Source organism: Streptomyces sp. NPDC091282 (assembly GCF_044757385.1).
GTDB classification, from domain to species: Bacteria; Actinomycetota; Actinomycetes; order Streptomycetales; family Streptomycetaceae; genus Streptomyces; species Streptomyces gramineus.
The window spans coordinates 742095-856201 of record NZ_JBIVUX010000001.1 but is presented as its reverse complement, the minus strand read 5'-3'; the positions used below and the strand labels follow the sequence as shown (position 1 = coordinate 856201).

Here is a 114107-nt window from a genome sequence, read left to right as displayed (position 1 = left end):
ACTGCACCAGCAGCGCGACGACCAGCGCATCCCGGAACCCATGGTGCGGAACCAGGGAGAGGAACAGCGTGCCGAGCGTCGCCACCCCCAGCGCCAGCGCGGACTGCTGCGTGGTGACCATCACCCCGCTCCCCACCCCCGCCCGCCCCACCGGCACCTCGGACATCACCAGCCGCAGCACGTTGGGCAGCTGCAGCGCCTGACCCGCCCCGGCGACCGCGACCCCCGGCAGCAGCCCGGTGAAGTCCAGGTGCGGCCAGTCCCGCCGGACGGCCAGCACGATCAGGACGACGCCGATCCCCTGGAGCACCGACCCCGCCGTCACCACCCGGCTGCCGTACCGCGCGATCAGCCGCGGCCCGGCCAGGGACACGAACAGGAAGGCGACGGCCATCGGCGCGAGCGCCATTCCCGCCGGGACCGGGTCCATGCCCTCCCCGCTCTGCAGGGCGACGGCGATCACGAACATGAACCCGCTGAAGCCGACGGAGAACGGCACCATCAGCACCAGACCCCGCCGCAGCGAGGCGAGCGCGAACAGGCTCGGCGGGACCAGCGGGGTCCGGCCGGCCCGGTCGGCGCGGCGCTCCACGGCGTAGAACGCGGCGGCCACCGCGGGGAACGCGGCCAGCGACAGCCAGGTCCACAGCGGCCAGCCCGCCGCCCGCCCCTCGGTGAGCGGGGCCAGCAGGGTGAGCAGGGAGAGGGCGAGCAGCACGGTGCCGGGTCCGTCGACGGGTTCGGGCCGCTGCGACCGCGTCTCCGGCACGAGCCGCGCCCCGAGCACCAGCCCGACGGCGACGACCGGCACGTTGACGAGGAACACCGCGCGCCAGCCGGTCCCGGCGATGTCGGCGGCCACGAGCACGCCGCCGAGTATCTGCCCGGCGACCATCGACAGGCCGGCGGTGGCGCCGTACAGGCTCATCGCCTTGGCGCGGCGGCCGCCGCTGGTCGCGGCCTGGATGGTGGCGAGGACCTGCGGGAGCATCGCGGCCGCGGCGGCGCCCTGGGCGACCCGGGCGGCCACCAGCGACCAGGCGCCGGGCGCGAGTCCGCAGGCCAGCGAGGTCAGCCCGAACGCGGCCATGCCGGCGAGGAAGAGCCGGCGGCGGCCGAACAGGTCACCCAGCCGTCCGCCGAGCACGAGCAGGACGGCGTAGGCGACGCCGTACCCGGCGACGACGAGTTCCAGGACCGCCTCGCTCGCGTGCAGGTCGGTTCCGATGGTGGGCAGGGCGACGTTGACGATGAAGAAGTCGACGAGCGGCAGGGCCGCGGCCAGCAGGACGGTGAACAGCCCCGGCCCGCCGAGCGCGGGTGGCGCGGACGGCGGGCGCACGGCCGCCGTGGTGACGGTTTCGGTCATGACCATGAGCCTGCTCCGGCGCTCAGACGGGTACCAGAGTCTTCTTGTCCTGGTAGAAGAAGTACCTGGCAACAGGATCCGCGACGCGGCAGGCTGGAACCATGACGACCTCGGCGCACGACACGGTTCCGGTTCGGACGACGACGGCGGGCCCGGCGGAGTCGACGGAGTCGGCGGCCTCGGCGGCCCGCAGCGCCGTCGGCGTCCGGCGCAGCGAGCTGGCCGTGTTCCTGCGCAGCCGCCGCGAGCGGATCACCCCGGAGCAGGTCGGCCTGCCGCACGGCACCCGCCGCCGCACGCCCGGCCTGCGCCGCGAGGAGGTCGCGCAGCTCTCCGCGGTCGGCGTCACCTGGTACACCTGGCTCGAACAGGCCCGCGACATCCAGGTCTCCGTGCAGGTCCTGGACGCCCTCGCGCGCACCCTCCTGCTGGACGCCAGCGAACGCGCCCACCTCTTCCAGCTGGCCGGCGCCGCCGACCCGACCCCGGCCGCCCACTGCACCGGCGTCACCCCGGCGCTGCACCAGATGCTGCGCGCCCTGGAACCCTTCCCGGCCACCATCCAGAACAGCCGCTACGACATCCTCGCCCACAACCGCACCTACGCCCGCCTGATGGGCGACCTCGAAGCGGTCCCGCCCGAGGACCGCAACTGCATGATCCTCGTCTACACCAACCCCGACTGGCGCCGCTCGATCGTGCACCTGGAGGAGACCCGCCGTCTCATGGCCGCGAAACTCCGCGCCTCGATGGCCGGCCATCTCGCCGAACCCGCCTGGAAGATGCTGGTCAAGCGGCTGACGGCGGAGTCACCGGAGTTCCGCGCGAACTGGGAGCGCTACGAGGTGGTGGACCTGCGCACCCGGACCAAGCAGTTCCTCAACCCGTACGTCGGTTTCCTCTCCCTGGACCACACCGACCTGTGGCTGACCCGCGAGACCGGTGCGCGCCTGGTCACCTACACGCCGACGGACGACGAGTCCCGGCGGCGGCTGGAACAGCTCCACGCGCTGGCGGTCGCGGCGGAGCGGGACTGAGTACGGGTACTCAGGACAGCGCGCCGCCGTCGGCAGACGATGCAGTGAGCAGCCGAACCGACGACCGGCCCCGGGGGGACGACCGATGACAACCGGCCCTACGCGCACCCTTGTCCGACTGACGCTCGCCAACCGGGTCTCGGTGGCCTACCTCGCCGTGGTCGCCGTGGTCGTCGCCAAGGCGGCGGCCGACTCGCCCGGTGCCGCCGACGGTCCCGAGCAGGAGTTCGCCTGGCTCTGGCCGCCGCTGGTCACCTTCCCGGCCTTCCCGCTCGTCGCGGCGCTGGGCCGGACGGCATGGGGCACGCCGACCGGTCCGGCGTGGTCCTTCGCCGCGGTGCTCGTCATATCGGCGTTACTGCAGTCGCTGGCCCTGGGCGCCCTCGGACAGGCGGTGCGGACCCGCCACCAACGCATGCTCCGCTCCTGCTGACACCCCACCACCCGCGGCGGACACCAGGACTCACGCGACCCGGACCCGCGAGGCCCGGAGGCCACACCCGGGCCCGGACGTCACGCCGCCCGGCCCCCGGAACTCACACCCGCTCGCCGGCCGTCCCCACGACCTGGCGGATCTCCGCCGACTCCAGGCGGTGTGCCGCGCGCTCGGCGGTCGTACGGGCCCAGCGGCCGTTCGTCAGGGCGCCGATGACCAGGACCGCGAGGCCGCAGCCGGCGAGGATCCACCAGCCGGGGCGGGCGGCGGTCACGAACGTCTGGCGGTACGACGACGAGCCGATGCCCGACGCCAGCACCGCGCCGATCACCGCCACGCCCAGGGTCTGGCCGAGCTGCCTGCTGGTGGAGGCGACGGCGGCGGCCACGCCCGCCTGCGACCTCGGCATCCCGGAGACCGCCGTGTTGGTGATCGGCGCGTTCACGAAGCCGAAGCCGATGCCGAACAGCACGTAACCGAGGAAGAGCGTCGTGTCGGAGGTCTCCGCCTCGAAGGCCGCGAACAGCACCGCGCTCCCGGTCATCGCCACACCGGCGATCACCAGCGGCAGCCGTGGGCCCCGGCTGCCGACCAGGCGGCCGGCGAACGGCGCGCACAGGAACATCGGGACGGCCATCGGCAGCATCCACAGCCCCGCGTGCAGGGCGTCCAGGCCGCGCACGTTCTGCAGGTACAGCGTGGACAGGAACAGGAAGCCGCCGAGCGACGCGAACGCGCTGATCGCGATCACGGTGGCCCCGCTGAACGGCGCTGAGCGGAAGAACCGCAGGTCGATGAGGGGTTCGGCGCGCCGCGGCTCGTAGACGAGCAGTCCGGCCAGGGCGGCGACGGCCACCGCGGCGAACGGCAGCACCGTGGACGCGCTCGCGGTCGGCGCCTCGATGATCGAGTACGTCAGTGCCCCGAACAGCGCGATGACCAGCACCTGGCCGACCGGGTCGGGCCTGCGGGCCTTCGGCGCCCGGGACTCCGGCACGAATCGCAGCGTCAGCAGCAGCGCGGCGAGGCCCACCGGAAGGTTGACCCAGAAGATCGCGCGCCAGCCGACCGACTCCACCAGCAGGCCGCCGACCAGCGGTCCGGCGGCCATGGATATGCCGACCACCGCTCCCCACACGCCGATCGCCCGCGCCCGCTCGCGCGGGTCGGTGAAGGTGTTGGTGATGATCGACATGGCGACCGGGTTGAGCATCGAGCCGCCGACCGCCTGGAGCATGCGGAACGCGATCAGCGATTCGAGGTTCGGCGCCAGCGAGCAGAGCAGCGAGCCCACCGAGAAGACGACCAGGCCGGTCATGAAGACCTTCTTGCGGCCGACCCGGTCGCCCGTCGACCCGGCGAGCATCAGCAGCGAGGCCAGGACCAGGGTGTACGCGTCGATCGTCCACTGCAGACCGGCGGTCGAGGCGTGCAGTTCGCGCTGCATGGACGGCAGGCCGACATTGAGGGCGGTGGTGTCGAGACTCACGATCAGCAGGCTCATGCAGCAGATCGCGAGCACGAGCATGCGTCGGCGATGGGTCAGCTCGGGCATGGTCCCCATCCTACGCCGATGTCGATAGTGCGTCTAACTAATGAGTGTTACATGATCATGACGGAGGGTGTCCGGCGGGCCGTTGTCCACAGGGCGGCCGAGCACCGCGCGACGTACGGGACAATGGGGGAATGCCCGAGTCCACGACCCCGCTCCAGATCGGCCCGCACACCGTGGCGCCGCCGGTCGTCCTGGCCCCCATGGCCGGGATCACCAACGCGCCCTTCCGCACCCTGTGCCGAGAGTTCAGCGGGGGCAAGGGCCTCTTCGTCAGCGAGATGATCACGACCAGGGCCCTGGTCGAGCGCAACGAGAAGACGATGCAGCTGATCCGCTTCGACGCGACCGAGAAGCCGCGCTCGATCCAGCTGTACGGCGTCGACCCGGCCACCGTCGGCAAGGCCGTCCGCATGATCGCGGAGGAGGGCCTCGCCGACCACATCGACCTGAACTTCGGCTGCCCGGTCCCCAAGGTGACGCGCAAGGGCGGCGGCGCGGCCATGCCCTACAAGCGCAACCTGATGCGCGCGATCCTGCGCGAGGCGGTCGCCGGGGCCGGGGACCTGCCGGTCACGATGAAGATGCGCAAGGGCATCGACGACGACCACATGACCTACCTGGACGCCGGCCGCATCGCCGTCGAGGAGGGCGTCACCTCGATCGCCCTGCACGGCCGCACCGCCGCCCAGCACTACGGCGGCACCGCCGACTGGGAGTCCATCGCCCGCCTGAAGGAGCACGTCCCGGAGATCCCGGTGCTCGGCAACGGCGACATCTGGTCCGCCGAGGACGCCCTGCGGATGGTCCGCGAGACCGGCTGCGACGGCGTCGTGGTGGGCCGCGGCTGCCTGGGCCGGCCGTGGCTCTTCGCGGACCTGGTGGCCGCCTTCGAGGGCCGCCCGCAGGACATCGCGCGACCGGCGCTCAAGGAGGTCGCCGACGTCATGGTCCGGCACGCCACCCTGCTCGGCGAATGGCTCGGCGACGAGTCCAAGGGCGTCGTCGACTTCCGCAAGCACGTCGCCTGGTACCTCAAGGGCTTCGCGGTCGGCAGCGAGATGCGCGGACGCCTCGCCGTCACTTCCTCGCTGGCCGAACTCCGCGCCGGCCTGGACGAACTGGACCTCGACCAGCCCTGGCCGGCCGGCGCCGACGGCCCCCGCGGCCGCACGTCGGGCAACAACCGCGTGGTCCTCCCGGACGGCTGGCTGAAGGACCCCTACGACTGCTCGGGCATCGGCGAGGACGCGGAACTGGACACCTCGGGCGGCTGAGGCCGGGAGCGGTCTCGACAGGGAGCCGGGGCCCTTCGACACTTGCCCCCATGGGGGACAGTGCGGTGTGGGTCGCGGCGTTCACCGGCGGGACCGCGGTACTGGCGGGCTGGGTGACCAATCTGGGCAATGTGCGCGCGGCCAGGGTGCAGGCGGAGGCCTCGGCACGCGCCGAGCGGCTCGGCCGGGTGCGGGAGTCGCGGCGCGCGGCCTACGCGGACTTCATGGCACAGGCCCACGCCAAGGGCGAGCTGTACTGGAAGGGCGACTTCCTGCTGCACGGCGGGTCCCCACCGGCCGCGCCGACCGGCCTGGACGACCTGCGCGCGGACCTGAGAAGCGCCTACGACCTGCTGCTGCACCGTGTGCGGATCGTGGCCCTGGAAGGCCCCGCTCCCGCCGCGACGGCCGCCCAGGCGGTCCTGGAGGCGGCGAGACGGGCGAACGGGGCCCTGTACCGGCACTCGCTCGGGGAGGCCGGCGCCCGCGACCTTTTCGACGAGGCCCGTCAGGGCTTCACGCGGTGCCTGGCGGAGTTCGTCGAGGTGGCGCGGGCGGCGACGGAGGCGTCCTGAGCGGCGGTGCCTCCTCCCTGCGTCAGTTCGTCTTCGGGTGCGGGGTGGAGCCGTAGGCGGTCAGGAACTTGTCGCGGAACGCGCTCATCTTCCACACCGGGGCGTCGTGCGCCGGACGCAGACCGTCGGTCCAGTTCCAGGAGTCGATCGCGTCGAGCACCTTCGGGTCCTTGGCGACGATCGAGATCGGCACGTCACGGTTGGCGTGGTTGCCGCTGACCCGGGCGATCGGCTGGTGGTCGCCGAGGAAGACCAGCACCGTGTCGTCGTTGCCGTAGCGCTGCAGCCACTCGGAGAGCGCGGTCACCGAGTACTGGACCGACTTGCCGTACTCCTGACGTGACTTGGTGGTGTCGGCGATGACGTCGGAGGCCTTGTTGCCGGCCTTCTGGATGGCGTCGAAGACCGAACCGTCGCCCAGCTGGTCCCACGGCACCATCTTCGGGATCGGCGCCCACGGCTGGTGGCTGGAGGTCAGGATCAGGAACGACATCCGCGACTTGCCGTCGGCCGGCTTCTTGCTGTGCACCCGCTCCTGGAACTGCTGGAGCGCGTACTGGTCGGGCATCGTCGACCAGCTGAACTTCGGCCCCTGGTAGCCGAGCTGGAAGGCGTTGTAGACCTTGTCCAGGCCGTAGTAGCTCTGCTCCGGCCAGCCCTTCTGGATGCCCGGCATCACGCCGACCGTGTCGAAGTCACCGGTCTTCTGGAAGGCCTTGGTGATGCTGAGGTGGTCGCTCGCCATGACCGTCCGGTAGCGCTGCTGGTTGCTCACCCACAGCCCCGACATGGTGGTGGAGTGCCCGAGCCAGCTGCTGCCGCCGTAGGTCGCCGACGTCAGCCATCCGCTCTTGGCGGCGAAGCCGGCCTTGGCGAGCGCCTTGGTCTGGGCGTCGAGCGTGCTGTCGACCCCGGGTGCCTCGATCGGGTCCTCGATGGCGCTGCGGCCGTAGCTCTCGATGAACGTGAAGATCATGTCCTTGCCGCGCAGGTCGGGCACCAGCTGGTCGGCCGGGGTGTTCCCGAACGCGTCCACCTTGGCGACCTTCCGGAACTCCGCCTCGTCGTGCAGGGTGTCGCGGACCTGACGGGCCTTGATCTCCAGCGCGTTCGCGGTGCGGTCGGAGGCGAGCGGCACCCCGCCGGCGATCTGGAGGCCGAAGGAGGAGCAGGTGATCCAGACGACACCGGCGATCAGCGTGCCCCGGGTGGCCTGCCGCTGATGCCGGGCCAGCAGATTGCTCAGCCGTACCGTGGCCAGGGCGAGCAGCACGAACAGCAGCAGCACCAGGACGACGGCGCCGACGCTGACAGCGACGGTGGCCGTCTTTCCGAGGGTGTCCTCCAGGTACGACTCCGCGTCGCCGAGCAGGCTCCAGTCCAGGATCGCGTTGAAGCTCCGCCCGAGGTACTCGGTGAACCCCATGTCGAGGAAGTTGATCAGGGTCAGCGCGCCGAGCACGATGCCGAACACCGTGGCCAGCACGATCCGGGGCCGCCGGGGCAGCGCCAGCGCGACGGCCGCCGCGACGATCCCCTCGGACGGGATCCGCAGGAACTTCGCCGGGCCGAGCCCGACGAGGGTGTTCGGCATCACCAGCGCGGCGATCACCAGCGCGGCGCAGAGCACAGTGATCCCGACGGAGATCGCGGAGGCGGCACCGGGATGAACGTCCCGCCAGGCCGCCCGCCGCACCCGGACCCGCCCGCTCCAGGCGGCCCACCCGCGCCGCCGCCCGCCCGCGTCCGGGACGGCGCCCCCGGCGGATCCCTCCGCGCTCGCGTCGCCGGAGGTGGCGTCGGTGTCGGCGCCGGTGTCTGTGTCTGTGTCTGTGCCGGTGTCGGCCCGTCCCTCGGCCTCGGCCTCGGAGACGGCTGCCTCGGATTCGAGCGCCGCCGAACCGGATTCGGCCTCGGCCTCGGCTTTGGATACGACGGTTCCGGCCGCCTCGGTCTCGGCGTCCGGTTTCCCGGGCGTGGCGTCGGACCTACCGGGCGTGGCGTCCGCACTTCCCGGCGTGCTGTCCGCCGATTCGGCCTCGGCGTCCGCATTCCCGGGCGTGGCGTCGGACGTCCCGGCCGTGGCTATCGCCGTTTCGGGCTCGGTGGCCGCCGATTCGGTGGCGGTCGCGGTCTCGGTGGACGGTGCGGGACCGTCGGTCGTGGTGTCCGACACCGGGCCTGATCCCGGAGCGGGTTCCGGAGCGCGATCCGGAGCGGGTTCCGGCTCGGCCGGTCCCGGTCCGGCGGCCGCGTCGGTGCTCCCGGGCGCCGGGGTCTCGGACTCCGCCGGTGCGGCCTCGCGTTCGGACGGCCCCGAGGGCGTGTCCGATGACTGGCGAATGCTCGTGTGCTGAGGCAACCCGGAGGTCCTTCCGTGCGAGACCCGTGGAACGGAGACGGCGGGCCGGCGCCGAGGAGAGCCGGCCCCGCCGTCCTTCCGTACGGTCCTCACCAGGCCCCTGTTCAGGTCTTTCGGCAAACAAGGGGCAAATACAGCGTGCCTCTGGTGAGGCGCGGGCCACCGCGGAGGCTACGCCCCGCCCACCGCGGTCAGCAGCGCCAGCGGCGCCGCCGCCGACCTGGACTCCCGCACGCACGCATGCGGATACGGAACCGGTTCCGGATGCGTGTCCCGCCCGTATCCGGCCAGCACCTCCGGCAGCCGGTGCCCGCCGGCCGTCGCCGCGTCGACCAGCCCGTGCGCCACGGCCCGCGCCTCGTCGTGCAGCCCGTAGCGGGCCAGCCCCAGCGCGATGAGCGCGTTGTCGTGCGGCCACACCGATCCCCGGTGGTACGACAGCGGGTGGTACGCGGCCTGCCCGGCGGCCAGCGTCCGTACCCCCCACCCCGAGAAGAAGTCCGGCTCCAGCAGCCGCCGCCCGACCTCCTCGCCGTACTCCTTGTCGAGCAGCCCCGACCACAGCAGGTGCCCGGCGTCCGAGGCGAGCGCGTCGACCTGCCGGCCCTCGCCGTCCAGCGCCAGCGCGGGGAAGGCGGGCCCGTGCATCCAGAAGTCCCGCTGGAACCGGTCCCGCAGGTCCGCCGCGGCCTGTTCGAGCAGCGCCGCGTAGGTCTCGTCGGCCCACACCGTCCGCGCCACCCAGGCGGTGCGGCGCAGCGCGTCGTACGCGTACCCCTGCGCGCCCGCCGCCATCACGGTCCCCACCGGCCGGCCGCCGTCGGCGGAGCAGATCGCGCCGGGGGAGTCCTTCCAGTTCTGGTTGGCGAGGCCGCCCTTGTCCGCGCGGTAGACGAGATAGCCGCGCGAGGTCAGCCCGCCGTGGTCGAGCATCCAGCCGACGGCGGCACGGGCGTTGCGCTCCAGGCGGCGGGCCATGGCGGTGTCGCCGGTGCGCTCCACGTAGGCGCCGAGCAGGATCAGGAAGAGCGGGGTGGCGTCGACGGAACCGTAGTAACGGCCGTACGGCACCTGCCCGAAGTGCGCCAGCTCGCCGTGCCGCACCTCGTGCACGATCTTGCCGGGCTGCGCCACCGAGTGCGCGCCGGCCTCGGTTGCCTGGGTGGCGGCGAGGGCCGGCAGGGTGGCGGCGGCCAGCCGGGGGCGGTACGGCAGGGCGAAAAGGGAGGTGATCAGGGCGTCGCGGCCGAGCAGGGTGAGGAACCAGGGGGCGCCCGCGGCGGGCACCTTGAGGTCCTCGCCGTCCGGGCCGGTGGCCGGGACCTGGAGCGCGGCGAGGTCGGAGAGGCCGCGGGCACAGGCCGCCGCCAGCTCGGGCCAGCCGGTCGGGAAGGCCACGCCCTCGACGAACTCGCCCTCCAGAGCGAGAAGCTGTGCGTTGAGCGCGGCCGGGTCGCGCGGGACGCGCAGCGCGCGCCGGTCGCCGTGCGGGCGCCCGATGACGCGGACGACCAGTTCGGTGGTGCCGTGCGGGGCGAGTTCCAGCGTCCACACCATGCGGCGGGCGCCGGTCCCGGTCTCCTCCACGCCGTCCGGCGGCGGTTCGGCACTGATCGTCGTACAGGACCGCCACTCGCCGCGGCGGTAGCCGAACTCCAGCCCGTCGCCGAGGACCTGGCGGGAGCGCACGGCGCCGGACTTGGTGTAGGTGCGGTGGTCGGCGCGGAGTTCGAACTGGTCGGTGAAGTCGGCGTCGGCGGTGATCGCGAGCCGGACGGTGGCGGGCACCGGGCGGTTGCTGGTGATCCGCAGCGACTCCGCGAACGAACCGTCGCCGACGGCCTGTTCACGGAAGACGGTGTACGCGGGCGGCTCCTGGCGGCCGCCGCGCGGCACCAGCACGCACCGGGTGCCGTCCCCGTCGGAGACCGGGGTCAGCACCTCGGGCAGTGCCCCGTCGACCGTCAGCTGCCAGCGGCTGAGGTGCCGGGCGTCCCGGACGAATAACCCGTCCGGGGAGCCGCCGCCCCGGACGCCGCTGATGTCTCCGCGGTCGTCCACGGCGGCGAACGTCGCGCCGTGCACGAGCAGATGATGCCGGTCCGTCATCCCCGGTCCCCTCCTCTGGTCAACAGGTCGAACGGGGGGCGCCTGCCGAAGACACCCCGTTTTGTCAGCTCTTGTCCATCTTTTGAAGCTGTCGGTGGCTGAGCTGTCCGTGGTGCGCCACGTGCTGCCGGCGGTGCAGGTCGAGGGCGAGCGCGGCCGTCCAGCTGAACCCGGTCGCCCCGCACGCCTCGCCCGTGTACGGGTCGGCGTACTCGGCGAACCCGGTGGCGTCGGCCGCCTCGACGACCGCCGCGCCGACCGCGTCCGCCCGCTCCCGTTCGCCGTGCAGCCGCAGCCCCCGCTCCAGCAGCCAGCCGGTGTTCGCCCAGGCCGGGCCGCGCCAGTAGCGGTGCGGGTCGAAGGCCGCGCCGAGCAGGTCGTAGCTGGGGACCAGGTGCGTGCCGGTGCCGAAGTGCGGGCCGCTCAGCGTCCGCACGAGCGCGGCCGCGATCTCGCCCGGCAACTCCGGCACGATCAACGGGATCAGGCCGGAGACACCGCGCTCGGGGATCGGGCCGCCGCGCAGGTCCCGGCAGAGGAAGATCTCCCGCTCCGGGTCCCACAGCCGCTCCACCAGCGCCGCCGTCAGCCGCTCCGCGCGCGCGTGGCGGGCCGTACCGGCGGCGCCCAACTCCTGCGCGATGTGCGCCAGAGCGTGCTCGGAGGCGATGAGCAGCGCGTTGAACGCCGGGTCCTCGACGGCGAACTCCCGCTGCCGGTCGGCGTATCCGGCGTCCCGGTAGTCCGCGGCCAGCCGTACGTACCGCCCGTAGTCCAGGTCCGTCGGCCGGTCCTCGGCGGCGCCGTGGTCCAGGTCGGCGCGCTGGAAGGAGCGCGCGGGGGCGGGCGCGACACGGGCCAGGGGCGCGTCCCAGCAGGGGCTGTTGTCCATACCCTGTTCCCAGGGGTGCACGACGGAGGCGAGACCGCCGCCGCCGAGGTCCCGCCGGTGCAGCAGGTAGCGGTGCCAGGCGGCGAGCCGCGGGTGGACGGTGGCCAGGAAGCCGCGCGCCCGGGACAGGCCGGGATCGGCGAGGTGCACCAGCCACGCCGCCAGCGCGTGCACCGGTGGCTGCACGATCCCGGAGGTCTGTACGGTGCGCGGGGCGCCCGCGGCGCGGCCCGCGGTCGAGGAACGCCAGAAGTCGGGGCTCGGGAAGTACGCGTCGAGGGGCACGGAGGGGTTGAACACGATGTGCGGGATCCGCCCGTCGGCCCACTGGGCGGCCAGCAGCGTCTCCAGTTCGGTCTGCGCGCGCAGCGGCGACAGGTGCCGCAGGCCGATCGCGATGAACGCCGAGTCCCAGGACCACTGGTGCGGATACAGGCTCCGGGACGGCACCGTCGAGCCGCCGGTCCAGTTGGCGGCCAGCACCCGTGCCGCCCTGACGTGCAGGGAACCGGGACCGGCGGGGCCGGGGGCGCGCGTGGACGGCGGATCGTATGCGATCCCGGAACCGAGCGCATGGGCTGTGAGCTGGGCAGTGCGATCCACTCGGGGCTCCCCGAAGACGTCCGGCCGGCCGGGTTCGGCAGTGGCTACCGTAGGGTTACGTCTATTTAACACGCAAAACTCAATATGTAATGCAAGCTTGAGAAACACAAGGGGGTGCGCATGACCGGACGTCCCGGCAGGACCGGCAAGGGCGGCGGACAGGCGAGCTCGGGCGAACTGCTGGAGCTGGTGCGCAGCGGACGGGCCGTGACGCGCGGCGCCCTCCAGCAGGCCACCGGGCTCTCCCGCGCGACCGTCGGCCTGCGCCTGGACCGGCTGTTCAGGGCCGGCTGGCTGCGCGAGGGCGCCGGCGGCCCGGTCGACTCGCCGCTCGGCGGCCGCCCCTCGATCACCCTCGAATTCGACGACTCGCACGCGGTGGTGCTGGCCGCCGATCTGGAGACCCGGCACGCGCGGGCCGCCGTCCTCACGCTGACCGGCGAGATCCTGGCCGAACACGCGGGCACGCTGGTCGTGCAGGACGGCCCGGACGCCGTGCTCACGGGACTCGGCCGGTGGTTCGCCGACCTGCTGGACAAGGCCGGGCACTCGCCGGCCGAGGTCTGCGGGATCGGCCTCGCGGTGCCGGGCCCGGTGGAGACCGAGACCGGCCGCGTCGTCCAGCCGCCGATGATGCCGGGCTGGGACGGCTACGACATACGCGGCCGCATGGCCCGCGCGTTCACCGAGCACACCGGCGCGCCGCCGGGCGTTCCGGTCCTGGTGGACAACGACGCCAACCTGATGGCGTACGGCGAACAGCGCACCGGGCACCCGGACTGCTCGGCGTTCGTCCTCGTGAAGGTCTCCACCGGTATCGGCGCCGGAGTGGTGGTCGACGGCTCGATCTACCGGGGCATCGACGGCGGCGCCGGGGACATCGGCCACATCCGGGTGGGCGCCGAGGCGCAGTGCCGCTGCGGTTCGTACGGCTGCCTCGCCGCCGTCGCCAGCGGTGGCGCGGTGGCCCGGCGGCTGGCGGAGGCGGGGGTTCCGGCGGCCTCCGGCTCGGACGTGCGCGATCTGCTCGCCTCCGGCCATCCGGAGGCGGCGGCCCTGGCCAGGGAGGCCGGACGCCGCGTCGGGGACGTGCTGGCGACGGTCGTGACCCTGCTGAACCCGGGGGTGCTGATGATCGCCGGGGATCTGGCGGGCACGTCGTTCCTCACCGGCGTGCGCGAGCTGCTGTACCAGCGGGCACTGCCCCGCTCCACCGCCCACCTGGACGTCGTGACCTCGCGGCTCGGTGACCGGGCCGGGGTGATCGGCGCCGGGGCGCTGGTCGTGGAGCATCTGTACGCGCCGGACCGGGTGGAGGAGCGGTTGCTGGCGCTCGGGATGTGAGGCGGCCGGGGCGCCGCGAGACGGCGGCATGTCCGTCCGGTGTCCGCGTCCGCCCGCTGTCCGCATGGTGAACTTCCGGCGTCTGTGGCAGCGTGATTCTCGCCACCCTTGATAAGGGTTGCGCTCAGATGAGCGGATCTTGAGCGGCTGCACTTCTCCAAGGGGTGGCACTGGGTGCCACCCTTCGATCGTTCATCGATCGAAATCAGACGTGCAGTCCACCCGCTCATCTGAGCGAAATAGTGCCGCTCTGAGCAGTCATGCGTTCAAGAAGTGAAAACATGTGCGCCTCTCCGCTTGCCAACCTTTGACTTTCGATCCGGTGGCGGACGGTCGGTTACGAGCGCATGACACGCGAGTAGACGTACCCAGGCGCCTTCGATCTGGGTATGTTCCTCGCCGTCAGGGCAGCCATCGCGTCCTTCAGGGAGTCGAGACCCGTGTCGGAAAACAAAGAACCCCACGTAGCGAAGTTCGTTTACGACTTCACCGAGGGAAACAAGGACCTCAAGGACCTCCTGGGTGGCAAGGGCGCGAACCTCGCCGAGATGACCAACCTCGGGCTCCCCGTTCCCCCCGGCTTCACGATCACGACGGAAGCCTGCAAGGTCTACCTCGACAGCGGCGAGGAACCGGTGGCACTGCGTGACGAGGTGAGTGCGCACCTCGACGCGCTGGAGCAGCGGATGGGCAAGAAGCTCGGCCAGGCCGACGACCCGCTCCTGGTCTCCGTCCGCTCCGGCGCGAAGTTCTCCATGCCCGGCATGATGGACACGGTCCTGAACATCGGTCTCTCCGACAAGTCCGTGCAGGGCCTGGCCAAGCAGGCCGGCGACGACCGCTTCGCGTGGGACTCCTACCGCCGCCTCATCCAGATGTTCGGCAAGACCGTCCTCGGCGTCGACGGCGAACTCTTCGAGGAGGCCCTGGAAGCGGCCAAGGACGCCAAGAAGGTCACCGTCGACACCGAACTGGAGGCGGCCGACCTCAAGAAGCTGGTCACCAGGTTCAAGAAGATCGTCAAGGCGGAGGCCGGCCGGGACTTCCCGCAGGACCCGCGCGAGCAGATGGACCTCGCGATCCGCGCGGTCTTCGACTCCTGGAACACCGACCGCGCCAAGCTCTACCGCCGCCAGGAGCGCATCCCCGGCGACCTCGGCACCGCGGTCAACGTCTGCTCGATGGTCTTCGGCAACCTCGGCCCGGACTCCGGCACCGGCGTCGCCTTCACCCGCGACCCGGCCTCCGGCCACCAGGGCGTCTACGGCGACTACCTCCAGAATGCGCAGGGCGAGGACGTTGTCGCGGGCATCCGCAACACGGTCGCTCTCGCCGAGCTGGAGACCATCGACAAGAAGTCGTACGACCAGCTGATGCAGATCATGGAGACGCTGGAGAACCACTACAAGGACCTCTGCGATATCGAGTTCACCATCGAGCGCGGCCGGCTGTGGATGCTCCAGACCCGTGTCGGCAAGCGCACCGCGGGCGCCGCCTTCCGCATCGCGACCCAGCTGGTGGACCAGGGCCTGATCGACGAGACGGAGGCGCTGCAGCGCGTCACCGGCGCCCAGCTCGCGCAGCTGATGTTCCCGCGCTTCGACGAGCAGGCGAAGGCTCAGCAGGCCGGCCGGGGCATCGCGGCCTCGCCGGGCGCGGCCGTCGGCAAGGCGGTCTTCGACTCGTACACCGCGGTCAAGTGGTCCCGCTCCGGCGAGAAGGTCATCCTGGTCCGCCGCGAGACCAACCCCGACGACCTCGACGGCATGATCGCGGCGGAGGGCATCCTGACCTCCCGAGGCGGCAAGACCTCGCACGCGGCCGTGGTCGCCCGCGGCATGGGCAAGACCTGCGTGTGCGGCGCGGAGGAGCTGGAGGTCGACACCAAGCGCCGGCGCATGACGGTCCCCGGCGGCCAGGTGGTCGAGGAGGGCGACGTCATCTCCATCGACGGCTCCTCCGGCAAGGTCTACCTCGGCGAGGTCCCGGTCGTGCCCTCCCCGGTCGTCGAGTACTTCGAGGGCCGGATGCACGCGGGCGCCCAGGACGCCGGCGAACTCGTCGAGGCCGTGCACCGGATCATGGCGTTCGCGGACCGCAAGCGCCGGCTGCGGGTGCGCGCCAACGCCGACAACGCCGAGGACGCGCTGCGCGCCCGCCGCTTCGGCGCCCAGGGCATCGGCCTGTGCCGCACCGAGCACATGTTCCTCGGCGACCGCCGTGAACTGGTGGAGCGCCTGATCCTGGCGGACACCCAGGAGGACCGCGAGGAGGCCCTGCAGGCCCTGCTCCCGCTCCAGAAGAAGGACTTCGTCGAACTCTTCTCGGCGATGGACGGCCTCCCGGTGACGGTCCGTCTCCTCGACCCGCCGCTGCACGAGTTCCTCCCCGACATCACGGAGCTGTCGGTCCGGGTGGCCCTCGCGGAGTCCCGTCAGGAACCCCACGAGAACGAACTCCGCCTCCTCCAGGCGGTCCACCGCCTGCACGAGCAGAACCCGATGCTGGGCCTGCGCGGCGTCCGCCTCGGCCTGGTCATCCCCGGCCTGTTCACCATGCAGGTGCGGGCCATCGCCGAGGCCGCGGCCGAACGCAGGAACGCCAAGGGCGACCCGCGCGCCGAGATCATGATCCCGCTGGTCGGCACGGTCCAGGAGCTGGAGATCGTCCGCGAGGAGGCCGACCAGGTCATCGCGGAGGTCGAGCAGGCCACGGGCACCAGCCTCAAGCTCTCCATCGGCACGATGATCGAACTCCCGCGGGCCGCGCTGACGGCGGGCCAGATCGCGGAGGCGGCCGAGTTCTTCTCCTTCGGCACCAACGACCTCACCCAGACCGTCTGGGGCTTCAGCCGCGACGACGTGGAGGCCTCCTTCTTCACCGCGTACCTGGAGAAGGGCATCTTCGGCGTCTCCCCCTTCGAGACCATCGACCGCGACGGCGTCGGCTCCCTGGTGAAGTCGGCCGCCGAGGCCGGCCGCGCCACCCGCCCCGACCTCAAGCTGGGCGTCTGCGGCGAACACGGCGGTGACCCGGAGTCCGTCCACTTCTTCCACGAGGTGGGCCTGGACTACGTCTCCTGCTCCCCGTTCCGCATCCCCGTCGCCCGCCTGGAAGCGGGCCGCGCGGCAACCCAGTCGGAGGGCAGCGACCACCGCTGACGAACCCCGGGTCCGTCGTCCGTCCCCGACCCTCAAGACCGATGGACGACGGCCCCGGCACGCAAGAAGGGGGCGGCACCCTGTGCGGGGGTGCCGCCCCTTGGCGCATGGTCTGCGGGGGCTGGCGAGGTGTGTCGTTGAACAGGAAAAACGGGGTTGGTTGCCGTTGAGCCCACGTGATGCCGTTGTGCCCTCCGGTTACGGCTGGGCCTCGTCCACGGTTCGGTCCCCGGCTCAAGGGGAGGTGCCGCAGCCCGCGACAGGGTCAGGATTCGAAGTGGGGAAGGTGAAGCCGGCAGTCACAGTGGGCCTGGTCCGGCCTTTCGCTACCTGCAGTTTCATGTGTTCCTTCCTGTACTGGGGGACACGTGAGGGAATACCGAATCCGGTTCACAGGGTCGGCTCCGACACCTTTGACTCGGAACGATTACTCACTGAGCCTTTTCCAGCTTCAGGCGATAGCCGATCGCGCTGTGCCACGGGCATCTGGTAGACCCTGGCTATGACGTTCTTGGCGGTGGTCGAGGGTGATGTGGGTGGATGGCGCATCGATCGTGACGCGCTGACAGACGCGATCCGTGCCCGGTGATCCGGGGTTGAGATCGACTCAATGCACAGCAGTGAAGTGCGCAGCCTCATATGGCAGTTGGAGACGGAGAACGGCCCAGGTGAGGCCTATCTGCACCAGGACGGCACATGCCTGTACATGGACGTCTGGGAGGAAGACGCGATCTGGTTGGCGATCGTCTTCCGCGAGCTGGCGCCAGTGAACCTTGACCTGGTGTTCTGCGATGAGGGTTACACCTTCGATGTTCGTCTGCGAGCGGGCACGACCGAGGCCGAAGTGACGGACCTGGTGAATGCTGCGGGTTGATCTCAGCCCGAGGCGGCGAGCTGGAGGACCAGGACGGCTTGAACGAGGCTCGTGATTCGGGTCGTCGAGCAGCGGAGCTTGCGCAGGTGTCGCCAGGACTTGAGGGTGGCAATGGCCCGCTCAGCCAGTGCGCGGACCTTTGCGTGGGCTCGGTTGACGGCCTGCTGGCCGGTGGGAAGGCTGTCCCATCGGCCGCGGTAGGGGAGACGGAACGTGCCGCCTGCCCCCTGGTAGCCCTTCTCCGCCCAGCAGGTGATGCCGGCCTCGGCGAATGCCTCGATGACGCCGTGCTCGCGTCGGCACGGACGTCATGGACGGCGCCGGCCAGGGTTGGTGAAACCCACAGTTGTTTGCCCGAGTAGGACGGACGGTCGGCTGTGGTTCGGTCGATCGGCAGAAGGGTCCCGTCCAGGAGCACGTACGCCTTCGTCGATGCCGCTCGTACGGCTTCGGTGAGGGGGGGCGAGGGCGGCCAAGAGGCTGACGGCCTCGGTGATGTACCGGTAAGCAGTGGGTGGTGCCGATCTCGAATCCGGCCGCGAGCTGGGCGTAGGGCTGGGCGGTGCGCAGGTGGGCGAGGGTGAGCAGGGTCTGACGGCCTGCGTTCAGGCGGCGCTATCGGGTTCCGAGAGCGCGGCGGTGTTCCCTCGGACGGGCGGCGAGGAAGCGCACGGCAGAGCTGGACACGTCGACGCCGGACGGGTAGACAAACATGCGAAGCCTCTGGTGGAGAGGTTCTCTTGGTCGAAAACCCATCTACCAGGGGCTTCAGCTGTCTGGAAGCCGAACTGTCAGCCTTTTACGGGAAGTTGGAAATAGCTCACTGCCTCCCAGGCCCCGGATCCGGTCGCCTCGGCGGGTCTACCGGGCGCCAAGTCCTGTCGCTTTCGGGGGCAGGAATCCAGACGTCATAGCTCAGTTGCGGCATGGGGGGTTCGCCGTGAGATTCAGTTATGCCCCAGAGTTCTTGATACAACAACGCGCTAAGTGATGGATCGAGAGTGGCGCCAACTCCTTCTGCCGCCCATCTCACCATCATTTGCGCCGCGCGATCCAGCCCTTCCTCGGTGGCGCTGGGAAACGCCAGGACCAAGGAAGCGCGAGCATTCTCGATGGCACTTCGTGAGCGCATCAGAAATGACCCCCCTGAGGCCTGTATGTCATCGCTGAGCCTCACAGACTGCGCACAGTCCGAATACTGCCGCGAGTGAAGCTGTCATGCGATTTTGATCCTCGGCACGTCGCAGGCTCTCATGTCGATCAAGCTCGCCAAAGTCGACTGTTGACATGGTGTCGCTAACCATGACTTCCCAATGATCCTGCGCAATATCCCAAAAATTCCGGTGCGCGATCCTCACGAAGACGTCGACAAAATGCTGATCGGGAACTGATTTGTTAATATAACTGCCCAGGGCTGTAATTGGCGCAGGAGGTCGCAGGCGCTGCCCGATCGTCCGGCGTCGATAAAGGAAGCTGGACGACATCTGCTTGGCACTTTCAATCCGTGCAGTAATTACATGACCCGCCACTCCACCGATGATCGCGGGAACGATGAGCCAGCCGAGGATCGAGGCAGACCACAGCCAAAAATGCTGAGGAGCATCCATCAGGGTGAATGCCCTGTAGACGCCACCAAATCCCTCTTTTTCAAGCTTGCCTTTATTGTTCAAAACAGTTACCCGCGCAGCAAAAAGCCACGTGATGAATAACACCGCCAGGAAGGGGAGACCGTAGTCGATTATCCACTGACTCGTCCCCGAAAGAGCTTTCCGTGAGCGAAACGCCCTCCTGAAGCGCTTACTTAATGGCTGTCGCGGCGGCGGATCCAAGTGGTGCGGAACCGGGATTGCGGTCATCGGCAACTGAGACCCCCCAAAAAAAGAATCACTTAAGGCTAGGTGAGTCAACCCGTTCCGCAGGCGGAAAACGCGTCAGTTGTGACAGAAGTGTCACATAGGGCAGGGGTCGACCGTCGGGCCGCCCATGTCGAGTTCAGGTGAATTTCGTTTTGCAGCTCGCGCAAGTGCCCGGCTCTGGCCACCTCTGCGATTGTTGATCGGACGTTCGGCATCACCGTAGGCCACGCGGAAAGCGCGCAGGACAGGCAGGCCGTTGGGCAGTTGCAGCACTTCGAACTGCTCTCGCGCAGGCACTCGGGCCGGCACTCGGTCCACCGTGTGTCGCGGCGGGTACCCCATCTCCGGGAGCAGGGCGGACGTTCCACCACGGATCTTCCGCATCTCCGTCATCGCGGTCCCGCGGGCGGGTTCAACGGGGTAGTACGACTTGACCAGCTCGACCGGAACGTGGTCGTACGAAAGGACTTGGCTTCTCATGGCTGCCGTGCCCCCCTCGCTCAGGCCGAGCGCTTTGGCGACCTCGCGGGCGACCGCACTTCCGCGACCTGAAGGAGCCTGCTGCTCTCCCGCCTGCTTCTCCTGCCGGCCACGGTGAGCCATGAGTACTGCTCGCCGGGGGGTGACGGCTGTCCGGTGTCAGCCGGCCGGATGGCCTCCTGTCCGTCGGTTCCGTCGGGTGGTCATCCAGGTAAATGATCCGCCGCTCTGGCCCGCGCTTCGCGGACCGCGTCCGCGCCCTCGTCGCGCAGTGTGCCTCGCCTGTGGGCCTCCTCGCCTCGACGGAATTCGTGGACCACCTGGATTTCGCCGACGATGTGGGCGTTGAAGTCGTCCAGTTCCTCGGCCGGAACCCAGAGTTCGAGGATCGTCCCACCGGCCTGCTGGACGGGATACCGGCCCAAGAACTCTGATGCGACCTCAAAACGAGTGACGAAGCCGGCGCCATCGTGTTTCGCGTTCCAGTCCCGCGCGATCCTGACCGCGTAGTCCTCGTTGAGGACCGGGTAGAAGATCGGCTGCTCGGGCAGTCCGGGCGGCCAGGCACGCCAGTTCAGCTCCCGAACCAGATCCAGCTCCCTGGGGCCGGTGGGGCGCCACAAGGTCGTCGTTGCTTGCCGGCCGGTCATCTGCTCGCTCTCCGAACGTAGGCCGCTGGTGCGGCGGGTGGGGAGAGCGGACGATTTCGGGACCGCGGAGCCCTCAGCCAGGCGGTTTCCGCATCGTGACCAGCAGGTACGGGACTGTCCATGGGCAATCCCGGAGGCGCCTGTTCGACGACCGGTCGCCGACGGACGCCGACGGCCGGTACTCCAGTGCGACTTCGTGATGTGGCTAGGCGTCGAGGTAGTGGTAATCCCCGGCCGGGACACCGATCACCAGGCCGCCGCTGTGGACTCTCCATTCGCTTATGCCGTCGACCTCGTGGCTGACCAGAAACAGCCCCCGCGGCCTCTCGTCGTACTCCTCGTCCTTGTAGGAGGCGGGTATCTGGGCGATCTGACGCAACCTCTCCTCGAACCAGGCGAGTGACACCGCGTGGATGTTGCCTCCGTAGAAGGCCCACCTGACGTCGTTGTACTGGCGAGCGGGGAACGCCCAGCCCCCGCTGTAGGTGCTCTTCGGATCGTCTGCTTCCACGATCTCCTTGATCTGGGCCAGCTGTTCGTCGTCGCACTCCAGCCAGCCCCTGACCGAGGCCATGATTCCCACGGCGGTTGCTCCTCTTTCGTGTGATCGCGCTGCCCCGACGCACGGTTCCTACGCGCTTGCACGCTAGGGGTGACCTGCCCGGTCGCACAAAGGGATTGACGGGTGGATCAGCCGCCTCGGGCGAGAGTGCGCCGCCCCATCCGGTCGTCGCTCGTGATTTCGCGCTGGGCCGCTCGGGTGGGGACGAGAACGGCAAACGTGCTATCGCCAGGGGTTGTGCGGACTGAGTACGAACTGTGGACGGACTTCACGGACTTGCCGCCCGTAGTCCTCGGCTCGCTCTTGGACCTGGCCGTGAAGGTCCGGGCGGTGGAAGCGGAGCCGCCGACGGACCTCCGGACGGGGGGCTTCGCCCGCCTGTGCGCGCAGTGGGCATGCGGCGCCGTACCTCGGAGGACCGAAGACCAGGCAGAGGATCGGTCTGTTCCTCGAAGGCGTTCGGAGTCGGCGGTCGTCAGAGGAGGCCGAGGTCGCCGAGTTCCTTGTGGAGGTCGGCGCGGGGTTGCGGGGTGGCGTCGGTGAGCGGGCGGGGGCGGCGGTCGCGCAGGAGCCAGGCGCCCAGGAGGCCGCCGAGCAGGCCGCCGAGGTGTCCGAGCCAGCTCACGCCCGGTGTGCCGGGTACGGCCACGGTGAGGAGGTAGGCGAAGGACGCGCCCATCACGATCCCGATCAGCGTGTCGATCAGGTGCCGGTCGAAGAGGCCGCGTACGACGACGTAACCGAAGTATCCGAAGATCAGGCCGCTGGCGCCGACCGTGGCCACGTCGCCCTTCTCGAAGAACCAGACCACCGCGCCGCTGCTCACCGTGATCAGCAGGGTCAGCGCGAGGAACCGCAGGACCCCGCGGTAGGCGGCGAGGAAGCCGAAGACGAACAGCGGGCCGGAGTTGCTCTCGATGTGCGCCCAGTTCCAGTGCAGCAGCGGCGCGAGCAGGATGTCGGGGAGCGTGCCCACGTCGCCGGAGACCACGGCGTGGTGCCGGGACAGGTCGTAGTGGTCGGCGGCGTTGGCGAGTTGCACCAGCCAGACGACGGCCAGCAGCGTGAACATCACGAAGAACGCCTTGCGCGCCTCCGCGATCATCTCCTCGGGACTCGTCGGCCCCGGACCGGCCCACCGCGCGTCCGACCTACCCATGGCAGCATCCCCCTCCACCTTCACCTGTTACTTTACGCGCGACATATCGCCGGGCCGCGCGCCCACGTTCGTCGGGTGGTGCCCATGGGCAGAGCAGGAATCGCTGTTCCCCTAGTCCTTCTCGTGCTGACCGGCTGCAGTGCCGCCACGGCGTCGACCGCCGGCCGCCCCGCCGCGAGCGGGACGCCGGTCCAGGCGGCTCCCTCCGTCTCCGCGTCCGATTCGCCCGGCGCCACCGGGGATCCCCGTAATCCGCCCCGGCTCTTCGACGCGCAGCGGACGTTCGTCACGGCGGGCGGCAGGACCGGGCCCCACGTGTTCCCGGTGATCCCGGACATCCGGCGGGGAACCCTGGAGGTCGGGGTGATCTGCTCGGGCTCCGGGACCGTCGAGGTCAAGGTCGGCTCCCTGGTGAGCTACTCCGCCGTGTGTGCCGACGGCGACCCGGGCCAGAATGACGAGAGCGTTCTCTACCGCGACTACAGAAACGTTTCGGTGACCGTGACGTCCAGGACGCCCGGACCCCGGGGCCTCTCGGTGGGGTGGACCCGGTCCGTCGCCGAGCCGCGTGGCTGACTCCGGGTCACAGTGTCGGCTCCGCCCACAGGTCCGCCGGTACGACGCCGACGGAACGGCCGTGGGGATCCAGCAGGCGGCCGAGGAGTTTGTCCTGGCGCAGGGTGACGACCCGGTCGGCGATGTCCAGCGCCGGGTGGGCCGTGGCCAGTTGGCCCTCCAGGCGGACGATGTCGGCGAGCGAGTGCAGCGTGGCCTGGAGCACGAGGTTCTCGGGACCGCTGACCGCCGCGCAGTTGCGGGTCTCGGGCAGGCGGATGAGGGACTGCCCGACGTGCGGGAGGTCGGCGGGCGGCACCTTGGCCCAGAAGGTCACGGCGACCGGCCAGCCGCCCAGGGGACGGGCGAAGTCGCAGCGGAAACGGAGCAGACCGCTGCGGGTGAGATGCTCGATACGGCGCTTGGCGGTGGACAGGCTGACGTCCAGGTGCCGGGCGAGCGCCTGGTAGGAGATACGGCCGTCCTGGGCGAGGTGGGTGATCAGCGCACGGTCGACGGGCGTGGCCCCGGCGGTGCGCGGCGCGACGGCGGCCGCGACCGGAGGCGGCGTCAGGCGGGCGCGCTGGGCGGGGGCGAGGGCCGCGATGCGCCAGTGACCGCCCTCGGTGAACATGTGGGTGACGACCCGCGACCGTACGGCGGTGATGCCGGGCAGGTGCGGGAGCCGGTCGAGGGTGTAGCGGGACAGGGCCGACAGGTCCCGGGTGGCGACCGTGGCCAGCAGGTCGTGGCCGGTGGCGGTGCGTTCGATGGTGACCATGTGCGGGTGGGCGCCGAGGACCTCCGCGACCCGGGCCGTCGTCCCCGGCGCGCAGTCGATCACGACGTACGCCACACAGATCTGTTCGAGCAGGCGCGGGCCTGGGGAGAAGCCGACCCAGGCGGTGCCCTGGCCGCGCAGCCGGTCGTAGCGGCGGGCCACGGTGACCGGGTCGACGTCCAGGACACGGCCGAGTTCGGTCCAGGACGCGCGCGGGCGCAATTGCAGGGCGTTGATCAGCGCCAGCTCGTCCTCGCTCAGGAAGGCCGGGACAGCATCCTGCGGGTCATGGCTGGTGGAGCGAGAATCCTGCGTTTCGGGGCTTCGCCGCGTCACTCTCTCATTGTGGACCCACGGGCCCGCGACCGGCGGGCGGGGCTGAAGGAGGTCTGGATCCATGGCGTTCGCCGACTACCAGAACGAGATCTACCTCGACGGGCTGAGCGGGGTGGTGCCGCCGTTCCCGATGACGTACGACGATCTGGAGCCGCTGGCCCAGGCCGCGATGCCCGCCTCCGTGCGGTCGTACGTCGCGGGCGGCGCGGGCGACGAGCGGACCCAGCGGGCCAACGTCGACGCGTTCGAACGCTGGGGCCTGGTGCCGCGCATGCTGGTGGGGGCCAAGGAGCGGGACCTGTCCGTCGACCTGTTCGGGATGCGGCTGCCCGCGCCGCTGTTCATGGCGCCGGTCGGGGTGATCGGGCTGTGCGCGCAGGACGGCCACGGTGATCTCGCGGTCGCGCGGGCCGCCGCCCGCACCGGCGTGCCGATGGTCGCCTCCACGCTCAGCGTCGACCCGCTGGAACAGGTCGCCGCCGAGTTCGGCGACACCCCCGGCCTCTTCCAGCTCTACACGCCCACCGACCGCGGGCTGGCCGAGAGCCTGGTGCACCGGGCCGAGCAGGCCGGTTTCAAGGGGATCGTGGTCACGCTGGACACCTGGATCACCGGCTGGCGGCCCCGGGACCTGGCCACGTCCAACTTCCCGCAGCTGCGCGGGCACTGCCTGGCCAACTACACCAGCGATCCCGTCTTCCGCGCGCTGCTCGGCGGCCGGAGCCCCGAGGAGGACCCGCAGGCCGCCGTCGCCCTGTGGGCCGGCATCTTCGGCAACCCGCTCACCTGGGACGACCTGCCCTGGCTGCGGTCGATCACCGATCTCCCGCTGATCCTCAAGGGCCTCTGCCACCCCGAGGACGTCCGCCGGGCCAAGGACGCCGGTGTGGACGGCGTCTACTGCTCCAACCACGGCGGCCGGCAGGCCAACGGCGGGCTGCCCGCCCTCGACGCGCTGCCCGGCGTGGTCGAGGCCGCCGACGGGCTGCCGGTGCTGTTCGACTCCGGCGTGCGCACGGGAGCCGACGTCGTCAAGGCCGTGGCCCTGGGCGCGACCGCCGTCGGTGTCGGCCGGCCCTGTGCGTACGGCCTCGCCCACGGCGGTGAGGCCGGCCTCGTCCACGTGCTGCGCGCCCTGCTGGCGGAGGCCGACCTGATCATGGCCGTCGACGGCTATCCGACGCTCGCCGATCTCACGCCGGAGGCCCTGCGCCGCGTCCTGTGATCCGGCGCGGCCGCCGCCGGCCGGTGCCTGGTCGGTGCCCGGCCCGGACCGGGCTCCCCGCGGTCGCATCCGGCCACCGGTGAGGTGTGCTGGGGGAGTTCACGGCCGGGCCCGCCGGTCAGTGGCCGGTCGCGGACGGTGACGCGTTCGCGGTCAGGTCGGTGGAGAGCTGCCAGAGGCGGGCCGCGCGCCCGGGGTCCACGGCGTGCGCGGCGACTCCGCGCCGGACGCCGGGCCGGTGCGGGCCGGCCTCGACGGCGTCCTCGAAGTAGCGGCCGGTCACGCCCTCGACCAGCGGCGAGGCGGCGAGCAGGACGGAGGTCGCGGCGCCCTGCTCGATGTTCTTCCAGGACACGTCAGTGCTGGCGGGGTCGAAGGCAGCCGGGCTGTCGGTGATGTCGCCGATGTGCCGGCCGAGCCGGGTGCTCGTGATGCGGCCGGGGTTGAGGGCGTTGACGGCGATCAGGTCGGGCGCCCAGCGGCGGGCGGCCTCGACGGCGAACAGGACGTTGGCCGTCTTGGACTGGCTGTAGGCCGCCCACGGGTCGTAGGGGTGCCGGTCGAAGTGGGGGTCGTCGAAGAGGACGTCGCCGTTGACGTGGCCGACCGAGCTGACCGCGACCACGCGTGCGCCGCGGGCCGCCGTGAGGGCGTGGTGCAGGCCCGTCGCGAGGGCGAAGTGGCCGAGGTGGTTGGTGGCGAACTGCAGCTCCCACCCCTCCCGCGTCCGCACGAGCGGCGTGGCCATGACGCCGGCGTTGAGGACGAGGATGTGCAGGGGACCCTGCCAGGCGGCCGCGAAGGCGCGTACGGAGGTCTGGTCGGCGAGGTCGAGCGGGGCGGCCCGGACCGAGCCGGGGCCGTCGGCGGGGGTGATCTCCCGGGCGATGCCGGTGCCTGCCGCCAGGTCGCGGACGCCGATGACGACCTCGGCGCCGGCCGCGGCGAGCGTGCGGGCGGTCTCGCGCCCGATGCCGGAGGCGCCGCCGGTGACGACGGCACGCCTGCCGCCGAGGTCCAGGCCGCGGAGCACCTCGGCGGCGGTGGTGTCGGCTCCGAAGGGGGTGGTGACGGGGCGGTGGGACATGGCGCACTCCAGAGGGGGAGAGGGGACACGGCGGGCGCGGGGCGTGGCATGACGGCAGGTGGCGTCGTACGCTCTTATCCGGAACTGGTTCCGGTTCGCCTTCTCGACGGTAAGCGGAACCGGTTCCGGTTGCAAGGGGCGCGGGTCGAGGGGAGCCGACGACGGTGACAGGGATCGACGGAGGCGGGACGACGTCCCGCAGACCGTTGCGCGCGGACGCGCAGCGCAACGAGGACCGGCTGCTGGAGGCCGCGGCCGAGGTGTTCGCCGAGGAGGGGCCGGGCGCCTCGGTCAAGGACGTCGCCCGGCGGGCGGGCGTCGGCGTCGGCACGCTCTACCGCCGCTTCCCCTCCAAGGAACTGCTGATCGAGGCGGTGTACCGGCACGAGGTGCAGCGGCTGTGCGGGGCGGCCGAGGAACTGGCGGCGACCCTGCCGCCGGTGGAGGCGCTGCGGACCTGGATGGAGCGGTTCATCGACTTCATGGAGGCGAAGCAGGGGATGGCCGACGCGCTGCGCGTGATCCTGACGGACGACGGCGAGAAACTGCACACCCGGACGCTGCTGGTCGACGCCATCGCCTGGCTGCTCGACGCGGGCGAGGGGGCGCCGCCGGTGCCGCGGCCCGACGTCGACGCGCGGGACGTGCTGATGGCGCTCGGCGGGATCAGCCTGATGGCGGCCGGCGAGGAGCAGCGCGAACTGGCGAGCCGCCTCATCGACCTGCTGCTGCGCGGGGTCGTCGGGCACTGACCGCGCCGCGCGTCCCGGCGGGGCCCGGCCGGCGCCGCCCGGAATCCTGTTGAGGCACCGCCGCGGGTACGGCAGGGTCCTCGGCCATGGAGTTCTTCTGCTACCACCGTGACCGGGCCGGTTCCCTCCCGCTGCGCCGGGAGCTGATGGAGGAGCACTGGTCCTACATGGACCGGTACGAGGCCGAGCTGATCGCCCGCGGTCCGGCCTTCGCCGCCGACGGCGAGACGCTCGCCGGCAGCGTGCACATCGTCGGTCTGCCGGATCCGGCCGCCGCCCGCGCCTTCGCCTTCGACGAGCCCAACCACCAGGCCGGTGTCTACCGGGACGTGCTGCTGCGCCGCTGGCACAACCTGCTGGGCCGCACCATGTGGGACTTCCCCGGCGGCCGGACCGGCGGCGACCGCTACCTCGTCCTGGGCCTGGGCCCCCGACAGGCCTCCGCGGCCCCCGACGCCACCGCCCCCGACGCCACCGCCCTCGGCCTCCCGCCCGGCGTCGACCACGACGAGCTGATCGCCTTCGGCCCGCTGCTCTCCGACGACGCGGCCACCTGGGTCGGCACCGCGGCCCTGCTCCGCGCACCGGACCCGGACCGGGCGCGGACCGTGCTGGCCCCGCACCGGTACGCCGAGACGGCGGTGCACCCGTGGGAGTTCGGCGGCCGCCGCTGACGAACCGGGGCCACCGGGGCGCCTAGCCGGTCAGCGACGTCGCCAAGGCGTCGGCGAAGTGCGTGACGAGGTCCAGCCGAGGGCCGGCGCGTGCCACGCGGAAGCCGTGCCGGCGGCCGTGGAACGACGCCTGGACGGCGTGGAACTGCGCCCAGCGCCGCACGCGTTCGCGGTCGAGGTGCGCCGCCTCGGCGAAGACGTCCAGGAGCCGGTCGACCGTCCTGCTGAGGTCGTCGGCCCCCAGGAGGGACAGCGCGCGGGACTTGAGCAGCGTGCCGCCGTCGTACGCCGGATCCCCCGCCCAGCCCTTCGGGTCGACCGCGAGCCACGGTTCCCGGTCCGCCCGCAGGATGTTCCGCGCGTGCAGGTCGCCGTGGACGAGCGTGTCGGGCTGGTCGCGGCCCAGGTCACGGGCGGTGGCGACGGCCGCGTCCACCACGCGGGACGGCAGTTCGTGCGCCAGTTCCGCGGCGTCCCTGCGCAGTTCCGCCACCCAGGTGCCGACTCGGTCCCGCAGCCGGGGCAGACGCGCGGGCGCCGGGACGGCGAGGCGATGGTTCAGGCGGCCCGCGACGCGCATCACCGTCTCGTCGTCGGGCCGCAGGGCCGCCAGCGTCGACCTGTGGGCCCGTTCCAGCAGGAGGGCGAACCGGGCGTCGTCCCGCCGGTGCAGGAACACAGCCCCGCGGCCCGCCCACGCCTCGAACGCGTCCGGTTCGTGGACGTTGCCCGGGTGCGGGAAGGACACCTTGAGGACGAACCGCCCGGCGTCCGACGGCCGCCGCACCGGGACGATCACCCCTACGCCCCCGTGCGTCACCTCGCCGTCGGGTACGCACGCCCAGCGCTCCAGCAGGTCCTCGACGATCGCGGGGAGCCCGGCGATCCACGCCGCCCCGCGCGCGCCCTCGCGCTCGACGGTCCCGCGCGCCAGCCCTTCCGGAATGCCGATCACCCCGGCACCCTACGTGCCGCCGTACGGCCGCGTGTCCGGCGGCCCGGGACGACGCCGGCTCGTAGGCTGGCCGTGGCACGGAACCCGTCGGTGGAGGGCGCCCTCATGCGCAGCGGCTGGAGCAGCGGCGACGTCCCGGACCTCACCGGCCGGGTCGCCGTCGTCACCGGGGCCAACAGCGGGCTCGGATACGTCACGGCGCGCGAGCTGGCCCGCAAGGGCGCCCGGGTCGTGCTGGCCTGCCGGAGCGAGCCGCGCGGGCAGGAGGCGGGGGACCGGATGGCCGCCGAAGTGCCCGGCGCGCACATCGAGTTCGGGCTCCTCGACCTCGCGGACCTGTCCTCGGTACGGGACTTCGCGGCCTCGTTCCCGTACGACCGGCTCGATCTCCTCGTCAACAACGCCGGGTTGATGGCGCCGCCCCTGGGGATCACCGCGGACGGGTTCGAGACCCAGTTCGGGGTCAACCACCTCGGGCACTTCGCGCTCACCGGGCTGCTCCTGCCCGTCCTGCTGGCCACTCCGGCCGCCCGGGTCGTGACCGTCTCCAGCATGATGCACGTCGTCGCCACCGTCGACCTCGACGACCTCGGCGGCACCCGCCGGTACCGGCGCTGGATCGCCTACGCGCGCTCCAAGAGCGCCAACCTGCTCTTCGTGCACGAGTTGGCCCGGCGCGTGGACGCGCACGGCGGCGACCTCGTCGCGGCCGCCGCGCATCCCGGGTACGCGGCCACCAACCTGCAGACCGCCGGGCCGCGCGCCGAGGGGCGGCGCGCGGCGGAACGGGCGATGACCGCCGCGAACGCGGTCTTCGCCCAGTCCGCCGAGGCCGGTGCGCTGCCCACGCTGTACGCGGCGACCGCGCCCGGCGTGCGGCCCGACTCCTTCACCGGGCCCGCGATCGCGATGTGGCGCGGCGCCCCGGCCCCGTCCTGGCGCTCGCCCCGGACCCGTGACGACACCACGGCGCGGCGCCTGTGGGAGGCCTCGGAGCGGCTCACCGGGGTCTCCACCGCGACGGTCCTGAAGGAGATCTGAGGGGCCGCCGCTGCCGGCGGGTGCGCTACAGGGAGCCGCCGCTGTCCACCACCAGGTCGGTGCCGACCGCCGACGCGGCGTCGTCCGAGGCCAGGTACAGCACGGCCGCCGCGATCTCCTCGGTGGAGGAGACCCGGGCCAGGGGCAGGGTGGCACGGACCCGTTCCGCACGGTCCCCTTCCGTCTCGCCCGGGCGCAGCGACATCGGCGTGGCCGTCGCCCCCGGGCTCACCACGTTGATCCGCACCCCGTCCCGGACGTGGTCCAGCGCCGCGCCCCGGCTCAGCGCCGTCACCGCGGCCTTCGTCGCCGCGTACGCGGCGGCTCCCGGCGAGGTGACGTGGACGCCGAACGTGGAGGAGACGTTCACGATCGCGCCGCCCGCCGGCTGGGCGCGCATCCGGCGGATCTGGGCCTGCAGAGCCAGGTGCACGCCGGTCACGTTGACCGCCAGCTGCTCGTGCCAGTCGGTCTCCGGCAGGTCGGCCAGCGGCGCTCCGCCCCGGAAGATCCCGGCGTTGTTCACCGCGGCGTCCAGCGAGCCGAAGCGCGCCACGGCGGCGGCCACCACCGCCTCCGCGTCGCCCGCGCGCGAGACGTCGGCCGGTACCGCGAGCGCCTCGCCGCCCCGTTCCTCGATCAGGGCGACGGTCTCCTCCAGGGGCCGCTCACGGCGGCCCGCCACGACGACGCGCGCGCCCTCGGCGGCGAACGCCAGGGCGACGGTCCGCCCGATGCCGCTGCCGGCGCCGGTGACCAGGGCCGTACGGCCCGCGAAACGACGGCGGGCCGCAGCCTCGGTGACAGCCATCAGATGTCTCCTCCCGTCCGGGCGACGTCCCGCCCGGATTTCAGAACGATCGGTTCAATATCGAGGTGCGGCGCGGTGGTGTGAAGGGGGTGTCCGCGGGCCGTCCGCCGCTCCGGCGGTCTCCGTGCCGTCAGTCCAGCAGGGTCAGCACCTGTTCCGCCGCGTCCCGGACCCGGCCGGGGTCCGTCGACGCCTTGCCCACCACCCTGAGGCCCTGGAGCAGCACCAGCAGGGTGCGGGCCAGGGCCAGCGGATCGCGGTCGGCCGGCAGCTCGTCCTGGGTCACGGCCCGCGCCAGGGCCATGTGCAGACCCGTCTCGACCCGGTCCCAGTCCCGCTCGACACTGCGTGCGGCGGCCGGGTCGTGCGGGGCCAGCTCGGCCGCCGTGTTGGTCACCAGGCAGCCGCGCAGCCGCAGATCGTCGGCGGCGGCCTCGGCGGCGTACTGCCGGATCAGCGCGCATACGGCCGGCAGCGCCGGGCCCGGCCTGGACAGGTCCCGCAGGAGCGGCGGGAGGCGGTCCTCCTGGTAGCGCTCCAGCGCCTTCAGGTAGAGGTCGTGCTTGCTGCCGAAGGTCGCGTAGAGGCTGGCCCGCCCGATGCCCAGGTGCTCGACCAGGTCGGCCATGGAGGTGGCCTCGTAGCCGCGCCGCCAGAACAGCTCCAGGGCGGACCGCAGCGCCGCGTCGGGGTCGAACTCCTTGGTCCTGGCCATGCCCCAGAGGCTAGATTCAACCGGAACGATCAGTCAAGTATCGTCGGCTCCGGTACGACGCCTCCTGCGCGCTCCGGTGCGCCGCCCCCGGCGCCCCCGCGTGCTCCGCCGCGACCGCCCGTACCGCGTAGGCGGTCACCCGCACCGTCCCGTCGTCCAGGCACCGGCCGGTGGCCAGGTCGAAGCGCTGCCTGAGCAGCGGCGAGGCGACGAACGGGCGGCCCCGGTGGGTGCCGGTCAGACCGCGGGACAGGACGGCCGCGCCGCCGAACGGGTCGCGGTTGTCGAGGGCGAAGAGACGGTCCGACCGGTCCCGGAAGACGGCGGCCTGGCTGCCGTCCGGAAGCAGCGCGGCCACACCGCGGCCCGGCGTCAGCCGGTCCAGGCCGCAGACCGTGAACCAGCCGTCGTCCAGGCGGAGCTGGACCGTCAGGCCGATGGTGCCGAGGGCCGTGGTCATCGCGGGGCGCTTCCTTCCAGGACGTCCCGCGCGGGACGCAGGCCGATCGACAGCAGGGGCAGGTCGGGCTTCACCTGGTCGCGCTCGGGCACGAACCCGACGACCGGATCGGGTGTGCCGGGCGCGTTGACGAAGGACACGAACCGGGCGAGCCGGTCGGGGTCGGCGAGGGTCGCCGCCCACTCGTCGGCGTAGTGGGCCACGTGCGCCGCCATCAGGGACTCCAGTTCCTCGCCGATCCCGAGGGAGTCGTCGACCACCACCTCCCGTACGTGGTCGAGGCCGCCCGGGATCCGCTCCAGCCACGCCGACGTGCGCTCCAGGCGGTCCGCCGTACGGATGTAGAACATCAGGAAGCGGTCGATCAGCCGGACCAGCCCGGCGTCGGTCACATCCTGGGCGAGCAGGTCCGCGTGGCGCGGAGTGGCACCGCCGTTGCCGCCGACGTACAGGTTCCAGCCCGCCGCGGTCGCGATGACGCCGAAGTCCTTCGACCGGGCCTCCGCGCACTCCCGCGCGCAGCCGGACACCGCCGACTTGAGCTTGTGCGGGGACCGCAGGCCCCGGTAGCGCAGCTCCAGGCCGATCGCCATCCGGACCGAGTCCTGCACGCCGTACCGGCACCAGGTCTGTCCGACGCACGACTTCACCGTGCGCAGCGCCTTGCCGTACGCGTGACCGGACTCGAAGCCCGCGTCCACCAGCCGTCGCCAGATCAGCGGGAGTTGTTCCACCCGTGCGCCGAACATGTCGATCCGCTGGCCGCCGGTGATCTTCGTGTAGAGGCCGAAGTCGCGGGCGATCCCGCCGAGCACGATCAGGCCCTCGGGGGTGATCTCACCGCCGGGGATGCGCGGGACGACCGAGTACGAGCCGTTCTTCTGGAGGTTGGCGAGGAAGTGGTCGTTGCTGTCCTGGAGCGCCGCCTGCTCGCCGTCCAGCACGTAGCCGCTCGCGCCGATCGTCGGGGCGAGGGAGGCGATGACCGAGGCCACCACCGGCTTGCAGACCTCGCAGCCGTCCCCGCCCCTGGCCTCCTCGCGGCCGTACCCGTCGAGCAGTTGGCGGTAGCCGGTGAGGCGCAGCGCGAGGACGATCTCGTACAGCTCCTGCCTGGTCCGCGCGAAGCAGCCGCACAGGCCGGTGTCGGCCCGCACGCCGGACGCCGCCAGTTCGTCCGTGACCAGGCGGCCGAGGACCTTGACGCAACTGCCGCAGCCGGTACCGGCCTTGGTGCACCTGCCGACCTCCGGCACGGTGGTGCAGGCGTGCCCGGTCACCGCGGCGCGGACCGTGCCCTTGGTGACGTTGTGGCAGGAGCAGACCACCGCCGTGTCCGGGAGCGCGGACGGGCCGAGGCGGGCGCCGCCGTCCGCGCCGGACGGCAGCACCAGCGACTCGGGCGGGACCGGCGGCACCGCACCGGTGAAGGCCCGCAGTGTCCCGTACGCCTCCGCGTCGCCGACCAGGACGCCGCCGAGCAGCGTGCCGTCCCGGCCGACCACCAGCTTCTTGTACAGGCCCGAACGGGCGTCGGAGTATACGACGTCCAGGCAGCCCTCCGTCGTCCCGTGCGCGTCGCCGAAGGAGGCCACGTCGACGCCGAGCAGCTTGAGCCTGGTGGACAGGTCGGCGCCGGTGAAGGCCGACTCCTCCCGCGCGATGGCGGCCGCGGCCGTCGCCGCCTGCGCGTACCCCGGTGCCACCAGCCCGTACACCCGGCCGTCCGCCGCCAGTGCGCACTCGCCGATCGCGAACACGCGCGGGTCGTCCACCGTACGGCCCTGCTCGTCGACGGCGATGCCGCCGCGCTCGCCGACGGACAGGCCGCAGTCCCGGGCGAGCTGATCGCGCGGGCGGACGCCGGCGCTGAACACCACCATGTCGGCGGCGAGTTCGGAGCCGTCGGACAGCCGCATGCCGGTGACGGCACCCGACGGGCCCGTCACGATCTCCTGGGTGCCCACTCCCGTGCGCACGCGCAGGCCCTTCTCCTCGACGGCGCGCAGCAGGGCCGCGCCGCCGCCCGCGTCCACCTGCGCCGGCATCAGCCGGGGCGCGAACTCCACGATGTGCGTGGTGAGTCCGAGCCCTTGCAGCGCGCCCGCCGCCTCCAGCCCGAGCAGGCCGCCGCCGACCACGGCGCCCACGGCCGCGCCCGACGCCGCGTACGCCTCGATCGCCAGCAGGTCCTCGATCGTGCGGTAGACGAAACAGCCCTCGGCGTCGCTGCCCGGGACCGGCGGCACGAACGGGTACGAGCCGGTGGCCAGGACGAGCGTGTCGTAGCCGAGGACCCGCCCGGACCTGGCCGTCACCCGCCGCGCGGCGCGGTCGACCGCGACCGCCGGGTCGCCGAGGCACAGCTCGATGCCGTGCGCGTCGATGAAGGCCCGGTCGGTCAGGGAGAGTTGGTCGACCGACGTGCCGGTGAAGTACGACGTGAGGGCGACCCGGTCGTAGGCGGGGCGCGGTTCCTCGCAGAGCACGACCACGCGGTGGGTGGCGGTCAGGCCGCGCTCGGCCAGCTCCTCCAGGAAGCGCTGGCCGACCATGCCGTGCCCGACGAGCACCAGGGTGGGCGCGGTCGTCGGGGCGGCGGTCATCGGGAGCCTCCGGCACGGGCGGACGCGCCGGGTACGGTGTCGTGGCCGGGGCGGGTCCGGGCGTCGCCGCCGGTCACCGCCGCACGTGTGGTCGAGGTCATGCCCAGGAGCGTGCGGCGCCGACGTTACCCGGCCGCATCCCCGCTGTTTCCCGTGCGGAACGCTGCGCTCCTCGGGGGCGGGTGAGGGGTGTGAGGGTCAGCGGCTCGACGTCAGGTGGGCGAAGACGACGACGTTGCCCTGGTAGCCGGTGGTCCGGGAGTAGCCGCCGCCGCAGGTGATGACCCTGAGTTCGGGGCGTGGCGCGGCTCCGTAGACCTTCTCGTCGGGGAAGTCGCGGGCCTGGTAGACCTCGACCGCGTCGACCGTGAAGACGGCCACGGACCTGTCCTGGCGGTCCACCTCGATGGTGGCGCCGCGCTTGAGGGCGCCGAGGTCGTAGAAGACGGCGGGGCCCTCGGTGTTGTCCACGTGCCCGGCGACGATCGCGGTGCCGGTCTCGCCGGGCGCGGTGCCCGACTCGTACCAGCCGGCGAGGTTCTTGTCCGCGGCCGGCGGGACGTCGAGGCTGCCGGCGGCGGTGAGGGCGAGGCCCATCAGGGGCGCGTTCACCCGGATCGCGGGGATGCGGATGCGGGTGGGCGGGGAAGGGGGCAGCGCGGGGGCTCCGAGGCGTTCCTCGCCGGGATCGGGGCGGCCCTCGGCGGCGGACGGCTGGGGCGGCGCGGTGTGCGGGCCGGAGAAGGGGCCGAGCAGCCAGACGCCCGAACCGAGCGCCACGACGGTCACGGCGGCTATCGCGGTGTCCCCGATCCTGCGCATGCGAACCCCTTTGTCGGAGGCTGGAGCTTCTGACGCGGGGGAGAGGGCGCCCGGAGGCGGCCTGACCCCCTACCCCCTCCGGGCCGCGAGGGGCGTCGGACCCGGAGGGGGTGGGATGTGCGGTACCGGCGGACGGACAGCGGAGGGTGTCCGTCAGATCCCGTCGCCTCTCGCCCGGCGATGCAGGAGCCAGGTACCGCCCGCGGCGGCGACGGCCAGAGCCGTCACGCCCGCCGCGGTCTGCACGGGGTCGGTGCCCAGGGCGCCGACCCCCGTCTTCACACTGCCGTGGGGCTGGATCTGCCCGCCGGCGGTCGTCAGTGCCACCGTCAGGTCACCGGTCACCTGCCGGTGCCCGTCGGCGCACTTCGCGACGATCTCGTACGTCCCCGGTTGCGCGCCGGCCGGCACCTGGAACTGGCCGATCGCCTCGCCCTCGTGGGTGCTGGGCGCGAGCGTGAACGTCCCGGCGCCCACCGAGCCGGCGTCGCCGACCGCCGACGACTCCTTCCCGCAGGCCGCGGTGTTCGCGGAGACCACGGCGCCCGGCGCCGTGGTCGACGGGTAGACGTCCAGGCCGCCGGTACTGCCGCCGTACGCCGGCGCGGCGGCGAGACCGGCCGCGGCCACGGCGAGCGCGGCCCCGGTCAGCGGACGGACAGTGCGTCGCATGGTGCTCCCTCGTCGAACTCGTCCCACTTCCTTGCTCTTCCGAGGTAAAAGCAGGCGGGCCGGGCCCGCTCCCTGAGATTCCGTCAGGTGTGGGATGAATGGGTGTCACGGGGAGGGGCGCGGGCGGCGGTTGTGAGGGAGTTCCGGCAGGTCACGGGGGGTGTGAGGGCTCTAGTATGAAAAGCACACGAACGGCGGGCCCCCGTGGGGAGTGAACGGGTGACCGGAGCCGCACCCCGCCCCCGGATCATGATCCCGGCCGGCCTCCTGATCCGGATCGGGTTCCGGATCAGGTTCCGGACCGGGTTCCGGATCGGGCTCGGGATCGGGCCCCGGATCAGGCCCCGGATCGGGTTCCGCGACGGAAAAAGCCCGCCGGAATTCCGCCCCCGGAACACCGGACGGGCATCCCGGCATCCCGGCTGCGGAGGGATTGCGCGGTGCGGGATTCGGCCGAGACGGTTTCCGGCTCCGAAGGATTCGGCGGCGACGATTTCCGCCTCGACGGTTTCGGTTTCGACGGTGACGGATTCGACGGTGACGGATTCGGCGGTGACGGTTTCGACCGGGGCGCGTCGGCTTCTTCGGTAGGGCGCCCGCCGTATCCGCCGTATCCGCCGTATCCGCCGTTTCCGTCACCTCTCCGTCCGCGGCCGTCAGCCTCCCTGCGGTGTCGACCGGATCGCCGCGATGTCGAACTGCAGGCGCACCGTCTCGCTGACCATCGCGCCGCCCTCCGCCAGGCGGGAGTTGTAGGACAGACCCCAGTCCATGCGGTTGATGGTGGTGGTGCCGTCGAAACCGACGCGCTCGTAGCCGAAGGGGTCCGTGACGTTGCCTATGTAGGTGAGTTCCAGGTCCACCGGGCGGGTCGTGCCCTTGATGGTCAGGTCGCCGGTCATGACGTACACGTCGGGGGACTTGAGACGGACCGCCGTGCTCTGGAAACGCATCCGCGGGTGGGTCGCGGAGTCCAGGAAGTCGCGGCCGACCAGGTGGGCGTCCCGCTGCTCCACGCCCGTGTCGACGCTCCCCGTGGACAGGATGATCTCCGCCTGGGACCGGGACGGGTCCCGGCCGTCGAAGTAGAGGCGGCTCTTGTACTCGGTGAAGGATCCGCGGACCGTCGTCACCATCGCGTGCCGGACCGAGAAACCGATTCTGCTGTGCGCCGGGTCGATGATCCACTCGCCGGTGAGGGCGGCGAGGGCGGGGTCGAGGAGAACCGGGGCCGAGGCGGAGGAGGCGGGGGCCGCCGTCGGACGCGGGGGGACCGTGGGGGTGCGGCGGGACGTGTGGGGGCGGCTGAACAAGTTCATGGATCATCTAGTTAGTGCACTCGGAGAATTGCCGCAAGTACGCGACGCGGGGCCGGAGTTCACGAATTGCGTACGCCGTCACCGAACACGCACATCGCTGCACGGCATCACCATGGAATCCACCCGGGAAGTGCCCGCATTGCACAGGCCCGGTGAATTCCGAATTGCGGCTCCCGTCATTTCGTGACGCGTGACGCGCGGTGTGCCGCCCCGGCCGGTCGGCCGGGGCGGCCTCGTCGGATCCGCGAGCCGTCGCTCAGTTCACGTTCACGGCGCTCCAGGCCGCCGCCACCGCGTTGTACTCGGTGCTGCCCGCGCCGTACAGGTCCTTCGCCGCGTTCAGGGTCGCCGTCCTGGCGCCCGCGTAGTTGGTCGAGGACGTCATGTAGACCGTCAGCGCGCGGTACCAGATCGCGCCCAGCTTGTCGTGGCCGATGCCGGTGACCGTCGAGCCGTTGTACGTCGGCGAGTCGTAGCTGACGCCGTTGATGGTCTTCGGCCCGCTGCCCTCGGCCAGCAGGTAGGCGAAGTGGTTGGCGACGCCGGAGGAGTAGTGGACGTCCAGGTTGCCGACCGACGAGCTCCAGTAGTCCGCCGAACTCCCGTCCTTCGACGGCTTGTCCATGAAGCGCAGGGCCGCCTTGCCGAAGCCGGGACGGACGATCTTCTCGCCGATCAGGTAGTCACCCGGGTCGGAGGGGTTGTTCGCGTACCACTCGACCATCGTGCCCAGGATGTCGGAGGTCGCCTCGTTCAGGCCGCCGGACTCGCCGGAGTAGGTCAGCGCCGCGGTCTTGGAGGTGACGCCGTGGGTCATCTCGTGGCCCGCCACGTCCAGGGCGACCAGCGGACCGAAGGTGGTCCCGTCGCCGTCGCCGTAGGTCATGCAGAAGCAGCTGTCGTCCCAGAAGGCGTTGTTGTAGTTGTTGCCGTAGTGGACGCGGTTGTACGAGCCCTTGCCGTCGCCCGCGATGCCGTTGCGGTTGTGGACGTTCTTGTAGTAGTCCCAGGTCTCGTTGGTGCCGTACTGGGCGTCGACGGCCGCCGAGGCGCGGTCCGAGGTCGCCCCGGTGCCCCAGTGGTTGTCGGCGTCCGTGAACACCGTCGACGGCGCCCGGACGATGCAGATGCCGAAGATGCACAGGTCCGTCTTGTTGGCCGCGTCCCCCGTGTACGTGTTGCCGCGGGTGGGGTCCGTGAGGTTGTACGACGAGCCGGACTGCGTCGTCTGGAGCGGGACCGTGCCGCTGTAGAGGGAGCTGCCGTCGCCGGTCGCGGTCTCGATGCTGTCCCAGGCGTCGATCTGGGCGCCGGTGCGGGCGTTGGTCAGCACCGTGCGGGCGACCGGGTTGCCGAGCGAGTCCTTGCCGACCGCGTTGGTGCGCCAGGCCAGCTTCGGGGTGCCGTGCAGGGCGTCGACGACCAGCTCGGGTTTGGCCTTGACCTGCTTCAGCGCGTCGCCGAGGTTGGCCGCCCGCAGCGCGTTCACCGCGAGGTCGGCGGCCTTCGGGGCGGATATGTCCGGGACGGTCGAGGAGAGGGATATCGTGCTCCGGGTCGCCCGGTCGGCGCCGCGGTAGGCGCCGTCCGCCTTGAGGTGGACGACGAAGTCGCCGCCGAGAACGGGGAGCTGACGGTAGGTCCGGTCGTACCGGACGTGCTGGGTGCCGTTCCTGTCGACGATCACGTCCCGGACCCGGGTGTCCTCGGCGGAGGTGAGTCCGAGGGTGCCGGCGTAGTGGACGAGCGCCTGCGCCGCGTTGTCGATCGCGGTGGCCCGGGTCGGTCTCGTGTCCGCGTGGGCGGCGGGGGAGAGCGCGGCGGCCAGCAGGGTCGCGGTGGTGGCGGCGACGCCGGCCGTGGCGAGGCGGGATACGCGGGGATTCCGTGTCCGGCTCATCAGTCTCCTTGGGGAGGCGCCTCGAAGGCGTGGGGGTGGCGCTGATGACGACAGCGATTTAAGAGGCCATGACAACCCATGTCCATAGCGCCTCCATGGAGATGTGTGTGGGGGTGAAGGGGGTGGAGAATCCTTTCTGTGACCACCCTCGGCCCCCGCCACCTCCCGTTCTTCGTCTACGGCACGCTCCGCCCCGGCGAGCCCAACCATGACCGGTTCCTGCGGGGGCGGACCGTGTCCGAGGAGTCCGGCCGGCTCCCCGACGCGGTGCTCTACGACGGGCCCGGCTACCCCTGGGCCGTCGAGGAGCCCGGTGGGGCGGTGCACGGCGAACTGGTCACCGCCCGTCCGGAGGGCTACGGCAGACTCCTCCTGGAACTCGACGAGTTGGAGGAGTACGTGCCCGGCGACCCGCGCAGCCTGTACGTGCGCGTGGAGCGGGACGTCGTCCGGCGGCGGGACGGGGCCGCCGTCCGGTCCTGGGTCTACCTGGCGGGAGCCGCCGTCGCCGCGGGGCTGCGGGCGGACGGCCGCCGTATCGAGGGCGGTGACTGGACGGCCCGCGGGCTGCCGGACCACCCGGCGGCCACCTGACCGGCTGCTGCCTGACCGTCTCCAGCCTCACCGTCTCCGGTGCCACCGGCTGCGGCCCGACCGGCTCCGGGTTGACCGGCCCTGGCCTTACCGGGCTCGGGCCTCACCGGTCCCGGACCGACCGGTCCGGGTCTTGTCCGTCCCGGCTGTCCGGTGAGGTCCAAGTGGGCTGATCCGTGCTGGGGTTGGCCCGACCCGCTCGGTGTCGCCGGTCCCGGACCGGCCGGTCCGGGTCTCGTCCGTCCCGGCTGTCCGGCGAGGGCCAAGTGGGCTGATCCGTGCTGGGGTTGGCCCGGCCGGCTCGGTGTGGCCGGTCCCGAACCGACCGGCCCGGGTCTCGTCCGTCCCGGCCGTCCGGTGAGGTCCAAGTGGGCTGATCCGTGGCGGGGTTGGCTCGACCGGCTCGGTGTCGCCGGTCCCGGACCGACCGGTCCGGGTCTCGTCCGCCCCGGCCGTCCGGCGAGGACCAAGTGGCTTGATCCGTGCCGGGGTTGGCCGATCGGTCACCGTTGAGACATCGACGGGCCGGGCTACAGTCGTGCACCTGTTCGCGCAGCAACCCCACAGCACCCCACAGCACCCCGCAGCACCCCCGAAGGCCCGGTCCGGGCCCCGCCGCACCCGGACCCGGCCTCCCCCCACGTACACGCACGCAGCCAGGAGGTCTCCGAGCCATGCCTCTGCGCCACCTCGCCCCACGCGACCAGCACCTCTTCTGGCAGTACGGCCGCGGCCCCGGCGCACCCGTCCACGAACCGCTCGTGCACCGCGCGGTCGAACGGCACGCGATCGTCCACCCGCACGCGGTAGCCGCCGAACACCACGGCGCGACCCTCACCTACGGCGAACTCGACCGCTACGCCGGTGCCCTCGCCGCCCACCTGGTCCGTGAGGGCGTCCGGCCCGGCGACCACGTCGGCCTGTTCGCCCGCCGGTCCATCCCGATGCTGGTCGGCCTGCTCGCCGTCCTCAAGGCGGGCGCCGCCTACGTCCCGCAGGACGTCTCCCGCACCTCCCCGGACCGGCTCCGCCACATCGCGCGGACCGCCCGCACCCGGGTGGTCCTCACCCAGAAGGATCACGTCCCGCGCATCCCGCTCCCCGACGGCCACCGGGTGATCGCCCTCGACGACCCGGTGCCGTACCAGCGGGTCACCCCGATCCTGCTCCCGCACCCCGACGACGGCTGCCACGTCGTCTTCGCCGCCGGCCGCCCCGAGGGCGTGAAGGTGACCCACCGCAACGTCACCAGCCTGCTGCACACCGAACCGGGCGGCCTCGGCGTCCGGCCCGGCGACCGGGTGGCCCAACTCCTCGACCTCGCCTGCGGTCCGGCGGCCCGGGAGATCCTCGGCTGCCTCACCCGCGGCGCCACCCTGGTCATCGGCGGCGACGACCCCGCCGCCGCGGCCCGCACCGCGACCGTCCTGATCGCGACCCCGGCCGTGCTGTCCGGCATCGACCCCGCCGACTGCCCGCGCCTGCGCACGCTCGCCGTCACCGGGGAGCCCGGCCCGTCGCGCGCGCTCGCGGACCGCTGGTCGCGGCAGGCCGCCGTCCACGACTGCCGGGGTCCGGCCGCCAGTGCCGTCGTCAGCACCATGGCCCGCCACGACCCGTCGGCCGGAGGGCCGCCCGTGGCGCGGCCCGTGCCCAACAGCACGGTGTACGTCCTCGACGCCGACCGCAGGGCGCTGCCCGTCGGCGAGACCGGCGAGGTGTGGGCGGGCGGCGACTGCGTCCCGGCCGGGCACGTCGGCGGCGACGCGTCCGACGCCGGGCGGTACGCGCCCGATCCGTTCCTGGGCGAGGGCCGCACCATGGTCCGCACCGGCACCCTGGGCCGCTGGACCCGCGACGGCGGCCTCGAACACCTCGGCCCCGCGGGCGACGACCGCCCCGAGCCGGCCGCCCGGCCGCGCACCGGCGGCCGCCCGTCCCGCCCGGCCGCCGCCCCGTACGCCGACACCGCCCCGCGCGCCTGAGGGGTCCGGCGCCTCGCAACACGCCCTAGCCGGCCGGGCGGTCCGCCGCGGCCAGCGCGTCCGCGACCCCCGGTTCCCTCCTGCCGAGGAACCGGGGATCGGGCTCGAAGACCGCGTCCAGGGCCGCCTTGCCCGCCGCCAGGATCTCCCGCGTCCCGCCGTAGTACCAGGTCACGTCGTGCTTGGCGTCGACCCCTACGCCGTACGACGTCACTCCCGCCGCCTCGCACAGCGCCACCGCGCGCCGGATGTGGAAGCCCTGGCTGATCAGCACCGCCCGGTCCACGCCGAAGATCTTCTTCGCGCGGACGCAGGAGTCCCAGGTGTCGAAGCCGGCGTAGTCGGTGACGACGCGTCCGGCCGGGACCCCGTGCGCGGTGAGGTAGGCGCGCATCGCGTCCGGCTCGTCGTAGTCGTCACGGCTGTTGTCGCCGGTGACCAGGACCACCCGGACACGGCCCGCCTCGTACAACCGCGCCGCCGCGTTCAGGCGGTTGGCGAGGTACGGCGACGGTTCGCCGTCCCACAGGCCCGCGCCGAAGACGACCGCCACGTCGGTACGGGGGACGTCCGCCACCGTGCGCAGCCGGCCGGCCGTCGACACGTACAGCCAGGTCACCGGCAGCAGCGCCAGCACGCAGCCCGCCATCACGCCCTGCACCAGGCGCCGTCTGCCGGTGCGGGTGCGCGGCAGCCGCGGTCGGCGGATCCTCATACGGTCCTCCCCCTCGCGTCCCCCGGCCGCTCGCGGAGGCTCCGACCCTTCAGGACGCGGCCCGGGACGTTCCGGTTCACTCACAACCGCCCGGTCCGTGCCGTGAAGCGCGCGAAAACTTCCGTGACGGCCGGGCAACCCGGACGCAACCGCGCCCCGCGAGGATCCCGGCATGACCGTGTCCGGCCTCACCCCGCACCCCGGCCCGCCCGCACTGGTCCTGGTGGCCCACGGCAGCCGGGACCCCCGCGCGCTCACCACCGTGCGCGCGCTCGCGGACCGGGTGCGCGCGCTGCGCCCCGGTCTGTCCGTGCGCCTCGGCCACATCGAACTGAACGAGCCCCTGCTGCCGGACGCCCTCGCGGCCCTCGGCGGCGCCCCGGCCGTCCTCGTGCCGCTCCTGCTCGGCCGCGGCCACCACGTCAAGCGGGACATCCCGCGGGCCGCGGCCGCCGCCCGCGCGGTGACCCGGCTCGCCGCCCCGCTCGGACCGCACCCCCTGCTCGTCGACGTCCTGCACGACCGGCTGCTGGAGGCGGGCTGGCGGCCGCGGCCCGCCGGCGGCGTGGTCCTGGCGGCGGCCGGCTCCCGCGACCCCGACGCCGCCGCCGACACCGGCCGCACGGCCGGGCTGCTCGCCGCCCGCCTCGGCGTCCCGGTCCTCGCCGCCTACGCCTCCGCGGCGGCCCCGACGGTCCCGGACGCGATCGGCGCCCTCCGGGCGCGGGGCCGCCACCGCATCGCGCTCGCCTCCTACTTCACGGCCCCGGGCCGGTTCGCGACGGAGTGCGCCGCACACGCCCCGTGGCTCGCGGCCGCTCCCCTGGGAGCCCACCGGGCGATGGCGGACCTGGTCCTCCACCGGTACGACCGGTCCTGCTCGGCACCGCTGACGGCGGCCGCCTAGGACGGGAGGACGGCGTGGCCCGGCGAGGGCGCGGGGGACCGGCGCGGCCGTCCGCCGGGCACCCCGGAGTCCCGGCCGCGACCCGGTCCGGCGGCCGGGCGGACATCCCGCAAACTCCGTTTTGTCACCGTCAACCCGTACTGTCGAACCATGGCAGTCCCCGCACCCGCACCCACCTCGGCCTACGATCCGGCGTCAGCCGACCGCTGGGCCCCCGAACCCGACAAGCGCCCCGGACGCACCGCCTTCCAGCGCGACCGCGCCCGCGTCCTGCACAGTGCCGCGCTGCGCAGACTCGCCGGCAAGACCCAGGTCGTCACGCCCGGCAACACCAGCCAGATGTGGGACGCCAGCCCCCGCACCCGCCTCACCCACTCCCTCGAATGCGCCCAGGTCGGCCGGGAACTGGGCTTCGCCCTCGGCTGCGACCCCGACCTCGTGGAGGCCGCCTGCCTCTCCCACGACCTCGGCCACCCGCCCTTCGGCCACAACGGCGAACAGGCGCTGAACGAGTTCGCCGACGACTGCGGCGGCTTCGAGGGCAACGCCCAGTCGCTGCGGCTGCTCACCCGCATCGAGCCCAAGCGGTTCACCCCGGAGGGCTCCGTCGGCCTCAACCTCACCCGCGCCGCCCTGGACGCGGCCACCAAGTACCCGTGGCCGCGCGGCGCGCACCCCACCGACCCGGCGTCCCCGAAGTTCGGGGTGTACGAGGACGACCGCCCGGTCTTCGACTGGGTCCGCAAGGAGGCACCGGGCACCCGCACCTGCTTCGAGGCGCAGGTCATGGACTGGTCCGACGACGTCGCCTACTCCGTGCACGACGTCGAGGACGGCCTGCACGCCGGCCACATCGACCCCAACTGCCTGCACGCCGAACCGGAACGGCGGGAGATCTACGCCGTCGCCGTCGGCAGGTACGTGCCGGCCGGCACCGACCCCGCCGAACTCGCCGCCGCCCTCGACCGGCTCCAGGACCAGGAGTGGTGGCCGCACGGCTACGACGGCAGCGCGGTCGCCCAGGCCCGCCTCAAGGACGCCACCAGCCAGCTCATCGGCCGTTTCTGCCTGGCCGCGGAGGCCGCCACCCGCGACCGGTACGGCACCGGCCGGCTCACCCGCTACGGCGCCGAACTCGTCGTACCGCGCGAGGTCCGGCTGGAGTGCGCGGTGCTGAAGGCGATCGCCCACCGCTACGTCATGCAGCGTGCCGAGCAGGAACGGATCCGCGCCGAGCAGCGGGTGGTGGTCGCCGAACTCGCCGACGCGCTGACCCGCCGCGCCCCCGACGGCCTCGACCCGCAGTTCCGGGCGCTGTTCGACGCGGCGGGCGACGACCACGGCCGCAAGCGTGTGATCGTCGATCAGATCGCCTCGCTCACCGACGCCTCGGCACGGTCGCTGCACGCGAGGCTGACGGGGCGTATGTGAACATTTTGCGCCCCGCTGTGACACTCCGTGGACTGAACGGGTCATGATCGCGCCAGTGGGGGGCACTCCCTCTTCCCGCATCACGTTGCGTGCGGGAGGCTCACAGTGCGGCGCATGTGGGCGGCATATGTGGCGGCACCCTTACGAGGAGGCTTCAAGTGGTCGACGCGGACCAGACATTCGTCATCGTCGGTGGCGGACTCGCCGGCGCGAAGGCGGCCGAGACGCTGCGGGCCGAGGGTTTCACCGGCCGGGTGATACTGATCTGCGACGAACGCGACCACCCGTACGAGCGACCCCCGCTGTCCAAGGGCTACCTGCTCGGCAAGGAGGAACGCGACAGCGTCTTCGTGCACGAGCCCGCCTGGTACGCCCGCAACGACATCGAACTGCACCTCGGCCAGACCGTTGACCGCATCGACCGCGCCGCCAGGACCGTCCGCTTCGGTGACGACGGCACGATCGTCCGCTACGACAAGCTGCTGCTGGTCACCGGAGCCGAACCGCGCCGCCTGGACATCCCCGGCACCGACCTGGCCGGCGTCCACCACCTGCGCCGCCTCGCGCACGCGGAGCGCCTCAAGGGCGTCCTCGCCGCCCTCGGCCGCGACAACGGGCACCTGGTGATCGCGGGCGCGGGCTGGATCGGGCTGGAGGTCGCGGCGGCGGCCCGCACCTACGGCGCCGAGGTCACCGTCATCGAGCACGGCCCGACCCCGCTGCACGGCGTGCTCGGACCCGAGCTGGGCAACGTCTTCGCCCAGCTCCACCAGGAGCACGGGGTCCGGTTCCGCTTCGGCGTACGGCTCACCGAGATCGTCGGCCAGGACGGCATGGTGCTCGCCGCCCGCACCGACGACGGCGAGGAGCACCCGGCGCACGACGTGCTCGCCGCGATCGGCGCGGCGCCGCGCACCGGGCTCGCCGAGGCGGCCGGGCTGGAGATCGCCGACCGGGAGCACGGCGGCGGCATCGTCGTCGACGAGCGGCTGCGGACCTCCGACCCGAACGTCTACGCCGCCGGCGACGTGGCCTCCTTCCCGCACACCCTGTTCGGCACCCGGCTGCGGGTGGAGCACTGGGCCAACGCGCTCAACGGCGGCCCGGCGGCGGCCCGCTCGATGCTCGGCGGGGAGGCCGCCTACGACCGGGTGCCGTACTTCTTCTCCGACCAGTACGACCTCGGGATGGAGTACAGCGGCTGGGCGCCGGCCGGCTCCTACGACGAGGTCGTCATCCGGGGCGACGCGGGCCGGCGCGAGTTCATCGCGTTCTGGCTGAAGGAGGGCCGGGTGCTGGCCGGGATGAACGTGAACGTGTGGGATGTCACAGAGCCGATCCAGAAGCTGATCGTCTCGGGTGCCGTGGTGGACACGGACGCCTTGGCGGATCCGCGTGTGCCGTTGGGCAGCCTCGGCGCCTGAGGGGCCGCCGGGGGCCGCGGCGCCGCGGGTGCGGGCGCGATGCGGTTGCCCGCGCCGTTGCCCGCGCCTCTTCGGGGGGCTCGGGTGACCGTAGAATTCACCCGTGGCAGGACGGATCAATGACGAGGACGTGAAGGCGGTACGGGACGCGGTCCCGATCGACGCCGTCGTGTCCGAGTATCTCCAGCTGCGCAACGCGGGCGGCGGGAACCTCAAGGGACTCTGCCCGTTCCACGACGAGAAGTCGCCGTCCTTCCAGGTCAGCCCGAGCAAGGGACTCTTCCACTGCTTCGGCTGCCAGGAGGGCGGCGACACCATCACGTTCGTGATGAAGGTCGACCACCTCTCCTTCTCGGAGGCCGTCGAGCGGCTGGCCGGACTGGCCGGCATCACCCTGCGGTACGAGGAGGGCGGGTACAACCCCTCCCACCAGCGCGGCGAACGGATCCGGCTGGTCGAGGCGCACAAGATCGCCGCCGGCTGGTTCGCGGAACAGCTCGCCACCGGCCCGGAGGCCGAGGCCGGCCGGGTCTTCCTCGCCGAGCGCGGCTTCGACCAGGCCGCCGCCGTCCACTTCGGCGTCGGCTACAGCCCCCAGGGCTGGGACCACCTCACCCGCTATCTGCGCGGCAAGGGCTTCACGGACAAGGAACTGGTCCTCTCCGGGCTGTCGCAGGAGGGGCGGCGCGGCCCCATCGACCGGTTCCGGGGACGGCTGATGTGGCCGATCCGGGACATCGGCGGCGAGGTCGTCGGCTTCGGCGCCCGCAAGCTGTACGAGGCGGACAACGGGCCCAAGTACCTCAACACGCCCGACACCGCGATCTACCGCAAGTCCCAGGTCCTGTACGGCATCGACCTCGCCAAGCAGAGCATCGCCAAGGCCAGCCGCGCGGTCGTGGTCGAGGGCTACACGGACGTCATGGCCTGCCACCTGGCCGGGGTGACGACCGCGATCGCCACCTGCGGCACGGCCTTCGGCGGCGACCACATCAAGATCCTGCGCCGGCTGCTGATGGACAACGGCAGCGCCCGGGTGATCTTCACCTTCGACGGTGACGCGGCCGGCCAGAAGGCCGCCCTGCGCGCCTTCGAGGACGACCAGAAGTTCGCCGCCGAGACGTACATCGCCATCGCGCCCGACGGCATGGACCCGTGCGAGCTGCGCCTGGCCAAGGGCGACGAGGCGGTGACCGACCTGACCGAACCGCGGGTGCCGCTGTTCGAGTTCGCGCTGCGCCAGATCGTCGACCGCTACGACCTCGACACGCCGGGCGGCCGCGCGGCCGCGCTGGACGAGGCGGTGCCGGTGGTGGCGAAGATCAAGGAGGTCACGCAGCGGCGCGAGGTGGCGGTGCAGCTGGCGGGACTGGTCGGCATCCGCGACGAGCAGTACGTCGTGGAACGCGTCGGCGCGACGAGCCGGCGCACCGGCGGACGGCAGCGTCCCGGACCCTCGCGGACCCGCCAGGGCGGATACGAGGAGGCGGCGCCGCGGCCGGCCGTCTCCGGCCCGTCCCTCACCCTGCGCAACCCCGTCTACATCACCGAGCGCGAACTGCTCAAACTGGCGCTGCAGCGCCCGGAGCTGGTGTCGCCGGTCTTCGACGCCTTCGGTGTCGACGAGTTCACCGCCGCGCCGTACGCGGCCGTCTGCCAGGCCATCCTCGACACCGGCGGCGTGGAGTACGGCGTCCACGAACCCCAGGAGTTCCTGCACCAGGTCCTCGAAGCCGTCCCCGACGACACCGTCAAGTCGATGGTCACCGAGCTCGCCGTCGAGCCCATCAGGGCCAGGAACGTCGACGAGCCCTACGCGGGCGCCCAGCTGGTCACCGTCCGGCGGCGCGCGGTCGAACGCCGGGTCGCCGAGATCCACGTCACCCTGACCCGGCTCGGCCAGCACGGAGACCCCGCCCAACTCGCTTCCGTACAGAACGAGTTGTGGGTCCTCCAGCAGTACGACCAGGCGTTGAGGCAGCGCGGCGCCGCGGCGCTCTGAGCACGCGGTCACGGGCCGGACGCAAAAAGTCACCGCACGCCCCTCGTGGCGGCGATGTGTCGTACCCCACACTGGGGGCGGTGCCTGAGTCCTCGGAGCGCGGCCGGCCCGTCCCGGACGGGTCCCACACCCCCGCCGTTCCACTCATCGCGTACGGGACGGACAGCGGCGAGGCCGTCGTCTCCGCCCCCGAAGTACCGCTGCCGCACCCCCTGGCAGCGATCATCCAGGAGGTCGCCCCCGTGCAGACCCAGACCCTGACCCAGACCGACGGCGCGCTGACGGACGAGCCGGCGGCCGACGCCGGCGGATACGCCGGCGTGCCACCGCAGAGCCGGCTCGCGCTCCACCCCGAGACGGAGCCCGAGCAGCCCAAGGAGGCCGAGGGCCCGGCCGCCGAGGACCTCGCGGGTGACGCCCCGGAGCCCGACCCGGAGCCCGCCCGCGCGGTCCGCGTCGACACCGGCAGTCCCTCCGCCGACCTGTTCCGCCAGTACCTGCGCGAGATCGGCCGCATCCCGCTGCTCACCGCCGCCGAGGAGGTCGAACTCGCCCGCCGTGTCGAGGCCGGCCTGTTCGCCGAGGAGAAGCTGGGCAGCGCGCCGGACCTCGACAGCGAGCTGGCCCTGGACCTCGACCGGCTGGTCGTGATGGGCCGCATGGCCAAGCGCCGCCTGATCGAGGCCAACCTGCGGCTCGTCGTCTCGGTGGCCAAGCGGTACGTCGGCCGCGGCCTGACCATGCTGGACCTCGTCCAGGAGGGCAACCTGGGCCTGATCCGCGCCGTCGAGAAGTTCGACTACGCCCGCGGCTACAAGTTCTCCACGTACGCCACCTGGTGGATCCGCCAGGCCATGTCCCGCGCCCTGGCCGACCAGGCCCGCACCATCCGGGTCCCGGTCCACGTCGTGGAACTCATCAACCGGGTGGTGCGCGTCCAGCGCCGGATGCTCCAGGAGCGGGGCTACGAGCCGACGCCCGAGGAGGTCGCCGCGCACCTGGACCTGGCGCCGGAACGGGTGGGAGAGGTGCTGCGCCTGGCGCAGGAACCGGTCTCCCTGCACGCGCCGGTCGGCGAGGAGGACGACGTGGCCCTCGGCGACCTCATCGAGGACGGCGACGCGGCGAGCCCGGTGGAGTCGGCGGCGTTCCTGCTGCTGCGCGAGCACCTGGAGGCGGTGCTGTCCACGCTCGGCGAGCGGGAGCGCAAGGTCGTCCAGCTGCGGTACGGCCTGGCCGACGGGCGGCCGCGGACGCTGGAGGAGATCGGGCGGATCTTCGGGGTGACCCGGGAGCGGATCCGGCAGATCGAGTCGAAGACCCTCAACAAGCTCCGGGACCACGCCTTCGCGGACCAGTTGAGGGGCTACCTGGACTGAACCGACGCAAGAGGGGGCCGCCCGCGGGCGGCCCCCTCTTGCGTCGCATCCGGACCGGGGCTAGTCCACCTCGGCCACCGCCTGCGCGAACTGCGCCTTGTACAGCCGCGCGTAGGCACCGTCCGCCGCCAGCAGGTCGGCGTGGGCGCCCTGTTCGACGATCGAGCCGTTCTCCATCACCAGGATGGTGTCGGCGTCCCGGATCGTCGACAGCCGGTGGGCGATGACGAACGACGTCCGCCCGTGCGCCAGTTTGGCCATCGCCTTCTGGATCAGCACCTCGGTACGGGTGTCGACCGAGGACGTCGCCTCGTCCAGCACCAGGATCGTCGGGTCGGACAGGAACGCCCGCGCGATGGTGATGAGCTGCTTCTCACCGGCGCTGACACCCGTGCCCTCGTCGTCGATCACCGTGTCGTAGCCGTCCGGCAGGGTGCGTACGAACCGGTCCGCGTGGGCCGCCCGCGCCGCCTCCTCGATCTCGCCCCGGGTGACCTCGCGGGAGGAGCCGTAGGCGATGTTCTCCGCGATCGTGCCGCCGAACAGCCAGGTGTCCTGGAGCACCATGCCGATCCCGGCCCGCAGGTCGTCCCGGGACATGCGCGTGATGTCGACGCCGTCCAGGGTGATCCGGCCGCCGGACACGTCGTAGAACCGCATCAGCAGGTTGACCAGGGTGGTCTTGCCGGCGCCTGTCGGGCCGACGATCGCCACCGTGTGGCCCGGTTCCACCGTCAGCGAGAGGTCCTCGATGAGCGGCTTCTGCGGGTCGTACCGGAACGACACGTGCTCCAGCGCCACCCGCCCGCGCAGCTCCGCCGGACGCTCGCCCGGCACCGGGTCGGCCGCCTGCTCCTCGGCGTCGAGGAGTTCGAAGATCCGCTCGGCCGACGCGACACCGGACTGCACCAGGTTGGCCATCGAGGCGACCTGGGTCAGCGGCATCGAGAACTGCCGGGAGTACTGGATGAACGCCTGCACGTCACCGATCGACAGCGCGCCGGAGGCCACCCGCAGACCGCCGACGACCGCCACCAGCACGTAGTTCAGGTTCGACACGAACATCATCAGCGGCTGCATCACACCGCTGTTGAACTGCGCCTTGAACCCGGCCTCGTACAGCGCCTCGTTCTGCTCGGCGAACTGCTGCGCCGACTCGTGCTGCCGGCCGAAGACCTTCACCAGGGTGTGCCCGGTGTACATCTCCTCGACATGGGCGTTGAGCTTGCCGGTGGTGCGCCACTGCTGCACGAAGTGCGGCTGCGAGCGCTTGCCGATGCGGGTGGCGATCAGGAACGACAGCGGCACCGTGCACAGCGCCACCAGCGCCAGGATCCAGGACACCCAGAACATCACCGCGAGCACGCCGATGATGGTCAGCAGCGAGTTGATGAGCTGGCCCATCGACTGCTGCAGCGTCTGGCCGATGTTGTCGATGTCGTTGGTCGCCCGGGAGAGCACCTCGCCGCGCTGCCGCTTGTCGAAGTACGACAGCGGGAGCCGGGACAGCTTCGCCTGGACGTCCTCGCGCAGCCGGTACATCGTGCGGTTGACCGACCGGTTGACCAGCCGGGTCGCCACCGCCATCAGCAGGCCGGCGACGACGTACGTGCAGAGCGCGAACAGCAGGACGTCGCCGACCCGGCCGAAGTCGATGCCCTGGCCCGGCGTGAAGTCCGTGCTCTTCAGCATGTCGGCGATCGCGCCCTGGCCGCGCTCGTGCATGCCCTGGAGGACCTGCTCCTTGGTGGCCCCGGCCGGCATCTGCTTGCCGATGACACCGGCGAAGACCAGGTCGGTGGCGCGGCCCAGGATCTTGGGGCCGATCACGCTGAGGGTGACGCTCGCGACCACGCAGAACAGCAGCACGTAGATCGTGAGCTGTTCCGGCTTGAACCGGGCGAGCAGCCGCTTGCCCGAGTTCTTGAAGTCCATCGAGCGCTGGTCGGGGCCGCCCCCGGCCATCATGCGTCCCATGGGCCCGGCCATCAGGCGGCCTCCGCTTCCGTCAGCTGGGAGAGCACGATCTCCCGGTAGGTCTCGTTGCCGGCCATGAGTTCGTGGTGGCGGCCGGTGCCGACGACCCGTCCCTCGTCGAGGACGACGATCCGGTCGGCCTCCCTGATGGTCGCCACCCGCTGGGCGACGATGACGACGGTCGCCTCCGCCGTCTCCTCGGCGAGCGCGGCGCGCAGAGCGGCGTCGGTCGCGTAGTCGAGGGCGGAGAAGGAGTCGTCGAAGAGGTAGATCTCCGGGCGCTGCACGAGCGTACGGGCGATCGCCAGGCGCTGGCGCTGGCCGCCGGAGACATTGGTGCCGCCCTGGGCGATGGGCGCGTTCAGGCCGCCCTCCAGCTTCTCGACGAAGCCCTTGGCCTGCGCCACCTCCAGCGCGTGCCACAGCTCCTCGTCGGTGGCGTCCGGGTTTCCGTACCGCAGGTTCGTCGCCACGGTCCCGGCGAACAGGTAGGGCTTCTGCGGAACCATGCCGACGGTCTGCGCGAGCAGCTCGGGCGCGAGACCCGAGACGTCCTCGCCGTCCACGAGGACCTCGCCGTCGGTGGCGTCGAAGAGCCGCGCGACCAGTCCGAGCAGGGTGGACTTGCCGCTGCCGGTGGAACCGATGACCGCGGTCACCTCACCGGGCCTGGCCACCAGGTCGACGGCCTTGAGCACCGGCTCCTCGGCCCCCGGATAGCGGAACCCGGCGGCCCGGATCTCCAGATGACCGTGCCGGCGCAGCTCGGTGACCGGGGCGAGCGGCGGGACGACGCTGGACTCGGTGTCCAGGACCTCCTCGATGCGCTCGGCGCAGACCTCCGCGCGCGGCACCATCATGAACATGAAGGTGGCCATCATCACGGACATCACGATCTGCATCAGGTAGGCGAGGAAGGCCGTCAGGTCGCCGATCGCCATCTGGCCGCTGTCGATGCGGTGGGCGCCGAACCAGACCACGGCGATCGAGGACACGTTCACGGTCGTCATGACGATCGGGAACATCAGCGCGAGCATGTTGCCGGTGGCCAGCTGCATCTGGGTCAGGTCCTTGTTGGCCCCGCCGAACCGGCCCTGCTCGTACTCGTCGCGGACGAACGCGCGGATCACCCGGTTGCCGGTGATCTGCTCGCGCAGCACCCGGTTCACGGTGTCGAGCCGTACCTGCATGGACCTGAACAGCGGCCGCAGCCGGCGCACGATCAGGGTCACGGAGATGCCGAGCACGGGGACGACGGCGACCAGTACCCCGGACAGCGGTACGTCCAGGCCGAGAGCGAGGACGATGCCGCCGACACACATGATGGGCGCCGACACCATCAGCGTGAACGTCATCAGGACCAGCATCTGGACCTGCTGTACGTCGTTGGTCGTACGGGTGATGAGGGAGGGCGCTCCGAAGTGACCCACCTCACGTGAGGAGAAGGACTGCACCCGGTCGAAGACGGCGGCGCGGACGTCCCGGCCGAGCGCCGAGGCGGTCTTGGCGCCGTAGTAGACGGCACCGATGTTGCAGACGACCTGTGCGAGCGAGATGCCGATCATCAGGGCGCCGAACGACAGGATGTAATCCGTGTCACCCTTCACGACGCCGTTGTCGATGATGTGCGCGTTGAGCGTGGGCAGGTAGAGAGTGGCGCAGGTCTGCAGGAACTGCAGCAGCACCAGGATCGAGATGGGTTTCCTGTAGGGCCTGAGATAGGTCCGCAGAAGTCGTATGAGCACGCTGGGTCTCTCGGAGTCGGCGGTGGGGGCGGGTTCGCTTGCCCGGGAGGCGGGATCGCTTGCCCTAGGCCCCTATCGTCCGACACTCCACCCGTGTTACCTCAACCGATTAACCTGACGGCGGACAGACCCTTCATCCGGTTTACGCCCGGAACGCCCCCGGATGGGTCTGCTCCCGCACCGACACGAACTGCTGTCGCACCGCCTGCCCGACGGCCAGCTCGTCCCCGGGCTCCAGCACCTGGGCCGCCGCGCCCTGCCAGACCGGCGGGGTCCGCGGGTCCAGGGTCCCCTGCGAGACCCCGAGCGCCCAGGCCGCCTGCCGGGCCGCCCCGATCGCCGCGTAGTCCGCCGGCTGCGGTACGACGACCTGCGCGCCGAACAGCATCGGCGCCGCCGCCTGGACGGCGGACAGCTCGGCGGCCTGCCCCAGCAGGAAGATCCGCCGCACCTCCACGCCCCGGCCGCGCAGCACGTCCAGCGCGTCCGCGAGCCCGCACAGCATGCCCTCGAACGCGGCCCGCGCGAGATGCTCGGCCTTCATGGACTCCCGGCGCAGTCCGGCGAGCGTCCCGGCGGTGTGCGGCAGGTTCGGCGTCCGCTCGCCCTCCAGGTACGGCAGCATGACCAGGCCGTGCGAGCCCGGCGTCGACTTCATCGCGAGGTCGGACAGACTCTCCAGATCGGGCAGGCCGAGCAGTTCGGCGGTCCCGCGCAGGGTCCGCACCGCGTTCAGGGTGGTCACCACCGGCAGGTGCATCCCGGTGGCGTCGGCCAGCGACGTGATCATCCCGGAGGTGTCGGCGAGCGCCTCCGGGTGCACCGCCATCACCGAGCCGGACGCGCCGAGCGACACCACGGCGTCCCCGAAGCCCAGCCCCAGCCCGAAGGCGGCGGCCATGGTCTCGCCGGTCCCCGCGGAGATCAGCAGCCCCTCCGGAGTCGTACCGGCCGCGTCCGCGGGCCCGATCACCTCGGGCAGCATGGCCTGGTGGCCGAGGGCCAGTTCGACGAGGTCGGGCCGGTAGCCGCCGGTGGCGGCCGACCAGTAGCCGGTCCCGGAGGCGCCGCCGCGGTCGGTGGTCCTGCGCACGGGCCGCCCGAGCAGCTGCCACACCAGCCAGTCGTGGGCCTGCAGCAGCCCGGCGGTGCGGCGGGCGTTCTCCTGCTCCGCCTTCGCCAGCCAGCGCAGCTTGGTCACCGGCTGCGCGGCCTGCGGCACGCAGCCCACCGCCTGCGCCCACGCCTCCCGGCCGCCGAGCGCGTCGATGAGATCGGCCGCCGCGACCTGGGCGCGCCGGTCGCCGCCGACGATCGCCGGGCGGACGGTGTTGCCCTGGGCGTCCAGCGGGATCAGCGCGTTCTGCTGCGCGGAGACGCCGATGGCCTGCACGCCCTCCAGGAGTCCGCCGCCGGCCGCCTCGCCGAGCGAGAGCAGCCAGGCCTGCGGATCGACGTCACTGGGCCGCGCCGCGCCGTCCGGCGCGTCGACCGGGTGCGGTGCGTATCCCTGGCGGAGCACCGCACCCGTGTCCGTGTCGCAGACCACGATGCGCGTGAAATCCGGTGAGCTGTCCAACCCGGCGACTATCCCCATGCCCGAAATTCTGCCGCACGCGCCGCCGTGGTTCGCCCGGCGGGCGCCTTCCGGGGCGACGCGTGCCCTGCCGCGGGTGCGGACGCGGAGCGGTCAGCCGTTGCCGGTGCCCCAGTCGTCCGGCGCCGCGCCGTTGGTGTTGCGTTCGCGCAGGGACCGGACCCGGGCCGTCACCGAGTCGGGCACGTGGTCCCCGACCTTTGAGCTGACCGAGTGGAATGCCTTGCCCGCGTAGACCCGGCCCTGCTGGGCGGCCGTCTCCGCGGTGTTGCGGACCGCCGGGTTCTGGGCGACCTGGCGGGCGGACTTCTTCAGCTGCTCGTATCGCTCGCGTCCGGCCCTGGTACCCAGTACGTAGCCAAGAGCGAGCCCGGCGACGAACGTGAGCTTGTAGCGCATTGCGGCCACCCTTCCCTCGGGGGGAGTCTCGTCGGGGAGTACCGATTGGCGGAGCACCCCCCTGCTTGCGCTAATGTATGTGTCGCAGCGAGCGGGCGCCCACTGGCGAATACCCAGGTAGGTACGTTCGATGCAACGAGGCATTCCTCCGTAGCTCAATTGGCAGAGCAGCCGGCTGTTAACCGGCAGGTTACTGGTTCGAGTCCAGTCGGGGGAGCTCGGTCCTCCGTAGCTCAATTGGCAGAGCAGCCGGCTGTTAACCGGCAGGTTACTGGTTCGAGTCCAGTCGGGGGAGCATGCTGAACGAGGACCCCTGCGGGGGTCCTTTTTCATGTCCGTTCCGTGCCCGCGGGAACCGCTGGGCCTGCGCCGATGTCCTCAAGGTCGTGAGCGCCGCAGAAGCCGACCATCCGAAGCAGGAGATCGTATGAGCGGCTATGCTGCGGCAGACGGCGCGCACACTTGTACGCGACACGCCGCTATGGGGCGGTAGCTCAGCCGGTTAGAGCAGCGGACTCATAATCCGTCGGCCGTGGGTTCGAGTCCCACCCGCCCCACCACCTCCTACCCGCGCAGGAACGTTTTCACCTGCGGCGGCCAGTTGGGCCTCTCGCGGACGGCAGCCTGCTCGCCCATCACGGCACGGCGAGCGACGGGGAGACCGTCCTCTGCCTCGGCGGCACCGAGGTCCCTCTCAAGTCCGGCAAGAAGCGGGCCAGCCGGTACTGCGCCTCATCGGTCAGTTCATCAGTGCCGACCCGGTGCTGGACACCACGGACGGGCAGAGCCCCGACGGCCACGCCTGCTCCGCCGACCACCCCGTCACCCACGCGGACTTGGTCCGTCCAAGCACCGGGGCGCCTGCGCCGACGACCCGGCCCACCGGAACGGCGTCGAGGGACCGTTCAGCCAGCCGGACGCTACGGAACCGGTCCCGCCGGGTACGTCGCACGATGTGCCCGGCGGGGAATCCAGGGCCATCTTCTGTGTGGTCTTCTGGGTCGCCAGACTGACGTTCGTGCCGTTCGTCGAAGTGGGTCCCGAGAACCTCAGGGTGCACAACGTCTTCGAGACGTACGACATCCCGTGGCGGGCCGTCCGGGGCATCCGCGACGATCCGCGGCCGGGCGTCGTGGTCGACCTGGACGACCGGCGGACGGTCCGGCTCCAGGCGTTCACCAGGTGGCCGTCGTCCGGCCGCCACCAAAAGCTCGTCGACCGTCTGGAAGAGGCACGCCGAGCCGCACCGGCCGAGGGCGGCGCCTCGGTCACCGAGGGGAGGACCTCGGGGATCGCGGAGTTCCTGCTGGCCGTTCCCCTCGCGGGGGCCGTGGTCGGCCTCGTCGTCCAGGGCGTCTGGGGGCTGCTGAGCTGACGGTGCCCGCGCCGGGACGCGGCGGCGCACCGAGGACACGGTCCGCGGACGTCCGTGAGCCGTCCCTGGAGATCACGACGGTGCGAGCCGCCCGTCGCCGCCGCATCCGGTCTCGCCGACCGCGAACAGGGTGCGGCCACCGGGCTCGCGACCATGACCCGGCGGGTCGGCATCGCCACGGGGACGCCGGTCACGAGCGCCGTCGCCATTGCCGCGAAGGCCTCCTCGGCGCCCTCGCCGGCGCCGTGTTCCTGCGGGGTCCGAGGGCGAGTGCGCCCCGAGCGGGCCGCCGAACCCGCCGGTGAGCGGTGACGGCGGCCCGGTACGGTCAGGTGAAGCGGCGGATGAACGTCAGGGCCGTCTCGGCCACTTCCTGCCAGCCGTGGTCGATGGTGAGGGCGTGGCCCCGGCCCGGTATCTCGGTGATCTCGGTGACGCCGGGGTTGTGGAGCTGGTGCTTGTAGGAGGCGTTGGCGATGGCCCACGGCACGGTGTGGTCCTTCTCGCCGGAGATGATCAGGAGCGGGCCGCGGTCCGGGTTCCCGGTGTCGACCTTCGCCTCCGTCCAGGGGTTGAGGTTGGCGGTGGCGGCCTGGAAGAGCGGGGCGCCGGGGGCGGGGACGGCGAACGTCTCGAAGAGCTCCTTGGCCTCCTCCTCGCCGACCGCGTTGGCGAAGGCGTAGCGGAACTGCTCGTAGGTCAGCGGCACCGCACGGTGTCGGTTGGCGGGGTTGCCGAGCACCGGGGCGGACGAGCGCAGCGAGGAGACCGGCAGCGGCAGGACACCGCGGAACGGCGCCGGGTCGATGGCGACCGAGACGGCGGACAGGCCGCGGCCGGCGAGGATCTGGGTGAGCAGGCCGCCGAAGGAGTGGCCGACGACGGCCGGCTTGCGGTCGAGGCGCCCGATCAGTGCCGCCAGATGGTCGGCGACCTGCCCGACGGTCTTGCCGGCGAACACCTCCGGGTGGCTGTTGGCCTCGGCCACGGTCTCCGGGTCGTCGGGCCAGGAGAGCGAGAGCGCGGCGTAACCCGCCCGGTCGAAGTGCTCCACCCAGCGGTCCCAGCTGCTGGGCAGCAGCCACAGCCCGTGGACGAAGACCACGGGTGTCCTGCCGGAGTCGTTGGCGGCCTGGATCTGCTGTTCGTCGTGTGCGGACATGGCCGCAGGCTAGGGAACGCGGTCCGCGTCGCGCGTCCGTCAGATGACGGGTCTGCCGGCGTATTCGGCGACGTTCCCGACGGGTCCGCCGCCGTCAGCCGTGTCGTTGACGTGCTGTCAAACAGCTTTGTCGAAGCGGTCGTTGGCTGTCGCCGTGGCGATATCGAAAGAACGTACGCGTCTCATTCCCGCGGTGTAGCTTCTTGCCGTCAGTGGAGGCTTGAGCAAGGGGGGACGTGTGGTTGCCTCTCCGCAGACCGACAAGTTCGCCGCCCGCCTGCGGATGCTGAAGGACCGCAGCGGCCGCGGGTACGACCGCCTGGGGAAGGAGGCGGGCGTCAGCGGGTCCAGTCTGCATCGGTACTGCTCCGGCCTCAGCGTTCCGGCGGACTACCGGGTGGTGCACGCCTTCGCCAAGGTGTGCGGCGCGAGCGCGGAGGAGCTTCGCGAACTCCACCGGCTGTGGGCGCTGGCGGACACCGACCGGGACGGGGCGGCCGCGTCCGGCACACCGGAACCCGAGCCGGAACCTGAGGCGGAGCCGGAAGCCGAGGCGGACCCGGTCCCGGACCCGGACCCGGAGCCGGAGCCGGCGGCCGGGGCGGAAGCGGGGGAGGAGGCCGCGGAGGCCGGCGGGGCCGTTGCGGCGGAGCCCGGCGCGGACGAGGTGACACCCCTCGGCGGCACCCCCGAGCGGGCGGCGGCCCGGCACCGGTCCCGGCTGCCCGAGAGGCTGTCCTCGCGCTCGGCGATCCTGGCCGCCGTGGCCGCCGTCGTGCTGGTGGCCGGGTTCGTGTGGCTGCCCGTCGGCAGCTCCACGGGCGACACGCCGTCGGCCGGGGGCGGGCTGCTGTACTCGCCCGCGTGCCGGACGGTCAGCATGGGACAGCACGACGAGTGCGTGCGCGAGGTCCAGACCCTGCTGACACGGGCGAACGGCAGGCTGGCCATCGACGGGGACTTCGGGCCGGAGACGCTGCGCCGGGTGACCGCGTTCCAGGTGCTCGCGGGGCTGCCCGCCACCAACGTGGTCGACGACGCCACCAAGAAGGCGCTCTACGCGCACCGGGTGAGCATGACGACCTGGTCGCCGGCGAAGGTGGCGCAACGGGTCCGCGAGGTGTTCACCGAGGACCCCGGCACCGCGGTGGCGGTGGCCCGCTGCGCGTCGTTCCTCGACCCGCTGTACGTGCTGCCCAACACCAACGGCAGCCGCAACTGGGGCGTGTTCCAGATCTCCGACACCCGGTTGCAGGACCTGCACGGCACCCCGATGCGCGCGTTCGACCCGGACTGGAACATCAGGGCGGCCCACCGGCTGTGGAGCGTCCGGCACGACTTCCACGACTGGCCCTCCTGCGAGGCGGCGCTGAACGACTCGCCCAGCGGCACACCGCGGCGCTGACGCGCGGAGCTCCGGGCGCCGAAGCGGCGGCACCCGGAGCTCCGCTCCCCCGACAGCGGTGTCACACCGTGCCGTTCTCCCACCACCAGGCCCGGCCGAGGTCGGCCCGGCTGTCCACGTGCTGGTGGTCGACCGTGTACGTCTCCAGGCCGGAGAACCCGCAGGTCTCCGCCTTCTGGTAGACGGTCTTGTTGGCCACGCCCGGTACGTCCAGGTCGGCGGCGGTGCCGTACAGGTGCATGCTGTCGCTGGCCCCGCCGATGTCGGCGTTGTGCGCGATGCTGCGGAAGCCGGAGTTGACCGTGATCGGCTTGTCGCCGAGCTTCTTGCGCAGCGCCTCCAGCTTGTACATGCAGCGGCGGACGTTCTCCTTCACCTGCGACGCGCTCAGCTTGCCGCCGTTGAAGGTGCCGTCCGACTGGTTGACGAACTCGCTGAAGTTGAAGTGCAGCGTGGAACCGTCGGACTGCTCCAGCGAGTTGAGCTTCGCCTGGGTGTTGGGGCCGACCTCGGCGTCGACACCGAGTCCGTACGCCGCCTGGAAGCGCCGTACGGCGGCCGCCGTGCCGGGGCCGAACTCGCCGTCGATGCCGACGCGGGTCTGGCCGGCGCTGTCCGCCGCCCAGCCGGCGACCCGGATCTGCAGCTCGGTCACGTCGGAACCGGTCGCGCCCTCGGTCAGCGTGCGCGACCAGGAGTAGGCCTGCGCGGTGCCCGAGAACAGGAGCTGGCCGAAGGCGACGCCGGCACCGGCGGCCAGCGTGCCGCGCAGCATGGTGCGGCGGTCCATGGGACGGAAGGAGGAGGTCATGGTCGTCCTTTCGGGAAGAGCGGGTCAGTAGGCGATCTGGAAGGTCACGTTCTGCGCGTCGGTGTCGTAGGCGTGCACGCGCAGGACGAAGTGGGTGCCGTCCAGGACGTCGGTGGCGACGGTCCCCCACTCGGTACCGTGCGTGGTGTACGCGTCACCGTTGTTGCACTTGGTGGTGTGGTCGGTGAACACCACGCACGCGTCCAGGTACACGCCCGGCACGTCCGTGACGAGGCGCAGGTTGATGTCGCTGCACCGCGAGGACGTGGTGTAGGTGCCGTACTCCTTGGCGGCCGCCTGGTAGTGGTACGTCAGGGTCTTCGCGCCGCCGTAGCAGCTGGCGGCGGCGGCCGAGGTCTGCGCGGAGGCGGGCGCGGCGCCCGCTCCCAGCAGGGCGGCCGCTGCGGTCAGGGCCGCGGGCAGGATCGTGCTCCGGATCATGGTGGTCCCCGTTCTGTGTGGGAGGAGAGGGAGGGTCAGAAGGCGAGCTGCACGACGGCGTCGTCACCCTCCAGGGGCACGCCGTTGGGCACCGTGAACCGGGTGCCGTCCAGGACGTCGGTGGCGATGGTCGTCCAGCCGCGGCCGACCCTGGTCCAGTGGTTGCAGACGCCCGTCCTCGCGAACTTCACGCAGGCGTTGACGTACTCCGCGGTTCCGCCGGTGACCCGCATGTTGATGTCGGTGCAGCGGCTGGTGGTCACGTACGGCCCGAAGTCGACGACGTCGCCGTACCGCGCCGTGACGGCCCCGCCGTAGCAGGTCGTCGCGGCCGCCGCGGCGGGTGCCGCCGCCACGGTGGCGGTGCTGCGGTTGGCGAGCCGGTCCAGGTCGGCCTGGGTGCCGTTGAAGACGTCCGCGGTCGCCGGCGCCTTGATGCCGGGGAACAGCGCGGCGTCGGTGTACTGCCACATCGTCCAGGTCGCCGAGCCGGTCGGCACCGGCGGCTGGGTGATCGACTGGCGGTAGTCGGCGAGCTGCAGCGGATAGCGGGCGAACGCGGTGGTAGAGCCCAGGCAGTCGTCCAGGAAGGACTTCTGGGTGTAGATGACCGGAGTGCGTCCGAAGGCCGCCTCCACCGCGTCGAGCCAGGCCTTGGCGTCGGCGACCGTGCCGTAGGTGGGGCAGCGCCCGGTGCCGTCGTCCATGCGCTCCAGGTCGAACACCGGCGGCAGGTCGCCCGCCCGCTGCCCGGTGTAACCGGTGGCCCGGACGGCGGCGATGAACCGGTCGGCCTGCGCGGCACCGGTGTCGGCCGCGGTGCCCGTGTAGAAGTGGTAGGGCGCGACGGCCAGTCCCGCCGCCCGGGCCGCCGGCAGGTCGGTGGCCAGGTACTCGTCGGTGACGTTCAGGCCGCGGGTGGCCTTGACCGTGGCGAACTCGACCCCGGAGGCCTTGACGGCCTTCCAGTCGATGGGGGCGCCGCCGGGGTGCTGGTACTTGGCGGTGTCGAGTCCGTCGACCGGGTAGCCGGCCGGGCGCGGCGGCGTGCAGTACGCGGCGCGGCCGGACCAGTCCACCAGCTTCGCCCAGGTGTTGGGGCCGATGACGCCGTCGGCACTGAGGTTGGCGCAGTGCTGGAACTCGACGACCCGGCTCTCGGTGCCGCCGCCGAAGTCGCCGTCGATCGTCAGCGGCGGGTAGTGGAAGGGCTCCATGGCCAGGTTCAGCCGGCACTGCGCTTCCTCGACCTCGGTGCCCTTCGCGCCCTTCTGCAGGCTCGGGCGGGTCTCCGTGTGGCCGCACACGGACGCCTGCGCGGTGCCCGGCGTGCCGTGGGTCGCGCAGGTGTGCGGCTGCGCGGCCCAGGTGTTCAGCGCGGCCCAGGTCTGCGGGCCGAGCACACCGTCCGCGCCCAGTCCGGCGCACCGCTGGAACTCCACGACCCGCGTCCGGGTCGCCGGCCCGAACGAGCCGTCCGCCGCGATCGGCGTGTACCCGCTCGGTTTCGTCGCCAGGCTGAGCTGGCACTGCGCCTCGGTCGTCGGGTCTCCCGTCGATCCCTCCTGCAGTGTGGGCTGTGCGCTGGTGTGCCCGCAGACCGCGACCGCCGCGGCCGTGGCGGACTGTGCCGCCGTCGCCCCGTACAGGGGCAGGATCGCTGCCACGGCGAGGGTCAGACCCCGCAGAAGCGTCCTCTGTCCCATCTGGTGTTCCCCCTCGGATCGGTGACCGGGATCTCCCGGCCGGGATCAGGCTGGCAGGGCTCGCCCGGCCCCGGCCCGGCTTGCGCCCGGCCGGGACGCCGGGACACCGGCACGCCTGTGAGCTGCGGGGCGGCACCGCCTCTGGGACGCGTCTGGGACACGAGGGTGAGGACCGGGGGGGGGCGACTTCGTCCACGTCAGGTGACCATCGGTCGTCAACGCGCCGTCGATTTGGATCACCATGTGACATAAAGGAACAGGCAATGTCTTCTGCCTGAATCACTCGTTACGGAACGGGAAAGGCTCTGGCGCCCTCCTCCTGTGCGTAGGGCATAGGCACGGGCAGGGAAGTCAGGGACTGAGCACATGGGTTTGACCAGTCGAACGACCGTATACGCGACGGCGGCGGTGGCCGTCCTGTGCGTGGCGCTGCTGGTCTGGCTGTGGCCGCGCTTCGCCAGGCCGGGGCTGTGGCAGGTGCTGGGGCGGCTCGCCGTCATCGGCGTCACCCAGGTGACGATCGTCGCGGCGTTCGCGTGCGCGGTGAACTCGTCGTACCAGTTCTTCGGTTCCTGGAAGGAGCTGTTCGGCGACGTCGACACCGCTCCCGTCGGCGTCACGCAGGCGGCCGGCGGCAGCGGCGGCGGTTCGGTGAACGGCGTCAGCAGCGTGCACGGCGCGCTCGTGCAGCCCGCGGGCGACCAGCAGTTGAACCGGGTCGACGGACTGCCGGACGGACCGGCCGCGACCGTCGGCCGGGTGGAGTCCGTCAAGATCGTCGGCAGGCGCACCGGCGTGGTCGACCCGGCCTTCGTCTACCTGCCGCCGCAGTACTTCCAGAAGGCGTACCACCGCATGCGGTTCCCGGTGATCGTCGCGCTCAGCGGCTACCCGGGCAGCATCTTCAACCTCGCCCAGCACCTGCGGGTCTCGCAGACCGCCGGGGAACTCCAGGCCAAGGGCCAGATGCAGCCGACGATCATGGTGATGATCCGGCCCACCGTCGCCCCGCCGCGCGACACCGAGTGCGTGGACGTCCCCGGCGGACCGCAGACCGAGACGTTCCTGGCCAAGGACCTGCCGGAGGCGATCAGGTCGGCCTACCGGGCCGGGCACGACGCGAACTCCTGGGGCGTCATGGGGTACTCCTCGGGCGGCAGTTGCGCCCTCCAGCTCACCATGCGCGACCCCGGCGTCTACACCACGGCCGCCGCCCTGTCCCCGGACTACCGGGTCAAGGACGACCCCACCACCGGCAACCTCTTCGGCAGCGGACCGGACCGGCAGGCACGGGTCGACGGGCACGACCTGACGTGGCGGCTGAAGCACCTGCCCGTCCCCCAGGTCTCGGTCCTGGTCGCCAACAGCAGGCACGGCGAGAAGGGCTACCCGCAGACCCAGGCCTTCATCAAGGCGGTCCGGGCGCCCATGCGGGTCGTCTCCATCCTCCCCGAGAACGGCAGCCACAACTTCCCCACCTGGGTACGGGAGATGCCCGCCGCCCTGAAGTGGATGAACGGCCAGCTGACCTTCCCGCAGGACGTCGTGCCCCGGCACCCCGCGAAGAGGTCGACCGAGGCCGGGGGCGCGTCCCGGCCCACCCCCGCCGCCCCCGCGCCGGGCGGTCACGGCTCGCTGCGCGCCGAGGGCACGGAACCCGGCTCCGGCGCCACCGCCCGCCGCTGACCGGCGCCCCGCGGCGGCGGGAGCCGCGGCCGCCAAGTCCCCTCCCGTTACGCGCGGATGACGCCGTGTTGCGGGCGCGTCAAAGCAGCTGCCCGGCGGTGCCGGACGCGCGAATCCGGTGATGGGGAGGCGGGAAGGGGTTTCCAACTCGCGGCGCTCATGAGGCTTGGAGGTGCCGATCTCGGGGCATGGCCCTCCTACCGGACGGCAGGCCCGGTCAGGACTCGGCATGAGGAGGGCGTCATGGACGGTCGGATCCGCGTACGCGTTGTTCGTCGGCCCGCTCCCCGGGGACAGGAGATCGACCGCAGGACGCCCTCCGGGCGGATCCTGCCGTACTGAGCACCCGCCGCTCCGCGGCCCGGCGCACGCCGGACCGCCGGGCGAGCGGCACCGGCGGGTCAGGCCTGCGGATCCGTCAGCCGGTCAGGTGCCTGCGCAGGAACTCCAGTTGATGCCCGAGCAGCCGGGCGAACGTGTCGTCGGCCGGTGCGGAGTGCGTCATCCCGCTCAGCGGCAGCACCTCGTGCGGCCGCCCCGCCGCCAGCAGGGCACGGGAGAGCCGCAGGGTGTTGGCCGCGAACGCGTTGTCGTCCGACAGCCCGTGCGTCAGCAGCAGCGGGCGGCCGAGCTGCGGAGCGTCGGCGAACAGCGACGACCGCGCGTAGCGCTCCGGGTGGCGGTCCGGCGGCCCGAGGAAACGCTCCTTCCAGCAGGCGTCGTAGAGCAGTTGGTCGGTGAGCGGGGCACCGGCCACCGCGGCGTGGAAGACGTCGGGACGGCGCAGCACCGCGGCGGCGGCCAGCGTCCCGCCGAACGACCAGCCGCGGATGCCGACCCGGCCGAGGTCCAGCTCCGGACGGCGTGCGGCCGTCAGGCGCAGGGCGGCGACCTGGTCGTCCAGGACCGGCCCGAGCAGGTCGCCGAAGATCTCCTTCTCCCAGCGGGGCCCGCGTCCGGGCGTGCCCGCGCCGTCCGTCACCAGCACCGCGAAGCCCTGTTCGGCGAACCACTGCGACACGAAGGCGTGTCCGGCCTGCTCGGCGAGCACCTTCTGCATCGCCGGGCCGCCGTACGGATCGATCAGCACCGGCAGCGGGGCGTCCCCGGCACGGTGCCAGGACGGCAGGAAGAGATGCGTGCGCAGGGCGCGCGGCCCGACGGCGGCGGACTCCACGCGCAGGTCCAGCAGCGGCCGCTGGGCGTGCGAGGTGATCGCGACGGGCCCGGGGCCGGCCCCCGCGGGCTCCGTCCGGCCGTCCGCGGTCAGCCGCCACACGGCCGCGGACGAGCCCGGCCGGTCCGGCGTACGCGAGATGATCACCAGCGTGTCGCCGCCGAGGACGCCGGTGTGCACCCCCCGTTCCTCCGTCAGCCGGCGTACGCCCTCGTCCGGGCGGTACGTCCACACATGGCGCTCGGTGGGCTCCGCGGAGGCCGTGAACAGCACCGTCTCGCCGTCCACCGCCAGCACCTCGTGCAGCTGCAGGCCGTCCGGTGTGACCGGTACGCCGTCGACGCCCAGATGGCGGGTCTCGCCCCGGTCGAGGTGGGTCACGAGCCGGCCGGCGGCGGTCCGCGCCGGCACGCCGGGCACCAGCAGCTCCACCCAGTGCTCGTCGTGCCGCTCGGCGAGGAGCCCGGTCGCTCCGTCCGCCGGGTCGACGGCCAGCACCCGGAGCGTGCGCTGGTCGCGGCTGAGCACGGCGGCGAGGGGACCGTGCCCGTCCCAGCCGGCCACCGGCAGGTACTCGAAGCCCTCCCGGTCCCAGCGGACCTCGGTGAGGCCGCCCGCCAGGCCGGCGATCCAGAGCGTCACCTCGGCGTTGGCGGTGCCGACCCGCGGGTAGCGCATGGCGCGCGGCGGCCGGGCCGGGTCGGCCGGGTCCGCTATCCACCAGACCTCGACCTGCCGGTTGTCCACCCGGCAGGTCAGCAGCCGCTGCCCGTCCGGCGCCCACCAGTAGGCCCGGTGCCGGGCCATCGACTCGCTCGCCGCGTGCTCCGGCAGCCCGAAGAAGACGTCCGGGCCCTCCTGCGGGCCGGGCGCGGCCACCGCGCGGTCGCCGCCGCCGTCGGCCGCGATCACCCGGAGCGCGCCGTGCGCGACGTAGGCGACGTGCCGGCCGTCGGGCGACGGGCGCGGGTCGACGACCGGCTCGGCGGCGGGCAGCCTGCGGACGGTGCCGGAGTCCGTGTCCACCGTCCACAACTGCCCGGACAGCGCGAACGCGGCCAGCCGGCCGGCCGCGTCGGTGGCGTAGTCGGTGATCCCGGTGGCGGCCTGGCGGGCGCGTTCACGCCGGACGCGTTCCTCCTCCGGCACCTCGTCGGCCGCGTCGCCGAGCAGCGCGGCGGGATCGGCCAGCAGGCGCTCCGCACCGGTCGCCGGATCGAGCGACCACAGGCAGCCGACGGGATCGTCCCCGGCCCGGCTGCGCAGGAACAGGACGAGGGCTCCGTCCCGCGCCACGGTGACACGCGCGGGAGCGCCGAGGGTGAAGCGGCGGGTGCGGGCGAGCTGCCGCAGCAGCGGGGAGATCACCATGGCCGCCACTGTGCCACCCGCCCACCGCGCCGCGCACAGCGGTTTCCCCGGCCCGCGCGGGTGCGTCGCTAGGCGGCCAGCGGATTGAGCACGAGCGGTTCGATGCGGCCCTCCAGCATCGCGCCGATGCCCTGGACGACGCACACGTCGGGCCGTTCCGCGATGTGCACCGGCATGCCGGTGGCCTCCCGCAGCAGCTGGTCGAAGCCGGGCAGCAGCGCCGAGCCGCCGACCATCATGATCCCGCGGTCGGCGAGGTCGGCGACCAGGTCCGGCGGGCAGTCCCGCAGCACCTTGCCGATCCCGTCCAGCACGCCGGTGAGCGGCGTCTGGATGGCGTCGCGTACGGCCGCGGTGTCGACCTGGACGCTGCGCACCAGGCCGGTGGCCACGTCCCGTCCGTGGATCTCGGTGGAGGCCGGGCCGTCCGCGGTCAGGCCGGTCCCGGACAGGGCGAGCTGCAGCGGGCGCACCGACTGGCTCGGCAGCAGCAGCTCGTGCTCGTGCCGCAGGAGCTGCACGATCGCGCGGTCCACGGCCTCGCCGCCCACCGGCAGCCGCTCGGCGCACACGATCGACCCGAGGGAGAGCACCGCGACCTGCGTCGCCGCCGCCCCGCAGACCAGGATCATGGTCGCCTCGGGCCGCTCCACCGGCATCCCGCAGCCCACGGCGGCGGCGATCAGCGTGTCGACCAGCTCCACCCGCCGTGCGCCCAGCCCCGCCAGCGTCTCGATCGTCGCCCGCTGGGCGAGCGGATCGGCGTCGTGCGGGGTGCAGGCCGCCGCGCGCAGCCGGGGCTTGCGGCGCAGCGAGCGGCGGATCTTGTCGCCCAGCAGATGGCGCAGCATCCGCTGGGCGATCTCGATGTCGACGACGGTTCCGCCCGAGATGGGGCGCACCACGCGGATGTAGTCGGGTGTCCGTCCCGTCATCCTCTCCGCGAACTCGCCGACCGCGATCAGCGCGCCGGTCCGCGTGTTCACGGCGGCCACCGAAGGCTGGTCGACGACCAGGCCCATGCCCTTCACGTACACCCGGGTACGGGCGGCCCCCAGATCGACGGCGAAATGGCAGCGGCGCAACTGCTCCAGGCTGACGGTCACGGCAGGTCCTCCCGAGTGTGCGCGGGCCGTACGCGGTGGCACCGCCGGTCGGCGGCCTGCTTCGCATCCTCCGGGGGATCGGGGCGGGCCGCCTTCGGGAGGGGGCCGGGTGGGGCAACGGCTGAACGGGGGGTTTCCCGGCCGCCGGGCGGCCGGAGCGCGGGGGTTCAGGGACGGGAGTGACCGGCGATGCCCCGGACGACGCCCAGCTCCACCAGGTCCTGCGGCCGGATCCGCAGCTGGCCGGCGGTGGCCTCGACCTCCTCGGGAGGCCGTTTGAGGATCGCCGCCGCCAGCTCCGGCGCGATGACCGAGAAGTAACTGTCGGGCGTGGCCCAGGTGTTGCCCGGCGCGGCCAGCGCCAGCGCGCCGCCCGAGCCGCCCTCGCCGACGACCAGGGTGGTGATCGGCGTCCGCGCCGCCGCCACCGCGCCGAACAGCTCCGCGATCGCCGCGCCCACGCCCTGCCGTTCCGCCTCGGCGTCGTTGGCGGCGCCCGGTGTGTCGACGAGGGTCAGCACCGGGATCCCGAGCCGCCCGGCGAGCCGTATCAGGCGGGTGGCGGTGCGGAATCCGGCGGGCCGGGTCGCCGTGCCGGTCTGCGCGGCGAAGGCGACGACGTGCCCGTCCCGCTCGCCGAACCCGCACAGCATGCCCTCCGGGTCCGCGCCGCCGCACCGGTCGCCGACGAGGGCGGCCCGGCGGTCGCCGAACCAGGCGTCCAGGTAGGCGCGGGCCCGCGGCCGCCGCGGCGACCGGGCGCGCTGCACGGCCTGCCATCCGGTCTCGGGCAGGCCGGCGGCGCCCAGGGCGTCCGGCGGCGCGGCCGGAGCGGAGACCGGTCCCGTCAGCAGCCGCAGCCACAGCCCGAGCGCCGCCCGCAGCTCCTCCAGCGGCACCACGGCGTCCGCCGACCCCGCCGCGACCTGCGCGTGGGCGGTGTACGCCGCCGGGTCCGCGTCCGGCGGCCGGACCCGGGAGCCCGCGAAACCCACCTGCGCGCCCGGCAGCGCCAGGATCACGTCGGCACCGGCGCCCAGGGTGGCCCAGCCGCCGCCGGTCGTCGGATCGCGCACCACCGCGATCTGCGGCAGCCCCGCCTCGCGGGTCAGCGCCGACTGGCCGGCCACCCGCTGGAGCTGGGACAGGGCGAGCATGCCCTCCTGCATCCGGCTGCCGCCGGTGGCGACCAGCGGCACCACGGGCAGCCGGTGCTCACGGGCATGCCGGTACGCCGCCTCCAGCCGGTCCCCGGTGCGCTCGCCCAGCGAGCCGCCGAGGTAGCCGAACTCGAACACGATCAGGACGGCCGCGGTGCCCTCGACGCGCGCGGTGCCGACGACGACGGACTCCCGTTCGCCGGTGCGCTCGGCGGCGCGGGCGCGCGAGGCGTCGTAACCCCGCCAGCCGAGCGGGCCGTCGGGCGCGGACGCGCGTGCGGGGTCCGGGAGTCCGGTGAAGGTGCCGGGGTCGGCGACGAGGTCGAGGAACTGCCGGGCGGAGAGCCGGACGGCGCGGTTCTCAGACACCCAGGGCCCGCTTCATGATCTTCCCCATGTCGTTGCGGGGGAGGGCGTCCAGGTAGCGGACCGTCCGCGGGCGCTTGTGCGGGGCGAGCCGGGCGGCGACGTGGTCCGCCAGCTCCCGCTCGCCGGGCGGCGACTGCGGATCCGCCGGGACGATCCAGGCGACGATCCGCTCGCCCAGGTCCGGGTCCGGCTCCCCGGTGACGGCGGCCTCCCGCACCCCCGGGTGTTCGAGGAGCGCGTTCTCGATCTCACCGGCGCCGATCTTGTAACCGCCGCTCTTGATCAGGTCGGTGGCCTTGCGGCCGACGATCCGCACGTAGCCGTCCGGCTCGCGCACGGCCATGTCGCCGGTCCGGAACCAGCCGTCGGCGGTGAACGCGGCGGCGGTGGCGTCGGGCCGGTTGAGGTACTCCGTGAACAGGTTGGGCCCGCGCACCTGGATCTCCCCGACGGTCTCGCCGTCGTACCCGGCGATCGCCGTCCCGTCCTCCTCCACCAGCCGCAGCTCCACGCCCGGCAGCGGGACCCCCACGGTCCCCGACCGGGCCTCGCCGTCCGCCCGGACACTGGTGTTCATCAGCGTCTCCGTCATGCCGTACCGCTCGATCACCCGCCGCCCGGTCGCGGCCGCGATCCGCTCGTGGTCGTGGACGGGCAGCGCCGCCGAGCCGGAGACCAGCAGCCGGGCCCGGCCGAGGGCCTTGGCGAGCGCGGGGTCGGCGGGCAGCGCCTCGGCGATCCGGTGGTACATGGTGGGGACGCCGAACAGCATGGTCGCGCCGTCGGTCAGCTCGCGGGTGACGCCGTCGGTGTCGAACCGCCCGAGGTGCCGGACGCTCCCGCCGCGCCGCAGCGGCCCGAGGACGCCCAGCACCAGCCCGTGCACGTGGAACAGCGGCAGCCCGTGCACCAGCACGTCGTCGCCGGTCCACCGCCAGGCGTCGGCGAGCGCGTCCAGGGTGGTGGCGAGCGCCCGGCGGGGCAGGACGGCGCCCTTGGGCGGTCCGGTGGTGCCGGAGGTGTAGACGACGAGGGCGGGATCGTCCTCGGCCGTGCGGTCCTCGGGGACGGGGCCGGTGGCGCGCACGTCGACGTCGATCCGCGGCAGGGCGGCCACCGCCGCGGGGAGCACGGCGCCCGGAGCGGCCAGCACCGCGGACGGCGTGCTGTCGGAGAGGATGTGCGCGAGTTCCTTGTCGCCCGACTTCGGGTTGAGGGGGACGGCGGCCCGGCCGGCGAGCAGGACGCCGACCACGGCGACCGCCGTCTCCAGCTCCGGGGTCGCCCACACGGCGACCCGGCCGGCGTCCCCGACCCGGCGCGCCACGGCGCCCGCGGCCCCGGCGAGCTGCCCGTACGTCAGTGACCGTGCGCCGAACCGCAGGGCCACCCGCTCCGGGACCCGGTCCGCGGGGACCCCCGTCCCGCCGTGCTCGCCCGGACCGTCCACCAGGGCCGGAAACAGAAGGGACACGCGACGACTCCTCACCGGTCGGAACCTCGATGGCCCCTTCCTACACCAGGCGTCCGCCTCCCGGGCCGTCCACCCGCACTCCGGCCGGCGGCCCCGGTCGCTCCGGGCGGCCGGCGAGCGTCGCCACGACCGTGCTCAGATCCGGAGCGAGCCGGATCTCCGTGGCCCGCAGGGCGGGGTGCTCCAGCCAGTGCAGGCGCGCCCGGTCCTGGCCGCCCCGGTGGCGGGGCGGCCAGGTGGCCGCGGGGGTGAAGTCGTCGATGACGACCGTGCCGCCCGGGGCGAGGAGGCGTTCCACGGCCGCCGGGCGGTCGCCGGGCGCCTTGCCCTGCCCGCCGCCGTCCAGGACCAGCAGATCGAACGGCCCGTGAGCCGCGATGTCCGGCCAGTCGCCGTGCAGCACCGTCACCGCGGTGTGGGCCGCGAACACCCCGGCGGCCGCCCCGGCCCGCTCCGCGTCCCGTTCCACGCTGACGAGCCGGACGCCGGGCCGGGCCCCGGAAGCGAGCCAGGCCAGTCCGACCCCGAGCCCGGTCCCGGTCTCGCCGATGACCCCGCGCGCCCCGCCCGCGAGCACCTGGAGCAGCCGCCCCTGTTCGGGCCGGCAGGAGTGGGCGAAGCCGTGGCCGCGGGCGGCGGCGAGGGCCCGCCGGACGAGCGGCGGGAGACCGGGCAGACCGGTGTGCGCTTCGGTGCCGTCGGCAGTCATGCCCGACGTTATACCGGACGGCGGGCCCGGCCGGCGCCGTCATCCGGCCGGGACGGGCGGCCGGGCGGACACGACGTCGGCGACGACGACACTCACGTTGTCACCGCCGCCCACCGCGTTCGCCTCGTCCACCAACTCCCGTGCCACGTGCGCCGGTTCGCCGCCGCCTCCGACCAGCTCCCGGATCCGCGGGTCGGAGACCTGCCGGCTCAGCCCGTCCGAGCACAGCAGGTACCGGTCCCCGTCCCGGGCCTCGCGCAGCTTCAGGTCCGCGGTGGCCGGCCCGTTCGTCGGCAGCGCCTTCGCGAGCAGCATCCGCTGCGGGTGGCTGTCGGCCTCCTCCGGTGTCAGCCGCCCCTCGTCGATCAGCGACTGCACCACGCTGTGGTCGTGCGTGATACGGAACAGTCCGCCGTCCCGCAGCAGGTACGCCCGCGAGTCGCCGATGTGCGCGAGCGCCAGCCGGGACCCGGTCCACAGCAGCGCGGTGAGGGTCGTACCGGCGTCCGTGAGGCCGCCCGCCGCCTCCCGCACCGCCTCGTCCGCCGAACGCACCGCGTCCTCCAGGAGGTTCAGCACGTTCCCCGCCGACAGCTCGGCGTCCTCCAGGGACTTCAGCGCGTCCACGGCGGCGGCGCTGGCGCGGGCCCCGGCCGCCCCGCAGCCGTCGGCGACGGCCAGCAGGCGGTGGCCCGCGTACACGGTGTCCTGGTTGGCGGACCGCACGTGCCCCCGGTCCGAACGGGTGGCGTAACGCAACTCCAGCATGGTGGTGGTGTCCCTTCCGGTCTCTCCCGACAGATGGCCGACGAGGAACGCGGCCAGCTCCGCGCGTGCGGCGGTCTCCGCCTCCACCCCGGCCCAGTACGCCCGGATCTCTCGGGCGGCCCGGCCGGGCGGCAGCGCGCACACCTCCCGGATCCGCGCGAGCGGCATCCCGAGCCGTCGCAGCCAGGCCACCAGCCGGGCGTGTTCGAGCTGCTCGGCGGCGTAGTAGCGGTAGCCGGTGCCCGGGTCGACCCGGGCGGGCCGCAGCAGGTCCAGCTCGTCGTACAGCCGCAGTGCCTTCGGCGACAGCCGGCAGGCCTTCGCGAAGGCGCCGATGGTCAGCCATGTCATGCCGCACCCCGTGTTCCTCGACGTCCGCCACCGATGCTGGGGCTTCACCGAGGGGGAAGGTCAACAGGGCGGCCGCGGTTGCGGTCGGCAGGCCGCCGGTGGTTAGCCTGCGACGGGCCGGAACACCGGCCGCCACCAGGACGAGGGAGCCCCGACCGTGCCCCGAATAGCGCTCGCCACCTACGATCCCGGCACCCAGCCGGGCAAGGACCAGGATCTGCCGGTGCTGCTGCGCGCGCTGACCGCGGCCGGCGCGGACGCGGTGGCCCGTCCCTGGGACGACCCGGACGTGGAGTGGGGCGCCTTCGACCTGGTCCTGCTCCGCTCCACCTGGGACTACAGCTGGCGCACCGGGGAGTTCCTGCCGTGGGTGGAGCGGGTGGGCCGGGCGACCCGGATCGCCAACCCGGCCGCCGTGGTCCGCTGGAACAGCGACAAGCGGTATCTCGGCGAGCTGGCGGCGGCCGGTGTGCCGGTCGTGCCGACCCGGTACCTCGCCCCGGGCGAGACGGCGGAGCTGCCGTCGGACCGTGACTTCGTCGTCAAGCCCGCCTTCGGCGCCGGCGCCCGGTTCGCCGCCCGCTACACGCCGGACGAGCACGCGACGGCCGTGGGGCACCTGGCCCGGATGCACGGCGAGGGACTGACCGCGATGGTCCAGCCGTACGTCGCCGGGATCGACGTCGGCGGCGAGCGGGCGCTGCAGTTCTTCGGCGGCCGGCTGCTGCACGCCAGCCGCAAGCGGGCGGTCCTCGCGCCGGGCACGGCCTACGACGCGGACAAGGTCGCCCACCCCGGTCTGGAGCGGTGGACCGCGACCGACGCCGAACTCGCGGTGGCCCGGCGGGCGCTGGCCGCCGTACCGGGGGCGCCCGAGCTGCTGTACGCGCGGGTGGACCTGGTCGACGGGGCGGACGGGCGGCCCCAGGTGATGGAGCTGGAGCTGGTCGAGCCGAACCTGTTCCTGTTCCTGCACCCCGAGTCGACCCGCGAGGTGGTGGCGGCCGTGCTCAGCGCGGCCCGCCGATGACCGCCGTGCGCTGGAGCAGGCCCCAGGTGAACTCCGCGACCACCTGGCGGCCGTCCGGCATCGTGAGGGCCAGGCCCCAGCGGGTCGGCGCCGTGCCCTCCAGGGGGCGGGCGGGGGCGAAGGCGCGGGCGGCCTCGTCGACCGTGCAGGACCAGGGGGCGAGGTCGTCGTAGGCCAGCAGGCTCGGGGCGGCGGCGCCGGGGGCGCGGACCAGCCATTCGTTCCACACCGCGCCGCCGGGACCGGCCAGGACCTCGAAGCGGAGGTCGGGCCACAGGGAGAGCGGCCACTGCCAGGCCGTGCACTCCAGGTCGCCGACCTGCCGCACGCTCTCGGAGCCGGGCGGTCCGAGGACCGAGCGGTAGCGGGCGGCGGCGGACCGGGAACGCGGCGAGCGGGCCATCGCCTGCCACCGCTTGTTGGCCTCGCGCATGTCCGCGATCGACGCGCCCAGCGTCCGCCGGGCGTCCTCGACCAGGTCCGGGTTGTGGTCGGCCATGCGGCGCAGCAGCACCAGCTGGAAGTCCAGTCGCATGCCCCCCATGGTGCACGCGCCGCCGCGCGGCCGGTTCCCGGCCATTGCCCGGGCCAGGGCCGGTGGTTAGCCTGTGTTCGTCATGCCGATCGCCTGTTGATATCTCGAACGGCCCTCGCGGTTCCGACGGTATCCGGCGCCAAGACCCAAGGGAGGGGGCCGGACGTGGGACGCCTCGTGCCTGCCGTGACCCGGGCTCTCGACATTCTCGAACTCTTCCTCGACGGGGACGGGACGCTCTCCGCCCCCGACATAGTGCGCAGACTCCAGCTGCCGCGCACCACCGTGCACGAACTGGTGACCACGCTCTCCGCCCGGTCCTACATCGTCTCGGTACCCGGCCAGCCCGGACGATACCGGCTCGGTGTCCGCCCGTACCAGCTCGGCAGCCGCTACGCCGAACAGCTCGACCTCGCCGCCGAGGGCCAGCAGGTCGCCCGGTCCGTCGCCGAGACCTGCGACGAGACCGTGCACGTGGCGATCCTCGAAGGGACCGACGTCATCTACATCGCCAAGGTCGACTCCACCCACGCGGTCCGGATGGTCTCCGCCGCCGGCCGCCGGCTGCCCGCCCACTGCACCTCGGTCGGCAAGATGCTGCTGGCCTCGCTGCCGGAGCGGGAACTGGCCGCGCGCATCCCGGACGACGCCGGCCTCGTCGCCATGACCCCGAACAGCATCACCGAGCCGGGCGCGCTGCGCGAGGCCCTGACCGCGATCCGCGCGCGGGGCATCGCGGTGGAGAGCCGGGAGTCCAACCCGGACGTCTCCTGTGTCGCCGCACCGGTCCTCGACCGCACCGGCCAGGTCGTCGCGGCGCTGTCCATCTCGGTCCCGATGATCCGCTGGAGCGACGAGCGCCGCGCCGAGCTGGAACAGCTCGCCGCCAAGGGCGCCGCCGAACTCTCCGAGCGCCTCGGCCACCGGAGCGCGGCATGACGACCTCATACACGCCCTACGAGGTCGCGGTGGCGGCCGAGGCGACGCTGGGCGAGGGCCCGACCTGGGACGCGGCGACCGGCCGGCTGATCTGGATCGACGTGCTCGGCGCGCGGATCCACACCTACGACCCGATCACGGGCCGCCGCACGGTCCGTACCGCCGAGCAGCACATCGGCGCGGTCAAGCCCCGCGCGAGGGGCGGCCTGGTGCTCAACCTCCGGGACGGCGTGGGTCTCCTCGACCCCGACGACACGTTCCGCTGGCTCCACCGCGAACCGGTCGCCGGGCGGCGCGCCAACGACGCCGCGGTGGCACCGGACGGCTCCCTGTGGGCGGGCACCATGCGCTACGACGAGCGGACGGGCGGCGGCACGCTGTCCCGGGTGGCCGGTGACGGCTCGGTCACCACCCTGCTGCCCGACGTGACGGTCAGCAACGGTACGGGCTGGAGCCCGGACGGCAGCCGCGTGTACTACGTCGACACTCCGACCCGCCGGGTGGACGTCTTCGACTACGACGGCGAACACCCCCGCGACCGGCGCCCGTTGGTGACCGTCGAGGCGGACGCCGGGTATCCCGACGGGCTGACCGTCGACGCGGAGGGCTGCGTGTGGGTGGCGCTGTGGGGCGGGGGAGCGGTGCACCGCTACACCCCCGACGGCGACCTGGACCGGGTGATCAGCCTGCCCGCGTCGCTGACGACGGCCTGCGCGTTCGGCGGCGCCGACCTGACCGACCTGTACGTGACGACGGCCCGGGTGGGACTGGACCGGCCGCACCCGACGGCGGGCTCCCTGCTGGTGATCCCGGGAGCGGGCAAGGGAGTCGCCCAGCCGGCGTTCCAGGGCTAGGCCGCCGGTCGTCCGCGGGCGCGCGGGGGCCGGTCGCGCAGTTCCCCGCGCCACTGAAGGGGCTACAGGACGCCGGCCGCCTTCAGTTCGTCCGTGGTGAGCGGCGGGCGGGTCAGCTGCGGGCGCAGCGGGCCCACCAGCGCGCCCAGCAGGACGCCCGGCGTCAGCAGGACCTCCGCACCCCGCTCCAGCGACGTCACGTCCGTCACCCGGCGGGCGATCCGGCCGTTCCCCGTCGCCGTGTACAGCAGCCGGTCCACGTAGGCGTGCGCCAGCCGGTCGCGCAGGCCAGGACCGTGCTCCGTGGCGCCGGGGTAGAACACGTCGGCGCCCGTGGACAGTTCCCAGGCCGCACGGGCCGGGCGGCTCACCGCCCTCTGCAGGGACCGGGCCAGCCCCGGGGTGCCCCAGCCCCGGCGCCGCAGCACGTCCCGCATGGCGAGCGCCCCCTGCGCGGCCACCGACATCCCGTGCCCGTACACGGGGTTGAGCGCGCACAGCGCGTCGCCGAGGACGGCCAGGTTCTCCGGCCAGGCCCGCGCCCGTTCGTAGAAGTGGCGCCGGTTGGCCGTCGTACGGGTCACCGACACACCGGTCAGCGGCTCGGCGCCGGCGAGGAGGTCGGCGATCACCGGGTGGTCCAGCTCCTCCCGCGCGTAGCGCAGGAAGTCGTCGTCGGCGGAGCCCGGTTCGCCGCCGCGGCTGCCGTGCAGGGTGACCAGCCACCGGCCGTCCTCGATCGGCATCAGGACACCGCCGCGACCGGGACGGCCGTCCCGCGGGCTCGCCTGGAGGGTGACGATCGGGAAACCGGCGCGGACCGTCTCCGCCGGCGCCCGGAACATCCGGCTGGCGTAGGCGATCCCGGAGTCGACCTCACGGAACTCGGCCGCCGGCAGCCCGAACCGGGCCAGCCAGTCGGGCATGCGGGAGCCGCGGCCGGTCGCGTCGACGACCAGACCGGCGGTGCGCACGTGCTCCGCACCGGTCCCGAGCGCCCGCAGCCGCACGCCCGTGACGGCGCGGTCCGAGCCGAGCAGGCCCACCGCCTCGGTGCCGGTGACCAGTTCGATCCGCTCGTCGGCCAGGACCCGCTCGCGCACCACCCAGTCCACCAGGTCCCGGCTGCCCGTCAGGGTGAACGCGGACTCCGCCCAGCGCCGGTACCAGCCCCGCGGGGACAGCGCCACCATGTCCGTGGTCACCGGCACCCGCCGTACGCCCGCCGAGGCCAGCCGTTCGACGGTGCCGGGCAGCAGCTCCTCCAGGGCGCGGGCGCCGCCGGACCACAGGTGGTGGACGTGGCGGGCCTGCGGAAGCCCCTTGCGCGGCTGCGGGCCCGATGGCAGTACGTCGCGTTCCACGACCACGACCCGGTCCGTGAAGGGGGTCAGCGCCCGGGCCGCGAGCAGGCCGGCGAGGGAGCCGCCGAGGACGACGGCGGTGCGGTCAGTCATGAAGGGCAACGCTCTCTGCTGGGGCGGCCGCACGTTCCCGTACCGCCTCGATCCGGTCGGGGTGGCGCAGCGCCCGGGACACCGCACCGATCTCCCGCAGGAGATGGGTGGCGTCCGGACCGCCGGTCGCGTCGGCGCTCTCGGGGGCGTGTCCCCGGGTGCCGACGGCGTTCAGGATGCTGACCGCGGAGGCCAGGGCCCGGGCCTGCGCGGGCGGGTGGCCGAGGCCGAGCGCCGCGTCGTAGGAGCGCCTCTCGAGGTCGGCGTCGATGCGCCGGGTCAGCGGCAGCAGCACGTCCCGGATGAACGTCTCACGCCGTGTCAGCCGCAGCTCGGGCGTGGCGCGCAGCACGAACGGGACGCCGTCGCCGTGCACGGTCCGGGTCAGCTGGTACAGCGGCCGCAGCTCGTGGTGGGCGAGCCGGATCCGCCAGCGGTCGTGGAGGTACTGGCCGGCGTGCGGCAGGATGAAGCCGACGGCGATGTCGATCGCGGACAGGGCGGCGACCGGCGGGGCCAGGCTGGTGCTGAGCCAGTCCAGGTCCGCGCCGCACCAGCGGGCGGTGACGGCGACCAGCTTGCAGGCGTCGAAGATCAGGTTCAGCACGTAGCCGACGCCGAGCAGCTTCAGACCCCAGCGCAGCCAGGCGTCCAGGCCCTCGGTGCGCACCCAGTTCCAGATCAGCCGTGAGGTGATCAGGCAGGCCACGCAGTGGGCGACGAGGTAGAGCAGGATCTCCTCGCGCATGAAGGGCGTGGTGGCGTAGTACGTGTCCAGGTCCCGCAGCCGTTCCACGGGGACGTCGGCGAGCGCGAACAGCAGCCACAGGGCGACGATCACCGAGGAGTAGCCGGCGACGACCCAGCGCATCGCGCGCCGGGTGGCGGCCGAGCGGTCGGCCAGCCCGTTGCGCCAGGCGATGATCAGCAGCAGGCAGGAGCCGCCGAACGCGGTGATGAGCGAATAGCACCACGGGGCCGAGATGTTGGGGACGCCGGTCCACCGGTTCACGGTGGCGATCGTCGACGGGGTGCAGAACACGAACACCGCGCAGGCGAGCAGCAGCAGTCCGCCGACCGCGCGCAGCAGCGGGTCCCGCCACAGCCGGACGATGGTGGGCAGCTTGATCACCAGGGCGGTCGTCAGCACCGCGGTGGGGATCCAGAAGGAGATGTAGAACTCGCCGAGGAGCCCGCCGGGGTTCGCGGCCGCCGAGAGGGTCCTCACCGGGCCGCTCCGCCGCGCCCGCGGTAGCCGAGGCTGCGCTGCACGGGTCCGGCCGGGGCCCGGTGCGGCTGTTCGAGGCAGGGCCGGAAGGCGGTCGCCAGCCGGTGTCCGAAGTCGTCGGCCTCGGCCTCGTCGGCCCGGCGGGAGCCGTTGCGGGCGGCCGCCGTCAGCGCCGTGTCCGGCCAGCCGGGCCGGGCGGCCAGCGCGCGGGCCGCCTCCGGGCCGACTCCGTGGTGATGGCGCCGTCCGGTGTGCAGGTGCCACAACTCATGTCCGAGGATGACCAGTCGCTGCAGGTCCTCGGCCCGTTCCTCGACGATGACCAGGTCGAAGTCGTGGAACTCCACCCAGAGTCCGGTGACCTCGATCTCGTCCGGGAAGCGTTCGAAGCGCAGTTCCACCGGCCGTCCGCCGCGCAGCGCGGTCATCTCCTCGCACAGCGCCCGGCACAGCTCGCCCGCTCCGGCGGGCTGCCGGGGCCTGGCGCGGACGGCGGCGGTGAGGCCGGCGGCGAGGCGGCGCATCTGCGCGCCCGGTCCGGAGCGCCGCGGTCCCGCCGCGATCCGGGCCCACCGGTGCCGCGCGCCGGCCACGTCCATCGCTCCCCCTTCGCCCCGCCCGCGGCGGCCCCGCGCCGCGTCGGACGGTCCGAGATTACGCGTCCGGATGTGTCCGCGTCATGCGATCCGACGACGGTGGTTCATTCCGGAACGACCCTCGGGGCAGGGAGCACCGCGCGGGCCCATTGACGAGAAAGCGCTTTCATTCTACGGTCCCGTTCGAGGTCACGAGCATGATCCGAGGCACCCGACGGACCCTCGTGCCGGGCAGACTCCCCGAAAGGCGACCATTGCGCACCGCCCGCTTCACCCTGGACCCCGCCTTCACCGTCGGCGACGTCAGCCCCCGCCTCTTCGGCTCCTTCGTCGAGCACCTGGGCCGCTGCGTCTACACCGGCGTCTTCGAGCCCGGCCATCCCGCGGCCGACGCCGAGGGCATCCGCACCGACGTCCTGGACCTGGTCCGCGAACTCGGCGTCACCGCCGTCCGCTATCCCGGCGGCAACTTCGTCTCCGGCCACCGCTGGGAGGACTCGGTCGGCCCGGTCGAGGACCGCCCCCGGCGCCTGGACCTCGCCTGGCGCTCGACGGAGACCAACCGGTTCGGCCTCTCCGAGTTCATCGCCTTCCTGCGGAAGCTCGGCCCGCGGGCCGAGCCGATGATGGCGGTCAACCTCGGCACCCGCGGCGTCGCGGAGGCCCTGGAACTCCAGGAGTACGCCAACCACCCCTCCGGAACCGCCCTGGCGGACCTGCGCGCCGCCCACGGCGACGCGGACCCCTTCGGCATCCGGCTGTGGTGTCTGGGCAACGAGATGGACGGCCCCTGGCAGACCGGCCACAAGACCGCCGCCGAGTACGGCCGCCTGGCCGCCGAGACGGCCCGCGCCATGCGGCAGCTGGACCCGTCCGTGGAACTGGTCGCCTGCGGCTCCTCCAGCCGGTCCATGCCGACCTTCGCCGCGTGGGAGGCGACGGTCCTCGCGGAGACGTACGAACTGGTCGACCACGTCTCCCTGCACGCCTACTACGAGCCCGAGGACGGCGACGTCGACTCCTTCCTGGCCTCCGCCGTCGACATGGAGTCCTTCATCGAGAGCGTGGTCGCCACCTGCGACCACGTGGGCGCCCGGCTGAAGTCCGCGAAGCGGATCGGCCTCTCCTTCGACGAGTGGAACGTCTGGTACGCCTCGAAGTGGCACGAGATCGAGAACTCCGCCGCGCGGGACTGGCCCGAGGCCCCCCGCCTCCTGGAGGACAGCTACAGCGTCCTGGACGCGGTGGTTCTCGGCTCCCTGCTCATCGCCCTGCTCCGGCACGCCGACCGGGTCGCGGTCGCCTGCCTGGCCCAGCTCGTCAACGTCATCGCCCCGATCATGACCGAGCCCGGCGGCCCCGCCTGGCGCCAGACCACCTTCTTCCCCTTCGCGCAGGCGTCCCGGCACGGCCGGGGCCGGGTCCTGGACGTCCGCGTGGACTCACCGACGTACCGGACGAGGAAGTACGGCGAGACGGACCTGCTGCACGCCACGGCGGTCAGGGCCGAGGACGGCACGGTGACCGTCTTCGCCGTCAACCGCGCCCGGACGGCGGCCCTTCCCCTGGAGGTCACCCTGCACGGCCTGGACCTGACGCGGGTCACGGAGCACACCGTCCTGTCCGACCCGGACCCGGACGCCCGCAACACCCTCGCCGACCCGGAGCGGGTGACACCGCACCGGGCCGAGGGCACGGTCCTGGCCGACGGCACGCTCCGCGCCGTCCTCGAACCGCTCTCCTGGAACGTGATCCGGCTGGCCTGAGGCCGGCGCCCCGCGGCGCTCAGCGGCCGGGGGAGGCCACCGCCGTCACCGGCACTCCGCCCGCCGCGCTCCCCAGCAGTTCGAGCCGCACCACTCCCGGCCCGGACTCGCTCGTCCCGTCGGAGAGCACGGCCAGCGCCAGCGTGTTGGAGCCCCGGGTCCGCAGGATCCCGTTCGGCAGCACGAACGTGTGCTGCGGCCCCACGTCGTTGACGTACTGCCCGAGGTTCCACCCGTTCAGGAAGATCTGCACCCGGTAGGCCCGCGCCGGATCGTCCTCCAGCACCAGTCCCACCGACGCGTCGACCCCGTCCGGCACGGCCAGCCGGAAACCGGTCCGGTACCAGGTGACGCCCATGCCCCGGTCCGCGCGCGGGAGTTCGGCCGGCTGCCAGCCGCCGTCGGCGAAGCCGGGCAGGTGCCAGCCCTGCCGTTCGCCGTGCAGCCCGCCGTTGTTCAGCGGACCGCGCACCGGATCGGGCGCGCTCTCGCCCTGGATGCGCCAGCTCACCTTCGGGGAGGCTCCCGCGAAGGTCACCGCGGTCAGGCCGCGGGCCGTCCTGTGGGTGTCAAGGGAGCGGCCGTCCATGTCGTGCTGCATGCGCCGCACCAGCACGGACAGCACCCGCGTGCGCGGCTTCCCGCCGTCCTTCTCGCGCTCGGTGTCCCGCGGGTGCTCCGGATCCTTCTTCTCCGGCCCGGCGACCGGGAACTCGGCCGTGGCGCTCCAGCTGCCCTGCCGGACCGTCTTCGCGTCCGGCACCGGCATCCGGTGCGAACCGAGCGGCTTCCCGTCCAGCCAGGCCATCAGCATGCCCTGGGTGCCCGTGCTGTAGGCGAGCGAGACGGACCGGAGGTTCTCGGTGTCGCCGGTCACCCGGGCCCGGTACCAGACGTCCCCGTAGTGGAAGCCGTAGTCGTCGGCGAACAGCACCGGCCCGCCGTCCGGGACGGGCGTCGTGCTGAACGAGGTCTTCTTGTCGGCCACCGTCCACGAGGAGTCGTCGAAGCCAGGCGCGGATTCCGGGTTCCCGGCCTTCCGGCGCCAGCCGGTCAGGACCGGCAGCGCCGGTTTCGGCGCCGCCGCCAGGTTCGTGGTGGCGACCAGGCTGCCCGACAGGCTCACCCGGGTCGGCACCGGCCGCCCGTTCCAGGTGACCGAGGAGATCCCGCGCGGCCCCCACACCTCAAGGCCGGTCGGCCCGACCGTGTCCCCGGTGAGTTCGACGGCCGACCCGTTGATCCTCGCGTGCCGCAGCAGCGCCGGGCCGTAGACCAGCAGGGTGCCCGACGGGGTGTCGTACGGGAACAGCCGCAGCGAGGTCGCGTCGTCGGCGAGGAGCAGGAGCAGCGGGGTGTCGCTCTCGCCGCGCTGGACCAAGACCCGGGTCAGCCCGCCCTGGCCGAGCGGCGCGGTGACGTGCAGGACGTTCTGGTCGTACACCCAGGCCGCCTCGGCGTCCAGGCGCTGCACGAAGGGCTCGGTCGGGCAGTCCAGGACCAGGTGCGCCATCTCGCCGTACGGGCCGGTGAACAGGGCGACGTCCTGCCGTCCGGCGGTGAGCACGGCCATCGGCTGCACGGTGGCGTAGCGCAGCGTGCGCCTGCCGAGGGAGAGCCCGGTGGTGACGAGGCGGGCGTCCTTGGCCGGGACGGTGACCTCGATGCCGTCGCCGCCGTCCCGCGCCGGGGTCCTCAGGGTGGACGTCACGGGGCCGGTCCCGTCGTTGCGCAGCACGTACACGTGCGCCCGCGTGTCCGGGTTGGTGAGGTGGTACGTCCGCAGCCCGTCCACGTGGACGTCCGCGGCGCGCTCCAGCCTGGCGAAGTCCGGGACCCGCTGGAGGAGATGGCCGAGCTGGTGCATCGGGGCCATCTTCGGGGTGACGTTGCGGGCCTCGTCGATGGCCGCCCCGTAGTCGTACGACGTGTAGACGACCGGCGCCGGCAGCCAGCCCCAGTTGGTGCCGCCGTAGGTCATGTAGACGTTGTGCAGGGTGATGCCGTTGGCGAGGTTGGTGAGGTAGAAGCGGCGCTCGTAGGCCGCGTCCCGGGTGCGCCGGGACTCGGCGTACCCCTTGCCGCCGAACTCGACCCCGCCCCACGGGTCGAACCAGCCGCCGCCGAACTCCGGCACGAACCCGGGCGTACGGGGACTCGCGGTCGCGCCGCCCTTGAGGCCGCCGATCCCGAAGCGGCCCCAGTCCGGCGGGGTCTGGGCGGGCGACGGGTAGCCGTCGAAGCCGTACAGCCACTTCCCGTGCTCGCCGCCGGTGTCGAAGGAGCCCGGGATCCAGTAGCCGTTGCGGCCCTTGTCGTTGTGGAACAGCGGCACGTCGATGCCGTCCGCCCGCACCTTCTTGTAGAGGTGGGACATGTAGGCGGGCCCGGCCGGGTCGGCGACGTGGCCGTCGTACTCGTTCTCGATCTGGTAGAGCAGGACGCTCCCGCCGCCGTCCGTGTGCTGGTGGCGGCGCACGATGCGGTTGACGGCCGTCAGCCACGCGTCGACGTGCCCGAGGTAGACCGGGTCGGTGGTGCGGGCAGATCCCGGCGTGGCGGTCAGCCAGCCGGGGAAGCCGCCGGCGTCGACCTCGGCGTTGATGTACGGGCCGGGGCGCAGGATGACGTACAGGCCGGTCTCGGCGGCCGTGCGCAGGAACAGGTCCAGGTCGCGCACGCCGGTGAAGTCGAAGCTGCCGGGCGCGGGGGAGTGGAAGTTCCAGGCCACGTAGATGCTGACGGTGTTGTAGCCGTGCGCCCGCATCTTCTCCAGCACGTCCCGCCACAGCGACGGGCTCGGGAGCCGGAAGGGATGCAGCTCACCCGACCACACGACCAGCCGCCGCCCGTCCACGAGGAGGGAGTACTGGTCGTAGCCGATCGTGTGCCGGCGTCCGTCGGCGCGCGGCGGGGCCGGGGGCGGGCCGGTCGGCACGGTGCGCGCCGCATAGGCGGCGGGCGCCCCGGGGCCGCCGCTGCCGCCCAGGGCGAAGCCGAGCGCGGTCGAGCCGGCGAGGGCACTGAAGGTACGTCTGCTGAGCGCCAAGGGATCCTCCCGGGCGATCTTACGGGGCGCGGGTGCGGCCATTGTCCACGGGAGGACGCCCCACAATGGACACATGAGGATCTCGGCGCGGGCGGATTACGCGGTACGGGCGGTACTGGAGCTCGCCGTACGGCAGGACGACGGCCCGGTGAAGGCGGAGGAACTCGCCGGAGCGCAGGACATCCCGCACAAGTTCCTCGAAGGCATCCTGGGTGATCTCCGGCGCGCCGGGATCGTCGACAGCCGGCGTGGCGGGGGCGGCGGCTACCGGCTGGCCCGGGCCGCGTCCGCGATCACCGTGGCGGACCTCATCCGGGCGGTGGACGGTCCGATCGTGTCGGTGCGCGGCGAACGCCCCACCGGCCTGTCCTACACCGGCACCGCCCAGCCCCTGCTGCCGCTGTGGATCGCGCTGCGCGCGAACGTCCGCCGCATCCTCGAAGGGGTGACCGTCGCGGACATCGCGGCGGACGACCTCCCGGAACCGGTCCGTGCCCTGGCCGCGGAGCCGGCGGCGTGGGAGAACCCGTAGGGGGCGCGGGGCGAGCGGCCGCGGGGCTGTGAAATCCACCGCTGTGAATGGCCGGAGTTGGCCCTGACCGGGCCGCGCGGGGGTTCCTACGATGCGAGCGCCTCGTTCTTCACAGGAAACCCACAGGTTCTTCAAGGGTGAACCACATCGAACCCTGAGGGGCGCGCGGGTCCCGGGGGCCGAGGCTGCCACCCCCCACCCGATCACCCGACCGGAGAAACCATGAAACCCAAGCGGCATGGACTCCTGCTCGGCGGAGCGCTCACCGCGCTGCTCACCGCCGGGCTGCCCGCCCAGGCCGGCGCCTCGTCGTCGCCCGTCTTCGACGACCCGCCGCCGGACAAGATCGTGATCAACGTCGCCACGGTGAACGGCTCCGGCTGCCCGCAGGGCACCACCGCCGTCGCCGTCTCCGAGGACAACGAGGCCTTCACCGTCACCTACAGCGACTACCTCGCCCAGGCCGGCGGCACCTCCGACCCCACCGCCTTCCGGCGCAACTGCCAGCTCAACCTGGTGGTGCACGTGCCCGGCGGCTTCACCTACGCCGTCGCCAGTGCGGACTACCGCGGGTTCGCCTCGCTCCAGCAGGGCGCCACCGGTACGCAGCGCGCCTCGTACTACTTCCAGGGCTCGTCCAGCACGGCCTCCGCGAACCACCCGTTCCGGGGACCCTACGACGACAACTGGCAGGCCACCGACACCACCGACTGGGCCCAGCTGGTCTGGGCGCCCTGCGGGGTCCAGCGCAACTTCAACATCAACACCGAACTGCGGGTGACCGCCGGGAGCACCAGCCCCGGCAAGGTCAGCTTCATGACCATGGACTCCACCGACGGTGAGATCAGCACCGTCTACCACCTGGCCTGGAAGCAGTGCCCCGCCCGGTGACCCGGCCCGTCACAGGCTCCCCGGCCGGACCAGCCCGGTCCGCTTGACTCCCGCCGGCGAGGCGGGCGGGTTCCGTCCACGGGGCTCGCCCGTCCCGGCCGGCCCGGCGGTCAGCCCCGGCCCACCGCCGTCGCCCGGAACGTGTTCCGGTACGCCTGCGGGGACACCCCGATCGCCGCGTGCAGGTGCTGCCGCAGGGACGTGCCCGTGGCGAAGCCGACCTCGGCGGCGATCCGGTCGATCGCCAGGTCGCTGGTCTCCAGCAGCTGACGGGCCCGGTGCACCCGCTGCTGGATCAGCCAGCGGCCCGGACTGACACCGGTCTCGTCCAGGAAGCGGCGCGCGAAGGTACGCCTGCTCATCCGGGCGTGATCGGCCAACTCCTGGAGGGCCAGCGGCCGTTCCAGGTTCTCCAGGGCCCAGGCGCGGGTGGCCGCGGTACCGGTGGCGCTCTCCTCGGGCACCGGCTGCTCGATGTACTGCGCCTGGCCGCCGTCCCGCCACGGCGGGACGACGCACTGCCGGGCCACGCTGTTGGCGACCGCGCTGCCGTGGTCGGCGCGGACGATGTGCAGGCAGACGTCGACACCGGAGGCGGCGCCCGCGGAGGTCAGGACGTCGCCGTCGTCGATGAACAGCACGTCGGGATCGAGGGCGACCTGCGGGAACATCCGCCGGAACCGGGGCGCCAGCGCCCAGTGCGTCGTCGCGGGCCGTCCGTCGAGCAGCCCGGCCGCGGCGAGCGTGAACGCGCCCGTGCAGATGGAGACGATCCGGGCGCCGGGCCGGATCCGCGCCAGCGCGGCGGCCACCGGAGCGGGCACCTCCTGCGAGATCCGCGCCATGTCGTACGGCGGCACGACCACGGTGTCCGCGCTCTCCAGCACCTCGGGCCCGTGCCCGAGGGTGACCGTGAAGTCGGCGCTGGTGGCCACCGTGCGGTCGTCGGTCGCCGCGCAGGTCACCACGTCGTAGGCGCCCGGGACGCACGGGAAGACCCGGTTCGGGATGCCCAGCTCGAACGGGTAGACACCGTCGAGGGCGAGCACGACGACCCGGTGCGGCCGGGTCCTCAGGAAGTCGATCTCGGACATGGCACGATCCTATCGCCCTCCGTCGATGTGGCCACCGGGTGCGGGCCTCCGCGGCATCCGGTGCGCAGGGGGCCATTGGGGTCGTTCGCCGTCACCAGCACACCCCCCGGACGGCGAGGGCACACGGGAATCGGCGCGCGCTCCGGGTCTAATCGACCGGACCGAAGCCATGAGCACCGCCCGCGGTTCTGGAGGATCACCCATGGGTGCCAACCCGCTTCTGCCGACGCCGACCGGTCCCTACCTGGGCGAAGGACAGCTGCCCGCGGACTTCTACTCCTTCGAGGACCTGCTGTCGGACAGTGAGCGGGAGACGATCGGACGCGTCCGCGCGTTCCTGCGGACGCAGGCCGCCCCGCTCGTCGACGACTACTGGGCACGGGCCGAGTTCCCCTTCCAGCTCATCGAGGGGTTCGGCGCTCTCGGACTCGCGAACTGGGCCGACCCGGACTCCACGGAATCCAGGCCCAGCAATCTCCTGTCGGGATTCCTCGCCCTGGAGATGGGGCACGCCGACGCGTCCCTGGCGACCTTCACCGGCGTGCACACGGGGCTGGCCATGGGCTCGATCCTCGCCTGCGGCTCCGAGGAGCAGAAGCGGCGGTGGCTGCCCGCGATGAGCCGCTTCGAGAAGATCGGGGCCTTCGCCCTGACCGAACCGCACGGCGGCTCCGACGTGGCCGGCGGCCTGAAGACCACCGCGCGCCGCGACGGGGACGGCTGGATCCTCGACGGGGCCAAGCGGTGGATCGGCAACGCGACCTTCGCCGACCTGACCGTCGTGTGGGCACGGGACACCGAGACGAACCACGTGCTCGGCTTCGTCGTGGAGAAGGACACCCCCGGCTTCACGGCCACGAAGATCGAGAACAAGATGGCGCTGCGGATCGTGCAGAACGCCGACATCGTGATGGAGGGCTGCCGCGTCCCGGAGGCCGACCGGCTGCAGAACGCGAACTCCTTCAAGGACACCGCGAACATCCTGCGCCAGACCCGCAGCGGGGTCGCCTGGCAGGCGGTCGGCGTGATGTTCGGCGCCTACGAGATCGCGTTGCAGTACGCCAAGGAGCGCGAGCAGTTCGGCCGCCCGATCGGAGGCTTCCAGCTCGTCCAGGACCTGCTGGTGAAGATGGTCGGCAACGCCACGGCCTCGTGCGGGATGGTGGTGCGGCTGGCCCAGCTGCAGGACGCCGGGATCTACCGGGACGAGCACTCCGCGCTGGCCAAGGCGTACTGCACCGTGCGGATGCGGGAGAGCGTCGGCTGGGCGCGGGAACTGCTGGCCGGCAACGGCATCGTCCTGGACTACAAGGTCGGCCGCTTCGTCGCCGACGCGGAGGCCCTGTACTCCTACGAGGGCACCCGCGAGATCCAGACCCTGATCGTGGGACGCGCCGTCACCGGCGGCCTGAGCGCCTTCGTGAGGTGACGGCGATGACCACCGAATCCGTCTTCACCGGGCTGAGGGTCCTCGACGCCTCGTCGTTCATCGCGGGTCCCGCGGCGGCGACCATGCTCTCCGACTTCGGCGCCGACGTCGTCAAGATCGAGCCGCCGGGGGCGGGCGATCCGCAGCGGCGGCTGAGTTCGGTGCCGCCGAGCCCGCAGGCCGAGGCGAACTACAGCTGGCACCTGGCCAACCGCAACAAGCGGGGCATGGTCCTCGACCTGAAGTCGCCCGCGGCGGTGGAGGTCCTGCGGCGGCTCGTGTGCCGGGCCGACGTGGTCATCACCAACTTCCCGCACGGGACGCGGGAGAAGCTGCACCTGGGCTACGAGGAGGTCTCCGGCTGGAACCCGCGGGTGATCTACGCGGACCTGACCGGTTTCGGGGACACCGGGCCCGACGCCCGCCAGCCCGGCTTCGACCTGACCGCGTTCTGGTCGCGCAGCGGCCTGCTGGCCTCCACCCGTGACGCGGGCGCCCCGCCGACCGTGCCGGTGTGGGGCAGCGGGGACTACACGACGGCGGTCGCCGTCTACGCGGCCGTCACCACCGCCCTCTACCACCGCGAACGCACCGGGCGGGGCGCCGACGTCGGCACCTCGCTGCTCGCCACCGGGGTCTGGGCCACCGGCACCCTGATCGCCGGAGCCCTCGCCCACGGCACCCCCTTCGCCCTCCACGACCGCAAGGCCCCCGCGAACCCGCTGGTCAACCCCTACCGGACCGCGGACGGCGAGTGGTTCATGCTGGTCGCCTCGCCCCTGCGCTGGCCGGGACTGACCCGCGCCGTCGGACACCCCGAGCTGCTGGAGGACCCGCGGTTCGCGGACCTGGAGGGCATGGTCCGGCACGCCGACGCGCTCGCCGGACTGCTCGACGCCGCGTTCCGCACGCGGCCCTTCGGCCACTGGGAGGACGTGCTGACCCGGGAGCGCATCACCTACAGCCTCATCCAGACCCCGGAGGCGGCCGCGCGCGACGAGCAGCTGCGCGCCAACGACATCGTCGTCCCGATCGAGGGAGTCAGCGGGCTGACCGAGACCGTCAACAGCCCGGTCCTGCTCCGCGGAGTGCCGAAGGTGCCCGCGAAACGGGCGCCCGAGCTGGGCGAGCACAGCGACGAGATCCTCGCCGAGCTGGGATTCGGCCCCGCCGAGATCGACGCGCTGCGCGCCGGCGGGGCGCTCGGCGGCGGGACGGAGGCGGAGCCGCCGCGATGAGCCGGGCCCCCGACGAGGCGGGACGGCCGCCCCGCACCCCGGCTTCGCCCGGAAATCGTCTGGACGAAGCCCTCCGGCCGGCCGGCGTTCTCCGGGCGGCCCAGGACCCGTTGGTAGCGTCGGACCGCCCCGTGCCTCCGACCGAGAGAGACCTGATGCCCCCGACGATCCGCAGGGCCGTGATCCCCGCCGCCGGACTCGGCTCCCGACTGCTGCCGCTGACGAAGGCGACGCCGAAGGAGATGCTGCCGGTCGGCGACAAGCCGGTGATCGAACACACCGTGCGGGAGCTGGTGGACTCCGGCATCACCGACATCACCATCGTCGTCTCCGGCGGCAAGAGCCTGATCCAGGATCATTTCCGGCCCAATCCCGGGCTCGTGGAGCAACTGCGCGCCGACGGGAAGACCGCCTACGCGGACGCCGTCGAGGAGGTCGCCGAGCTGGCCCGCCGCGGCCACATCACCTACCTCGACCAGTACGGCCCGTACGGCAACGGCACGCCCGTGCTGAACGCCGCCCGCTCCTTCGGCGACGAACCCGTCCTGGTGCTCTGGCCCGACGACGTGTTCGTCGCCGACGTGCCGCGCGCCCAGCAGCTGATCCGCGCCTACGAGCAGACCGGCTGCCCGGTGCTGGCCCTGCTGCCGATGGATCCGGCCGACTCCCAGCGTTACGGCGTGCCCCTCGTCAAGGAGGACCTGGGCGAGGGCCAGTTGCGCATCACCGGACTGGTGGAGAAGCCCGCGCCGGCCGACGCGCCGTCCCCGTACGCGGCCATCGGCGGCTACGTCGTCACCCCCGGCATCATCGACGAGCTGCGCGAACAGACCCGCCGCTGGTACGAGCACCGCACCGGCGAGGTGTACCTGACCGACGCCATCAACGCCTACGCCGCCAGCCGGGCCGTGTACGGGCAGGTCATCCAGGGCCGCTGGTACGACACCGGCAACCCGGCCGACTACCTCGTCGCCCAGATGGCCTTCGCCCTGGCCCACCCCGAGTACGGTCCCGTCCTGCGCGGCCTGGTCAGCGGCCTCGACGAGGAGCGGGAGGACACCCCGGATACGGTATGATCGTTTCAGAGCTGGTCGCCGCTGAAGCCGGTGGCCGGGTTTGCGTTGGTGGTCCAAGGAAAGACGCCCCGCTTCCTGTGGGGAAATGCAGGTGCAAGGCCTGCCCGGCGCTCCATTCGGTGCCCGTCCGCGTGCTGCGGACGGGCACCGTCGCGTTTCCCCCTCGCACCCCGTCGGTTTTCGTTGCCTCGGGCCACCCTTTCGGGCTAAAGATCCCGCTTCACCCCGCTTCAGCCGCCTTGATCCAAGTCCTGGCTGATATGAAACCTCCTGGCTAAAAGGAATCTTCAGGGGCGGGTATGACAACAGCACAGGTCGGCGTGGTGATCGTCGGCGCGGGCCCGGCCGGGCTCGTGCTGGGGAATCTGCTGCTGGACCGCGGCATCGACTGCGTGATCCTGGAGCGGCGCGAGCGGGCCGCGGTGGAGGGCCGGGCCAGGGCCGGTTTCCTCGCCCCCCGTGCCGTGCGGATCCTGACCGGGAACGGCCTGGCGGCCGGGCTGCTCGCCCGCGGACGCACCCACACCACCTGCCTGTTCCGCAGCGACCGGGGCGAGTTCACCCTGGACTACGGGAAGCTGGGCTCCGGCGAGCCGCACACCGTCTACCCGCAGCAGGAACTCGTACGGGACCTGATCGCCGCGTACCTGCGGCGCGGCGGCCACATCCGGTTCGGCACCGAGGCCGAGGAGATCACCGACGGCCGGGTGCGGGTGCGCAGCGGCACGGACGTCACCGGGCGGTACGTCGCCGGGTGCGACGGGCACCGGGGCATCGGCCGCGCCACCCTGACCGCCCACGGCACCCGGACCGCCCGCCGGGACCACGGCGTCTCCTGGCTCGCCGTCCTGGCCGCGGCCCCGCCCAGCCTGCCGGCCACCGGATACGCCCTGCACGAGCGGGGGTTCGCCGGCCACATGGCCCGCACCGCCGCCGTCACCCGCTACTACCTCCAGTGCCCGCGCGGCACCGACCCCGCCGACTGGAGCGAGGACCGGATCTGGACGGAGCTGGCGACCCGGATGCGAACGGCCGAGTTCGGTCCGCTGCGCGAGGGCGCCGTCCTGGAGAAGGCACGCGTCGACCTGCGCTCCGACGTCCTGGAGTCCCTCGGCACCGGACGGCTCTGGCTGGCCGGTGACGCCGCCGGCCTCATCAGCCCGTCCGCCGCCAAGGGCGCCAACCTCGCCGTCGTACAGGCCGAAGCGCTCGCCCGCGCCCTCGCGGAAGCACTGGCGCACGGCGACGAGGCCCCTCTCGCCCGGTACGCCGGCGCCTGCCTGCCCCGCATCTGGCACGCCCACGAGTTCTCGCAGTGGATGAGCACCCTGCTGCACGGCCCCGACGGCGACGACGACACCGCGCGCTACGGGCGGGCGCTGCAGTACGCCCGGCTGGAGAGCCTCCGCACCCTGCGGTCCCACCAGGACTTCTTCGCGGAGAACTACACCGGCATCTGATCCCCGGGACCCACACCCCCCGGTTCTTCCTGCCCCACGATCAACGGGAACCCTTCATGAACCTCTCCGTCGTTCAGGCATGTCTGACGGAAACCGACCTGGAACGGATCCGGCACGCCGCCGATCACGTCCGCGACCACGACACCGACCGGGTCCTCGCCGGCCTGCTGCCCGCCCTGACCGCCGAGGAGCGGGCCGACGTCTGCCGCCATCTCGTCTACGACCACACCGCCGTGCTGGTCTTCCCCGCCTCCCTGGACACCCTCCCCGACGACCTGCGGCGCGCCGGACTGGAACCGGGACCCGTCACCCCGAGCGTGGTGGTCCGCGGACGGCTGGCCCGGCGGTACGGCGCGGCCGTTGCCGACAGCCCGGTCGCCATCGTGCACGTGCCCGTCGCCGGCCGGACCGTGGAGATCTTCGCGCTGCCCGTGCCGCCCGGCTCCCCGCTGGAGGCGGTGGCCGCCGACGAACGCGCCGCCGGCCACGAGTCCCACCACGCGTTCGCCGTGACCGCGCCGGGCCGGGTGATCCCGGCCGGGCTGCGCACCCTGCTCACCGAACGCGCGGGCGCCGTCCCGGACGGCGGCGGCTACAACCGGCACGAGAACGTCACCGTCCTCTACTTCCGCACTGCCCGGCACCGCCGCTTCGAACTGCGCCTGCCCGGCCGCCACGACCCGGTGCCCGACGCCACCCTGTCCCTGCTCGGCGTGCTGACCGGCGCCTGGGCCACCCAGGCCGTGCGCACCATGGCCGAACTCCGCATCGCCGACCACCTCGCCGCCCGGCCCGGCCTGGACGCCGACACCCTCGCCACCCGCACCGGCGCCGACCCCGACGCCCTGCGCCGGCTGCTGCGCTACCTGGCGACCCTCGGCCTGCTGACCGCCTCGGCCGACGGCACCTACCACCTCACCGCCCTCGGCGAGCCCTTGCACACCGGCACCGAGTTCTCCCTGCACCCCCTCGCGCTGCTGTACGGCGGCCCGTTCTACGACTCCTTCGCCGGACTGACGTACGCCGTGCGCACCGGGCAGGAAGCTTTCGCCCACCGCCACGGGCAGCACCACTTCCCCTACTTCGCCGAGCACGCCGAACTCGGCGACCTCTTCCACCGGGCGATGGCCGCGAGCGCGGAGATGTTCACGCCGGTCCCCGACCTGGTCGACTTCTCCGCCGCACGGCGGGTGGTGGACGTCGGCGGCGGCAACGGCGCGCTGCTCGGCCGGGTGCTGCGGGCCCACGACCACGTCGAGGGCGTCCTCCTGGAGCGCCCCGAGGCCCTGGAGGCGGCCCGCGCGCACCTGGCCGGTCTCACCGCCCGCTGCACCTTCGTCGCCGGCGACTTCACCGAGTCGGTGCCCGAGGGCGGTGACGTCTACCTGCTCTCCCGCGTCCTGCACGACTGGGACGACGCGCGCTGCCGCACCATCCTGGCCCGGTGCGCCGAGGCGATGCGGCCGGGGGCCGAACTCCTCGTCGTGGAACGCCTGCTGCCCACCGCGTCCGCGGCGGCCTGGGACCTGCACATGCTGTGCAACGTCGGCGGCCGGGAACGGGACGAGCCCCACTACCGACGCCTGCTGGAGGAGGCGGGCCTCAAGCAGGTGGCCTGCCACGCCCTCCCGCTGGGTGCCTCACTGTTGCACGCCGTGCGGGTCTGAACGCTCCACCGGCCGCGCGGTCGGATCACCGCGGCCCGGTGGGGGCGGACCGCGCAGTTCCCCGCGCCCCTTTCGGGGCGCCTGAGCGGGCGGAGTGGAGGTCACGCGGCGCGGTCGCGTCCACGCGGCGGAAGCCGCACATCCGGCACAGTCCCGTGCCCCGTCAGGGGCGCGGGGAACTGCGCGAACGGCCACGACGGTGCGGCAGTCGGCCACGGGCCGTCCGCCCAGCCGGTCTGGGCAGTCGGTCACGGGCCGTCCGTCTAGCCGGTCTGTCCCATACCCGCCGCGTTCGGCCAGCTCTGCGCGTTGGGCCAGCCGGTGGCCGGCGCCGGGGCCAGTTCGGGCGGCGGCGGCGCGGGTGCCGTCATCCCGCGCACCTGCGCCGCGGTCAGCCCGCCCCGCGCCGGCACCCCGGTCGGGGTCGGCCCGACCGGAGCGGGCGGCGGCGGTGCCTGCATGGGCATCTGCATCGGCGCCTGCGGGGGCGGCGCCTGCATCGGGGCGGGCATCTGCGCCACCATCGGCTGAGGAGGCGGCGGCTGCATGACCGGCGATGCCGCCGGCATCGGCATCCCGGCCGGCGGACCGGCTACGGGGAGCGGCATGCCGACACCGGCGGCGGGAGCGGCGGCGAGACCCGGCCCCATGGCCGGTGCCGCGGCGAGACCCGGAACGGGCCCCGCACCGACGGCCTGCGCGAGCTGCATGCCCGCGCCGTTGGTCTCGCTCACCAGCCGGTCCACCGCCGCCGTACCCGAGCTGTAGCTGGTCCCGTTGCCCAGCTCGGGCACGGCGGCTCCCCTCCTGGACCCGTAGAGCACCTGCTCCAGGGCGGACACCAGGCGACGCACGTCCACCTCGGGGCGCACCACGAGTCTCAGGAAGCGGCTGGACGAACCGATCTTGTTGCCGCACTCGCGGACCAGGATGCGGTGCTCGGTGAGCATCCGGTCCCGGACCACCGTGCCCTCGGCACCGACGGGAAGCCGCACGAACAGGAAGTTGCCCTGCGAGGGGTAGACGGTCAGACCCGGCAGGACGGAGAGCTGACTGGCCATCTCCAGCCGGTCCTTGCGGACCTGGAGCAGGCTCTGCGCGTACTCGGCGCCGTGCTCCTTGAGCATGAAGACGACGTACTCGGCGAACGCGTTGAGGTTCCACTTCGGCAGCATCGAGCGGACCTTGCCGGCCAGCGACGGGTTGGCGACCATGTAGCCGAACCGGATGCCGTGCAGGCCGAAGTTCTTGCCGAGGCTGCGCAGCACGATGACGTTGGGCCGCAGCATCGCCTCCTGGACGACGCTGGGTTCGGCCTCGGCGTCGGCGAACTCCAGGAACGACTCGTCGACGACGATCAGGTCCAGGTCGGCCATCGCGTCCATGAACTGCACCAGGGCCTGCTTGTGCAGGAAGCCGCCGTCGGGGTTGTTCGGGTTGCAGACGACGGCCGCCCGGGTGCCCCGCTTGCGGATGAACTCGGCGTACTGCGCGAGGTCCAGGGCGAAGCCGTTCGACTCCTGGAGCGGGAACATGTCGACGCGCTTGCCGGTCTCCATCGGCTGGTCGGTCCAGCGGCCGAAGGTGGGGACGGGGACGGCGAGGGATTCGCGGACCAGCAGGTGGTCGATCCAGGTGATCAGCTCGGTGGAGCCGTTGCCCATGGCCACGGCCTGCGGCGGGAGCTGGAGGAGCTGGCAGAGTTCGGCGGTGATGGTGTCGGCGCTGCTCGGATAGAACGTGATGATGTCCTTCAGCCGGGACGCCATCGTTTCCATCATCGCCGGGGTGGGGAAGTACGGATTGCAGGGTATGCAGAAGTCGACAGGACCGGCCCCCTCGCCTCCCTCGCGGGTCAGTGCCGCCATCGACGGGCTGTGCGCGCCGCTGCGGAACAACGAGGTGACGTTGCCTGCCATTGAACCTCCGTATGAGGCGGGCCCGGTGGGGACGGCCGGGCCCGTCGCCTTGGGTGGCCCGCGCGGGGGAGCACGGGCCGTCCTTGAGTACGGAGCCGCGCGTGGCGTTGTTCAACGGATGTGAAAGATGTGTGCCCAACCGTTTCCGCTCCGCGCTCCGCCGCGCGGGCGCGACCGGCCCCTTACCCGCCGCGCCCACACCGCCTCAGGCCCCGAACGAATGAACCGTCCGTGACCTGTAGGTCTGCCCCGGCCGCAGCACCGTCGACGGGAAGGCCGGACGGTTCGGTGAGTCCGGGAAGTGCTGGGTCTCCAGGCACAGTCCGTCGCCCTGCCGGTAGGTGCGGCCGGAGGTCCCGGTGAGGGTGCCGTCGAGGAAGTTGCCCGAGTAGAACTGCAGGCCCGGCTGGTCGGTGGCGATCTCCAGGGTGCGCCCGGAGCGCGGGTCGCGCAGGGTGGCGATGTGCTCCGGCCGGGCGGTGACGCCCTTGTCCAGGACCCAGTTGTGGTCGAAGCCCTTGGCCTGCACCTGCTGGGGGTGGCCCGCCCGGATGTCCCGGCCGACCGGCTTGCCCTCGCGGAAGTCGAAGGGGGTGCCGGAGACCGTCGCCAGCTCGCCCGTGGGGATCAGGCCCGCGTCGGTGGGCGTGTAGCGGCCGGCGGCGATCGTCAGTTCGTGGTCCTCGATCGTGCCCGTGCCCTCGCCGGCCAGGTTCCAGTAGGTGTGGTTGGTGAGGTTGACGACCGTCGGCCGGTCGGTGGTGGCCCGGTAGTCGATGGTCCAGTCGCCGTGCCGGCCGAGGGTGAAGGTGACCTGCGTGCGGAGGGTGCCCGGGTAGCCCATCTCGCCGTCGACGCTCGTGTAGTGGAGGTGCAGGCCGACGTCGGAGCCCGAGGTGAAGCCCTCGACGTCCCAGACCTTCGTGTTGAAGCCCTTGGCGCCGCCGTGCAGGCTGTTGACGCCGTCGTTGACGGAGAGCTGGTGGCTCTTGCCGTCGAGGGTGAACTGCCCCTTGGCGATCCGGTTCCCGTACCGGCCGATGGTCGCGCCGAAGAACGTGGTTCCGGCGACGTACGCGGCCAGGTTGTCGTAGCCGAGCGACACATTGGCGTACCTGCCGTGCCGGTCCGGGATCTCCAGGGACTGGATGATGCCGCCGTAGGAGAGGACCTTGAGGCGGGTGCCGCCGTTCTCCAGGGACCAGCGGTGGACCTTGGTGCCGTCGGCGAGCTTCCCGAAGAGCTCCCTCACCGGCTTCCGGCCTCCCGAGGAGGCCTCGGCGCCCGCCGCGGCAGCGGCTGATGTCGCCGTCGTGCCGAGTGCGGTGGCGGCGATCCCCGCCGCCGCGGCTCCCGCGATGACCGTGCGTCTGTTCAGTTCCATGTGCGGCTCCTGGGAGAGGAGAGGCCCCGCCGTGCGGCGGGACCCTTGCTGACTACGAACCGGACTTGCGCTTGTTCCACACGTCGAAGCCGACCGCCGCGAGGAGGGCGAGTCCCTTGATGACCTGTTGCCAGTCGGTGCCGACGCTGAGGAGGTTCATGCCGTTGTTCAGCACGCCGAGGACGAGACCGCCGATGATGGCGCCGAGGATGGTGCCGACACCGCCGCTCATGGAGGCGCCGCCGATGAACGAGGAGGCGATCGCCTCCAGTTCGAAGCCGTCGCCCGCCTTCGGCGAGGCCGCGTTCAGCCGGGCGGCGACCACCAGACCGGCCAGGGCCGCGAGCACGCCCATGTTCAGGAAGACGTAGAAGGTGACCTTCTTGTCCTTGACGCCGGACAGCTTGGCCGCCGGGAGGTTGCCGCCGATCGCGTAGATGTGCCGGCCGAAGACCGCGTTGCGCATCACGTAGCCGTAGCCGACGACCAGGGCGCCCAGCACGATCAGGACGATCGGGGCGCCCTTGTAGCTGGCGAGCAGCAGGGTCAGCACGAGGATCGCGGCGGTCAGCGCGGTCAGCTTGAGCAGGAACAGCCGGGTGGGCGGCACGTCGAGGGCGAACTCCTGCTGGCGGCGCCGGTCGCGGAACTCCTGCCGGACCACGGCGGCGATCAGCACGACACCCAGCAGCAGCGTGATGTTGTGGTAGTTGGTGTGCGGGCCGGCCTCGGGCAGGAAGCCGTTGCCCAGCTTCTGCAGGCCGCCGGGGAACGGGCCGATGGTCTGGCCCTGGAGCAGGATCTCCGTGAGACCGCGGAACAGCAGCATCCCGGCGAGGGTGACGATGAACGACGGTATGCCGAAGTAGGCGATCAGCAGGCCCTGGGCGGCTCCCGCGAAGGCGCCCATCGCCAGGCACAGGACCAGCGCGAGGGGCCACGCCATCCCGTGGTTGACCGTCAGCACCGCCGCGAAGGCGCCCACGAACGCCGTCAGCGAGCCGACCGACAGGTCGATGTGCCCGGCGATGATCACCATCATCATGCCGATGGCCAGGATCAGGATGTAGCTGTTCTGCAGGACCAGGTTGGAGACGTTGCGCGGCAGCAGCAGGTCGCCGTCGGTCCACACCGCGAACAGGACGACGATCAGGGCGAGCGCGATCAGCATGCCGTACTGGCGCATGTTGCGGCGCAGCCCGTCCAGGACCATCCGGAGCAGGTTCCGGTCGGCCGCCGATCCGCTCCTGCCCGGCGGGGCGGGCGCCGGGCTCGTGGCGGTGACATCCGTGCTCATCGCGTTACCTCTTTGTCCTTCGTCATGTGGCGCATCAGCACTTCCTGCGTGGCCTCGGCCCTGGGCACCTCACCGGTCAGCCGGCCGGCGGCCATGGTGTAGATGCGGTCGCACATGCCGAGCAGTTCGGGCAGTTCGGAGGAGATGAAGACGACGGCCTTGCCCTGGGCGGCGAGCCGGTCGATGACCGTGTAGATCTCGTACTTGGCGCCCACGTCGATGCCGCGGGTCGGCTCGTCCAGGATCAGCACGTCAGGCCCCGCGAAGATCCACTTGCTGAGGACGACCTTCTGCTGGTTGCCGCCCGACAGCCTGCCGACCGGCTCGAAGACCGACGGTGCCTTGATGTTCATGGACGTGCGGTAGCCCTCGGAGACCTGCCGTTCCTCGTGCTCGTCCACGATCCCGCGCCGGGCGACCTTGTTCAGCGCGGTCAGCGAGACGTTGCGGTTGATGGTGTCGATGAGGTTGAGGCCGTAGTGCTTGCGGTCCTCGGTGACGTACGCGATGCCCTGCCGGACGGCCTCGGCCACCGACCGGGTACGGATCTCCGTGCCGTCCTTGAGGACCGTGCCGCCGCCGTAGCGGCCGTAGGTCCGGCCGAAGACGCTCATCGCGAGTTCGGTGCGGCCCGCGCCCATCAGGCCCGCGATGCCGACGATCTCGCCGCGCCGGACGTGGATCGACACGTCGTCGACGACCTTGCGCTCCTGGTCGATGGGGTGGAGCACGGTCCAGTCGCGGATCTCCAGGGCCGGCGCCGCGTCCTCCTCGCGCGCGTAGGGGGTGCGCTCGGGGAAGCGGTGGTCGAGGTCGCGGCCGACCATGCCGGAGATGATCCGTTCCTCGGTCGTCTCCGCGGACTTCACGTCCAGGGTCTCGATGGAGTGACCGTCGCGGATGATCGTCACCGAGTCGGCGACCCGGCGGATCTCGTTGAGCTTGTGCGAGATGATGATCGAGGTGATGCCCTGGTTCTTCAGCTCCAGGATCAGGTCGAGGAGTTTGCCGCTGTCCTCGTCGTTCAGCGCCGCGGTCGGCTCGTCGAGGATGAGCAGCTTCACCTTCTTCGAGAGCGCCTTGGCGATCTCCACCAGTTGCTGCCTGCCCACGCCGATGTCGGTGACCCGGGTCTCCGGGTGGTCGTCCAGACCCACCCGGCGCAGCAGTTCGGTGGCGTGCCGCAGGGTCTCCCGCCAGTCGATGAACCCGCCCCTGGCGTGTTCGTTGCCGAGGAAGATGTTCTCCGCCAGCGAGAGGTACGGAGACAGCGCGAGCTCCTGGTGGATGATCACGATGCCGCGCTGTTCGCTCGCCCGGATGTCACCGAACGCGCAGGGTTCGCCCTCGAAGAGGATCTCGCCCTCGTAGCTGCCGTGCGGATGGACGCCGGAGAGGACCTTCATCAGGGTCGACTTGCCGGCGCCGTTCTCCCCGCAGATGGCGTGGACCTCGCCCTGGCGGACGGTCAGGGTGACGTCCGACAGCGCCTTGACGCCGGGAAAGGTCTTGACGATCGAGCGCATTTCCAGGACGGGTCCCGCCATGGTCTGCCTTCCAATCAGTGCGTGACGGTCGGGGGACGGCGGATCACTTGAGCTGGGCGTCGGTGTAGTAGCCGCCCTTGACCAGGACGTCCTCGTAGTTGGACTTGTCGACGCTCACCGGCTGGAGCAGGTAGGCGGGGACGACCTTGGACCCGTTGTCGTAGGTCTTGGTGTCGTTGGTCTGCGGGGTCTTCTTGTTCAGCACGTCGTCGACCATGGTCGCGGCGACCTTGGCGAGCTGACGGGTGTCCTTGTAGACGGTCTGCGTCTGCTGGCCCGCGATGATCGACTTCACCGAGGCCAGCTCGGCGTCCTGGCCGGTGATGACGGGCAGCGCCTGGCTGCCGGAGCCGTAGCCGTCCGACTTCAGCGCGGCGAGGATGCCGATCGAGATGCCGTCGTAGGGCGAGAGAACCGCGTCGACCTTGGCGGACTTGTAGGAGGAGGTGAGGATGTCCTCCATGCGCGCCTGCGCGGTCGCGCCGTCCCAGCGCAGCGTGGTGACCTTGTTCAGCGCGGTCTGGCCGGACCTGACCACCAGCTGCTTCTTGTCGATGTACGGCTGGAGCACGCTCATCGCGCCGCCGAAGAAGTACTTGGTGTTGTTGTCGTCGTTCGAGCCGGCGAACAGCTCGATGTTGAACGGGCCCTTCTTGCCGCTGTCCAGGCCCAGCTTGTGCACGATGTACGTGCCCTGCTCGACGCCGACCTTCTCGTTGTCGAAGGACGCGTAGTAGTCGACGTTCTTGGTGCCGAGGATCAGCCGGTCGTAGGCGATGACCGGGATCTTGGCGTCCGCGGCCTCCTGGAGCACGTTGTTCAGGGACTTGTTGTCGATGGCCGCGATGACCAGGCCCTTGACGCCCTGCGTGATCAGGTTCTCGATCTGCGAGACCTGGGTGTCCGGGTCGTCCTCGCCGAAGACCAGCTTGGTCTTGTAGCCCTTGGCCTTGATGTCCTTGACAAGGTTGTTGCCGTCGTTGATCCAGCGTTCGGACGACTTCGTCGGCATCGCGATGCCGATCGTGCCGCCCTTGGCGCTGCCGCCGTCGTCCTTGCTGCCGCCCTCGCCGCTCTGCCCGCAGGCGGACAGGGTGAGCGCGAGGGAGGCGGCCCCGGCTATGAGGGCGAGGGCGCTTCTACGAGTGCGCATGATGATCGGTCCCTGTTCTTCTCGTCGTTGAGATGTGAAGCGCCCCAAAGGGGCGCTGGGGGTCCCCCCGGCCGAAGGCTGGGGGAGGAACTGCGCGACCAGCCGCAACGGACCCGCAGTCCCGACGTTCATCAGGCGGAACCCTCGGTGGGGAACCGGTGGAGAGCACCCGGCAGCCGGGACCCCAGCGGCGCCATCTCCCCGTCCGCCCCGTGCCGTGCCAGCAGGTCCAGCGCGAGCCGTCCCCGCCGCACCCGCTCCCGCGCGGTGTCCAGGGTCACGTCCCGCAGGTGGGTGCCCCACGGGTAGATGCCGGGGGCCTTGGACAGGCCGAACTTCAGGTAGATCGGTGCGCCGCGCCGGATCAGCTCGGCGACCTCGTACATCCGGATGTAGCCGCCGAGGTCGTCGGGGGCCTCGATGTACATGTCCATGGGGGCGGCGGACACCCGGCGGATCTCGGTGAGGTGATCGAGTGTCAGGTCGCTCGGCACGTTGACGGAGTCGGCGCCGAGGTGCTCGAACACCGCGTACGACGCCGGGTTGACCGGTCCGACGAGCGCGGACACCTTGAGCGTGGTGCCGGCCGGGATGATCCCGGCCTGCCGGGCCCGGTGCAGGGTCCACAGCACGCCCTCGTCGGCGACCAGCAGGCAGGTGACGCCGAGTTCCGTGGCCCGCACGGCGTCCTCGACGCATCCGGCGACCGCGTCGTGGCCCCGTGCGCGCAGTCCGGCCCCCCGCGAGTCGGAGCGCACGGAGCCGCCGATGTCCCAGGTGCCGCGCGGTCCGGTGAACAGGCACAGCTCGATGTCGCGTTCGTTCGTCGCGTCGACCATCTCGGTGATCTCGGCGTCGGTGAGCATCCACACCCCGCTGCCCTGGCTGATCCGGTGGATCGGCACGTCCAGCCGCGAGGACTCCTTGAGCACGACGGCCAGCGCCTCGGGGCCCTCGCAGGAGGGGATCTCGGTGCGCCACCTGCCGCCGCCCGGGAAGGTGTGGGCGGAGGCGTCGGCGGGATCGAGAGCGGGCGCGCCCAGACCGAGGGCGGTGAGTGCCTGCTCACCGGGTCGGCGGGCCGCCGTAACGGAAGCGTCGGTCGTCACTGGCTGTCCTTCGTGTTCGATATGTCGGACGAGGTTCGCGGCTCTGGGCAGGGAAAGGGCCGGAGTGCGCCCCGGCCACGGCGAGACCAGCGCCCACCGCGGCCAGGCGGCTAGGGGTGGAGCAGCACCTTGCCCACCTTCGGGTCGCCGGCTCCCACCAGCTCGATGGCGCGCGGGAATTCGGTCAGCGGCAGCTCGTGCGTGACCAGCGGCAGCGGGTCGAGCAGCCCGGCCCCGAACACCCGGACCGCGTGCGCCCAGGCGTCCGGCGGCGCCCCGAAGACGGTGTGCACCTCCAACTGCCGTACGACGAGGCCGGTCGGGTCCAGGCCCTCGGCACCGGGGGCCGGGATGCCGGTCAGGACGAGGCGTCCGCCGCGCCTGAGCAGGGAGGCCGCGGTGCGCGCGGCGGACGCGGACCCGGCGGTCTCGACGACCACGTCGACGTCGTCCGGGAGTTCCTGGTCCCTGGTGCGGAAGTCGGTGGCGCCGAACCGCCGGGACAGCTCCTCGCGGTCGTTCCGCGTGCCGACCACCAGCAGCTCGGCCGGAGAGACGGCGCGCAGGAACTGCACGGCGAACATGCCCAGCGTTCCCGTGCCGACCACCGCGACCCGCTCGCCCGGCCGGGCCCCGCCCTTCAGCGCGGCGGCCGCGATGCAGGCGGCCGGTTCCAGGAGGGCCGCGGCGGTCAGGTCGGCGTCGTCCGGGAGGACGTGCAGCAGCCGGGCCGGCAGGGTCAGGGTGGCGGCCATGGCACCCGGCTGGGTGAACCCGGTCTCCTCGTACCCGTCCGTGCACAGGGTGGTCTCGCCGGCGTGACACCGGTCGCACACCTGGCAGTTCCGGAAACCCTCGCCGACCACCTTCCGGCCGGCCAGGCTCCCGGGGACCCCGGCACCGACCGCCCGTACCGTTCCCGACCACTCGTGGCCGGGTGTCAGCGGGTAACGGACGTACCCCTCGGGCCGGTTGCCCTGGTACACCTCGCGGTCGCTCCCGCAGATCCCGACCGCGTGCACGGCGACCAGCGCCTCGCCGGGACCGGGCTCGCGAGGGGTGTGCGGCTCGACCCGGTGCGTGCCGGGCGCCTCGACGACGACCTGGGAGCTCACTTCGACGTCCCCTTCGGCCTGCGCTGCTCCCAGCCGTCCGCCCAGAGGTCGAAGCGGGCCTGCTGCTGCGGGAACTCGGCGGCGGCGTCGGCGTCGAACTCGACGCCCAGACCCGGCGCGTCGGACAGGTGGAAGTACCCGTCGACGACCTCCGGCGCCCCCTTGACCACCTTCTTGATCTCGGCGTCGGCGAAGTCGTTGAAGTGCTCCAGGATCTTGAAGTTCGGGGTGCTGAACCCGACCTGGAGGGAGGCCGCGGTCAGCACGGAGCCGCCGACGTTGTGCGGCGCGACCAGCACGTAGTGCGTCTCGGCGGTGGCGGCCAGCTTCCGGGTCTCCCAGATGCCGCCGAGGTGGCCGACGTCCGGCTGCACGATGTCCACGGCCTGGCTCTCGAAGAGTTCGCGGAACTCGATGCGGTCGTGGATGCGCTCACCGGTGGCGACCGGGATGTCCGTCTTGGCGGCGACCTTCTCCAGCGCCTTCAGGTTCTCCGGCGGGCAGGGCTCCTCCAGCCAGGCCGGCTCGAAGGGCGCCAGCTCGCGCGCGAGCCGCACGGCCGTCGCGGGGGAGAAGCGGCCGTGCATCTCCAGCATCAGCTCGGTCCCCGGGCCGATGGCGTCCCGCACGGCCTCGATCAGCGAGACGGAGTACAGCGTCTGCTCGTGGTCCAGCTCGAAGTGCCCGGTGCCGAACGGGTCGATCTTCAGCGCCCGGTACCCGCGCTCGATCACCCCCTGGGCGGCCTTGTGGTACGCCTCAGGCGTCCGCTCGGTCGTGTACCAGCCGTTGGCGTACGCCTTGACCCGGTCGGTGACCTTCCCGCCGAGCAGCTGCCACACCGGCACGCCCAGCGCCTTGCCCTTGATGTCCCAGCAGGCCATCTCGACCACGGCGATGCCGGACATGACGATCTCGCCCGCGCGCCCGTAGTCGCCGTACTTCATCCGGCGCACCAGGTCTTCCGCGGCGAACGGGTCGGAGCCGAGGATGTGGTTGGCCTCGGCCTCCCGCAGATAGCCGATCAGCGCGTCGGTGTGACCGAGCATCCGGGTCTCGCCGACTCCCGTGATCCCTTCGTCGGTGTGCACCTGGACGTACGTCAGGTTGCGCCACGGCGTCCCGACCACGTGTGTGCTGATTCCGGTGATGCGCACGGCAGTTGCCCCTCAGCTGTTCGAGATTTCGTCACACGTTCGAAATGCTGGCGTGACAGTAAGGACGGGGCGGCGGGGGTGTCAATGGGGCGCACAGGTAACGTTTCGGCACGAGTTCCGAGTGGATTTCCGGTCGTCCACAGAACCTTCACAGGGCTGAGTGGTTAAGTGCCCCATGGGGAACTTAGTCTTCCCGCGTCATGGACTACTGCCACCCGTGCCGACGGCACCTCAACGGCGCCCTCGCCTGCCCTGGGTGCGGCACTCCCGCCGAGACGCTCCGGCCCTCCGCGCCGGAGACGACCGCCCCCGCCCCGGCCGCCACCGGTGAAATCCCCCGCACACGGCCGGAGTTCGCTGCCGACGGAGCCGGCACGACAGACGCCGATGGCGGCTACGGCGACCACGAGGCTCACGGTGACCACGAGGCTCACGACGGTCACGGCGACGAGGACGGCGAACTCCCGCCGGGCGGCCGGGCGGACCGGCGCCGGGCGGCCCGCGGGCGCGGCGGCCGAGGCCGCGGACGGGCCGCGGGAAACCCCGCCGAGGACACCGGGGACCTCGGGGACGACGACGGCACCGGGGACACCGGCGAGTTCGCCGGGGCGGACGGGAGCCGTCGCGACCGCAAGGCGGCGGCCCATCGCAGGCGGCGCCGCAGGATCCTGCTCGTGAGCGTGGCGTGCGTCCTTGCGGTGGGCGGCCTGAGCCTCGCCGAACTCGGCACCGACGCCATACCGTTCACCAGTCCGGGTTCGTCCTCGGCGGGCGGCGACACCACCGACGGCGGCACGTCGACGTCGTCGCCGGGCGCGACGGCCGCGCCGCTGGGCGACACCTCCGGCGCCACCGGCGCGGCGAGTCCGGCCTCCGCCGACCACTCCGCCTCGCCGTCTCCCTCCTCGTCGAAGGAGAAGGCGTCCGCCTCCCCGTCGCAGAGCCCGAAGGACGCGTCGGAGCAGTCGGCGACGACCGGGCCGGGCACGGGCCCGCGGACGCCGACGGCGGCACCGTCCTCCTCGGCGGCCTCGGCGCCGGCCGCGGACCCGACGACCGCCAAGCCGAGCCCGACCCCGTCCCAGAGCCACTCGTGCACGCGGATCCTGTGGTGGTGCTCCTGACGGCGGTCCCGGTCGCGGGTCTGCCCGAGCAGAGCCGGTAAATCCCGGGTCGCCGTGTCACATCCGCGCGACCCGCTCCGTCATAGGTGTGCATCCCGCCGGACCCCAACGGAGGAACACACCATGGAAGCCCGTCTGAACCTCTTCGCCAGCCCCACCGCCGGCAAGCTCATCAAGGCCTTCAACGGCGTGGGCAGGGCCGCCGAGGGGACGTCGGTCCCCGCCGCCACCCTGGAGCTGGTCAAGATCCGCGCCAGTCAGATCAACGGCTGCGGCTTCTGCCTCGACATGCACACCAAGGACGCGGCCGCCGCGGGCGAGACGTCGCAGCGCCTGCACATGGTCGGCGCCTGGCGCGAGGCGACGGTGTTCACCGAGGCCGAGCGCGCCGCGCTGGAGCTGGCCGAGGAGGGCACCCGGATCGCCGACGCGGCGGGCGGGGTGCCCGACGCGGTGTGGGAGAACGCGGCCAAGCACTACGACGAGGAGGGACTCGTCGCGCTGGTGGCGACGATCGCCCTGATCAACGCCTACAACCGGCTGAACGTCGTCTTCCGGCAGCCGGCCGGCGACTACCGGCCCGGCCGGTCCGCCTGACCGCGCCGAGGAGGCCGCCGCCGGCCCGCCCGGCGGCGGTCCGCTACGCGTCCAGCATCCGCCGCAGCAGGTCCCGCAGCGACAGCCGCTCGGCGTCCGACAGGCCCGCCAGCGGCTCGCGCGCGAAGCGCAGCCCGTCGCGCAGCTCGCCCGCGACCCGGCGGCCCTCGTCCGTCGCCGCGGCCAGCTTCACCCGGCGGTCGGCGGGGTCGGGCCGGCGCTCCGCCAGCCCCCGCGCCTCCAGCCGGTCCACGATCCCCGTCACGTTCGACGGCTCGCACTTCAGCTTCTGGGCCAGCTTCCGCATCGGCAGCGGCTCCAGCGAGAGCAGACTGAGCAGCCGCGCCTGCGCCCCGGTGAGCGCGTGCTCGCCCGCCGCCTCCTCGTAGTCCGCGTAGAAGCGGGCCACGACGTCGCCGATCAGCTCGACGACCTCCAGGGTCAGGGCGTCGGGGCGCCGGGTCTTCGCTGCGCTGGACTGTGAGGACGACATGCGCCCCAGGGTACCCCGTTACTTGACATCCTGAAATATTAATGAGCATGGTTGTTTCAGGTACTGAAGTAATCAGGAAAGGCGCACGTCATGATCAACCGCGAGTGGCACCTGCAGAGCCGTCCCGTCGGCTGGCCGAAGCCCGAGGACTTCGCCCTGGTGGAGGCGGAGGTCCCGGAGCCGGGCGAGGGGCAGGTGCTCGTGCGGAACGCATACCTCTCCGTCGACCCGTACATGCGGGGCCGGATGAGTGCCGCGAAGTCCTACGCCGCCCCCTTCGGGCTGGGCGAGGTCATGCAGGGCGGCGCGGTCGGCGAGGTCGTCGCCTCCCGCGCCGAGGGCATCGCCGTCGGCGACCACGTCCTGCACTTCCTCGGCTGGCGCGAGTACGCGGTCCTTGACGCGAGGAGCGCGGTCAAGGTCGACGCCGCGGCGGCCCCCCTGTCGACGTACCTCGGCGTCCTCGGCATGACCGGCCTCACCGCCTACGCGGGCCTGCTGCGCACCGCCTCCTTCAAGGAGGGCGACTCGGTCTTCGTCTCCGGCGCGGCCGGCGCGGTCGGCAGCCAGGTCGGCCAGATCGCGAAGCTCAAGGGCGCCTCGCGGGTGATCGGCTCGGCCGGCTCCGACGAGAAGGTCAAGCTGCTGGTCGAGGAGTACGGCTTCGACGCGGCCTTCAACTACCGGAACGGCTCCGTCGCCGAGCAGCTGCGGGCGGCGGCGCCCGACGGCGTCGACGTCTACTTCGACAACGTGGGCGGCGACCACCTGGAGGCGGCCATCGGGCAGCTCAACCGGGACGGCCGGATCGCGGTCTGCGGCATGATCTCCGTCTACAACAACACCGAGCCCGCCCCCGGCCCGAAGAACCTGGCCCGCCTCATCCAGACCCGCGGCCGGATCGAGGGCTTCCTGGTCGGCGACCACTACGACCTGCAGCCCCAGTTCGTGTCCGAGGTCGGCCCGTGGGTGGCCTCCGGGCAGCTGAAGTACCGCGAGACGGTCGTGGAGGGCATCGAGAACAACGTCGAGGCGTTCCTCGGGGTCCTGCGCGGCGACAACACCGGAAAGATGATCGTCAAGCTGTAGGACTGCCCGCCCTTTTCGGCATGCGGTAACTTCTTTCCGAAACCGCCGTCGATCGTGGGCGCGAGTCACGGCGGTCCGAGGAGAGAAGAAACCGCATGCCCATTCAGCAGTCCGACGTCCTCTACACCGCCGTCGCCACCGCCGAGAACGGCCGTGACGGCCGGGTCGCCACGGACGACGGCCGGCTCGACGTCGTCGTGAACCCGCCCAAGGAGATGGGCGGCAGCGGGTCCGGGACCAACCCGGAGCAGCTGTTCGCCGCCGGGTACAGCGCCTGCTTCCAGGGCGCGCTCGGGGTCGTCGCCCGGCAGGCCGGGATCGACGTCTCCGGTTCGACCGTCACCGCCAAGGTGGGGATCGGCAAGAACGCGGAGGGGTTCGGGCTCGTCGTGGAGATCTCCGCGGTGATCCCCGGCGTCGAGGAGACCGTCGCCCGTGACCTGGTCGAGCAGGCGCACGGGGTCTGCCCGTACTCGAAGGCGACCCGCGGGAACATCACCGTGACGCTGGTCTGACGGCGCTCGTTGCGCTGTCGGGAGGCCGCACCCCTGGACGTGGGGTGCGGCCTCCCGTCCTTCCCCGGCGGGCGGCGCTCAGCGCGTCTCGCGCGCCGCCTCGTGGACGGCCTTCGCCAGGGCGTCGTTCTCGGGAGCCGCGCCGCCCGGGAACGCGAGCCGCCGGCGCGTGTAGCCGTAGGCGACCCCGCTCCTCGGATCGGCGAACGCCTGGGAGCCCGCCGCGCCGCTGTGGCCGATCGTGCCCGCGCCGAGGAACGGGTGCCAGGTGTCCGCCGTCGCCTGGAACCCCACCGCGTACGACTTGTGGGCGCGCGCCACCAGGTCGTACCCGACCGAGTGGAATTGGCCGAACTCCGCGACCGTGTCCTCCTTCAGCAGCGCGGCCTTGCCGTCGACCTCGCTGAGCAGCGCCGCGTACATCCCCGCCAGACCGCGCGCCGAGGCGACCCCGCCGAACGACGCCGGGCCCCTGGCCCGGACCCGCGGATCGTTGGGCAGGGCCGCCAGGTCCACGGGCTCGGCGGCGTGTTCGTTGAAGGCGATCCCCGCGAGGGTGTGCGGGCCGGACGGGACGGCGTCGAGCAGCGTCTGCTGCGCGGTCGTCGGCCGCATCGGCAGGGCGGTGCGGAACCGCGGCTCGTGCGCGGCCGGCAGGCCCAGGAAGAAGCCGAGGGCGTACGGCGCGCGGACCCGCTCCTCGTACACGTCCTGGAGGGTCCGGCCGGTCGCCCGCCGTACCACCTCGCCGGTGAGCGCCCCGATGACGAGGGCGTGGTAGCCGAAGGCGGTGCCGGGGCGCCAGAACGGCCGCTGGTCGGCGAGGCGTTCGGCCATCGCCCGGTCGTCGGCCAGTTCCTGGGGGCTGAACCCGGTGTCGGTGCCGACCAGGCCCGCCCGGTGCGCGATCAGGTCCCGCAGAGTCAGCATGCCCTTGCCCTCGGCGGCGAACTCCGGCCAGTAGTAGGTGACCTTGCGGTCCAGCTCCAGCGTGCCGTCCTGCACGAGTATCGCCACGACCAGGTGCGCGGCGCCCTTGGTGGACGAGAAGACGCCGTAGAGGCTGTCCCCGTCCGCCTCTTCGCCGGCCCACAGGTCGACGACCCGCCGGCCGTGGACGTACGCGCACAACTGTCCCTCGTAGTCGGCCGGTTCGCCGGCGGCGAAGGCGGCGAACTCCTCGCGCACCGCCTCGAAACCCGCCGCGACCGTGCCGCGGACCGTGATCTCCTGCGTCATCCGTTCTCCTCAACCGAGCCGCCGCAAGCAGCTCCCCTGGTGAACAACGCCCTGCCCTCTGGTTCCTGTGAATCGGTACGGCGGGATGCACCCGTTCGACTCAACAGGGGGCGAAGAGGTCTCGGCGTCACCACCGCCCCCGCGGCCCCACGCGCCCGCCGCCCGCCGCGGCCGCACCGGTAAAGTTTTCGCCATGCGTGATCTCGGGGTGGGCTTCGGATATCTGCTCAAGGGCCAGCGGTGGGTCGGCCGGCACGGCAAGCAGTACGGCTTCGGTCTGCTGCCCGGCCTGATCACCCTCGTCCTCTACGCGGCGGCGCTGGTCGCCCTCGCGCTATGGGGCGAGGACCTCGTGGCCTGGGCCACCCCGTTCGCCGACGACTGGTCCAGCCCCTGGGCCGGTCTCTTCCGCGGCTTCCTGACCGCCGTGCTCTTCGCCCTCGGCCTGCTGCTCGCCGTCCTCACCTTCACCGCCGTCACCCTGCTGATAGGCCAGCCCTTCTACGAGAACCTCTCGGAGAAGGTCGACGAGGACGTCTCGCCGGACGGCACCGCGCCCCGGTCCGGGCTGTCGTTCTGGCGCGAGCTGTGGATCTCGGCCCGCGACAGCCTGCGCGTCCTCGTCCGGGCCGGGCTGTGGGGCCTGCTGCTCTTCGCCCTCGGCTTCCTGCCTCTGGTCGGGCAGACCGTCGTCCCGGTCGTGGGCTTCTTCGTGACCGGTTTCTTCCTCACCGAGGAACTCGCCGCCGTCGCCCTCCAGCGCCGGGGCGTCGACCTGCGCGCCCGCCTCGCCCTGCTGCGCTCCCGCAAGACCCTGGTGTGGGGCTTCGGCACCCCGCTGGGCCTCGCCTTCCTGGTCCCCTTCGTCGCGGTGTTCCTGATGCCGGGCGCGGTCGCGGGCGCCACCCTCCTCGCCCGCGACCTGCTGGGCGAGGAGACGGCCACGGAGGACCGGGACCAGGACCACCCGGACCGGCGGATCACTTCCTGAGGCTCGCGTCCGCCGCCACGGTCACGATCGCCCGCACCTGGTCGATGATGTCCACCCGGTTGCGCACGAACTCCGGATCGGTGACCTCGGTGGTGTTCCCGGCCCCGAACTGCAGCACCGGCGTGTGCACATGGCCGCCCGGCAGACTGCCGTGCAGGCCCAGCCGGTCGCGCAGCAGCGTCGCCCGGTAGGCGATCTCGTTGGACAGGTAGTCGCCGCCACCGCCGGCCCGCGCCGTGGAACCGGCGCTCGGCCCGTCCGCCCGTACGACCGGCTCCGTGCCGCCCGCCGGGATCTCGGTCACCTCGGTGTGGTCGTGGACCGGGAACCGCCCGGTCGGCGCCGCGGTGATCGCCGCGTACGGCAGGGTGGTGGACGTCCACTGCGGCTGCGAGGCCGGGTCGGCGACCGGGACGGTCTCCGTCCGGCTCACGTCGTCGTTGTCGGGGAACCCGCCCCGCCAGGCGCCGTTGGTGCGCTCCACGTCGAACCGCCCGACCCGGCCCTGGCTCACCGTCGTGAACAGGTCCACCCGCGGCAGGAAGGGCCGCAGCGTCCGCTCCACCGTGCCCCGCGCGAAGTCGTCCCAGCGGACCGGGAAGACGGCCGTCTCCACCCGCGCCGGGCCCCGCGCGGTCCGTACCACCGTGCCGTCGAGGGCCAGCGCGCTCGCCCCGGACGGGTTGGAGATCCTGATGTCCCGGTCGAGGGTGAACGGGTCGAACCCGGTGACCAGGATCCGCCGCATCCCCCGGCCCGGATACCGGATGTCGGTCTGCCCGCGCGAGGTCCGCTCCAGCACGTCCAGCAGCGCCGCACGCTGCCGTCCGCTCAGCCCGAACACCGGCTCCCAGGTACGCACGTCCCGGGTCATCCCGAGCCGCGCCCAGTACAGCGGCCGGTCGTCGTCCCGGCTGAGGTCGCCGGAGGCGGTCCCGCGTCCCTGGGCCCGGTCCACGGCCCGCCGCCACAGCGCGGACCCCTCCCGTACGACGGTCCGCCGGGCCTGCGCGTAGGAGCGGGCGCCGCCGAGCGCGCGGGCGAAGTCCGGTGCCACGCCGTCGAATCCGGACCTCCGCAGGATCTCCTGCGGCACCGCCCGGTCCAGCCGCTGCTCCTCGACGGTGGGGGAGGAGGCGGGGGAGGGCGCGGTGGCCGCGTGCGCGGCACCGGGGGCGAGCGACCCGGCCAGCAGGGCAAAGCCGAGAACACCTGTTCGAACACGCGGTGAGTGCAGAGAGTACAAGGGGGCGGCCTTCCGTCGCAGTGGGGTGCGTGGTGCCGTGCGGGCCGCAGTATCGCTCGCGGGACGGGGAGCGGTCTACGGCGCGGGGCGGTCCGGGAGGCGGGGGGCCCGCAGGTGTTTGTGAAGGGTTCGTACGGGATAGCTGTGGGGTGGGCGATCGTCGGCCGACGGCTCCCGGCCGCGGTTAGGGTCGGAGCCGGGACGCGTCCCCCCTGAGCAGCCCCGGTCCGGGACCTGACCCCTGGACCGGGGCTTGCGGCCGTCCGGGATCAGTCCCGGATCCCGAAGCCGTACACCGTCTCCGAGCGGTACACCGCGCCCGGGTCCAGGCGGGTGCTCGGGAACTCCGGGCGGTTGGGGGAGTCCGGGAAGTGCTGGGTCTCCAGCGCGATGCCGTCGCCGGGCGCGAACGGGCCGCTCAGGTGCTCGGCCGTGTAGAGCTGGATCCCGGGTTCGGTGGTGGCCACGGTCAGGGTGCGGCCGGAGCCCGGGTCGTGCAGCTCGGCGATCTCCTCGGGCGCGGCGGTGACGCCCTTGTCGAGGACCAGGTTGTGGTCGTAGCCGGAGCCGACCTTGCGGGCCGTACGGAAGTCGAAACGGGAGCCGGAGACGTCCGCCAGGACGCCGGTCGGGATCAGGCCGTCGTCGACGGGCGTGTACCGGGAGGCGGCGATCCGCAGTACGTGGCCGCCCGCGTTCCCGGAGCCCGCCAGGTTGAAGTAGCTGTGGTTGGTGAGGTTCACGACGGTCGGCGCGTCGGTGACCGCCTCGTAGGCCACGCGCAGCGCGCCCGACGCGTCCAGCGTGTACGTGGCCGTCAGTTCCAGCCGTCCCGGGAAGCCCTCCTCGCCGTGCTCGCTCACCCGGGTCAGCCGTACCCCGTGCTCGACGGGCGCGACCCCCCACACCCGCTTGTCGAAGCCGCGCCCGCCCCCGTGCAGGGAGTTGGGCCCGTTGTTCGGCTCCAGGGCGTAGGACACGCCGTCCAGCGGGAAGCGGGCCCGGCCGATCCGGTTGGCGTAACGGCCGACCAGGGCGCCGAAGTACGGTCCGGGATGCTCCAGATAGCCGTCCAGGCCGCTGAACCCCAGCACCACGTCCGCCGTCCGCCCGTCCCGGTCCGGGACCTCGACCGACTGCACGATTCCGCCGTACGACAGGACCCGCACCCGGGTCCCGGCGCGCTCCAGCGTCCAGCGGTGCACCTCGGTGCCGTCGGAAAGTGTGCCGAAAAGTTCGCTCATGAGGGAAACCCTAAGCCAAGGGTCTAGTCCACCGGGTTCTCCGCCGTGATGGTCCGGTAGGCGATCGCGGCCAGCTTCGACTGGCCGTCGGTGCTCGGATGGAACCAGTCCCAGTGACTGAGCTGATCCGTCCCGAAGCGGTACGCGTACACCGCCCCGCCGTCGAAGCGGCACCGGCGGTCAGTGGCGCAGACCTCCGCCAGCACCTTGTTGTAGTCCTCGACCCGCTGCTGCACCCGGTCCCGGCGCAGCGTCGCCGCACTCGTCAGGTCGTCCGCGTCGCCCAGCATCGACGGGCAGATCCCCAGCTTCCAGATCTGCCTGCCCAGCGGACTGGTCCGCCCCTGCGACCACAGCCGCTTCAGGTTCGGCACGCTCGACACGTACACCTGGGTCTTCGGCAGCGAGGTGCGCAGGGTGTGCAGGGCGTCCTCGAACTGGGTGCGGAAGTCGGCCACCGGCGTCATCGCCCGGACCGACCTGCGGCACGCGTCGTTCGCCCCCGCCATCACCGTCACCAGCTGCGGACGGTGCCTGACCGCGTCGGCCATCTGCCCGGACAGGTCCGCCATCCGGGCGCCGGTCACCGCGTAGTTCCAGCTGTGGTCCGCCGCCGCCGTCCGCCCCAGCAGCCGGGTCGCCAGGCTGTCCACCCGGTCGCTGGTGCCGGTCGCCCAGGACACCTCGGGACAGTCCGAGAGGACCGTGCAGGCGTCGAACCCGCGGGTGATGGAGTCGCCGACGGCCGCGATCGAGGCCGGGCTGCGGTCCCACACCGGCACGGACCGCGGGGCCTGTTTCCGTCCCTCGCCCTGCGAGGACGAGCCGCCGAGCACGCCGCACCCGGCCAGCGCCAGCGCGGTGGTCGCGGCGGCCGTACCGATCAGGGCACGCGCACGCCGGCGTCGCTGCTTCCGCATACCCCGCTGGTCCTCTCCGTCGGCCGGTTTGTCCCCCTCCATAACAACGCACCGGAGTTCCCACCCCCCGTCCTGCAACGGTCCACCCCCGTACAAGCGTCCCCCTGGGTGAATGGCAGGGCTTTCCCGGCACCGGGACCGACGGTACGTCACACTCCTTGCGTCGCCGCACGGTAGCCTCGCCATCAACGCGGCCGTCGTGTCACGGCCGCCAGCCAGCAAGCAAGATGCCCCGCTCTGCCCGGAGGTTCCGGTGACGACACGTGGAGTCCTGTACGTGCACTCCGCGCCGCGCGCGCTGTGCCCGCATGTCGAGTGGGCCGTCGCCGGGGTGCTCGGCACGCGCGTCAACCTCGACTGGATCCGGCAGCCGGCCGCGCCCGGCACCTGGCGCTCCGAGTTCTCCTGGCAGGGCGAGGTGGGCACGGCCTCCAAACTGGCCTCCGCACTGCGCGGCTGGCACCTGCTGCGCTTCGAGGTCACGGCCGAGCCCTGCGCGAAGGCCGAGGGCGAGCGCTACAGCTGCACCCCCGACCTCGGCATCTTCCACGCGGTCACCGGGATCCACGGGGACATCCTGATCCCCGAGGACCGTCTGAGGGCCGCCATGACCCGCTCACAGCGCGGCGAGACCGACCTGGAGGCCGAGATCGCCAAGCTCCTCGGCAAGCCCTGGGACGACGAACTGGAGCCGTTCCGCTACGCGGGAGAGGGCGCCCCGGTCCGCTGGCTCCACCAGGTGGTCTGACGCCGGTTCACGTCCGCGGCGCCGTCGGGGGGGGGGGGGGGGGGGGGGCCGCCCCCCCCCCCCCCCCGGCGGGGGGGGCGCCCGCCCCCCCCCCCCCCCCCCCCCCCCCCCCCCCCCCCCCCCCCACCACCCCCCCCCCCCCGC

92 protein-coding genes, 3 tRNA genes and 4 pseudogenes (1 of these 99 only partly in view) are annotated in these 114107 nt (G+C 72.5%); 43 read left to right on the top strand and 56 right to left on the bottom strand.

Going from position 1 to position 114107, the window contains the following annotated elements:
• A protein-coding gene (locus ACIQOE_RS03900; RefSeq protein WP_401409512.1) for an MFS transporter crosses the window boundary here: on the bottom strand, window positions 1-1369 show its 5' portion. 59 nt of this gene lie to the left of the window's left edge; only the first 1369 of its 1428 coding nucleotides appear in the window; it begins with the start codon at window positions 1367-1369; its stop codon lies beyond the left edge, outside the window.
• A gap of 101 nt (window positions 1370-1470) precedes the next feature.
• Here ACIQOE_RS03900 and ACIQOE_RS03895 point away from each other — a divergent pair, with 101 nt between their 5' ends.
• Together ACIQOE_RS03895 and ACIQOE_RS03890 are read left to right on the top strand one after the other, a co-directional pair.
• Complete coding sequence (locus tag ACIQOE_RS03895; protein ID WP_401409510.1) at window positions 1471-2406, top strand: helix-turn-helix transcriptional regulator; 936 nt, start codon at window positions 1471-1473, stop codon at window positions 2404-2406.
• 85 nt (window positions 2407-2491) lie between these two features.
• Entirely contained in the window at window positions 2492-2839 is a 348-nt protein-coding gene (locus tag ACIQOE_RS03890; RefSeq protein WP_401409508.1) for an SCO4225 family membrane protein, read from the top strand.
• Between the two features lie 103 nt (window positions 2840-2942).
• Here ACIQOE_RS03890 and ACIQOE_RS03885 read toward each other — a convergent pair whose 3' ends face one another.
• Window positions 2943-4397 (bottom strand): MFS transporter, encoded by a 1455-nt coding sequence (locus ACIQOE_RS03885; protein WP_401409506.1) that lies wholly within the window; start codon window positions 4395-4397, stop codon window positions 2943-2945.
• Window positions 4398-4528: 131 nt separating this feature from the next.
• Between ACIQOE_RS03885 and dusB the strand changes: the two genes are divergently transcribed.
• Entirely contained in the window at window positions 4529-5671 is a 1143-nt protein-coding gene (dusB, locus tag ACIQOE_RS03880) for a tRNA dihydrouridine synthase DusB (protein WP_399008193.1), read from the top strand.
• A 50-nt stretch (window positions 5672-5721) separates the two neighbouring features.
• Window positions 5722-6246, top strand: coding sequence for a hypothetical protein (locus tag ACIQOE_RS03875; RefSeq protein ID WP_365577018.1), 525 nt, complete (start codon window positions 5722-5724; stop codon window positions 6244-6246).
• A gap of 22 nt (window positions 6247-6268) precedes the next feature.
• Here the strand turns inward: ACIQOE_RS03875 and ACIQOE_RS03870 are convergent, their stop codons facing one another.
• The 3 genes from ACIQOE_RS03870 to ACIQOE_RS03860 all read right to left on the bottom strand — a co-directional run bounded on the left by ACIQOE_RS03870 (window position 6269) and on the right by ACIQOE_RS03860 (window position 12212).
• Window positions 6269-8422 (bottom strand): sulfatase-like hydrolase/transferase, encoded by a 2154-nt coding sequence (locus ACIQOE_RS03870; protein WP_401409503.1) that lies wholly within the window; start codon window positions 8420-8422, stop codon window positions 6269-6271.
• 357 nt (window positions 8423-8779) lie between these two features.
• Window positions 8780-10717: a glycogen debranching N-terminal domain-containing protein gene (locus tag ACIQOE_RS03865; protein WP_401409501.1), complete on the bottom strand. Its 1938-nt coding sequence runs from the start codon at window positions 10715-10717 to the stop codon at window positions 8780-8782.
• Window positions 10718-10781: 64 nt separating this feature from the next.
• Window positions 10782-12212, bottom strand: a complete 1431-nt coding sequence (locus ACIQOE_RS03860; protein WP_401409499.1) for an MGH1-like glycoside hydrolase domain-containing protein — start codon at window positions 12210-12212, stop codon at window positions 10782-10784.
• Between the two features lie 120 nt (window positions 12213-12332).
• Between ACIQOE_RS03860 and ACIQOE_RS03855 the strand changes: the two genes are divergently transcribed.
• The 3 genes from ACIQOE_RS03855 (at window position 12333) to ACIQOE_RS03845 (ending at window position 17591) form a co-directional block, all read left to right on the top strand.
• Entirely contained in the window at window positions 12333-13556 is a 1224-nt protein-coding gene (locus ACIQOE_RS03855) for an ROK family protein (protein WP_351319655.1), read from the top strand.
• A 440-nt stretch (window positions 13557-13996) separates the two neighbouring features.
• Window positions 13997-16717 (top strand): pyruvate, phosphate dikinase, encoded by a 2721-nt coding sequence (gene ppdK / locus ACIQOE_RS03850; protein ID WP_365577025.1) that lies wholly within the window; start codon window positions 13997-13999, stop codon window positions 16715-16717.
• Between the two features lie 610 nt (window positions 16718-17327).
• Window positions 17328-17591 (top strand): hypothetical protein, encoded by a 264-nt coding sequence (locus ACIQOE_RS03845; RefSeq protein ID WP_401409497.1) that lies wholly within the window; start codon window positions 17328-17330, stop codon window positions 17589-17591.
• 2 nt (window positions 17592-17593) lie between these two features.
• Here ACIQOE_RS03845 and ACIQOE_RS03840 read toward each other — a convergent pair.
• The 5 genes and pseudogenes from ACIQOE_RS03840 to ACIQOE_RS03820 form a co-directional block, all read right to left on the bottom strand.
• Window positions 17594-18305: pseudogene (locus ACIQOE_RS03840) on the bottom strand (transposase family protein).
• A 446-nt stretch (window positions 18306-18751) separates the two neighbouring features.
• Window positions 18752-19447, bottom strand: coding sequence for a DUF6313 family protein (locus ACIQOE_RS03835; RefSeq protein WP_401409495.1), 696 nt, complete (start codon window positions 19445-19447; stop codon window positions 18752-18754).
• Window positions 19448-19540: 93 nt separating this feature from the next.
• Window positions 19541-19927 carry a UTRA domain-containing protein gene (locus ACIQOE_RS03830; RefSeq protein WP_401410101.1) on the bottom strand — a complete coding sequence of 129 codons (387 nt, stop codon included), beginning with the start codon at window positions 19925-19927 and terminating at the stop codon, window positions 19541-19543.
• A gap of 302 nt (window positions 19928-20229) precedes the next feature.
• Window positions 20230-20577: pseudogene (locus ACIQOE_RS03825) on the bottom strand (hypothetical protein); the annotation flags it as partial.
• 205 nt (window positions 20578-20782) lie between these two features.
• Entirely contained in the window at window positions 20783-21151 is a 369-nt protein-coding gene (locus tag ACIQOE_RS03820; protein WP_401410099.1) for a hypothetical protein, read from the bottom strand.
• A gap of 216 nt (window positions 21152-21367) precedes the next feature.
• Between ACIQOE_RS03820 and ACIQOE_RS03815 the strand changes: the two are divergent.
• Window positions 21368-21529: pseudogene (locus ACIQOE_RS03815) on the top strand (ATP-binding protein); the annotation flags it as partial.
• An 85-nt stretch (window positions 21530-21614) separates the two neighbouring features.
• Here the strand turns inward: ACIQOE_RS03815 and ACIQOE_RS03810 are convergent.
• Window positions 21615-22298 (bottom strand): rhomboid family intramembrane serine protease, encoded by a 684-nt coding sequence (locus ACIQOE_RS03810; protein ID WP_401409493.1) that lies wholly within the window; start codon window positions 22296-22298, stop codon window positions 21615-21617.
• Window positions 22299-22382: 84 nt separating this feature from the next.
• Here ACIQOE_RS03810 and ACIQOE_RS03805 point away from each other — a divergent pair, with 84 nt between their 5' ends.
• Complete coding sequence (locus tag ACIQOE_RS03805; protein WP_401409491.1) at window positions 22383-22874, top strand: hypothetical protein; 492 nt, start codon at window positions 22383-22385, stop codon at window positions 22872-22874.
• A 7-nt stretch (window positions 22875-22881) separates the two neighbouring features.
• On the opposite strand, the gene ACIQOE_RS03800 is transcribed toward ACIQOE_RS03805, so the two are convergent.
• Entirely contained in the window at window positions 22882-23970 is a 1089-nt protein-coding gene (locus tag ACIQOE_RS03800; protein WP_401409489.1) for an Lrp/AsnC family transcriptional regulator, read from the bottom strand.
• 61 nt (window positions 23971-24031) lie between these two features.
• Here ACIQOE_RS03800 and ACIQOE_RS03795 point away from each other — a divergent pair, with 61 nt between their 5' ends.
• Window positions 24032-25195, top strand: coding sequence for a lactate 2-monooxygenase (locus ACIQOE_RS03795; protein WP_401409487.1), 1164 nt, complete (start codon window positions 24032-24034; stop codon window positions 25193-25195).
• A gap of 118 nt (window positions 25196-25313) precedes the next feature.
• Here the strand turns inward: ACIQOE_RS03795 and ACIQOE_RS03790 are convergent, their stop codons facing one another.
• Window positions 25314-26282, bottom strand: a complete 969-nt coding sequence (locus tag ACIQOE_RS03790; RefSeq protein WP_401409485.1) for an SDR family NAD(P)-dependent oxidoreductase — start codon at window positions 26280-26282, stop codon at window positions 25314-25316.
• A 164-nt stretch (window positions 26283-26446) separates the two neighbouring features.
• On the opposite strand from ACIQOE_RS03790, the gene ACIQOE_RS03785 reads away from it, so the two are divergent.
• Window positions 26447-27034 (top strand): TetR/AcrR family transcriptional regulator, encoded by a 588-nt coding sequence (locus ACIQOE_RS03785; protein ID WP_365563510.1) that lies wholly within the window; start codon window positions 26447-26449, stop codon window positions 27032-27034.
• Window positions 27035-27120: 86 nt separating this feature from the next.
• A complete protein-coding gene (locus tag ACIQOE_RS03780) occupies window positions 27121-27708 on the top strand; it encodes a YciI family protein (RefSeq protein ID WP_365563512.1) in 588 nt (195 codons plus the stop codon).
• A 22-nt stretch (window positions 27709-27730) separates the two neighbouring features.
• Here the strand turns inward: ACIQOE_RS03780 and ACIQOE_RS03775 are convergent, their stop codons facing one another.
• Window positions 27731-28663: an aminoglycoside phosphotransferase family protein gene (locus ACIQOE_RS03775; RefSeq protein WP_401409482.1), complete on the bottom strand. Its 933-nt coding sequence runs from the start codon at window positions 28661-28663 to the stop codon at window positions 27731-27733.
• 105 nt (window positions 28664-28768) lie between these two features.
• Here ACIQOE_RS03775 and ACIQOE_RS03770 point away from each other — a divergent pair, with 105 nt between their 5' ends.
• Window positions 28769-29704 (top strand): oxidoreductase, encoded by a 936-nt coding sequence (locus ACIQOE_RS03770; RefSeq protein ID WP_401410097.1) that lies wholly within the window; start codon window positions 28769-28771, stop codon window positions 29702-29704.
• 25 nt (window positions 29705-29729) lie between these two features.
• Here ACIQOE_RS03770 and ACIQOE_RS03765 read toward each other — a convergent pair whose 3' ends face one another.
• From ACIQOE_RS03765 to ACIQOE_RS03730, 8 genes and pseudogenes are all read right to left on the bottom strand, one after another.
• Window positions 29730-30515: a glucose 1-dehydrogenase gene (locus ACIQOE_RS03765; protein WP_365563521.1), complete on the bottom strand. Its 786-nt coding sequence runs from the start codon at window positions 30513-30515 to the stop codon at window positions 29730-29732.
• A 130-nt stretch (window positions 30516-30645) separates the two neighbouring features.
• Window positions 30646-31230 (bottom strand): TetR/AcrR family transcriptional regulator, encoded by a 585-nt coding sequence (locus ACIQOE_RS03760; RefSeq protein WP_401409480.1) that lies wholly within the window; start codon window positions 31228-31230, stop codon window positions 30646-30648.
• A 115-nt stretch (window positions 31231-31345) separates the two neighbouring features.
• Window positions 31346-31690: pseudogene (gene nirD, locus ACIQOE_RS03755) on the bottom strand (nitrite reductase small subunit NirD); the annotation flags it as partial.
• Complete coding sequence (gene nirB, locus ACIQOE_RS03750) at window positions 31687-34296, bottom strand: nitrite reductase large subunit NirB (protein WP_401409478.1); 2610 nt, start codon at window positions 34294-34296, stop codon at window positions 31687-31689. The pseudogene nirD and the gene nirB, both read right to left, overlap by 4 nt.
• A 198-nt stretch (window positions 34297-34494) precedes the next feature.
• Window positions 34495-35118 carry a class F sortase gene (locus ACIQOE_RS03745; RefSeq protein WP_362645866.1) on the bottom strand — a complete coding sequence of 208 codons (624 nt, stop codon included), beginning with the start codon at window positions 35116-35118 and terminating at the stop codon, window positions 34495-34497.
• A gap of 153 nt (window positions 35119-35271) precedes the next feature.
• On the bottom strand, window positions 35272-35790 hold the full coding sequence (locus tag ACIQOE_RS03740; protein ID WP_351319716.1) for a hypothetical protein: 519 nt from the start codon (window positions 35788-35790) through the stop codon (window positions 35272-35274).
• Between the two features lie 656 nt (window positions 35791-36446).
• Window positions 36447-37109 (bottom strand): YceI family protein, encoded by a 663-nt coding sequence (locus tag ACIQOE_RS03735; protein WP_401409476.1) that lies wholly within the window; start codon window positions 37107-37109, stop codon window positions 36447-36449.
• A gap of 256 nt (window positions 37110-37365) precedes the next feature.
• Window positions 37366-39009, bottom strand: coding sequence for a M4 family metallopeptidase (locus ACIQOE_RS03730; protein ID WP_401409474.1), 1644 nt, complete (start codon window positions 39007-39009; stop codon window positions 37366-37368).
• 138 nt (window positions 39010-39147) lie between these two features.
• On the opposite strand from ACIQOE_RS03730, the gene ACIQOE_RS03725 reads away from it, so the two are divergent.
• Together ACIQOE_RS03725 and ACIQOE_RS03720 are read left to right on the top strand one after the other, a co-directional pair.
• The gene (locus tag ACIQOE_RS03725) at window positions 39148-39603 is read left to right on the top strand and encodes a gamma-glutamylcyclotransferase family protein (RefSeq protein ID WP_401409472.1); all 456 of its coding nucleotides are present in this window, start codon (window positions 39148-39150) and stop codon (window positions 39601-39603) included.
• A 674-nt stretch (window positions 39604-40277) separates the two neighbouring features.
• Window positions 40278-41588 carry an AMP-binding protein gene (locus ACIQOE_RS03720; protein ID WP_401409470.1) on the top strand — a complete coding sequence of 437 codons (1311 nt, stop codon included), beginning with the start codon at window positions 40278-40280 and terminating at the stop codon, window positions 41586-41588.
• A 25-nt stretch (window positions 41589-41613) separates the two neighbouring features.
• On the opposite strand, the gene ACIQOE_RS03715 is transcribed toward ACIQOE_RS03720, so the two are convergent.
• On the bottom strand, window positions 41614-42303 hold the full coding sequence (locus tag ACIQOE_RS03715; RefSeq protein WP_365563538.1) for an ElyC/SanA/YdcF family protein: 690 nt from the start codon (window positions 42301-42303) through the stop codon (window positions 41614-41616).
• Between the two features lie 172 nt (window positions 42304-42475).
• Between ACIQOE_RS03715 and ACIQOE_RS03710 the strand changes: the two genes are divergently transcribed.
• The 5 genes from ACIQOE_RS03710 (at window position 42476) to ACIQOE_RS03690 (ending at window position 49446) form a co-directional block, all read left to right on the top strand.
• The gene (locus tag ACIQOE_RS03710) at window positions 42476-43210 is read left to right on the top strand and encodes a sirohydrochlorin chelatase (RefSeq protein ID WP_401409468.1); all 735 of its coding nucleotides are present in this window, start codon (window positions 42476-42478) and stop codon (window positions 43208-43210) included.
• Between the two features lie 150 nt (window positions 43211-43360).
• On the top strand, window positions 43361-44641 hold the full coding sequence (locus ACIQOE_RS03705; RefSeq protein WP_401409466.1) for a deoxyguanosinetriphosphate triphosphohydrolase: 1281 nt from the start codon (window positions 43361-43363) through the stop codon (window positions 44639-44641).
• Between the two features lie 158 nt (window positions 44642-44799).
• Complete coding sequence (locus ACIQOE_RS03700; protein WP_351319732.1) at window positions 44800-46065, top strand: FAD-dependent oxidoreductase; 1266 nt, start codon at window positions 44800-44802, stop codon at window positions 46063-46065.
• A 103-nt stretch (window positions 46066-46168) separates the two neighbouring features.
• Entirely contained in the window at window positions 46169-48067 is a 1899-nt protein-coding gene (gene dnaG, locus ACIQOE_RS03695) for a DNA primase (protein ID WP_401409463.1), read from the top strand.
• An 80-nt stretch (window positions 48068-48147) separates the two neighbouring features.
• Entirely contained in the window at window positions 48148-49446 is a 1299-nt protein-coding gene (locus ACIQOE_RS03690) for an RNA polymerase sigma factor (RefSeq protein ID WP_365563546.1), read from the top strand.
• Window positions 49447-49506: 60 nt separating this feature from the next.
• Here the strand turns inward: ACIQOE_RS03690 and ACIQOE_RS03685 are convergent, their stop codons facing one another.
• From ACIQOE_RS03685 to ACIQOE_RS03670, 4 genes are all read right to left on the bottom strand, one after another.
• Window positions 49507-51435 (bottom strand): ABC transporter ATP-binding protein, encoded by a 1929-nt coding sequence (locus ACIQOE_RS03685; RefSeq protein WP_365563549.1) that lies wholly within the window; start codon window positions 51433-51435, stop codon window positions 49507-49509.
• Window positions 51435-53168: an ABC transporter ATP-binding protein gene (locus tag ACIQOE_RS03680; RefSeq protein WP_401409461.1), complete on the bottom strand. Its 1734-nt coding sequence runs from the start codon at window positions 53166-53168 to the stop codon at window positions 51435-51437. Before ACIQOE_RS03680 ends, ACIQOE_RS03685 begins: the two co-directional genes overlap by 1 nt.
• Window positions 53169-53310: 142 nt before the next feature.
• Window positions 53311-54765: an FGGY family carbohydrate kinase gene (locus tag ACIQOE_RS03675; protein ID WP_351319742.1), complete on the bottom strand. Its 1455-nt coding sequence runs from the start codon at window positions 54763-54765 to the stop codon at window positions 53311-53313.
• Window positions 54766-54858: 93 nt separating this feature from the next.
• Window positions 54859-55164 carry a YtxH domain-containing protein gene (locus ACIQOE_RS03670; RefSeq protein WP_351319744.1) on the bottom strand — a complete coding sequence of 102 codons (306 nt, stop codon included), beginning with the start codon at window positions 55162-55164 and terminating at the stop codon, window positions 54859-54861.
• A gap of 144 nt (window positions 55165-55308) precedes the next feature.
• Between ACIQOE_RS03670 and ACIQOE_RS03665 the strand changes: the two genes are divergently transcribed.
• The 4 genes from ACIQOE_RS03665 to ACIQOE_RS03650 all read left to right on the top strand — a co-directional run bounded on the left by ACIQOE_RS03665 (window position 55309) and on the right by ACIQOE_RS03650 (window position 56539).
• Window positions 55309-55381 (top strand) — tRNA-Asn (locus tag ACIQOE_RS03665).
• 5 nt (window positions 55382-55386) lie between these two features.
• A tRNA-Asn gene (locus ACIQOE_RS03660) sits at window positions 55387-55459 on the top strand.
• Between the two features lie 188 nt (window positions 55460-55647).
• Window positions 55648-55724, top strand: a tRNA-Ile gene (locus tag ACIQOE_RS03655).
• A gap of 458 nt (window positions 55725-56182) precedes the next feature.
• Window positions 56183-56539, top strand: a complete 357-nt coding sequence (locus ACIQOE_RS03650; RefSeq protein WP_401409458.1) for a PH domain-containing protein — start codon at window positions 56183-56185, stop codon at window positions 56537-56539.
• 328 nt (window positions 56540-56867) lie between these two features.
• Here the strand turns inward: ACIQOE_RS03650 and ACIQOE_RS03645 are convergent, their stop codons facing one another.
• Complete coding sequence (locus ACIQOE_RS03645; RefSeq protein ID WP_401409456.1) at window positions 56868-57701, bottom strand: alpha/beta hydrolase; 834 nt, start codon at window positions 57699-57701, stop codon at window positions 56868-56870.
• A 238-nt stretch (window positions 57702-57939) separates the two neighbouring features.
• On the opposite strand from ACIQOE_RS03645, the gene ACIQOE_RS03640 reads away from it, so the two are divergent.
• Entirely contained in the window at window positions 57940-59106 is a 1167-nt protein-coding gene (locus tag ACIQOE_RS03640) for a helix-turn-helix domain-containing protein (protein ID WP_401409454.1), read from the top strand.
• Between the two features lie 61 nt (window positions 59107-59167).
• Here ACIQOE_RS03640 and ACIQOE_RS03635 read toward each other — a convergent pair whose 3' ends face one another.
• Genes ACIQOE_RS03635 through ACIQOE_RS03625 form a run of 3 tightly spaced genes read right to left on the bottom strand, consistent with a single transcriptional unit; the run spans window position 59168 to window position 62064 of the window.
• Window positions 59168-59917, bottom strand: a complete 750-nt coding sequence (locus ACIQOE_RS03635; protein ID WP_401409451.1) for a D-Ala-D-Ala carboxypeptidase family metallohydrolase — start codon at window positions 59915-59917, stop codon at window positions 59168-59170.
• A 24-nt stretch (window positions 59918-59941) separates the two neighbouring features.
• The gene (locus ACIQOE_RS03630) at window positions 59942-60358 is read right to left on the bottom strand and encodes a hypothetical protein (RefSeq protein WP_401409448.1); all 417 of its coding nucleotides are present in this window, start codon (window positions 60356-60358) and stop codon (window positions 59942-59944) included.
• A 35-nt stretch (window positions 60359-60393) separates the two neighbouring features.
• Window positions 60394-62064, bottom strand: a complete 1671-nt coding sequence (locus tag ACIQOE_RS03625; RefSeq protein ID WP_401409445.1) for a GH25 family lysozyme — start codon at window positions 62062-62064, stop codon at window positions 60394-60396.
• 366 nt (window positions 62065-62430) lie between these two features.
• Between ACIQOE_RS03625 and ACIQOE_RS03620 the strand changes: the two genes are divergently transcribed.
• On the top strand, window positions 62431-63750 hold the full coding sequence (locus tag ACIQOE_RS03620; RefSeq protein WP_401409442.1) for an alpha/beta hydrolase-fold protein: 1320 nt from the start codon (window positions 62431-62433) through the stop codon (window positions 63748-63750).
• A gap of 418 nt (window positions 63751-64168) precedes the next feature.
• Here the strand turns inward: ACIQOE_RS03620 and ACIQOE_RS03615 are convergent, their stop codons facing one another.
• The 6 genes from ACIQOE_RS03615 to ACIQOE_RS03590 all read right to left on the bottom strand — a co-directional run bounded on the left by ACIQOE_RS03615 (window position 64169) and on the right by ACIQOE_RS03590 (window position 72235).
• The gene (locus tag ACIQOE_RS03615) at window positions 64169-66298 is read right to left on the bottom strand and encodes a prolyl oligopeptidase family serine peptidase (RefSeq protein WP_401409439.1); all 2130 of its coding nucleotides are present in this window, start codon (window positions 66296-66298) and stop codon (window positions 64169-64171) included.
• Window positions 66299-66366: 68 nt separating this feature from the next.
• Window positions 66367-67404 carry a rod shape-determining protein gene (locus tag ACIQOE_RS03610; protein ID WP_351319775.1) on the bottom strand — a complete coding sequence of 346 codons (1038 nt, stop codon included), beginning with the start codon at window positions 67402-67404 and terminating at the stop codon, window positions 66367-66369.
• A 167-nt stretch (window positions 67405-67571) separates the two neighbouring features.
• Window positions 67572-68933 carry a carboxyl transferase domain-containing protein gene (locus tag ACIQOE_RS03605; RefSeq protein WP_401409436.1) on the bottom strand — a complete coding sequence of 454 codons (1362 nt, stop codon included), beginning with the start codon at window positions 68931-68933 and terminating at the stop codon, window positions 67572-67574.
• Complete coding sequence (locus ACIQOE_RS03600) at window positions 68926-70407, bottom strand: acyl-CoA synthetase (RefSeq protein WP_401409433.1); 1482 nt, start codon at window positions 70405-70407, stop codon at window positions 68926-68928. Before ACIQOE_RS03600 ends, ACIQOE_RS03605 begins: the two co-directional genes overlap by 8 nt.
• Window positions 70408-70447: 40 nt before the next feature.
• On the bottom strand, window positions 70448-71116 hold the full coding sequence (locus ACIQOE_RS03595; protein ID WP_401409430.1) for an O-methyltransferase: 669 nt from the start codon (window positions 71114-71116) through the stop codon (window positions 70448-70450).
• A 39-nt stretch (window positions 71117-71155) separates the two neighbouring features.
• Complete coding sequence (locus ACIQOE_RS03590) at window positions 71156-72235, bottom strand: MerR family transcriptional regulator (RefSeq protein WP_401409427.1); 1080 nt, start codon at window positions 72233-72235, stop codon at window positions 71156-71158.
• A 157-nt stretch (window positions 72236-72392) separates the two neighbouring features.
• On the opposite strand from ACIQOE_RS03590, the gene ACIQOE_RS03585 reads away from it, so the two are divergent.
• A complete protein-coding gene (locus ACIQOE_RS03585; RefSeq protein WP_401409424.1) occupies window positions 72393-73265 on the top strand; it encodes a RimK family alpha-L-glutamate ligase in 873 nt (290 codons plus the stop codon).
• Here ACIQOE_RS03585 and ACIQOE_RS03580 read toward each other — a convergent pair.
• Window positions 73246-73845: a hypothetical protein gene (locus ACIQOE_RS03580; protein WP_401409421.1), complete on the bottom strand. Its 600-nt coding sequence runs from the start codon at window positions 73843-73845 to the stop codon at window positions 73246-73248. The two genes, ACIQOE_RS03585 and ACIQOE_RS03580, sit on opposite strands and share 20 nt — an antisense overlap.
• 120 nt (window positions 73846-73965) lie before the next feature.
• On the opposite strand from ACIQOE_RS03580, the gene ACIQOE_RS03575 reads away from it, so the two are divergent.
• Entirely contained in the window at window positions 73966-74739 is a 774-nt protein-coding gene (locus ACIQOE_RS03575) for an IclR family transcriptional regulator (protein ID WP_365563573.1), read from the top strand.
• Window positions 74736-75593, top strand: a complete 858-nt coding sequence (locus tag ACIQOE_RS03570) for an SMP-30/gluconolactonase/LRE family protein (protein WP_401409418.1) — start codon at window positions 74736-74738, stop codon at window positions 75591-75593. The genes ACIQOE_RS03575 and ACIQOE_RS03570 overlap by 4 nt, the downstream gene beginning before the upstream one ends.
• Before the next feature lie 62 nt (window positions 75594-75655).
• Here ACIQOE_RS03570 and ACIQOE_RS03565 read toward each other — a convergent pair whose 3' ends face one another.
• Genes ACIQOE_RS03565 through ACIQOE_RS03555 form a run of 3 tightly spaced genes read right to left on the bottom strand, consistent with a single transcriptional unit; the run spans window position 75656 to window position 78877 of the window.
• The gene (locus tag ACIQOE_RS03565) at window positions 75656-77050 is read right to left on the bottom strand and encodes an NAD(P)/FAD-dependent oxidoreductase (protein ID WP_401409415.1); all 1395 of its coding nucleotides are present in this window, start codon (window positions 77048-77050) and stop codon (window positions 75656-75658) included.
• Window positions 77043-78278: a DUF6545 domain-containing protein gene (locus ACIQOE_RS03560; protein ID WP_401409412.1), complete on the bottom strand. Its 1236-nt coding sequence runs from the start codon at window positions 78276-78278 to the stop codon at window positions 77043-77045. The genes ACIQOE_RS03565 and ACIQOE_RS03560 overlap by 8 nt, the downstream gene beginning before the upstream one ends.
• The gene (locus ACIQOE_RS03555; protein ID WP_365563583.1) at window positions 78275-78877 is read right to left on the bottom strand and encodes a toxin-antitoxin system, toxin component family protein; all 603 of its coding nucleotides are present in this window, start codon (window positions 78875-78877) and stop codon (window positions 78275-78277) included. Before ACIQOE_RS03555 ends, ACIQOE_RS03560 begins: the two co-directional genes overlap by 4 nt.
• 251 nt (window positions 78878-79128) lie before the next feature.
• Between ACIQOE_RS03555 and ACIQOE_RS03550 the strand changes: the two genes are divergently transcribed.
• Complete coding sequence (locus tag ACIQOE_RS03550; RefSeq protein ID WP_401409409.1) at window positions 79129-80640, top strand: alpha-N-arabinofuranosidase; 1512 nt, start codon at window positions 79129-79131, stop codon at window positions 80638-80640.
• Window positions 80641-80659: 19 nt separating this feature from the next.
• Here the strand turns inward: ACIQOE_RS03550 and ACIQOE_RS03545 are convergent, their stop codons facing one another.
• On the bottom strand, window positions 80660-83689 hold the full coding sequence (locus ACIQOE_RS03545; protein WP_401409406.1) for a beta-galactosidase: 3030 nt from the start codon (window positions 83687-83689) through the stop codon (window positions 80660-80662).
• Window positions 83690-83762: 73 nt separating this feature from the next.
• Here ACIQOE_RS03545 and ACIQOE_RS03540 point away from each other — a divergent pair, with 73 nt between their 5' ends.
• Both ACIQOE_RS03540 and ACIQOE_RS03535 read left to right on the top strand, forming a co-directional pair.
• Entirely contained in the window at window positions 83763-84221 is a 459-nt protein-coding gene (locus tag ACIQOE_RS03540) for an Rrf2 family transcriptional regulator (RefSeq protein ID WP_351319801.1), read from the top strand.
• Between the two features lie 222 nt (window positions 84222-84443).
• The gene (locus ACIQOE_RS03535) at window positions 84444-85112 is read left to right on the top strand and encodes a DUF4360 domain-containing protein (protein ID WP_363018837.1); all 669 of its coding nucleotides are present in this window, start codon (window positions 84444-84446) and stop codon (window positions 85110-85112) included.
• Between the two features lie 110 nt (window positions 85113-85222).
• Here ACIQOE_RS03535 and ACIQOE_RS03530 read toward each other — a convergent pair whose 3' ends face one another.
• A complete protein-coding gene (locus tag ACIQOE_RS03530; RefSeq protein WP_351319807.1) occupies window positions 85223-86206 on the bottom strand; it encodes a helix-turn-helix domain-containing protein in 984 nt (327 codons plus the stop codon).
• A 202-nt stretch (window positions 86207-86408) separates the two neighbouring features.
• On the opposite strand from ACIQOE_RS03530, the gene ACIQOE_RS03525 reads away from it, so the two are divergent.
• From ACIQOE_RS03525 to ACIQOE_RS03505, 5 genes are all read left to right on the top strand, one after another.
• Window positions 86409-87635 (top strand): acyl-CoA dehydrogenase family protein, encoded by a 1227-nt coding sequence (locus ACIQOE_RS03525; RefSeq protein WP_399008224.1) that lies wholly within the window; start codon window positions 86409-86411, stop codon window positions 87633-87635.
• A gap of 5 nt (window positions 87636-87640) precedes the next feature.
• Complete coding sequence (locus ACIQOE_RS03520) at window positions 87641-88873, top strand: CoA transferase (protein ID WP_365563600.1); 1233 nt, start codon at window positions 87641-87643, stop codon at window positions 88871-88873.
• A 155-nt stretch (window positions 88874-89028) separates the two neighbouring features.
• On the top strand, window positions 89029-89949 hold the full coding sequence (locus ACIQOE_RS03515) for a UTP--glucose-1-phosphate uridylyltransferase (RefSeq protein ID WP_351319813.1): 921 nt from the start codon (window positions 89029-89031) through the stop codon (window positions 89947-89949).
• 299 nt (window positions 89950-90248) lie between these two features.
• Window positions 90249-91409 (top strand): 4-hydroxybenzoate 3-monooxygenase, encoded by a 1161-nt coding sequence (locus tag ACIQOE_RS03510; protein WP_401409400.1) that lies wholly within the window; start codon window positions 90249-90251, stop codon window positions 91407-91409.
• A gap of 56 nt (window positions 91410-91465) precedes the next feature.
• Window positions 91466-93076, top strand: a complete 1611-nt coding sequence (locus tag ACIQOE_RS03505) for a methyltransferase (protein WP_401409397.1) — start codon at window positions 91466-91468, stop codon at window positions 93074-93076.
• A 263-nt stretch (window positions 93077-93339) separates the two neighbouring features.
• Here ACIQOE_RS03505 and ACIQOE_RS03500 read toward each other — a convergent pair whose 3' ends face one another.
• The 8 genes from ACIQOE_RS03500 to ACIQOE_RS03465 all read right to left on the bottom strand — a co-directional run bounded on the left by ACIQOE_RS03500 (window position 93340) and on the right by ACIQOE_RS03465 (window position 103757).
• Window positions 93340-94995 carry a pyridoxal phosphate-dependent aminotransferase gene (locus tag ACIQOE_RS03500; protein ID WP_401409395.1) on the bottom strand — a complete coding sequence of 552 codons (1656 nt, stop codon included), beginning with the start codon at window positions 94993-94995 and terminating at the stop codon, window positions 93340-93342.
• A 205-nt stretch (window positions 94996-95200) separates the two neighbouring features.
• Window positions 95201-96379: an aldose epimerase family protein gene (locus ACIQOE_RS03495; protein WP_401409392.1), complete on the bottom strand. Its 1179-nt coding sequence runs from the start codon at window positions 96377-96379 to the stop codon at window positions 95201-95203.
• Between the two features lie 52 nt (window positions 96380-96431).
• A complete protein-coding gene (gene mmsB, locus ACIQOE_RS03490; RefSeq protein ID WP_401409389.1) occupies window positions 96432-97676 on the bottom strand; it encodes a multiple monosaccharide ABC transporter permease in 1245 nt (414 codons plus the stop codon).
• Window positions 97673-99223: a multiple monosaccharide ABC transporter ATP-binding protein gene (mmsA, locus tag ACIQOE_RS03485; RefSeq protein WP_365563615.1), complete on the bottom strand. Its 1551-nt coding sequence runs from the start codon at window positions 99221-99223 to the stop codon at window positions 97673-97675. The genes mmsB and mmsA overlap by 4 nt, the downstream gene beginning before the upstream one ends.
• A 43-nt stretch (window positions 99224-99266) precedes the next feature.
• Entirely contained in the window at window positions 99267-100376 is a 1110-nt protein-coding gene (chvE, locus tag ACIQOE_RS03480) for a multiple monosaccharide ABC transporter substrate-binding protein (protein WP_365563618.1), read from the bottom strand.
• Window positions 100377-100507: 131 nt separating this feature from the next.
• Window positions 100508-101485 (bottom strand): hypothetical protein, encoded by a 978-nt coding sequence (locus ACIQOE_RS03475; RefSeq protein ID WP_351319829.1) that lies wholly within the window; start codon window positions 101483-101485, stop codon window positions 100508-100510.
• 110 nt (window positions 101486-101595) lie between these two features.
• Complete coding sequence (locus ACIQOE_RS03470) at window positions 101596-102600, bottom strand: zinc-binding dehydrogenase (protein WP_401409384.1); 1005 nt, start codon at window positions 102598-102600, stop codon at window positions 101596-101598.
• Complete coding sequence (locus ACIQOE_RS03465) at window positions 102597-103757, bottom strand: mandelate racemase/muconate lactonizing enzyme family protein (protein ID WP_351319833.1); 1161 nt, start codon at window positions 103755-103757, stop codon at window positions 102597-102599. Before ACIQOE_RS03465 ends, ACIQOE_RS03470 begins: the two co-directional genes overlap by 4 nt.
• Before the next feature lie 200 nt (window positions 103758-103957).
• On the opposite strand from ACIQOE_RS03465, the gene ACIQOE_RS03460 reads away from it, so the two are divergent.
• Together ACIQOE_RS03460 and ACIQOE_RS03455 are read left to right on the top strand one after the other, a co-directional pair.
• Window positions 103958-104881 (top strand): hypothetical protein, encoded by a 924-nt coding sequence (locus ACIQOE_RS03460; protein WP_401409381.1) that lies wholly within the window; start codon window positions 103958-103960, stop codon window positions 104879-104881.
• Window positions 104882-105004: 123 nt separating this feature from the next.
• The gene (locus ACIQOE_RS03455; protein WP_401409378.1) at window positions 105005-105478 is read left to right on the top strand and encodes a carboxymuconolactone decarboxylase family protein; all 474 of its coding nucleotides are present in this window, start codon (window positions 105005-105007) and stop codon (window positions 105476-105478) included.
• Between the two features lie 43 nt (window positions 105479-105521).
• Here ACIQOE_RS03455 and ACIQOE_RS03450 read toward each other — a convergent pair whose 3' ends face one another.
• Complete coding sequence (locus ACIQOE_RS03450) at window positions 105522-105971, bottom strand: MarR family transcriptional regulator (protein WP_351319839.1); 450 nt, start codon at window positions 105969-105971, stop codon at window positions 105522-105524.
• A gap of 90 nt (window positions 105972-106061) precedes the next feature.
• Here ACIQOE_RS03450 and ACIQOE_RS03445 point away from each other — a divergent pair, with 90 nt between their 5' ends.
• Window positions 106062-107060 (top strand): NADP-dependent oxidoreductase, encoded by a 999-nt coding sequence (locus tag ACIQOE_RS03445; RefSeq protein WP_399008232.1) that lies wholly within the window; start codon window positions 106062-106064, stop codon window positions 107058-107060.
• A gap of 95 nt (window positions 107061-107155) precedes the next feature.
• Entirely contained in the window at window positions 107156-107575 is a 420-nt protein-coding gene (locus ACIQOE_RS03440; protein ID WP_351319843.1) for an organic hydroperoxide resistance protein, read from the top strand.
• Window positions 107576-107653: 78 nt separating this feature from the next.
• On the opposite strand, the gene ACIQOE_RS03435 is transcribed toward ACIQOE_RS03440, so the two are convergent.
• Window positions 107654-108814, bottom strand: coding sequence for a serine hydrolase domain-containing protein (locus tag ACIQOE_RS03435; protein ID WP_401409373.1), 1161 nt, complete (start codon window positions 108812-108814; stop codon window positions 107654-107656).
• 193 nt (window positions 108815-109007) lie between these two features.
• On the opposite strand from ACIQOE_RS03435, the gene ACIQOE_RS03430 reads away from it, so the two are divergent.
• Complete coding sequence (locus ACIQOE_RS03430) at window positions 109008-109805, top strand: EI24 domain-containing protein (protein WP_351319847.1); 798 nt, start codon at window positions 109008-109010, stop codon at window positions 109803-109805.
• On the opposite strand, the gene ACIQOE_RS03425 is transcribed toward ACIQOE_RS03430, so the two are convergent.
• From ACIQOE_RS03425 to ACIQOE_RS03415, 3 genes are all read right to left on the bottom strand, one after another.
• Window positions 109795-111042, bottom strand: a complete 1248-nt coding sequence (locus tag ACIQOE_RS03425; protein WP_401410095.1) for a pyroglutamyl peptidase — start codon at window positions 111040-111042, stop codon at window positions 109795-109797. The genes ACIQOE_RS03430 and ACIQOE_RS03425 overlap by 11 nt on opposite strands.
• Window positions 111043-111320: 278 nt before the next feature.
• Window positions 111321-112295 carry an aldose epimerase family protein gene (locus ACIQOE_RS03420; RefSeq protein ID WP_401409370.1) on the bottom strand — a complete coding sequence of 325 codons (975 nt, stop codon included), beginning with the start codon at window positions 112293-112295 and terminating at the stop codon, window positions 111321-111323.
• A 23-nt stretch (window positions 112296-112318) separates the two neighbouring features.
• Window positions 112319-113215, bottom strand: a complete 897-nt coding sequence (locus ACIQOE_RS03415) for an SGNH/GDSL hydrolase family protein (protein WP_401409367.1) — start codon at window positions 113213-113215, stop codon at window positions 112319-112321.
• A 253-nt stretch (window positions 113216-113468) separates the two neighbouring features.
• Between ACIQOE_RS03415 and ACIQOE_RS03410 the strand changes: the two genes are divergently transcribed.
• The gene (locus ACIQOE_RS03410; protein WP_123977426.1) at window positions 113469-113963 is read left to right on the top strand and encodes a DUF3145 domain-containing protein; all 495 of its coding nucleotides are present in this window, start codon (window positions 113469-113471) and stop codon (window positions 113961-113963) included.
• Window positions 113964-114107: the final 144 nt, after the last annotated feature.

Bases quoted from the DNA above. Each gene is read 5' to 3' on its own strand.
- ACIQOE_RS03895 (WP_401409510.1), top strand. From the start codon at position 1,471: ATGACGACCTCGGCGCACGACACGGTTCCGGTTCGGACGACGACGGCG.
- ACIQOE_RS03890 (WP_401409508.1), top strand. From the start codon at position 2,492: ATGACAACCGGCCCTACGCGCACCCTTGTCCGACTGACGCTCGCCAAC.
- ACIQOE_RS03885 (WP_401409506.1), bottom strand. From the start codon at position 4,397: ATGCCCGAGCTGACCCATCGCCGACGCATGCTCGTGCTCGCGATCTGC.
- dusB (WP_399008193.1), top strand. From the start codon at position 4,529: ATGCCCGAGTCCACGACCCCGCTCCAGATCGGCCCGCACACCGTGGCG.
- ACIQOE_RS03875 (WP_365577018.1), top strand. From the start codon at position 5,722: ATGGGGGACAGTGCGGTGTGGGTCGCGGCGTTCACCGGCGGGACCGCG.
- ACIQOE_RS03865 (WP_401409501.1), bottom strand. From the start codon at position 10,717: ATGACGGACCGGCATCATCTGCTCGTGCACGGCGCGACGTTCGCCGCC.
- ACIQOE_RS03855 (WP_351319655.1), top strand. From the start codon at position 12,333: ATGACCGGACGTCCCGGCAGGACCGGCAAGGGCGGCGGACAGGCGAGC.
- ACIQOE_RS03845 (WP_401409497.1), top strand. From the start codon at position 17,328: ATGCACAGCAGTGAAGTGCGCAGCCTCATATGGCAGTTGGAGACGGAG.
- ACIQOE_RS03835 (WP_401409495.1), bottom strand. From the start codon at position 19,447: ATGACCGCAATCCCGGTTCCGCACCACTTGGATCCGCCGCCGCGACAG.
- ACIQOE_RS03830 (WP_401410101.1), bottom strand. From the start codon at position 19,927: ATGAGAAGCCAAGTCCTTTCGTACGACCACGTTCCGGTCGAGCTGGTC.
- ACIQOE_RS03820 (WP_401410099.1), bottom strand. From the start codon at position 21,151: ATGGCCTCGGTCAGGGGCTGGCTGGAGTGCGACGACGAACAGCTGGCC.
- ACIQOE_RS03810 (WP_401409493.1), bottom strand. From the start codon at position 22,298: ATGGGTAGGTCGGACGCGCGGTGGGCCGGTCCGGGGCCGACGAGTCCC.
- ACIQOE_RS03805 (WP_401409491.1), top strand. From the start codon at position 22,383: ATGGGCAGAGCAGGAATCGCTGTTCCCCTAGTCCTTCTCGTGCTGACC.
- ACIQOE_RS03795 (WP_401409487.1), top strand. From the start codon at position 24,032: ATGGCGTTCGCCGACTACCAGAACGAGATCTACCTCGACGGGCTGAGC.
- ACIQOE_RS03790 (WP_401409485.1), bottom strand. From the start codon at position 26,282: ATGTCCCACCGCCCCGTCACCACCCCCTTCGGAGCCGACACCACCGCC.
- ACIQOE_RS03780 (WP_365563512.1), top strand. From the start codon at position 27,121: ATGGAGTTCTTCTGCTACCACCGTGACCGGGCCGGTTCCCTCCCGCTG.
- ACIQOE_RS03770 (WP_401410097.1), top strand. From the start codon at position 28,769: ATGCGCAGCGGCTGGAGCAGCGGCGACGTCCCGGACCTCACCGGCCGG.
- ACIQOE_RS03765 (WP_365563521.1), bottom strand. From the start codon at position 30,515: ATGGCTGTCACCGAGGCTGCGGCCCGCCGTCGTTTCGCGGGCCGTACG.
- ACIQOE_RS03760 (WP_401409480.1), bottom strand. From the start codon at position 31,230: ATGGCCAGGACCAAGGAGTTCGACCCCGACGCGGCGCTGCGGTCCGCC.
- nirB (WP_401409478.1), bottom strand. From the start codon at position 34,296: ATGACCGCCGCCCCGACGACCGCGCCCACCCTGGTGCTCGTCGGGCAC.
- ACIQOE_RS03745 (WP_362645866.1), bottom strand. From the start codon at position 35,118: ATGCGCAGGATCGGGGACACCGCGATAGCCGCCGTGACCGTCGTGGCG.
- ACIQOE_RS03740 (WP_351319716.1), bottom strand. From the start codon at position 35,790: ATGCGACGCACTGTCCGTCCGCTGACCGGGGCCGCGCTCGCCGTGGCC.
- ACIQOE_RS03735 (WP_401409476.1), bottom strand. From the start codon at position 37,109: ATGAACTTGTTCAGCCGCCCCCACACGTCCCGCCGCACCCCCACGGTC.
- ACIQOE_RS03730 (WP_401409474.1), bottom strand. From the start codon at position 39,009: ATGAGCCGGACACGGAATCCCCGCGTATCCCGCCTCGCCACGGCCGGC.
- ACIQOE_RS03720 (WP_401409470.1), top strand. From the start codon at position 40,278: ATGCCTCTGCGCCACCTCGCCCCACGCGACCAGCACCTCTTCTGGCAG.
- ACIQOE_RS03715 (WP_365563538.1), bottom strand. From the start codon at position 42,303: ATGAGGATCCGCCGACCGCGGCTGCCGCGCACCCGCACCGGCAGACGG.
- ACIQOE_RS03710 (WP_401409468.1), top strand. From the start codon at position 42,476: ATGACCGTGTCCGGCCTCACCCCGCACCCCGGCCCGCCCGCACTGGTC.
- ACIQOE_RS03705 (WP_401409466.1), top strand. From the start codon at position 43,361: ATGGCAGTCCCCGCACCCGCACCCACCTCGGCCTACGATCCGGCGTCA.
- ACIQOE_RS03685 (WP_365563549.1), bottom strand. From the start codon at position 51,435: ATGGCCGGGCCCATGGGACGCATGATGGCCGGGGGCGGCCCCGACCAG.
- ACIQOE_RS03675 (WP_351319742.1), bottom strand. From the start codon at position 54,765: ATGGGGATAGTCGCCGGGTTGGACAGCTCACCGGATTTCACGCGCATC.
- ACIQOE_RS03670 (WP_351319744.1), bottom strand. From the start codon at position 55,164: ATGCGCTACAAGCTCACGTTCGTCGCCGGGCTCGCTCTTGGCTACGTA.
- ACIQOE_RS03645 (WP_401409456.1), bottom strand. From the start codon at position 57,701: ATGTCCGCACACGACGAACAGCAGATCCAGGCCGCCAACGACTCCGGC.
- ACIQOE_RS03635 (WP_401409451.1), bottom strand. From the start codon at position 59,917: ATGACCTCCTCCTTCCGTCCCATGGACCGCCGCACCATGCTGCGCGGC.
- ACIQOE_RS03630 (WP_401409448.1), bottom strand. From the start codon at position 60,358: ATGATCCGGAGCACGATCCTGCCCGCGGCCCTGACCGCAGCGGCCGCC.
- ACIQOE_RS03625 (WP_401409445.1), bottom strand. From the start codon at position 62,064: ATGGGACAGAGGACGCTTCTGCGGGGTCTGACCCTCGCCGTGGCAGCG.
- ACIQOE_RS03620 (WP_401409442.1), top strand. From the start codon at position 62,431: ATGGGTTTGACCAGTCGAACGACCGTATACGCGACGGCGGCGGTGGCC.
- ACIQOE_RS03615 (WP_401409439.1), bottom strand. From the start codon at position 66,298: ATGGTGATCTCCCCGCTGCTGCGGCAGCTCGCCCGCACCCGCCGCTTC.
- ACIQOE_RS03595 (WP_401409430.1), bottom strand. From the start codon at position 71,116: ATGACTGCCGACGGCACCGAAGCGCACACCGGTCTGCCCGGTCTCCCG.
- ACIQOE_RS03590 (WP_401409427.1), bottom strand. From the start codon at position 72,235: ATGACATGGCTGACCATCGGCGCCTTCGCGAAGGCCTGCCGGCTGTCG.
- ACIQOE_RS03580 (WP_401409421.1), bottom strand. From the start codon at position 73,845: ATGGCCGGGAACCGGCCGCGCGGCGGCGCGTGCACCATGGGGGGCATG.
- ACIQOE_RS03570 (WP_401409418.1), top strand. From the start codon at position 74,736: ATGACGACCTCATACACGCCCTACGAGGTCGCGGTGGCGGCCGAGGCG.
- ACIQOE_RS03565 (WP_401409415.1), bottom strand. From the start codon at position 77,050: ATGACTGACCGCACCGCCGTCGTCCTCGGCGGCTCCCTCGCCGGCCTG.
- ACIQOE_RS03555 (WP_365563583.1), bottom strand. From the start codon at position 78,877: ATGGACGTGGCCGGCGCGCGGCACCGGTGGGCCCGGATCGCGGCGGGA.
- ACIQOE_RS03540 (WP_351319801.1), top strand. From the start codon at position 83,763: ATGAGGATCTCGGCGCGGGCGGATTACGCGGTACGGGCGGTACTGGAG.
- ACIQOE_RS03535 (WP_363018837.1), top strand. From the start codon at position 84,444: ATGAAACCCAAGCGGCATGGACTCCTGCTCGGCGGAGCGCTCACCGCG.
- ACIQOE_RS03530 (WP_351319807.1), bottom strand. From the start codon at position 86,206: ATGTCCGAGATCGACTTCCTGAGGACCCGGCCGCACCGGGTCGTCGTG.
- ACIQOE_RS03525 (WP_399008224.1), top strand. From the start codon at position 86,409: ATGGGTGCCAACCCGCTTCTGCCGACGCCGACCGGTCCCTACCTGGGC.
- ACIQOE_RS03520 (WP_365563600.1), top strand. From the start codon at position 87,641: ATGACCACCGAATCCGTCTTCACCGGGCTGAGGGTCCTCGACGCCTCG.
- ACIQOE_RS03515 (WP_351319813.1), top strand. From the start codon at position 89,029: ATGCCCCCGACGATCCGCAGGGCCGTGATCCCCGCCGCCGGACTCGGC.
- ACIQOE_RS03510 (WP_401409400.1), top strand. From the start codon at position 90,249: ATGACAACAGCACAGGTCGGCGTGGTGATCGTCGGCGCGGGCCCGGCC.
- ACIQOE_RS03505 (WP_401409397.1), top strand. From the start codon at position 91,466: ATGAACCTCTCCGTCGTTCAGGCATGTCTGACGGAAACCGACCTGGAA.
- ACIQOE_RS03500 (WP_401409395.1), bottom strand. From the start codon at position 94,995: ATGGCAGGCAACGTCACCTCGTTGTTCCGCAGCGGCGCGCACAGCCCG.
- ACIQOE_RS03495 (WP_401409392.1), bottom strand. From the start codon at position 96,379: ATGGAACTGAACAGACGCACGGTCATCGCGGGAGCCGCGGCGGCGGGG.
- mmsB (WP_401409389.1), bottom strand. From the start codon at position 97,676: ATGAGCACGGATGTCACCGCCACGAGCCCGGCGCCCGCCCCGCCGGGC.
- mmsA (WP_365563615.1), bottom strand. From the start codon at position 99,223: ATGGCGGGACCCGTCCTGGAAATGCGCTCGATCGTCAAGACCTTTCCC.
- chvE (WP_365563618.1), bottom strand. From the start codon at position 100,376: ATGCGCACTCGTAGAAGCGCCCTCGCCCTCATAGCCGGGGCCGCCTCC.
- ACIQOE_RS03460 (WP_401409381.1), top strand. From the start codon at position 103,958: ATGGACTACTGCCACCCGTGCCGACGGCACCTCAACGGCGCCCTCGCC.
- ACIQOE_RS03455 (WP_401409378.1), top strand. From the start codon at position 105,005: ATGGAAGCCCGTCTGAACCTCTTCGCCAGCCCCACCGCCGGCAAGCTC.
- ACIQOE_RS03450 (WP_351319839.1), bottom strand. From the start codon at position 105,971: ATGTCGTCCTCACAGTCCAGCGCAGCGAAGACCCGGCGCCCCGACGCC.
- ACIQOE_RS03445 (WP_399008232.1), top strand. From the start codon at position 106,062: ATGATCAACCGCGAGTGGCACCTGCAGAGCCGTCCCGTCGGCTGGCCG.
- ACIQOE_RS03440 (WP_351319843.1), top strand. From the start codon at position 107,156: ATGCCCATTCAGCAGTCCGACGTCCTCTACACCGCCGTCGCCACCGCC.
- ACIQOE_RS03435 (WP_401409373.1), bottom strand. From the start codon at position 108,814: ATGACGCAGGAGATCACGGTCCGCGGCACGGTCGCGGCGGGTTTCGAG.
- ACIQOE_RS03430 (WP_351319847.1), top strand. From the start codon at position 109,008: ATGCGTGATCTCGGGGTGGGCTTCGGATATCTGCTCAAGGGCCAGCGG.
- ACIQOE_RS03420 (WP_401409370.1), bottom strand. From the start codon at position 112,295: ATGAGCGAACTTTTCGGCACACTTTCCGACGGCACCGAGGTGCACCGC.
- ACIQOE_RS03415 (WP_401409367.1), bottom strand. From the start codon at position 113,215: ATGCGGAAGCAGCGACGCCGGCGTGCGCGTGCCCTGATCGGTACGGCC.